This window comes from Sinorhizobium fredii NGR234 (assembly GCF_000018545.1).
Lineage (GTDB): Bacteria > Pseudomonadota > Alphaproteobacteria > Rhizobiales > Rhizobiaceae > Sinorhizobium > Sinorhizobium fredii_A.
The window spans coordinates 1,191,268-1,306,610 of sequence record NC_012586.1; the positions used below are offsets into that span (position 1 = coordinate 1,191,268).

94 protein-coding genes and 2 pseudogenes (2 of these 96 only partly in view) are annotated in these 115,343 nt (G+C 63.4%); 68 read left to right on the forward strand and 28 right to left on the reverse strand.

Features of this window, described 5'->3' with window-relative positions; genetic code table 11:
• The 4 genes from NGR_RS05815 to NGR_RS05830 form a co-directional block, all read left to right on the forward strand.
• A protein-coding gene (locus NGR_RS05815) for a glycosyltransferase family 4 protein (protein ID WP_015887320.1) crosses the window boundary here: on the forward strand, positions 1–966 show its 3' portion. The gene continues 213 nt to the left of window position 1, outside the view; the window shows 966 of its 1,179 coding nt (coding positions 214–1,179); the start codon falls outside the window, past its left edge; the stop codon is at positions 964–966.
• Between the two features lie 149 nt (positions 967–1,115).
• Positions 1,116–3,239 (forward strand): mechanosensitive ion channel family protein, encoded by a 2,124-nt coding sequence (locus NGR_RS05820; RefSeq protein ID WP_015887321.1) that lies wholly within the window; start codon positions 1,116–1,118, stop codon positions 3,237–3,239.
• Between the two features lie 73 nt (positions 3,240–3,312).
• Positions 3,313–4,410 (forward strand): glycosyltransferase family 4 protein, encoded by a 1,098-nt coding sequence (locus NGR_RS05825; RefSeq protein ID WP_015887322.1) that lies wholly within the window; start codon positions 3,313–3,315, stop codon positions 4,408–4,410.
• Positions 4,407–5,177 (forward strand): polysaccharide deacetylase family protein, encoded by a 771-nt coding sequence (locus NGR_RS05830; RefSeq protein ID WP_015887323.1) that lies wholly within the window; start codon positions 4,407–4,409, stop codon positions 5,175–5,177. Before NGR_RS05825 ends, NGR_RS05830 begins: the two co-directional genes overlap by 4 nt.
• On the opposite strand, the gene NGR_RS05835 is transcribed toward NGR_RS05830, so the two are convergent.
• Entirely contained in the window at positions 5,164–5,994 is an 831-nt protein-coding gene (locus tag NGR_RS05835) for an MBL fold metallo-hydrolase (protein WP_015887324.1), read from the reverse strand. The two genes, NGR_RS05830 and NGR_RS05835, sit on opposite strands and share 14 nt — an antisense overlap.
• A 349-nt stretch (positions 5,995–6,343) precedes the next feature.
• Between NGR_RS05835 and NGR_RS05840 the strand changes: the two genes are divergently transcribed.
• Positions 6,344–7,531 (forward strand): DUF3095 domain-containing protein, encoded by a 1,188-nt coding sequence (locus NGR_RS05840; protein WP_015887326.1) that lies wholly within the window; start codon positions 6,344–6,346, stop codon positions 7,529–7,531.
• Here NGR_RS05840 and NGR_RS05845 read toward each other — a convergent pair.
• Positions 7,521–8,858 (reverse strand): nucleotide sugar dehydrogenase, encoded by a 1,338-nt coding sequence (locus NGR_RS05845; protein ID WP_164923915.1) that lies wholly within the window; start codon positions 8,856–8,858, stop codon positions 7,521–7,523. The two genes, NGR_RS05840 and NGR_RS05845, sit on opposite strands and share 11 nt — an antisense overlap.
• A gap of 402 nt (positions 8,859–9,260) precedes the next feature.
• Between NGR_RS05845 and NGR_RS05850 the strand changes: the two genes are divergently transcribed.
• The 9 genes from NGR_RS05850 to NGR_RS05890 all read left to right on the forward strand — a co-directional run bounded on the left by NGR_RS05850 (position 9,261) and on the right by NGR_RS05890 (position 21,475).
• Entirely contained in the window at positions 9,261–10,607 is a 1,347-nt protein-coding gene (locus NGR_RS05850; protein ID WP_015887328.1) for an adenylate/guanylate cyclase domain-containing protein, read from the forward strand.
• A 7-nt stretch (positions 10,608–10,614) separates the two neighbouring features.
• Entirely contained in the window at positions 10,615–11,583 is a 969-nt protein-coding gene (locus NGR_RS05855) for a polysaccharide lyase (protein ID WP_015887329.1), read from the forward strand.
• A 204-nt stretch (positions 11,584–11,787) separates the two neighbouring features.
• Positions 11,788–13,680 carry an ABC transporter ATP-binding protein gene (locus tag NGR_RS05860; protein ID WP_015887330.1) on the forward strand — a complete coding sequence of 631 codons (1,893 nt, stop codon included), beginning with the start codon at positions 11,788–11,790 and terminating at the stop codon, positions 13,678–13,680.
• On the forward strand, positions 13,677–15,578 hold the full coding sequence (locus NGR_RS05865) for an ABC transporter substrate-binding protein (protein WP_015887331.1): 1,902 nt from the start codon (positions 13,677–13,679) through the stop codon (positions 15,576–15,578). Before NGR_RS05860 ends, NGR_RS05865 begins: the two co-directional genes overlap by 4 nt.
• A gap of 1 nt (position 15,579) precedes the next feature.
• Positions 15,580–16,578 carry an ABC transporter permease gene (locus NGR_RS05870; protein ID WP_015887332.1) on the forward strand — a complete coding sequence of 333 codons (999 nt, stop codon included), beginning with the start codon at positions 15,580–15,582 and terminating at the stop codon, positions 16,576–16,578.
• The gene (locus NGR_RS05875) at positions 16,575–17,750 is read left to right on the forward strand and encodes an ABC transporter permease (protein WP_015887333.1); all 1,176 of its coding nucleotides are present in this window, start codon (positions 16,575–16,577) and stop codon (positions 17,748–17,750) included. Before NGR_RS05870 ends, NGR_RS05875 begins: the two co-directional genes overlap by 4 nt.
• Positions 17,751–17,842: 92 nt before the next feature.
• Positions 17,843–19,057: a glycosyltransferase family protein gene (locus NGR_RS05880; protein WP_015887334.1), complete on the forward strand. Its 1,215-nt coding sequence runs from the start codon at positions 17,843–17,845 to the stop codon at positions 19,055–19,057.
• Between the two features lie 7 nt (positions 19,058–19,064).
• Positions 19,065–20,312, forward strand: a complete 1,248-nt coding sequence (locus NGR_RS05885) for a glycosyltransferase family 4 protein (RefSeq protein WP_015887335.1) — start codon at positions 19,065–19,067, stop codon at positions 20,310–20,312.
• Positions 20,294–21,475, forward strand: coding sequence for a glycosyltransferase family protein (locus tag NGR_RS05890; RefSeq protein WP_015887336.1), 1,182 nt, complete (start codon positions 20,294–20,296; stop codon positions 21,473–21,475). The genes NGR_RS05885 and NGR_RS05890 overlap by 19 nt, the downstream gene beginning before the upstream one ends.
• Here the strand turns inward: NGR_RS05890 and NGR_RS05895 are convergent.
• On the reverse strand, positions 21,453–22,127 hold the full coding sequence (locus NGR_RS05895; protein WP_015887337.1) for a hypothetical protein: 675 nt from the start codon (positions 22,125–22,127) through the stop codon (positions 21,453–21,455). The two genes, NGR_RS05890 and NGR_RS05895, sit on opposite strands and share 23 nt — an antisense overlap.
• A gap of 249 nt (positions 22,128–22,376) precedes the next feature.
• On the opposite strand from NGR_RS05895, the pseudogene NGR_RS05900 reads away from it, so the two are divergent.
• From NGR_RS05900 to NGR_RS05910, 3 genes and pseudogenes are all read left to right on the forward strand, one after another.
• Positions 22,377–25,088 (forward strand): annotated as a pseudogene (locus tag NGR_RS05900) (ABC transporter transmembrane domain-containing protein).
• A 92-nt stretch (positions 25,089–25,180) separates the two neighbouring features.
• Positions 25,181–25,645 carry a cyclic nucleotide-binding domain-containing protein gene (locus NGR_RS05905; RefSeq protein WP_015887338.1) on the forward strand — a complete coding sequence of 155 codons (465 nt, stop codon included), beginning with the start codon at positions 25,181–25,183 and terminating at the stop codon, positions 25,643–25,645.
• Between the two features lie 95 nt (positions 25,646–25,740).
• Positions 25,741–26,490: an FkbM family methyltransferase gene (locus NGR_RS05910; RefSeq protein WP_015887339.1), complete on the forward strand. Its 750-nt coding sequence runs from the start codon at positions 25,741–25,743 to the stop codon at positions 26,488–26,490.
• 28 nt (positions 26,491–26,518) lie between these two features.
• Here NGR_RS05910 and cueR read toward each other — a convergent pair whose 3' ends face one another.
• Together cueR and NGR_RS05920 are read right to left on the reverse strand one after the other, a co-directional pair.
• Entirely contained in the window at positions 26,519–27,019 is a 501-nt protein-coding gene (gene cueR, locus NGR_RS05915) for a Cu(I)-responsive transcriptional regulator (RefSeq protein ID WP_015887340.1), read from the reverse strand.
• Between the two features lie 89 nt (positions 27,020–27,108).
• Entirely contained in the window at positions 27,109–29,601 is a 2,493-nt protein-coding gene (locus tag NGR_RS05920) for a heavy metal translocating P-type ATPase (protein WP_015887341.1), read from the reverse strand.
• Positions 29,602–29,882: 281 nt separating this feature from the next.
• Between NGR_RS05920 and NGR_RS05925 the strand changes: the two genes are divergently transcribed.
• The 8 genes from NGR_RS05925 (at position 29,883) to NGR_RS05955 (ending at position 38,933) form a co-directional block, all read left to right on the forward strand.
• Positions 29,883–30,350 carry an SRPBCC family protein gene (locus tag NGR_RS05925; RefSeq protein WP_015887342.1) on the forward strand — a complete coding sequence of 156 codons (468 nt, stop codon included), beginning with the start codon at positions 29,883–29,885 and terminating at the stop codon, positions 30,348–30,350.
• Between the two features lie 409 nt (positions 30,351–30,759).
• Complete coding sequence (gene kdpF, locus NGR_RS05930; RefSeq protein WP_164923917.1) at positions 30,760–30,849, forward strand: K(+)-transporting ATPase subunit F; 90 nt, start codon at positions 30,760–30,762, stop codon at positions 30,847–30,849.
• A gap of 46 nt (positions 30,850–30,895) precedes the next feature.
• Entirely contained in the window at positions 30,896–32,599 is a 1,704-nt protein-coding gene (gene kdpA, locus NGR_RS05935; protein WP_015887343.1) for a potassium-transporting ATPase subunit KdpA, read from the forward strand.
• Positions 32,600–32,609: 10 nt separating this feature from the next.
• A complete protein-coding gene (locus tag NGR_RS32255; RefSeq protein WP_162832824.1) occupies positions 32,610–32,780 on the forward strand; it encodes a hypothetical protein in 171 nt (56 codons plus the stop codon).
• A 31-nt stretch (positions 32,781–32,811) separates the two neighbouring features.
• Positions 32,812–34,899 carry a potassium-transporting ATPase subunit KdpB gene (kdpB, locus tag NGR_RS05940; protein ID WP_015887344.1) on the forward strand — a complete coding sequence of 696 codons (2,088 nt, stop codon included), beginning with the start codon at positions 32,812–32,814 and terminating at the stop codon, positions 34,897–34,899.
• A 12-nt stretch (positions 34,900–34,911) separates the two neighbouring features.
• Positions 34,912–35,481, forward strand: a complete 570-nt coding sequence (gene kdpC, locus NGR_RS05945) for a potassium-transporting ATPase subunit KdpC (RefSeq protein ID WP_015887345.1) — start codon at positions 34,912–34,914, stop codon at positions 35,479–35,481.
• A gap of 54 nt (positions 35,482–35,535) precedes the next feature.
• Positions 35,536–38,241 carry a sensor histidine kinase gene (locus tag NGR_RS05950; RefSeq protein WP_015887346.1) on the forward strand — a complete coding sequence of 902 codons (2,706 nt, stop codon included), beginning with the start codon at positions 35,536–35,538 and terminating at the stop codon, positions 38,239–38,241.
• Positions 38,238–38,933 carry a response regulator transcription factor gene (locus NGR_RS05955; RefSeq protein ID WP_015887347.1) on the forward strand — a complete coding sequence of 232 codons (696 nt, stop codon included), beginning with the start codon at positions 38,238–38,240 and terminating at the stop codon, positions 38,931–38,933. The genes NGR_RS05950 and NGR_RS05955 overlap by 4 nt, the downstream gene beginning before the upstream one ends.
• A 34-nt stretch (positions 38,934–38,967) precedes the next feature.
• Here the strand turns inward: NGR_RS05955 and NGR_RS05960 are convergent, their stop codons facing one another.
• The gene (locus tag NGR_RS05960) at positions 38,968–39,414 is read right to left on the reverse strand and encodes a thiol-disulfide oxidoreductase DCC family protein (protein WP_015887348.1); all 447 of its coding nucleotides are present in this window, start codon (positions 39,412–39,414) and stop codon (positions 38,968–38,970) included.
• 138 nt (positions 39,415–39,552) lie between these two features.
• On the opposite strand from NGR_RS05960, the gene panD reads away from it, so the two are divergent.
• The gene (gene panD / locus NGR_RS05965) at positions 39,553–40,005 is read left to right on the forward strand and encodes an aspartate 1-decarboxylase (RefSeq protein ID WP_015887349.1); all 453 of its coding nucleotides are present in this window, start codon (positions 39,553–39,555) and stop codon (positions 40,003–40,005) included.
• Positions 40,006–40,099: 94 nt separating this feature from the next.
• Here panD and NGR_RS05970 read toward each other — a convergent pair whose 3' ends face one another.
• Complete coding sequence (locus NGR_RS05970; RefSeq protein WP_164923919.1) at positions 40,100–40,987, reverse strand: LysR family transcriptional regulator; 888 nt, start codon at positions 40,985–40,987, stop codon at positions 40,100–40,102.
• 77 nt (positions 40,988–41,064) lie between these two features.
• Positions 41,065–41,745, reverse strand: a complete 681-nt coding sequence (locus NGR_RS05975; protein WP_164924083.1) for a peroxiredoxin-like family protein — start codon at positions 41,743–41,745, stop codon at positions 41,065–41,067.
• A gap of 231 nt (positions 41,746–41,976) precedes the next feature.
• Here NGR_RS05975 and NGR_RS05980 point away from each other — a divergent pair, with 231 nt between their 5' ends.
• Positions 41,977–43,452, forward strand: coding sequence for an FAD-dependent oxidoreductase (locus tag NGR_RS05980; RefSeq protein WP_015887352.1), 1,476 nt, complete (start codon positions 41,977–41,979; stop codon positions 43,450–43,452).
• An 840-nt stretch (positions 43,453–44,292) separates the two neighbouring features.
• Positions 44,293–46,491, forward strand: coding sequence for a catalase/peroxidase HPI (katG, locus tag NGR_RS05985; RefSeq protein ID WP_164923920.1), 2,199 nt, complete (start codon positions 44,293–44,295; stop codon positions 46,489–46,491).
• Positions 46,492–46,568: 77 nt separating this feature from the next.
• Here katG and NGR_RS05990 read toward each other — a convergent pair whose 3' ends face one another.
• Positions 46,569–47,456, reverse strand: a complete 888-nt coding sequence (locus NGR_RS05990; protein ID WP_015887355.1) for a helix-turn-helix domain-containing protein — start codon at positions 47,454–47,456, stop codon at positions 46,569–46,571.
• Between the two features lie 161 nt (positions 47,457–47,617).
• On the opposite strand from NGR_RS05990, the gene pobA reads away from it, so the two are divergent.
• From pobA to NGR_RS06025, 7 genes are all read left to right on the forward strand, one after another.
• Entirely contained in the window at positions 47,618–48,790 is a 1,173-nt protein-coding gene (gene pobA / locus NGR_RS05995; protein ID WP_015887356.1) for a 4-hydroxybenzoate 3-monooxygenase, read from the forward strand.
• Positions 48,791–49,021: 231 nt separating this feature from the next.
• Positions 49,022–50,194 carry an ABC transporter substrate-binding protein gene (locus tag NGR_RS06000; protein WP_015887357.1) on the forward strand — a complete coding sequence of 391 codons (1,173 nt, stop codon included), beginning with the start codon at positions 49,022–49,024 and terminating at the stop codon, positions 50,192–50,194.
• A 56-nt stretch (positions 50,195–50,250) separates the two neighbouring features.
• The gene (locus NGR_RS06005) at positions 50,251–51,117 is read left to right on the forward strand and encodes a branched-chain amino acid ABC transporter permease (protein ID WP_015887358.1); all 867 of its coding nucleotides are present in this window, start codon (positions 50,251–50,253) and stop codon (positions 51,115–51,117) included.
• A 2-nt stretch (positions 51,118–51,119) separates the two neighbouring features.
• Entirely contained in the window at positions 51,120–52,121 is a 1,002-nt protein-coding gene (locus tag NGR_RS06010; RefSeq protein WP_432654005.1) for a branched-chain amino acid ABC transporter permease, read from the forward strand.
• Positions 52,118–52,882 carry an ABC transporter ATP-binding protein gene (locus tag NGR_RS06015; RefSeq protein ID WP_015887360.1) on the forward strand — a complete coding sequence of 255 codons (765 nt, stop codon included), beginning with the start codon at positions 52,118–52,120 and terminating at the stop codon, positions 52,880–52,882. The genes NGR_RS06010 and NGR_RS06015 overlap by 4 nt, the downstream gene beginning before the upstream one ends.
• A complete protein-coding gene (locus NGR_RS06020; protein WP_015887361.1) occupies positions 52,863–53,579 on the forward strand; it encodes an ABC transporter ATP-binding protein in 717 nt (238 codons plus the stop codon). The genes NGR_RS06015 and NGR_RS06020 overlap by 20 nt, the downstream gene beginning before the upstream one ends.
• Before the next feature lie 452 nt (positions 53,580–54,031).
• Positions 54,032–55,324: an NCS2 family permease gene (locus NGR_RS06025; RefSeq protein WP_015887362.1), complete on the forward strand. Its 1,293-nt coding sequence runs from the start codon at positions 54,032–54,034 to the stop codon at positions 55,322–55,324.
• A gap of 304 nt (positions 55,325–55,628) precedes the next feature.
• On the opposite strand, the gene puuE is transcribed toward NGR_RS06025, so the two are convergent.
• Complete coding sequence (puuE, locus tag NGR_RS06030) at positions 55,629–57,044, reverse strand: allantoinase PuuE (RefSeq protein ID WP_015887363.1); 1,416 nt, start codon at positions 57,042–57,044, stop codon at positions 55,629–55,631.
• Between the two features lie 166 nt (positions 57,045–57,210).
• Between puuE and uraH the strand changes: the two genes are divergently transcribed.
• Genes uraH through xdhC form a run of 4 tightly spaced genes read left to right on the forward strand, consistent with a single transcriptional unit; the run spans position 57,211 to position 62,290 of the window.
• Complete coding sequence (gene uraH / locus NGR_RS06035) at positions 57,211–57,573, forward strand: hydroxyisourate hydrolase (RefSeq protein ID WP_015887364.1); 363 nt, start codon at positions 57,211–57,213, stop codon at positions 57,571–57,573.
• A 6-nt stretch (positions 57,574–57,579) separates the two neighbouring features.
• The gene (gene xdhA / locus NGR_RS06040; RefSeq protein WP_015887365.1) at positions 57,580–59,061 is read left to right on the forward strand and encodes a xanthine dehydrogenase small subunit; all 1,482 of its coding nucleotides are present in this window, start codon (positions 57,580–57,582) and stop codon (positions 59,059–59,061) included.
• A 12-nt stretch (positions 59,062–59,073) separates the two neighbouring features.
• Positions 59,074–61,419, forward strand: coding sequence for a xanthine dehydrogenase molybdopterin binding subunit (gene xdhB, locus NGR_RS06045; RefSeq protein WP_015887366.1), 2,346 nt, complete (start codon positions 59,074–59,076; stop codon positions 61,417–61,419).
• A gap of 13 nt (positions 61,420–61,432) precedes the next feature.
• Positions 61,433–62,290 carry a xanthine dehydrogenase accessory protein XdhC gene (xdhC, locus tag NGR_RS06050; protein ID WP_015887367.1) on the forward strand — a complete coding sequence of 286 codons (858 nt, stop codon included), beginning with the start codon at positions 61,433–61,435 and terminating at the stop codon, positions 62,288–62,290.
• Positions 62,291–62,307: 17 nt separating this feature from the next.
• Here the strand turns inward: xdhC and NGR_RS06055 are convergent, their stop codons facing one another.
• Positions 62,308–63,255, reverse strand: coding sequence for a LysR family transcriptional regulator (locus tag NGR_RS06055; protein ID WP_015887368.1), 948 nt, complete (start codon positions 63,253–63,255; stop codon positions 62,308–62,310).
• A gap of 252 nt (positions 63,256–63,507) precedes the next feature.
• On the opposite strand from NGR_RS06055, the gene NGR_RS06060 reads away from it, so the two are divergent.
• Positions 63,508–64,746: a urate hydroxylase PuuD gene (locus tag NGR_RS06060; RefSeq protein ID WP_015887369.1), complete on the forward strand. Its 1,239-nt coding sequence runs from the start codon at positions 63,508–63,510 to the stop codon at positions 64,744–64,746.
• Complete coding sequence (gene guaD, locus NGR_RS06065; RefSeq protein ID WP_015887370.1) at positions 64,743–66,089, forward strand: guanine deaminase; 1,347 nt, start codon at positions 64,743–64,745, stop codon at positions 66,087–66,089. Before NGR_RS06060 ends, guaD begins: the two co-directional genes overlap by 4 nt.
• A gap of 88 nt (positions 66,090–66,177) precedes the next feature.
• Here guaD and NGR_RS06070 read toward each other — a convergent pair whose 3' ends face one another.
• Together NGR_RS06070 and NGR_RS06075 are read right to left on the reverse strand one after the other, a co-directional pair.
• Positions 66,178–66,687 carry an Hsp20/alpha crystallin family protein gene (locus NGR_RS06070; RefSeq protein WP_015887371.1) on the reverse strand — a complete coding sequence of 170 codons (510 nt, stop codon included), beginning with the start codon at positions 66,685–66,687 and terminating at the stop codon, positions 66,178–66,180.
• A gap of 125 nt (positions 66,688–66,812) precedes the next feature.
• Positions 66,813–67,292 carry an Hsp20 family protein gene (locus NGR_RS06075; RefSeq protein ID WP_015887372.1) on the reverse strand — a complete coding sequence of 160 codons (480 nt, stop codon included), beginning with the start codon at positions 67,290–67,292 and terminating at the stop codon, positions 66,813–66,815.
• A 269-nt stretch (positions 67,293–67,561) separates the two neighbouring features.
• Here NGR_RS06075 and NGR_RS06080 point away from each other — a divergent pair, with 269 nt between their 5' ends.
• On the forward strand, positions 67,562–67,867 hold the full coding sequence (locus NGR_RS06080; RefSeq protein ID WP_015887373.1) for a DUF982 domain-containing protein: 306 nt from the start codon (positions 67,562–67,564) through the stop codon (positions 67,865–67,867).
• Positions 67,868–67,935: 68 nt separating this feature from the next.
• Here NGR_RS06080 and pbpC read toward each other — a convergent pair whose 3' ends face one another.
• From pbpC to NGR_RS06115, 7 genes are all read right to left on the reverse strand, one after another.
• Entirely contained in the window at positions 67,936–70,080 is a 2,145-nt protein-coding gene (gene pbpC, locus NGR_RS06085) for a penicillin-binding protein 1C (RefSeq protein ID WP_240545063.1), read from the reverse strand.
• A gap of 275 nt (positions 70,081–70,355) precedes the next feature.
• The gene (locus tag NGR_RS06090; RefSeq protein ID WP_015887375.1) at positions 70,356–75,806 is read right to left on the reverse strand and encodes an alpha-2-macroglobulin family protein; all 5,451 of its coding nucleotides are present in this window, start codon (positions 75,804–75,806) and stop codon (positions 70,356–70,358) included.
• A 110-nt stretch (positions 75,807–75,916) separates the two neighbouring features.
• A complete protein-coding gene (locus NGR_RS06095) occupies positions 75,917–76,654 on the reverse strand; it encodes an aspartate/glutamate racemase family protein (protein WP_015887376.1) in 738 nt (245 codons plus the stop codon).
• A gap of 5 nt (positions 76,655–76,659) precedes the next feature.
• The gene (locus tag NGR_RS06100; RefSeq protein WP_015887377.1) at positions 76,660–77,481 is read right to left on the reverse strand and encodes an ABC transporter permease; all 822 of its coding nucleotides are present in this window, start codon (positions 77,479–77,481) and stop codon (positions 76,660–76,662) included.
• 1 nt (position 77,482) lies between these two features.
• On the reverse strand, positions 77,483–78,397 hold the full coding sequence (locus tag NGR_RS06105; protein WP_015887378.1) for an ABC transporter permease: 915 nt from the start codon (positions 78,395–78,397) through the stop codon (positions 77,483–77,485).
• Positions 78,398–78,568: 171 nt separating this feature from the next.
• Positions 78,569–79,867 carry an ABC transporter substrate-binding protein gene (locus NGR_RS06110; protein WP_015887379.1) on the reverse strand — a complete coding sequence of 433 codons (1,299 nt, stop codon included), beginning with the start codon at positions 79,865–79,867 and terminating at the stop codon, positions 78,569–78,571.
• A gap of 77 nt (positions 79,868–79,944) precedes the next feature.
• On the reverse strand, positions 79,945–81,033 hold the full coding sequence (locus NGR_RS06115; protein WP_015887380.1) for an ABC transporter ATP-binding protein: 1,089 nt from the start codon (positions 81,031–81,033) through the stop codon (positions 79,945–79,947).
• Between the two features lie 250 nt (positions 81,034–81,283).
• Between NGR_RS06115 and NGR_RS06120 the strand changes: the two genes are divergently transcribed.
• From NGR_RS06120 to NGR_RS33655, 13 genes and pseudogenes are all read left to right on the forward strand, one after another.
• A complete protein-coding gene (locus NGR_RS06120) occupies positions 81,284–81,994 on the forward strand; it encodes a GntR family transcriptional regulator (RefSeq protein ID WP_015887381.1) in 711 nt (236 codons plus the stop codon).
• Positions 81,995–82,222: 228 nt separating this feature from the next.
• A complete protein-coding gene (locus NGR_RS06125; protein ID WP_164923922.1) occupies positions 82,223–82,969 on the forward strand; it encodes a DeoR family transcriptional regulator in 747 nt (248 codons plus the stop codon).
• A gap of 149 nt (positions 82,970–83,118) precedes the next feature.
• Positions 83,119–84,129 carry a deoxyribose-phosphate aldolase gene (deoC, locus tag NGR_RS06130; RefSeq protein ID WP_015887383.1) on the forward strand — a complete coding sequence of 337 codons (1,011 nt, stop codon included), beginning with the start codon at positions 83,119–83,121 and terminating at the stop codon, positions 84,127–84,129.
• A gap of 4 nt (positions 84,130–84,133) precedes the next feature.
• Positions 84,134–86,518: an aldehyde dehydrogenase family protein gene (locus tag NGR_RS06135; RefSeq protein ID WP_164923923.1), complete on the forward strand. Its 2,385-nt coding sequence runs from the start codon at positions 84,134–84,136 to the stop codon at positions 86,516–86,518.
• 123 nt (positions 86,519–86,641) lie between these two features.
• Positions 86,642–87,097: an RbsD/FucU family protein gene (locus NGR_RS06140; RefSeq protein ID WP_015887385.1), complete on the forward strand. Its 456-nt coding sequence runs from the start codon at positions 86,642–86,644 to the stop codon at positions 87,095–87,097.
• Between the two features lie 38 nt (positions 87,098–87,135).
• Positions 87,136–88,068, forward strand: a complete 933-nt coding sequence (rbsK, locus tag NGR_RS06145) for a ribokinase (protein WP_015887386.1) — start codon at positions 87,136–87,138, stop codon at positions 88,066–88,068.
• On the forward strand, positions 88,065–88,940 hold the full coding sequence (locus tag NGR_RS06150; RefSeq protein WP_015887387.1) for a carbohydrate ABC transporter permease: 876 nt from the start codon (positions 88,065–88,067) through the stop codon (positions 88,938–88,940). Before rbsK ends, NGR_RS06150 begins: the two co-directional genes overlap by 4 nt.
• Positions 88,937–89,965, forward strand: coding sequence for a carbohydrate ABC transporter permease (locus NGR_RS06155; RefSeq protein WP_015887388.1), 1,029 nt, complete (start codon positions 88,937–88,939; stop codon positions 89,963–89,965). Before NGR_RS06150 ends, NGR_RS06155 begins: the two co-directional genes overlap by 4 nt.
• 49 nt (positions 89,966–90,014) lie before the next feature.
• Positions 90,015–91,469 (forward strand): extracellular solute-binding protein, encoded by a 1,455-nt coding sequence (locus NGR_RS06160; protein ID WP_015887389.1) that lies wholly within the window; start codon positions 90,015–90,017, stop codon positions 91,467–91,469.
• A 116-nt stretch (positions 91,470–91,585) separates the two neighbouring features.
• Entirely contained in the window at positions 91,586–92,677 is a 1,092-nt protein-coding gene (locus NGR_RS06165) for an ABC transporter ATP-binding protein (protein WP_164923924.1), read from the forward strand.
• Between the two features lie 110 nt (positions 92,678–92,787).
• Positions 92,788–93,216, forward strand: a complete 429-nt coding sequence (locus NGR_RS06170) for an OsmC family protein (protein WP_015887391.1) — start codon at positions 92,788–92,790, stop codon at positions 93,214–93,216.
• Between the two features lie 19 nt (positions 93,217–93,235).
• Positions 93,236–94,030 (forward strand): dimethylarginine dimethylaminohydrolase family protein, encoded by a 795-nt coding sequence (locus NGR_RS06175; RefSeq protein WP_015887392.1) that lies wholly within the window; start codon positions 93,236–93,238, stop codon positions 94,028–94,030.
• Between the two features lie 12 nt (positions 94,031–94,042).
• A pseudogene (locus tag NGR_RS33655) lies at positions 94,043–94,132 on the forward strand (sulfite exporter TauE/SafE family protein); the annotation flags it as partial.
• Between the two features lie 9 nt (positions 94,133–94,141).
• Here NGR_RS33655 and NGR_RS06185 read toward each other — a convergent pair.
• Together NGR_RS06185 and NGR_RS06190 are read right to left on the reverse strand one after the other, a co-directional pair.
• Entirely contained in the window at positions 94,142–95,518 is a 1,377-nt protein-coding gene (locus tag NGR_RS06185) for an FAD-containing oxidoreductase (protein ID WP_015887393.1), read from the reverse strand.
• Positions 95,515–95,976, reverse strand: coding sequence for a membrane protein (locus tag NGR_RS06190; protein WP_015887394.1), 462 nt, complete (start codon positions 95,974–95,976; stop codon positions 95,515–95,517). Before NGR_RS06190 ends, NGR_RS06185 begins: the two co-directional genes overlap by 4 nt.
• 336 nt (positions 95,977–96,312) lie before the next feature.
• On the opposite strand from NGR_RS06190, the gene osmF reads away from it, so the two are divergent.
• The 6 genes from osmF (at position 96,313) to NGR_RS06220 (ending at position 102,563) form a co-directional block, all read left to right on the forward strand.
• Entirely contained in the window at positions 96,313–97,230 is a 918-nt protein-coding gene (gene osmF, locus NGR_RS06195; RefSeq protein WP_015887395.1) for a glycine betaine ABC transporter substrate-binding protein OsmF, read from the forward strand.
• 68 nt (positions 97,231–97,298) lie between these two features.
• Positions 97,299–98,498 (forward strand): ABC transporter permease, encoded by a 1,200-nt coding sequence (locus tag NGR_RS06200; protein WP_164923925.1) that lies wholly within the window; start codon positions 97,299–97,301, stop codon positions 98,496–98,498.
• The gene (locus NGR_RS06205; protein ID WP_015887397.1) at positions 98,495–99,433 is read left to right on the forward strand and encodes an ABC transporter ATP-binding protein; all 939 of its coding nucleotides are present in this window, start codon (positions 98,495–98,497) and stop codon (positions 99,431–99,433) included. Before NGR_RS06200 ends, NGR_RS06205 begins: the two co-directional genes overlap by 4 nt.
• Positions 99,433–100,170: an ABC transporter permease gene (locus NGR_RS06210; protein ID WP_015887398.1), complete on the forward strand. Its 738-nt coding sequence runs from the start codon at positions 99,433–99,435 to the stop codon at positions 100,168–100,170. Before NGR_RS06205 ends, NGR_RS06210 begins: the two co-directional genes overlap by 1 nt.
• 249 nt (positions 100,171–100,419) lie before the next feature.
• A complete protein-coding gene (locus NGR_RS06215) occupies positions 100,420–101,616 on the forward strand; it encodes a Gfo/Idh/MocA family protein (protein WP_015887399.1) in 1,197 nt (398 codons plus the stop codon).
• Between the two features lie 14 nt (positions 101,617–101,630).
• Positions 101,631–102,563 (forward strand): sugar phosphate isomerase/epimerase family protein, encoded by a 933-nt coding sequence (locus NGR_RS06220; RefSeq protein WP_015887400.1) that lies wholly within the window; start codon positions 101,631–101,633, stop codon positions 102,561–102,563.
• Here the strand turns inward: NGR_RS06220 and NGR_RS06225 are convergent.
• The gene (locus NGR_RS06225; RefSeq protein WP_240545064.1) at positions 102,560–103,555 is read right to left on the reverse strand and encodes a LacI family DNA-binding transcriptional regulator; all 996 of its coding nucleotides are present in this window, start codon (positions 103,553–103,555) and stop codon (positions 102,560–102,562) included. The genes NGR_RS06220 and NGR_RS06225 overlap by 4 nt on opposite strands.
• Positions 103,556–103,908: 353 nt before the next feature.
• Here NGR_RS06225 and NGR_RS06230 point away from each other — a divergent pair, with 353 nt between their 5' ends.
• The 6 genes from NGR_RS06230 (at position 103,909) to NGR_RS06255 (ending at position 109,938) form a co-directional block, all read left to right on the forward strand.
• Complete coding sequence (locus NGR_RS06230) at positions 103,909–105,069, forward strand: Gfo/Idh/MocA family protein (RefSeq protein WP_015887403.1); 1,161 nt, start codon at positions 103,909–103,911, stop codon at positions 105,067–105,069.
• Positions 105,070–105,081: 12 nt separating this feature from the next.
• Positions 105,082–105,966, forward strand: a complete 885-nt coding sequence (locus NGR_RS06235; RefSeq protein ID WP_015887404.1) for a carbohydrate ABC transporter permease — start codon at positions 105,082–105,084, stop codon at positions 105,964–105,966.
• Positions 105,963–106,820, forward strand: a complete 858-nt coding sequence (locus NGR_RS06240; protein ID WP_015887405.1) for a carbohydrate ABC transporter permease — start codon at positions 105,963–105,965, stop codon at positions 106,818–106,820. The genes NGR_RS06235 and NGR_RS06240 overlap by 4 nt, the downstream gene beginning before the upstream one ends.
• Positions 106,821–106,855: 35 nt before the next feature.
• Positions 106,856–108,070 (forward strand): ABC transporter substrate-binding protein, encoded by a 1,215-nt coding sequence (locus tag NGR_RS06245; protein WP_015887406.1) that lies wholly within the window; start codon positions 106,856–106,858, stop codon positions 108,068–108,070.
• Between the two features lie 201 nt (positions 108,071–108,271).
• A complete protein-coding gene (locus NGR_RS06250) occupies positions 108,272–109,402 on the forward strand; it encodes an ABC transporter ATP-binding protein (protein ID WP_164923926.1) in 1,131 nt (376 codons plus the stop codon).
• Between the two features lie 2 nt (positions 109,403–109,404).
• Positions 109,405–109,938, forward strand: coding sequence for a GNAT family N-acetyltransferase (locus tag NGR_RS06255; RefSeq protein WP_015887408.1), 534 nt, complete (start codon positions 109,405–109,407; stop codon positions 109,936–109,938).
• On the opposite strand, the gene NGR_RS06260 is transcribed toward NGR_RS06255, so the two are convergent.
• From NGR_RS06260 to NGR_RS06270, 3 genes are all read right to left on the reverse strand, one after another.
• Positions 109,922–110,701 (reverse strand): SDR family oxidoreductase, encoded by a 780-nt coding sequence (locus tag NGR_RS06260; RefSeq protein ID WP_015887409.1) that lies wholly within the window; start codon positions 110,699–110,701, stop codon positions 109,922–109,924. The genes NGR_RS06255 and NGR_RS06260 overlap by 17 nt on opposite strands.
• A 64-nt stretch (positions 110,702–110,765) precedes the next feature.
• Positions 110,766–111,956, reverse strand: a complete 1,191-nt coding sequence (locus NGR_RS06265) for an aminotransferase class V-fold PLP-dependent enzyme (protein ID WP_015887410.1) — start codon at positions 111,954–111,956, stop codon at positions 110,766–110,768.
• Complete coding sequence (locus NGR_RS06270; RefSeq protein WP_015887411.1) at positions 111,953–112,426, reverse strand: RidA family protein; 474 nt, start codon at positions 112,424–112,426, stop codon at positions 111,953–111,955. The genes NGR_RS06265 and NGR_RS06270 overlap by 4 nt, the downstream gene beginning before the upstream one ends.
• A 119-nt stretch (positions 112,427–112,545) precedes the next feature.
• Here NGR_RS06270 and gcvA point away from each other — a divergent pair, with 119 nt between their 5' ends.
• Positions 112,546–113,454, forward strand: coding sequence for a transcriptional regulator GcvA (gene gcvA / locus NGR_RS06275; protein ID WP_015887412.1), 909 nt, complete (start codon positions 112,546–112,548; stop codon positions 113,452–113,454).
• A 35-nt stretch (positions 113,455–113,489) separates the two neighbouring features.
• Here the strand turns inward: gcvA and NGR_RS06280 are convergent, their stop codons facing one another.
• Together NGR_RS06280 and NGR_RS06285 are read right to left on the reverse strand one after the other, a co-directional pair.
• On the reverse strand, positions 113,490–115,055 hold the full coding sequence (locus tag NGR_RS06280) for a M81 family metallopeptidase (protein WP_015887413.1): 1,566 nt from the start codon (positions 115,053–115,055) through the stop codon (positions 113,490–113,492).
• Positions 115,056–115,075: 20 nt separating this feature from the next.
• Positions 115,076–115,343: the 3' portion of a hypothetical protein gene (locus tag NGR_RS06285; protein ID WP_015887414.1), read on the reverse strand. 224 nt of this gene lie beyond the right edge of the window; only the last 268 of its 492 coding nucleotides appear in the window; its start codon lies beyond the right edge, outside the window; it ends in the stop codon at positions 115,076–115,078.

The window sequence follows — 115,343 nt, forward strand, 5'->3', positions numbered from 1 at the left end:
GTTGTCCGCCTGGGTGTCCCACCCCGTAGAGCCTCGAAGCTCAGGTCGGCTTTCCTCGTGCTTCAGCGATTTAGACGCTTGCGGTCCGCCATTCGACGGTCTCAGCCGGATTTCGTCTTAAGCTTTCTGACGCGAACAAATGTCCTGACGCTCCTGGCGACGATCGGCTTTGCGGTTCCGGTGGTCATCTCCGAGCGCAATAACCCCGCTTCGCAACCCCTCGGGCTATTTTGGAAGTGGCTTCGGACAAGACTTTACCCTCGGGCATTCGGTCTGGTCACGATGACCCAAGGGGCGTTGGATCATTTTCCATCGAACATTCGCCGAAATGGCTGGGTTATCGCAAATCCGGTCGATTTGCCACGGAACTGGCAGAATAGACGCGGCAAGCACATTCTGGCAGCGGTCGGCCGATTGACCCACCAGAAGGGCTTCGACCTCTTGCTCAACGCCTTCTCCAGGATCGCCAACGCGCATCCCGAGTGGCACCTGGTAATTTGGGGAGAGGGCGACGAACGGCGCAGTCTCGAGGCATTGCGCGACGCGCTCGGATTGCAGAAATGCGTAGACATGCCCGGGATCACCGAACGACCCGGGCTTTGGGTTGAAACCGCAGATGCGTTTGTCCTGTCCTCGCGTTACGAGGGATGGGGGATTGTCCTGCTGGAAGCCATGGCTGCTGGCCTGCCTGTTGTTTCCTTTGAATGCGAATGGGGACCCCGGGTCATGATAACGCACGAGAGCGACGGGATACTGGTACCGAGGGAGGATGTCGGAGCCCTTGCGCAGGCACTCGACAGGATACTTGCCGATCCTGGGCTCAGGGAACAACTGGGGGCAAGGGCTGCAGCGAGCGCCCAAAGATACATGCCCGAGCAGATACTTGCGGAGTGGGATGGCCTGGTCTCATGCGTGTTGAAGCAGGCGCCGAAGATTCATTCGCAGATGCCTGATAACGCTGCTTAATCGGAGCGTTCCTCTGAAACGGTGCGCGCCGGCTATCTGGGCGTTGCGCGTCTCAACCGGCCAGGCCGTTTGTGGCCTGACGTATACCGCAAATATTTGATATAACTGACCTTGCGCGGCTTTCCAGCGCGATGACGGGGGGCCCTTGTATGAGTTCGACGTTTAGGTTTGCTGGGCAAGGCGCAGTCCTCGCTCTGATCGTCCTTGTTCTTCAATTTGTTTTCGGCTTCGTCGCTCCCCTGGCCGCACAGGAGGCTGCACCGACCGCGCCGCCGGCCAAAGTCCAGCAGTTGATCGAGTTGCTGGACGATCCGGACGTACGGCAATGGTTGGCCGCCAAGCAGACGACGCCGCCGCCGCAGGCTGCTACGCCGCCGAGCGGCGTCGCCTCGCAATGGGTCGCGCAGATCAGGGGACATCTTACCGGGTTGCGCGATGCCACTCCGCGGCTGGTTCCCGAATGGATGGCGGCACGAGAGCGGATTGCCTCGGAAATGCACGAGGGGAGCATGCCGATTCTGCGTGGTTTCGGCTTCGTGCTCATTGTCGGCTACGGCGCCGAGTTTCTTCTGCGCTATTTGCTGCGGCGGAGTGCGAACCGAAGCGCAGTCGAGCCGGGATATGGCCTTGCGGCCTTTGTCCGCATTGCGCCGCTCGTCGTCTTCGCGATCGCGGCGATTGCCGCTTTCGTCCTGGCCGACTGGCCGAGGCGGCTGGAGGCGGCGGTCGCGCCGCTCTTGATCGCCTGGATCGTCGCCCGTCTGCTGATTGCGGTCGCTGCTGCAATGACGGAACCGGCGGAAGAAAATGCGGATGGGGCCGAGACCGCTGTGGCAGGCCCGTCGCCCGCACCTGATGTAGCACGGTTCTGGCACAGGCGTTTCGTGCTGATCGTCTGCGCCGCCGCCGCCCTGTGGGCCGTCATGGATATGATGCAGGCGCTCTCGTTCCCGGCCGACGTTCGGGACCTGACCGGCGCCGCCCTTGGCCTCGTCGTGCTCGGCATCGGCATCGAAACGGTGCTCCGCCGGCCGGCTCCGGACATTGCTGTCGGGCGGCGGATCTTGCGCAACGCGCTGCTCATTGCCTTCCTTATCCTGCTGTGGGTCGTCTGGGTGGCCGGCATGAAGGTGCTGTTCTGGCTCGGCGTCTATGTTCTCGGCCTGCCGCCGCTGTTGCGCATCGTCAGCGCTGCGACGCGGACGATGCTCGATGCCGATGCGGCCGGCAACATCCGGGTGATGCGCAATGTGCTGATCGACCGCGGCGCGCGGTTTGCAATCATTGCGCTTGCCGCCGCGTGGCTCGCCATCGTCTTCCGCTTCAATGGCAGCTCGATGATGCAGGACGACGTCTTCAACCGCATCTTCCGCGGTGTCCTTGCCGGCGTCGTCATCCTGCTCGCGGCGGACCTCGTCTGGCAACTGGCGAAGGAGTTCATCAATTTTCGTGTGAAGCAGGCCGGCGTCGACGTCGCGGATCCGATTCAGCTCGCCCGCAACATGCGTCTGCGCACGCTGTTGCCGATTCTGCGCAACTTTCTTGCCGCCTTCATCGCCGTGGTCGCCGGCATGATGGTGCTCTCCGGCCTCGGCGTCGAGATAGGCCCGCTGATCGCCGGGGCCGGCGTCTTCGGCGTCGCCATCGGCTTCGGCTCGCAGACGCTCGTCAAGGACATCATCAGCGGCATCTTCTATATGATGGATGATGCCTTCCGGGTCGGCGAATACATACAGAGCGGCAGCTATATGGGAACGGTCGAATCCTTCAGCATTCGCTCAGTCAAGCTGCGCCACCACCGCGGCCCGGTATTCACCGTGCCGTTCGGCACGCTTGGCGCGGTCCAGAACATGAGCCGCGACTGGGTCATCGACAAGTTCAAGATCAACGTCTCCTACGACACCGATGTTGCCAAGGTGAAGAAGGTCGTAAAGGGTGTCGGGGCCAAACTGCTGGAGGATGAGGAACTCGGGCCGCTGCTCATCGAAACGGTCAAGATGAAGGGCGTCGAAACGTTCGGCGATTACGGCATCACCTTGAGCTTCGCCATGACCACCAAGCCGGGTCACCAAACCCAGATCAGGCGGCGGGCCCAGGCGATGATCAAAGAGGCATTTGACGCCAATGGAATCAGTTTTGCCTCGCCAACCGTTCAGGTCGGCGGCGGCGACGACACGCAAGCGAGCGCCGCTGCCGCCGCGGCGCGCGACGCCATCGCCAAGAAGAACGCCGCCCTGGCTGCGCCGCAAGGCGGGGAGGCGGCCGCAGAGTAGAAGCAGGGGAGCATGCCGCAGCGAGCGCCTTAATGTTGACATCGGAAGGGGAAGGCGGGATAGCTCGCGGCGCATGAGGATCGCCTTCTACGCGCCATTGAAGTCTCCGGATCATCCCGTCCCCTCTGGCGACAGGCAGATGGCGCGCATGCTGATCGAGGCGCTCAGGCTGTGCGGACACGAGCCGCAAATCGCCTCAACGCTGCGCGCCTTTTCGCGCGAAGCATCCGATGCCGCCTATTCGCACCTGCTCAGGGAAGCCGACGAGGAAATCGCCCGGCTTCGCCGGATGTGGGCCGAAGAAGGGCCGCCGGACGCTTGGTTCTGCTATCATCCTTATTACAAGGCCCCCGACCTTATCGGTCCGGCGCTCGCTGCCGAATTCTCGATTCCCTATGTAACGGCGGAAAGCTCCTATTCGTCGCGCCGCAATGAGGGGGCGCGGAAGCTTGCACAGGACGCGGTCGGCGACGGCGCGAGGCAGGCGGCGGTGAACATCTGTTTCACCGAGCGCGATCGGAAGGGGCTCGAAGCGGCGATCCCGGACGGGCGCTATGCCATGCTGGCACCTTTCATCGACGTGCGACGGTTTCAGGGAACGCCGAAGGCGAAATCTAGCGACGCTCGCCTCATCGCGGTCGCCATGATGCGCCCGGGCGACAAGATGGACAGCTATCAGATGCTCGCGGCTGCGCTGCGGCTGGTCGTCGACATTCCCTGGACACTGACCATCGTTGGCGACGGGCCATCGCGCGCCGAGGTGCAGGAAGCGTTTGCAGGGTTGCCGGCGAGACGGCTGGACTGGGTCGGCGAGCATGCGCCCGAAACGGTGGCGAACCTCCTCTTCGGCAGCGATCTCTATGTCTGGCCGGGATGCGGCGAGGCCTACGGCCTGTCCTATCTTGAGGCGCAGGCGGCCGGCTTGCCGGTTGTGGCGCAGGCGACCGCCGGCGTACCCGAAGTCGTCAGAAACGGGGAGACCGGGGCGTTGACGGCGGCAGGAGATGTCGACGCTTTCGCGGAAGCGATCCGGCGCTTGCTCGGTGACGCTGCATTACGCGCCGAACTCGGCAATCGGGCGCGCCGTTTCGTCCTCGAGGAACGCTCGCTGACTGCGGCCGCAGAGCGCCTGCAGGTGATTTTCAACGCGTTTGCGAGGAGGTCAGGATGAATACCGGAGCCATCTGGCAAGCGCTGATCGACAGGCTCGACCAAATGCAGGAAGCCGGCCAGAGCGCCGATTTCTGGTTGCGCGATGACGATGCGGTCGAACCGACGGCGGCGCTTCATCGACTGCTCGAACTGACCGACCGGTTTTCGGTGCCCCTGACCCTGGCGGTGATCCCAGCGCATACCGACGCGCGCCTTGAGCGCTGCCTCGCCGGCCGCCGCGACATCGGCGTCGCGGTCCATGGTTGGTCGCACGAAAACCATGCGCCGGCGGGAGAGAAGCGCCAGGAACTCGGCGGTCATCGTCCCAGCGGCACGGTTTCGGAAGAATTGCGCACCGGATACGCCCGCCTCAGGGCGCTCTTTCCAACCTCCTTTGTGCCGCTGCTCGTCCCGCCGTGGAACAGGATCGATGCGGAGGTCGTCGCAGGGCTTGGCGCCATCGGCTTCCGGGCGCTTTCGGTCTTCGGCCCGGAGGCAAGCGGCAAGGCCGCCGCTCTCATTCGGCCCGGCCTGCAGATCATCAACACGCATGTCGATGTCATCGATTGGCGCGGAAGCCGCGGCTGTCGCGATCACGCGCAGATCGTTCGAGACGTACTGGCCAGGCTGGAGCAGGTTGCCAAGGGTGGAGGCTCGGTCGGTATTCTCACGCATCACCTCGTCCACGACGAGAATGTGTGGGCGTTTCTGTCGAAGCTGTTCGAGATCACGGCCACCCACCCGGCCAGCCGCTGGCGCAAGGTGTCCGATCTCATAGGTCGATGACCTGATGGTCGCGGGCCGCAAAGGCGCCCGCGAAGAAAGCCTGTACTTCCTGCTCCATCGCGGCAAGTGCAGCATCGTTACGCGAGGGGTCGTGGTGGAACATGGCAAGGCGCGGAATGCCGGCGGCCATCGCCAGGCGCGAGCCGTGTATCCCGGTCGAGTGGCCGTAGCCGCGATAGGCCGCCATCTCCGACTCGAGGTAGGTGCAGTCGTAAACCATGAGATCGGCGCCGGCGATGAAATCGAGCAGTTCAGGATCGAGGATGCCCGGCTCGTGCTCGTGGTCATAGATGAGAGCGACGGCACGCCCGCCCCAGTCGACCCTGTAACCGACGCAACCGCCCGGGTGGACAAGGCTCATCGTGCGGACCGTAACGTCCTTGCGAGGCGAAAGCGTTTCACCCGGCCGGAAATCCACCGTGTCGAGGCTTGCCTGACAGATGCCCGGGCCGACCGGAAACCATGGTGGCCGCATGAACTCGTTGATCATCTCCGCCGTCGACATCTTGCCGTGCAGATGGCCGGACCAGAAACGCACCGCCGAACTGCAGCGGTAGATCGGCTTGAAATAGGGCAGCCCAATGATGTGATCGTAATGGGTGTGGGTGAAGAAGACGTCGAATTCGGAGACGCCCTCGGACATCAGCGACAAACCGGCCTCGCGCAATCCCGAGCCGGCGTCGAAGATCAGCACCTCCGCACCGCAACGGACTTCGATGCAGGGCGTGTTGCCTCCATAGCGCAGGAACTGCTCACCGGACACCGGTAAACTGCCCCTTACACCCCAAAACTTCACTCGAAAAGTGTCGTCCTGCATTCCGTTTCGGTTTCATCCTGCCCGCCGCGGACACTTTGCCCGGGCGCGCTGATTAGACAAGCACAAATCATGAGGGTCCTGCAATGCCATTGGATACGGAATGCTTGTCAGGCGATTTCGGATGCGGTCCTGAATTGAAAGTTTTATCGTCAGGCCCAAAGGTTGCATCGAGCGATTCAAGGTTGGGAAGTCCCGTTCCAGGCCTGAAAATCGGAGGGCGGCCGACTTTCCACCTTGGCTACAGCGTGCGTCTTTTCAGACGCGTGCTGTAGCACTTTGAATGGCTGCATTCTTTTGTCCTTGAATCGGCTAGGATCTAAGGAAGCATGCAGTAGGGGCGTAGGCATCCATGGCGCAGCCAGCCGAAATGCAATTTTACGAAAGCCTGCCGCTCTTCGAAGAGTTCGAAGGCGTGGCGGACGAGGCGAACTACCGGCCCCTTCCCGAGGGTTGGTCGCTGGCCGTTGCCGACATCGTCGATTCGACCGGGGCGATCGCCGAGGGACGATACAAGAGCGTCAACATGGCCGGCGCCAGCGTGATCTCCGCCCTCATGAATGCGCTGGAGGAAAGAGATCTGCCTTTCGTCTTCGGCGGCGACGGGGCGCTCGCCGCCATACCCGCGGCGCTTGCAGCAAGGGCGCGCGGGGCTCTCGCCGCCGCAAAGACCTGGGTGGCGGAAGAACTCGGCCTCGAACTCAGGGCCGCGCTCGTTCCGGTCGCCGACATTCGCGCCACGGGTCTCGACATGCGCGTCGCCCGCTTCAAGGCGAGCGAGGAGGTTTCCTACGCGATGTTCTCGGGCGGCGGCGCAAGCTGGGCGGAAGCCGAGATGAAGGCGGGGCGCTACCAGATCGACGCTGCGGCGCCGGGGACCAGGCCGGACCTGACCGGTCTCTCCTGCCGCTGGAACCCGATCGTCTCCCAGCACGGCGCCATCGTGTCGATCATCGCGATGCCCGGCGCGCGTGGCAACGGGCCGGAGTTTCAGGCCTTGATCGCCGACATCGTGGCGCTCGCCGAAGGCGAGGAGCGAGGCGGCCACCCCGTTCCGGAGAAAGGGCCCGAGCCTCGTCTTTCGATGCGCGGCATTGCCATGGAGTCCCGTGCCAGGGCATCAGGGGGCAAGCGCCTCCTCGCCTGGCCCTGGATAGCGGTGCAGAGCGTTTTTCTGTTCGTGTGCTTCAAGATCGGCCTGAATATCGGCAGCTTCGATGTCACGCAGTACAAGCACGATCTCTCCGAAAATTCCGACTTCCGCAAGTTCGACGACGGCCTGAAGATGACGATCGATGTCGGCGCCGGGCGGCTGAAGCAGATCGAGGCGCGACTGCAGCGCGGCGCGCAACAGGGCGTTTGCCGCTACGGGCTGCATCGGCAGGATTCCGCGCTGATGACCTGCATCGTGCCGTCTCCCATGAGCCGCGACCACATGCATTTCATCGACGGGGCCGCCGGCGGCTACGCCATGGCGGCAAAAAACCTCAAGGCGACGCTTGCTGAAGACGGGACCCCGGCACGCGCGGTCACGCCTTGAGGACGTGATCGGCTGCCAGGCCGCGACGCGCGAAGACATTGCGGGTATCGATGATCAGCGGCGCCCAGTCGCGAAGGGCGGCATAATCGATGGCGTCATGGTCCGTTGCGACGAGCACGGCATCGAAGCTGCGCACCGTCTTTTCGTCGAAGACGACCGACCGGAGACCCTTGAGTGCCATGTGCTCGCGGGTCGAGGGGATTTCCTCGACATGCGGATCGTAGAAGGCGGCCTTGCCGCCGCGCTCTTCGATGAGTTCGATCAGCCGAAGCGAGGGGCTTTCGCGAATATCCGGCACGTTCTTCTTGTAGGCGAGGCCGACGATCAGCACGTTCGAGCGGCTGAGCGCCTTGCCTTGCGTGCGGTCGAGCGCCTCGGCAAGCCGTGTCACCACGTGACGCGGCATGGCCGAGTTGATCTCGCCCGCCAGTTCGATGAAGCGAGTCGGCAGTTCGTATTCGCGTGACTTCCAGGTCAGGTAGAACGGGTCGATGGGGATGCAATGGCCGCCCAGCCCCGGGCCGGGATAGAACGGCATGTAGCCGAACGGCTTCGTCTTTGCGGCGTCGATGACTTCCCAGATATCGATGCCCATCGCCTCGTAGACGACCTTGAGTTCGTTGACGAGGGCGATATTGACCGCACGGAAGATGTTTTCCGTGAGCTTCACCGCTTCGGCAGTCGCGTTCGACGAGACCGGCACGACGGTCTCGACAACCGCGGCGTAGAACCGTTCCATCAGCGCTGCCGCGCGCGGTCCGTCGCCGGCCACGACTTTGGGGATGCTCGCCGTCTCGAAGTTCCGGTTGCCGGGGTCCTCCCGCTCCGGCGAGAAGCCCAGGAAGAAGTCCTCGCCCGATTTCAGGCCCGTCTCTTCCAGGATGGAGCGGACGATCCCGTCGGTCGTGCCGGGATAGGTGGTCGATTCGAGAACGACGAGCTGGCCCGGCCGCAGGCTGGCGGCGATCGAGCGGGACGTCTTTTCGACGAAGGAAAGATCGGGGTCGCGATGCTTGGTGAGCGGCGTCGGTACGCAGATGACGATCACGTCGCAACCGCCGAGTCCGGTAAAGTCGGTCGTCGAGTGAAAACGCCCGGCTGCAGCCTCCCGGGCGAGCGCGTCGTTCGAGACCGCCTCGATATAGGAACGGCCGCCGTCAAGCGCGACAATTTTCGCAGGATCGATGTCGAAACCGATGACCGGAAAACCTGAGCGCGCAACCGCGATGGCAAGAGGCAGGCCGACATAGCCCAGGCCGATCACACCGATGCTGGCGGTGCGCGCGGAGATCGATTCGAGCAGCCTGTCGTGATGGGGGGAGGTCAAGATCGTTTCCAATTTTGCTGGCGAACAAGCCGTCTTGCGACGGTTGGCCGCCACGGGTTGGTTCCGTTTTGTTGGCGACAAAGCGGCGCCAAGTCAAGCGCGGGCCTATAGCAGCGTCCGCCGATAACCCCGACAATTAGAGGGTGTAATCGGAGGGGCCATTCCGTGTAGCATTCACCTGCGATTAAAAATTGCGAGCGTCTCTGGAAATCGGGCTCGGCGGTGAATATCTGCAAGACATAACGTGGCGATCCGATCGCTGCGGGCGGCCGCCGTCAGATGCGGCCGGAGCCTTTCATTACTGACGGGTGCCACAGCCAAATGCTGCCGGGGCAGGCGAGTTCGTCGCCAGTTTCCACCGGGGCCGGCGGCATTCGCCATTGCGACAAATGAGGATGTGGAATGAGTGCGATCAACGACAGCGTTTCCGAAATCCTCCTGGACAAGGTCGCGGATTGGCTGATGCGGACGTCGCTGAGCGACGAATCGCTCGAGACGATCGTGCGCGGTTTCTGCGAGCGCCTGGCGGCGGCCGGCCTGCCGCTCATGCGCGTCCATCTGTCCTTTTCGATGCTTCATCCGCTTTACGACGCGCTCGGCTTCACCTGGTGGCGCGGCCGCGGCGTCGAGGTGAGCGGCCTTCGCCACGAGGAACTGGCGCTCAATCCCGATCGGTTCCTCAAGAGCCCCTATTATTATCTGCTCAGCAACAACCTCGACCATGTGCGGCGGCGCATCGATCCGGCTCAGCCTTCGGAGTTTCCGATCTTCGATGAACTCAAGGAGCAGGGGGCGACCGACTACATCGCCTTCATGCAGCCGCTCGGCGCCGTTTCCGAGCATGGCATGGTCGGCTCCTGGACGACCGACCGTCACGGCGGCTTCAGCGACGACATGATTGCCGCCCTGCTGAGGCTGCAGAACCATCTGGCGATTGCCGCCAAAGTCGCCGTGCTCGGCAAACTCGCCGACAACATGTTGACCACTTATCTCGGGGCCAACGCCGGGCGGCGGGTGCTGAGCGGCCAGGTCCGCCGCGGTGACGGCGAGACGGTTCGCGCCGTCCTGGTCATGGCCGACATGCGCGACTCGACCGTTCTTGCGGAGAAGGAGGGCCGGCAGGCCTATATCGAAACGCTGAACGGCTTCTTCGACGCGATCGCAACGCCTTTCAACCGCCATGGCGGGCAGATCCTGAGCTTCGTTGGCGATGGGTTCATCGCCGTCTATCCCTGCGGCCGGCACAAGGAACCCTCGGAGCTGGCGAGCCGCGAAGCCTTCGCCGCCGTCGGCACGGCGCGCGCCCGCGTTGCGGCTCTCAACGCCGAGCGGAAAAGGCAGGGTCGCGAACCGATCGGCTACGGTGTCGGCCTGCATGTCGGCAACGTCATGTTCGGCAATGTCGGACTGCGGGACCGGCTGACCTTTTCGGTTTTCGGTTCGGCCGTCAACGAGGTCCAGCGGCTGCAGAACCTGACGAAGAAATACGGCCACAACGTCGTCGCGAGCGAGGCCTTCGTCAATTATTGCGGCGGCGATTGGCTGACGCTCGGGCAGGAGACGCTGCGCGGCGTACGCCAGAAGTTCACCGTGCTCTATCCGAAGGATGCTGCCCTTGCCGCCATTGCACAGGAACGCGACGATCAGGCGGAGGATGGACTTTCCGAAGCGGAGCATGTCATGCTGCTTTATCGCAACAAGATCGGGCCGCCGGGGCCGCGCGGCCTGATCGACAAGATGCTCCAATGAGGGATCCATGTTTCGCGTAACTTTGCTGGCCGCCGCTCTTCTCGTACCGAGCATCGCAAATGCTCAAGCATTGCAGCAACAACCGCCTCTCGAGCAGAAACTGACCGACGGTTTCGAGGGCAAGGATTTTGCCCCTGAAGGCGGCCTCTATTACCGCGAGAATTTCGAGCAGAGCGCCGGCACCGTCGAGTTCCAGAGTGCGGTCAAACGTTCGGGCAATGGCGGGCTGAAACTCAGCGTCGTACCGCATTGCCCGACCCTGGACGACGGCTGCAGCGAGCGCGCGGAAATCTGGGAAAAGACGGCCCTTCGCGTCCCCTATGACCAGGGTGTCTGGTACGGTTTTGCGGTCAAGTTCGAAGATCCCATTCCAAGCGGCGACCATCGCTACCTGATCGCCCAATGGAAGCGCGAGATCGTTCCCGGTGCCGATGGCGACTTCAGCCCCTTCCTGGCGCTGCGCATGGATCTCGGCAAGCTCTTCGCCACGGTCGAGACCAATTATCAGCAGCCGGTTTCCACCGGGCCGGAGGGCACACCGGCCCATTGCGGTCCGGGCGAAGTGCCGGCCTGGGCGCGGCCCGATTTCAATCAGGTGCGCATCCTTGTAGCCGCAGATCCGAACTGGAAGGCCGAGGACGGCAACCTTTTCAATTCCTGCACGAAAGCGGTGACGGTCACCAATCACGGCAATCCGCTCCCGAAGCCCAATTCCGGCTGGATCGATTTCGCCATCTTCACCAAGCCCGGGCCTGACGGAACGGGGCACATAGAGCTGTTTGCCAATGGTAAGCCGATCATAACGGTCAAGGGGCATATCGGCCATGCCGACAAGGGGCTCGGAGAGAATCAGTATTTCAAGTTCGGCCCCTATCGCGCGGCCGACACGACCGACTGGACGCTCTACTACGACGACTTCCGCCGTTCGCCGCGCTGTGCCGATGTCCTGACGGACGGTGTTTGCCCGTTTCCCTGAGGTCCCGCGTCGATCCCGCACCCCGCCCCGCCTCCGCCCGGTGGTATGCTGGACAGCCTGCGGAAGCTAAGCTACTGTTTCGACAGTGGCGTACGCTACAGCGCCGCGGGGCTAAGGTCGCTGTGACACTTGAAATTGCTGCATAATACCGGCGCCGGACGGCAAGGTATCGTGCAGGAGGGGTAATGAGGGCGGTGTGTTGCAATGACTTCAGGAGCGGACCTGCTAAGGGTTGAGGGTCTGCGGATCACATTCTCCGTGCTTGGCGGCGAAGTGGAAGCCGTCCGGGGAGCGAATTTCAGGATTTTGCCGGGCAAGGTGACGGCGCTCGTCGGCGAGTCCGGCTCGGGCAAGTCGGCGATCAGCCAGGCGGTCATGGGTATCCTGCCAAGCGTCGCCAGGGTGAGTGGCCGGGTTGTCTTCAACGATACCGCGGCCGGGGCAAAGCCGGTCGATCTGCTGTCGCTTGAGACCGATGGAAGCGAGATCCAGGAGATCCGCGGGGCGCGCATCAGCAAGATCTTCCAGGAGCCGATGACCTCGCTGTCGCCGCTCCACACGATCGGCAACCAGATTTCCGAAGTGTTGAAGATCCACACGGACGCAGACAAGGCGGAGCGACGGGCGCGAACCGAGGAACTGTTGGGCGACGTCGGTTTCGCCAATCCGAAGCGGGCCTATGATATGTACCCCTTCGAACTTTCCGGCGGGATGCGGCAGCGGGCGATGATCGCCATGGCGCTGATCTGCCGCCCGGCACTGCTGATTGCCGACGAGCCGACGACGGCGCTCGACGTGACCGTGCAGGCGCAAATTCTGCAGTTGCTGCGCGAGCTCCAGTCCAAGCTCAACATGGCCATGCTGCTGATCACGCATGACCTCGGGGTCGTCGCCAACATGGCCGACGAAGTCGTCGTCATCTATCACGGCGATATCGTCGAGGCCGGACCGGTCGACGCGATCTTCCGCAACCCGCAGCATCCTTATCTCAAGGGGCTGATGGCGGCCGTGCCGCATTTCGACATGAAGCCGGGCGAAAGGCTGAAGGCGCTTCGCGAAGTGCCGGTCAAGGCCGGGACGCTTCTTGGACGGCAAGGAGCCACGAAAGCCACCGGGCCGGACGTGCTCGTCTCGGTCCGCAATTTGTGCAAGACGTTCTCGACGCGTTCGTCGGGCTGGTTCGGCAGCGGCAGCACGTCGCGTCACCGCGCCGTCGATGACGTCAGCTTCGAGATCCGCCGCGGCGAATGCCTGGGGCTGGTTGGCGAGAGCGGCTGCGGCAAGACGACCGTCAGCAAGATCCTGATGCGGGCGGTGACGCCGGACGAGGGTTCGGTCACCTTCGACGACGGGGAGGGCGCTGTCGACGTCCTGAAGCTCGATGGCGCCGAACTCAAGGCGCTGCGCGCCAAGATCCAGATGGTCTTCCAGGATCCGGTCTCGTCGCTTTCGCCGCGAATGACGGTCAAGAACATCTTGAGCGAGCCGCTCGAGATCCACGGGCGGGGCAATCCGAAATCGCGGGTCGAGACCGTCCGCTCCCTGTTGCAGGCGGTCGGCCTCGACCAGCGGTTCATCAATCGCTATCCGCACAGTTTCTCCGGCGGCCAGAGGCAGCGCATCGGCATCGCCCGGGCGCTTGCGCTCGTCCCGCAGCTGTTGATCTGCGACGAGCCGGTTTCGGCTCTCGACGTCTCCGTCCAGGCCCAGATCCTCAACCTTCTCAAGGATTTGCAGAAGGAACTGGGCCTGACGATGCTGTTCATCTCGCACAATCTCGCGGTGGTCGATTATATGGCCGACCGGATCGCGGTGATGTGTGCGGGGCGGATTGTCGAACTCGCACCGCGCGAGGTGCTGATGCGCAATCCGGTTCATCCTTACACGAAATCGCTGCTGGCAGCCGTGCCCTATCCCGATCTGGATCGGAAACTCGATTTCGACTCGCTCCAGGCGAGCGGCGGCTCGGACCAGCGTCAATGGGGAACGCAATTCTCGGACGGCGGCGAGGAGAACGCTCTCTTTCCGGCCGATCTTGGCGGCGGTCACTATGTGCTCGCCAGGAAATCGGCAGATGCAAGGGAGTTACGCTCGTGATTACCCGAAGAACAGCACTCGCCATCCTCGCGTCCACCGCTCTGCCGAAGGTCCTGCTCGCCGCCGCCGGCGGGGTCGACGCACTGGCGCCGCTTGTCGCAGAAGGCAAGCTTCCGCCGGTGAACGAACGCCTGCCGAAAACGCCGCGGGTGATCAACGTCGCGGCGATGGGCAGGCAACCCGGCCGGTATGGCGGGACGATCCGCAGCCTGATCGGCAGCGCCAAGGACATTCGTCTGATGACGATCTACGGCTATGCCCGGCTGGTCGGCTATGACGAGACGCTCAATCTCCACCCGGACGTGCTCGAACGCTATGAGACGGTCGAGGACCGGATTTTCACCTTCCATCTGCGCGAGGGGCACAAGTGGTCGGACGGCACGCCGCTGACGGCGGAGGACTTCCGCTACTGCTTCGAGGACGTGCTGCTCAACGAGGACCTCTCGCCAGCCGGCCTGCCGACGGCGATGGTCATGGACGGCCAGGCGGCGAAGTTCGAGATCGTCGACGAGCGCACGCTGCGCTACTCCTGGGCTGTGCCCAACCCCGACTTCCTGCAGAAACTGGCGGCGCCGCAGCCGCTGGTTCTCGCCATGCCGTCGGCCTATCTCAAGCAGTTCCACAAGAAATACCAGGAAGAGGACAAGCTGAAGGCGCTGATGAAGGAGGAGAGGGTGAAGAAATGGCACCAGCTCCACCAGCGCATGGCGCGCTCCTACAGGCCTGAGAACCCGGATCTGCCCACCCTCGACCCGTGGCGCAATACCACGCCGCTGCCGGCCGAACAGTTCATCTTCGAGCGCAATCCGTTCTTCCACCGTGTTGACGAAAACGGCCTGCAGCTACCCTACATCGACAAGTTCGTGCTGAGCGTCAGTTCGTCTGCACTCATTCCGGCCAAGGCCGGCACCGGCGAGAGCGACTTGCAGGCGGCCGGTATCGACTTCGTCGACTATACCTACCTGAAGGATGCCGAGAAGCGCTATCCCGTCAAGGTCAAGCTGTGGAAGAAGACCTCCGGCTCCCGCCTGGCGCTGCTTCCCAATTTGAATTGCGCCGACCCGGTGTGGCGGCCGCTGTTGAGAGACGTGCGGGTCCGCCGCGCCCTGTCGCTGGCGATCGACAGGCAGGAGATCAACAAGGCGGTCTTCTACGGGCTGACGAAGGAGAGCGCCGACACGGTCCTGCCGGACAGCCCGCTGTTCCGACCGGAGTTCGCGAACGCCTGGATCACCCATGATCCGGACCAGGCCAACGCCCTGCTCGACCAGGCCGGGCTTGCAAAGCGCGACAGCGACGGCATCCGCATCCTGCCGGATGGCCGCAGAGCCCAGATCGTCGTGGAGACGCCCGGCGAAAGCACGCTCGACACCGATGTGCTGCAGCTCATCACCGACTACTGGCAGAAGGTCGGCATCTCGCTCTTCATTCGGACCTCGCAGCGCGACACCTTCCGCAGCCGCGCCGTCGGCGGTGAGATCACCATGTCCATGTGGTTCGGCATCGACAACGGCGTGCCGACGGCGGACATGAATCCGGGCGAACTCGCGCCGACAGCCGACGACAAGCTGCAATGGCCGGTCTGGGGCCTGAATTATATTTCGCACGGCGAAATGGGCGAGGCGCCCGACCTGGAGCCGGTCGTCGAGCTGCTCGACCTGCTCAAGCGCTGGCGGCATTCCGCCGACGATGCCGAGCGGGCAGACATATGGCGGCAGATGCTGACCATCTATACGGACCAGGTCTTCTCGATCGGCCTCGTCAACGGCTCGCTGCAGCCGATCCTTGTCACGACAAAGCTGCGCAACATGCCGGAGGAGGCGCTTTGGGGCTTCGACCCCACCAGTTACTTCGGTGCCTACAAGCCGGATACGTTCTGGCTGGAACAGGATAGCTGAGATGCTGCGGTACATTCTCTGGCGCATCGCGGTGATGGTGCCGACCCTGCTGATCATCTCGGCGCTCGTCTTCACCATCATCGAACTGCCGCCCGGCGACTATTTCGAAAGCTACATCGCCGAGCTCAGGGCCCAGGGCGAAGGCGTCGACATGGAGCAGATCGATTCGCTCAGGCAGCAATACGGCTTCGATCAACCGCCGCTGCTGCGCTACATCTATTGGGTCGGCGGCATGCTGCAGGGCGACTTCGGCTATTCCTTCGAATATGAGCTGCCGGTGAGCGAAGTCGTCGGCGACCGGTTGTGGCTGACGATCCTGGTCTCGTTCTTCACGATCATCTTCACCTGGATCATCGCCTTCCCGATCGGCATCTATGCGGCGACCAACCAGTACAGCTGGGGCGACTACGGCCTTTCGCTCATCGGCCTCATCGGCATCGCCATCCCGAACTTCATGCTGGCGCTGATCCTCATGTATTTCGCCAATATCTGGTTCGGCACGTCGATCGGCCATCTGATGGACCAGAAATACCTGTCCGAACCAATGAGCTGGGCGAAGGCGAAGTCGATCCTCGAACATATCTGGATCCCGGTGATTATCGTCGGCGCCGCGGGCACGGCCGGGATGATCCGGCGGCTGAGAGCCAACCTGCTCGACGAATTGCAGAAGCAATATGTCGTGACCGCAAGGGCCAAGGGCCTCTCGCCGACGCGGACGCTCGTCAAATATCCGTTGCGCATGGCGCTCAACTTCTTCATCTCGGACATCGGCTCGATCCTGCCGGCGATCATTTCCGGGGCGGAAATCACCGCGATCGTGCTGTCGCTCGAGACCACCGGGCCGATGCTGATCAAGGCGCTGCAGAGCCAGGACATGTATCTCGCCGGATCGTTCCTGATGTTCCTGGCGTTCCTCACCGTTATCGGCGTCCTGATTTCCGATCTGGCGCTCGCCGTCCTCGATCCCAGAATTCGCCTGCAAGGCAGGAGCACCAAGTGACGTCACCGATTCCTGCCCCCGGCGAGCCGCTAGCGCATTACGTGTCGACGGCCCCGTTCGATCCCTACTCCGTCGAGGTGATGACGGAGGAGCAGGTGCGCGTCAATCAGGCGTCGCAGTTGCGGTTGATGTGGTGGAAATTCAAGCGCCACCGGGTCGCGTTGGTGTCCGGCATCTTCCTGGCGGCGCTCTACGGAATGATCCTGATCTGCGAGTTCCTCGCACCCTATAACCTGCACACCCGCAATATGGACTTCATCTACGCGCCGCCGCAGCGCGTGCATTTCTTCCATGAAGGCTCCTTCGTCGGCCCCTTCGTCTATGGGCGGACAATGCAGCTCGACATGGATACGCTGAAGCGGAACTACGCGGACAACCCCGCGGATGTTCAGCCGATCCGCTTCTTCTGTCGGGGCGACAGTTACCGCTTCTGGGGCCTGTTCGAGAGCAACGTGCATCTGGCCTGCCCGGCGGAGAACGGCCAGATGTTCCTGCTCGGCAGCGACAGGTTGGGACGCGACGTCCTGTCGCGCATCATCTATGGCGCGCGGATTTCCCTGACGATCGGGCTTCTCGGCATTACCGTCAGCTTCGTGCTGGGGATCGTCATCGGCGGCCTTGCCGGCTATCACGGCGGGGTGTTCGACCTCGTCGTGCAGCGCTTGATCGAAGTCCTCCAGTCGATACCGAGCATTCCGCTCTGGCTTTCGCTGGCGGCGATCATGCCGGCGACATGGAGCCCGATCCTCATCTATCTCGGCATAACCGTCATCCTCGGCCTCCTCGACTGGACTGGCCTGGCGCGTGCCGTCCGCTCAAAGCTGCTTGCGCTCCGGGAAGAGGACTACGTCCTCGCCGCCCAGTTGATGGGCGCGAAAAGCAGCCGCATCATCGGTCGGCATCTCGTGCCGGGCTTCATGTCGCATCTCATCGCCACGGCAACGATCTCCATTCCCGGCATGATTCTCGGCGAGACGGCGCTCAGCTTCCTCGGCCTCGGGCTGCGCCCGCCGATCACCAGCTGGGGTATTCTGCTGACGGAGGCAAAGAGTGTGAGCGTGATTGCCTTCTATCCTTGGCTGTTGTTTCCGACTATACCGGTCATTCTTGTGATATTGGCGTTCAACTTCCTGGGAGACGGGTTGCGCGACGCCGCAGATCCCTACAAATAGCCCCGGTATCGCTAACCTCGGTATCGCCGGCCGATCCAAGCAGGCGCTGCAGCGGACTTGGTATTTCCACCTATGAGAGAAAGGTTCTTCGCATGATACGGCGCTTCGAAGATGCCCGGATTCTCATGTACAGCCACGACACCTTCGGCCTCGGTCATCTGAGGCGCTGTCGGGCGATCGCGCATGCCCTCGTCGAGGATTATAGCGGCCTGCAGGTGCTGATCGTGTCCGGGGCTACCATCGCCGGCGCCTTCGACTATCGGGCCCGCGTCGATTTCGTGAAGATCCCGAGCGTCATCAAGCTCAGAAATGGCGAATACACGTCGCTTGACCGCCACATCGATCTGCACGAGACGCTGAAGATGCGCCAGTCGATCATTCGCTCGACCGCCGAGAGCTTCGAGCCGGACATCTTCATCGTTGACAAGGAGCCGATGGGGCTGCGCGGCGAGGTCGAGGACACGCTGACCTATCTAAAGACGCACGGGACGCGGTTGGTTCTCGGGCTTCGGGAAGTCATGGATGCGCCGCATCTGCTCGAGGAGGAATGGAAGCGCCGCGACACCATGCGCAAGATCGAGCAGTTCTACGATTCTATCTGGGTCTACGGCCCACCCGATTTCTATGACCCGCTGGTCGGGCTCGACGTGCCGGCGGCGGTGCGCGACCGCATGAATTTCGTGGGCTTCCTGCAAAGAAGCGTTCCGCATGACGGATTGCCCGATCACAGGCCGGAGGGCGAATATATTCTGGTGACGACCGGCGGCGGCGGCGATGGCGCCGAGCTCATCCATAACGTCATTCACGCCTACCAACAGGATCCGGGCCTTACGCACAATGCGCTCGTCGTCCTCGGCCCCTACATGCCCGCAAAGCAGCGCAACAAGCTGATCCGCAAGGGCGGCCGTATACCCTTCATCAAGATCATCGAGTTCGACAATCGCATGGAGGAACTGGTCGCGGGCGCCCGGGGCGTTGTATCGATGGGCGGTTACAACACCTATTGCGAGATCCTGTCCTTCGATAAGCCGGCGCTCATCGTGCCGCGGCTGCAGCCGCGTGAGGAGCAGTTGATCCGGGCGCGGCGTGCGTCCGAACTCGGCCTTGTCGATATGTTGCTGCCGCACGAGGCGGAAGACCCGCTGCGTTTCGCAGCGGCACTGAAGGCCCTGCCGCAGCGGGCGGCGCCCTCGTCCAACAGGAATGGCCTGAGGCTCGAAGGCCTCGTCCATATCTCCGGGATCGTCGGAGAATGGCTCGATCACCGATCGAAGGAACATCTGAGCATCGTCAAGCGGACAAGCTGAAATACCCGTGTCGCAAACTCGAAAGATCGCCGTTGTGCTGAAGGGCTACCCACGCCTTTCCGAGACCTTCATCGCCCAGGAACTATTGGGGCTGGAAAGGGCAGGGCACGATCTCGTGCTCGTCGCGCTTAGGCGCCCGACCGACGCGAAGCGTCATCCCGTCCATGACGAAATCCGGGCCAAGGTTTTCTATCTGCCGGAGTATCTGCATGACGAGCCCTGGCGGGTGTTTCGCTCGCTGATGAAATCGCTGCCCAAGGCCGGTTTCTGGCGGGCGCTGTTGCCCTTCATCCGGGATCTCCGCCGCGACCGGACGCGCAATCGCTTCCGCCGCTTCGGCCAGGCTCTTGTGCTTTTCGACGAGTGGCCGGCGGAGGCGCGCTGGCTGCATGCGCATTTCATCCATACTCCGGCCTCCGTGACGGCCTATGCCAGCATCATGGCCGGCGTCCCCTGGACCTGCTCGGCGCATGCCAAGGATATCTGGACCTCTTCGGATTGGGAGCTGTCGGAGAAGCTCGCGCGCGCCCGCTGGACGGTGACCTGCACGCGCAGCGGCTTCGAGCACTTGAAGAGCCTGACGGACGAGAAGTCCCGCGTGCATCTGAGCTATCACGGCCTCGACCTGCATCGTTTCCCGAGCTTCGACGGCCATCACTCCGATCGCGACGGCTCGGATGCCAGCGATCCGGTGCGCATCCTGAGCATCGGCCGCGCCGTTGCCAAGAAGGGCTACGACATTCTCCTCAAGGCGCTGTCGCTGCTGCCCGCCGATCTCCACTGGCGCTTCGAGCATATCGGCGCCGGCGATCTGACGAAGGAGCTCCGGACCCTCGCCGAGCATCTCGGCCTTGCCCCTCGCGTCACCTGGCGCGGCGCGCTCGACCAGAAGGACGTGCTTGCGCGCTACCGTGCAAGCGACATCTTTGCGCTCGCCTGCCGGGTCGCGGTCGACGGCGATCGCGACGGACTACCGAACGTGCTGGTCGAGGCATCGAGCCAACGGCTTGCCTGTGTTTCGACGCGGGTATCCGGAATTCCGGAATTGCTGAACGATGACGAGAACGGCCTTGTGGTGCCGCCTGAGGATCCTCGCGTTCTCGCCGCGGCGCTCGAGCGGCTGATCCGTGATCCGGCCCTGCGCAGAAGGCTTGGCGCTGCGGCCGAACGGCGCGTGCGGGCCGAGTTCGACCATCACTCGAGCGTCAGGCAGTTGAGCGGCCTTTTCGAAAGCGAATGGAGAAAATCTCCTTGAGCAAACGTCGCGTTTTTTTCTATGTGCAGCACCTGCTCGGAATCGGCCATCTGGCGCGGGCGAGCCGCATTGCAAAGGCGCTGCTGGCGCGCGGCTTCGACGTGACGATGGTGACCGGCGGCCTGCCCGTCCCGGGCTTCCCACAAGAGGGCGTGAGGACGGTCGTGCTGCCGCCGGTGACGGCGGGCGACAAGGGCTTCTCCGGCCTCGCCGACGCCGAGGGCAATCCGGTGACTGCGGCCTTTCAGGAGCATCGCAAGGGCCGGCTCCTCGAGGCGCTTCGCGTCTCGGAGCCGGAAGTCGTCATTATCGAAGCTTTTCCCTTCGGCCGCCGGCAGATGCGCTTCGAGCTGCTGCCCTTGCTTGACGCGATCGAATCAATGGAGCGCCGTCCGCTGGTGGCGACGTCGCTGCGCGACATCCTGCAGGAGCGGGTAAAGCCGGGGCGGGCCGAGGAAACGGTCGCGCTGGTGAAGAAGCACTTCGACCTCGTGCTCGTGCACGGCGACCCGGCCTTCGCGCGGCTCGAGGAGACCTTTCCGCTCGCAGGCGAGATTGCCGACCGGGTCGCCTATACCGGGCTTGTCGCCCCACCGCCGCCGGACGACCCCGCCGAGAGGTTCGACGTGCTCGTTTCCGCAGGTGGCGGGGCGGTCGGCAAGGAACTCATCGGCGCAGCGCTCGGGGCCGCCAGGACTCTGCCGCAGGACCTGCGCTGGTGTCTGGTGACCGGCCCGAATCTGCCACAGGCGGATTTCGACGAACTCGCCGCCGCGGCACCGGATGGCGTCGGCCTGTTCCGTTTCCGGCGGGATTTTGCGAGCCTCCTTGCCGGCGCGCGCCTTTCCGTCTCGCAGGCCGGTTACAACACCGTCTGCGACATACTGCGCGCCGGATGCAGTTCCCTGCTCATTCCCTTCACCGCCGGAGGCGAAACGGAGCAGAGCACGCGCGCAATGCGGTTGGAGAGGCTTGGCCTTGCCGCCGTTCTGCCCGAGGAGGGGATCACGCCTGAGGCTCTCGCCCGACAGGTGGAAACGCTGCTGGCTCGTTCGAAGCCGGATATCCCGCCGCTCGACCTCGACGGTGCCGATGGCACTGCGGTGATCCTCGAGGAGCATCTGAAGCGGATGGACGGCGTCAGACCGAGCCGATCAGCATGAAGCGGGTGTATTTCTTCATCGGCAGCGCGCCGGCGAAATCGACGCGGGCAAGGGCGGCCTTGGCTTGGAATTCGTCGAGTGAGGAAACGCAGTTTATGTGGCTCGGCTCGCTGAAATAGTCGTTCGACTGCAGCAGCACGCGCGTGCCGGAGGGGACAAGGCGGAGCCATGCTCCGAGGTCTGCGATGTGCTCGCAACTCGTATTGACCACGAGTTCGGCATTCAGGCTTAGATAGTCGATCGCATACATGTCCGCCGTGACGGCCCGAAACCGATCGCCGAAACCGGAATTCAGCGTGCGCGCCACAAGTTCGACCGCCGGGTCGATGTCGAAGCTGTCGATCGCTGCGATGTTGAAGCGCGGATCTTCGAGAAGCATAGCCGGCAGAACACCGTACCAGCCGCCGAGAACGACGATCCGGCCATAGACGGAGCCGGCACTCTTCAAGAGCGCGTCGCGGGCCCAGAGCTTGCACTGAACCTGCTTGTGGTTGAAGGCATTGGCGATATTCGCTTGCGGATGTTTCGCAATGACCCTGGCTATGCCGTCGACGAGTGCGCTTCCCGTATAGGCGGCCAGCCCCCGGGCGAGGTCGTAACCGCTTTCGTACCAATCGTTGGAACTGTGGGTGGAGTGGCTGGCATGCGTCATGCGGCTGTTGTAAGCTCAGGGCCCGGCAAGCGCAAGGCGCGCAAGGAAGCCGCGACTGGAAGGGAGTTTGCTTGGCCGGCCAAACGCTTGACATGGAGTATGCCTCTGCTCTCATGGCAGCCAGTCACGAGTTCGTGGAAACGGCGCACGCCATTGAAGATCTGGTGGAGAGGAACCATTTGCGGCCAGCGTCCGCTTCCTGAGCGGCCCTGCGATCCCGAATATTAGATTAGGTCTCATTACCCGCCCATGGAACCACGTCTTTCCCGCTACATCTGGACCCATACCCGAAAGTCGCAGCTCTGGATCCTCCTGATCGTAGCGCTGTCGATGATCCCCTATTTCATGTCCTTCGATCTGCCGAAGCAGATCGTCAACGGGCCGATCCAGGGGCAGGGGTTCGAGACGCCCGGGGCAACCCAGCTCTTCATGCCGATCTCCGTCAGCCTGCCATTTTTTGGCGAGGTCAACCTCTTTTCCGGAATCGAGCTCGGGCGGCAGGGGACGCTGCTCGCCCTCAGCCTCGTCTTCCTGCTGCTGGTGATCGTCAACGGGCTCTTCAAGTTCTACATCAACACTTACAAGGGCCGGCTGGGCGAGCGGCTTCTAAGGCGCATCCGTTTCGAGCTTGTCGATCGCGTTCTGCGCTTCCCGCCGCATCACCTGAAACGTGTGAAGCCGGCGGAAATCTCGACGATGATCAAGGATGAAGTCGAGCCCATGGGCGGCTTCACCGGCGATGCCTTCGTGCAACCGGCGCTTCTCGGCGGCCAGGCGCTGACGGCGCTGATCTTCATCCTGATCCAGAGCTTCTGGCTCGGCATCATCGCCTTTGTCATCGTCGCGGTCCAGGCGGTGATCATCCCCCGCATGCGCCGACGGCTGCTGGTGCTCGGGCGCGAACGGCAATTAACGGCGCGCGAACTCTCGGGCCGGGTCAGCGAAATCGTCGACGGTATCGGCACGATCCGCGGTCATGACACGTCCAATTACGAGAGAGCCGACATCGCGGCGCGTCTCGGCCGGATCTTCAAGATCCGTTACGACATCTACCAATGGAAGTTCCTGGTAAAATTCCTGAACAACTTCCTGGCCCAGGTAACACCCTTCCTGTTCTATTCGATCGGCGGCTACTTTGCCCTGCAGGGGCGCCTCGATATCGGCCAGCTTGTCGCGGTGATCGGCGCTTACAAGGACCTGCCGGGTCCGCTGAAGGAACTGATCGACTGGGACCAGGCGCGTCAGGACGTCCAGGTCAAATATACCCAGGTCGTGTAGCAGTTCAGCGTCGAGCCGTTGATCGACCCGAAGGTGCAAGAGGTCTGCGTTGCTCCGCCTGCGGCGCTCGCGGGCGCGCTTGCTGCCGTCAATCTGACGATTGCCGACGACGGCGGCGCCAAGGTGATCGAACATGTCTCCTTCCAGCTGCGCCCGGGCGAGACGGTCGCCATCACAGGCGGCACGGGAGGCGGCGGCGAGGCGCTGGCCGAGGCCTTCGGCCGCCTGGCCTGGCCTGCAAGCGGCCGGATCGTCGTTGGCGACGACGATATTCACGAGCTGCCGGAAGCGGTCATCGGCCGGCGGATCTCCTATGCCTCCTCGGAGGTCTACGCCTTCCAGGGCAGCCTCGGCGACAATCTGCTCTACGGCCTCAAGCATGCCCCGCTGACCGAGGTGGTTTACGAAGGCGACAAGGCGGCGCATCGCCGGTGGGAGCTGCTCGAAGCGAAGCTGGCCGGCAATCCCTCACTCGATCTCAACAGCGATTGGATCGACTACGGAGCTGCCGGAGCCACGGGCCCGGAAGATCTCTTCGGAAAGATCAGGGCCGTCCTCGACGTCGTGCTCCTGACCAATGACATTTCGGCGCTCGCCGTTCGCTTGACCATCAATTCCGTCGAACACGAGGCATTTGCGAACGAAATCGTCGAGATGCGCAGCGCGCTCCGTCGGCGTCTCGAGGCAGAGAAGCTCAGCGATCTCGTCGTCTTCTTCGAGCCGGGCTCCTACAATATCGAAGCAACGGTCGGCGAAAACCTGCTCTTCGGCACCGTCACCGACCGGACGAGGTGGGAAACGGCGTTGGAAGGCCACCCGTTCTTCAAGACCGTCTTGAAGAGCGCCGGCCTTCACGAGACCTTCTACGAAATGGGACTCGAGATCGCCGAGAACGTTGTCGAACTGTTCCGCGACCTGCCGCCGGATCACCCGTTCTTCCAGCAGCTTACCTTCATGACCAGCGAGGAGATCCCGGCCTACGAGGCGCTTCTCCAGAAGCTCAGGGGCCGGCCGCTCGACGAAGTCTCGGAGGACGATGCGATCCGGATCATCCGGCTATGCTTCGGCTATATCGAACCGCGGCATCGTTTCGGTCTTCTGACCGAGGATCTGATGCAGAAGATTGTCGAGGCGCGACGCGAATTCAGCGACGGCCTGCCCGCCGATCTCGTCGGCGTCATCGAGCATTATCAGCCGAACCGCTACATGGCCTCGGCCAGCATCCTCGACAACGTGCTCTTCGGCCGCATCGGCCACAAGCACACGGATGGCTCGGACAAAATCCGGGCGATCGTCCGCGATCTCTTCGAATCGCTCGGCCTCTACAACAAGGTGCTCGCCTTCGGCCTCGACTTCGACGTCGGCGCTGGCGGCAAGCGACTGACCGCCGGCCAGCGGCAGAAGCTCAATCTGGCGCGGGCGCTCATCCGGCTCTCCGATTTCTATATTATCAACCAGCCGCTGCTGGCACTCGATCAGCGCACCCAGGATCAGATCACCCGCAACGTCTTTACCTTCCTGCATGCCGAGAAGCGTGATCCGGCGATCGTATGGGTCCTTTCCAATCCGGCTCTTTCGGAACTCTTTGACCGTGTTGTGCATTTCGAAAATGGCCGGTTGGTGCACGAGGATGCAATGGAAGCGCCGTCGAAAGACAGCGACTACAAGGAATTGGCATCTTGATGTAGTATTGACATCGGAAGGCAGGCGGAATTTCCCGGTCGGTCGGGAAAGGACGTCTTGCGTCCGCGACACATTCGGAGAAGCGAACTGATATGCTCCTGAAAGACGAAGTGGAAATGCTGCGCCGGATTACGCTTTTTTCCGGCCTGCCGCCTGCGAAACTCAAACTACTCGCTTTCACCTCCGACCGGGTGATGTACAGCGCCGGCGAAAACCTGTTCCACCAAGGAGATATCGGCGACGCCGCCTACGTTATCCTTTCCGGCAGGGCCGATGTGCTGGTCTCGACGCCGACCGGGCAGTTGAAGGTCGCCGAGGTCGAGCAGAACTCGATCGTCGGCGAGATCGCCATTCTCTGCAATACGCCGCGCACCGCCACCATCCAGACGACCACGCCACTCGAGGCCCTGCGCATTCGCAAGGACGATTTCCTGAAGCTCCTGGCCGATTTCCCCGAAATGGCGGTGGAGATCATGCGTGTCCTGGCCGACCGTCTCAGCCAAACGACCTCCGAGCTCACCGAAGCCCGCAGCCGCGCGCAACGGGTCGAGGCATAGGTTTCCTGAACGCACTCAACGGTCCGCCGCACTTCGAGCGGTCGCATGAATTTATTCCGGTTCCGATTTCCGGAATCATGCAGTAGAGAGGCGCGATGCGCGCCATAACCTATTTCGACAAGACCGTTTACTTCCCCGACAAGCCGGAAAAGAAACGCTTTTTCGCCCGCCTGCAGGCCGGCCAGTGGGAGCCCGGTACCTTCCAGAACATCGCGCGCCTCGTCGACGCGAAGACGACCTTCATCGACATCGGCGGCTGGATAGGGGTTACGCCCTATTGGGCGGCTCAGAGCGCCAACAACGTCATCGTCGTCGAGCCGGATCCGGTGTGCTTCGACATCCTGACCCAGATGAAGGCCGACAATATCGGTGAGGTGGAGCTCGTCAACGCCGCGCTGTCGCAGGACGAACGCCTGGTGCTCAACTCGGTCGGTGGCGGTTTCGGCAGTTCCGAGACCTCGGCCCTCATCGCCGACGATACCGGCATGGCGATTACCGCCGAGACCGTCACCATCCCGAAGCTTCAGGCGATGGCGAAGACCGACCGGCTCTGCTTCAAGGTTGACATCGAAGGCTATGAATACAAGGCGCTCGACCAGTTCCGGGCAATTGACCGGAAGAGAACGGCGGGCGTCCTCCTGGCGGTGCATCCGCAGATCCTGGCTGCGTCGTTTTCCGGCCCCGCCGCCTTGCGAGCGCTGCGGACAGTGGCGGCGACGGTACGCTTGATCCGAAGCTTTCGCGGATTTCGCCTGGAGAACCGGTCGGCGATCTGGACCGCAATGCGCAAGTCGATCGCCCGGCGCGAACTCAGGGGCTTCGACCTGCTGTTCCTTGCCAAGTGAGCGACCTACAGCCGGCGCTGTCTCGCAATCATGAGGCGGTGCCGGTCTTGGAATGCGGAGGCGCACGCCGCGCCCCGCGTACCGGCTCGACGCCGCCGCGGCCGAACAGGGCGGGTTCGTGCGGTTTCTCCGGTCCGCTTCCGGCATCGGCGAGATCATCGATGATCGGGCAATCCGGCCGCGCATCACCGTGGCAATGGGCGGCGAGATGCTTGAGGGTCCGGCTCATCGCCTTCAACTCCTCCGCCTTGCGTTCGAGCAGCGCGACTTGATCGAGCGCGATCTTCTTGACCTCGCTGCTGGCCCGTGAACGATCGCGCCAAAGTGCCAGGAGGTCCGCCATCTGCTCGACGGTGAAGCCAAGGTCGCGGGCCCGCCGGATGAAACGCAACGTATGGACGTCGTTGTCGCCGTAATTGCGATAGCCGGACTGGCTCCTGTCGGCCAGCGCAATGAGACCGATCTTCTCGTAGTAACGGATCATTTTCGCCGAGACACCCGAGGCGCGTGCGAGTTCGCCGATATTCATGTCATCCTCGTTCAACCGGTGGCAGACAGGCGAAATATAGGATTTACCTTGAGCGAGCGCCAACGGCACGCCGGCTCACAACTGCCGGTTCACGCCTGCCGCTCGAGGCCTCGAAATCGTTTGAGGCGCAGCGCATTGCCGACCACGAAGACGCTGGAAAGCGCCATCGCACCGGCGGCAAAGACTGGCGAGAGCAGCATGCCGTAGCCGGGGTAGAGCGCCCCGGCAGCGACCGGAATGAGCACCACGTTATAGGCAAAGGCCCAGAACAGGTTCTCCCTGATGTTGCGGATCGTTGCCCGCGAAAGCGCAATCGCATTCGGCACGCCGACGAGATCGCCGGACATCAGCACCACGTCGGCACTCTCGATCGCGATGTCGGTTCCGGTGCCGATGGCAATGCCGACATCGGCCGCGGCAAGCGCCGGTGCGTCGTTGATCCCGTCTCCGACGAAGGCGACATGGCGGCCATCCGCTTGCAGGCGCCGCACGGCCGCGACCTTGCCCTCCGGCAGAACCTCGGCGAGCACCTCGTCGACGCCGAGCTGGCGGGCGATGGCTTCGGCGGTCCGGCGGTTGTCGCCGGTGACGATGGCGACCTTCAGGCCGAGATCGTGCAGGGCCCGGATGGCTTGGGGCGCCGTCTCCTTCAGTGGATCGGCGACCGCGATTATGGCGGCGAGCCTGTCGTCGATCGCGGCGTAGAGCGGGCTTTTGCCCTCGTCACCGAGCCGGGTCGCCTCCGAGGCAAATTCCGATACGTCGAGCCCGAGGCGCGCCATGAGCCGGTCGGCGCCGACATGGACGGTCTTGCCGGCGACCTCGGCCCTGGTGCCGAAACCCGGAATCGCCTCGAACGTGTCGGGATCGCTTATAGCGAGGCCCATGGTCTTGGCGGCCGAAACGATGGCTTCGGCGATCGGGTGCTCGGAGCGCGTCTCGGCGGCGGCAACCAGGGCCAGGACGGAATTGCGGTCGAAGCCCGGGGCGGTGGTGAGGTCGGTGAGCTCGGGCCGGCCCTTGGTCAGCGTGCCGGTCTTGTCGACGGCAACGATTTCCGCACTCCGCAAGGTCTGCAAAGCTTCGCCCTTGCGGAACAGCACGCCCATTTCGGCGGCGCGGCCAGTGCCGACCATGATCGAGGTTGGCGTGGCGAGGCCCATGGCACAGGGGCAGGCGATGATCAGTACCGCAACGCCGTTGACGAGTGCGAAGGTCAGGGCCGGGTCCGGTCCGAAAACGAGCCAGGTGAGAAAAGTCACCACGGCGACGGCCATGACAGCCGGCACGAACCAGGCTGTGACGTGATCGACGAGCGCCTGGATCGGCAGTTTGGCGCCTTGCGCCTGCTCGACCATTCTTATGATCTGGGCAAGGACCGTAGCAGCTCCGACCTTGGTGGCGCGGAAGGTAAAGGCGCCGGTCTTGTTGATCGTGCCGCTGACGACCTCCGATCCTTTCGTCTTTTCGACAGGCACGGGCTCGCCGCTCAGCATCGATTCGTCGACATAGGAGTTGCCCTCGGCGACCGTGCCGTCGACGGCGACCTTTTCGCCGGGCCGCACCAGCACCATGTCGCCGACGCGCACTTCGGCAATCGGGATCTCCAGCGTCTCGCCCCCACGCCGGACGCGTGCCGTCTTCGGCTGCAGGCCCATCAGGTGCTTGATCGCCTCCGATGTGCGGCCCTTGGCGCGCGCTTCGAGCAGCCGTCCGAGCAGGATCAGCGTGACGATCACGGCGGCCGCTTCATAATAGACATTGGCCGTTGCCGCCGGCAGAAACCCGGACGCAAAGGTCGCGACGACGGAATAGCCCCAGGCGGCGGCCGTACCGATCGCCACCAGCGAGTTCATGTCGGGTGCGGCGCGCAGCAGCGCCGGCACGCCCTTCGTGAAAAAGCGGAGACCGGGACCGAAGAGAACGATCGTCGCGAGAGCGAACTGCAGGTACCGGCTCTCCGCCATGCCGATACGGGTCATGACGAAATCATGGATGGCCGGCACGAAGTGCGACCCCATTTCGAGGACGAAGACAGGAAGCGTCAGGAGAGCGGCGATCAGCAAATCCCGCCGCAGGAGCCGGAGTTCTCGGTCGCGCCTCTCCGCCTCGCGATCGATATCCCGCTCCTCGCCGAGCTCACGTGCCTCGTAGCCGGCGCTGCGAACCGCTTCGACCAGCATGTCTGCGGACGCGAGCCCCTTGACCAGCCGGATCGAGGCCTTTTCGCTGGCAAGATTGACATTCGCCTCGACAACGCCGGGAACGGCCTTCAGCGCCTTCTCGACCCGGCCGACGCAGGACGCGCAGTTCATCGCCTCGATGCCGAGTTCGATCGTGTCTTCAACCGCCGCATAGCCGACATTCGCGATTGCGTCGACGATTTCGGCCGGTTTCGCCGACGTATCGAAGCGGACGTCGGCGCGCTCCGCGGCCAGATTGACGGAGGCTGAAACCACGCCCGGCACGGCGCGAATCGCCTTCTCGACGCGCGCCACGCAGGAGGCGCAGTTCATGCCCTCCACGGAAAGCCTCACGCTATGCGTATCTTCTGCATGTCTGGCGGCACTTGACGATGCCATGGTCAATTTCCTTGCGATGTAATTTCCTTGACCATGGGGCTTCCAACGGTGGGAAGGTCAAGGCAAACTTCATGCTTCTTCGGAAAAGTTGGTGTAGTAGGTAGGAGGGGTGGGGGCTCACCGGCGAAAGTCCCGGCCCGCCGACTCGCGCCACCCGGACACATCTTCCCGCCGCGCCAACCCGTGGGCACCGAGAACCCCCTTATTTCAGTCGCCTGTCGGATGGCCTATGATTGCAGGCTGTACCGTCAGTCTCCTTGCATCGGCGAAGGCGGATTGCGATGTCGTCGACCGAGTTTCATCTTGTCACGAACTGGACCGTCGACGCCTCGGTCGAGGCTGTCTGGCGGGTGCTGAACCAACCCGAGACCTGGCCGGACTGGTGGCCCTCCGTGAAAGAGGTCACGCTTCTGCGCCCAGGCGACGAGGCCGGCATCGGCGCGGTTCATCGGATGAAATGGTCGACCGCGTTGCCCTATGACTTGGTTTTCGACATGGAAACGACCAGGGTCGAGCCACCGTCCCTCATCGAAGGCAGAGCTTCGGGTGAACTCGAGGGCGTCGGTCGATGGACCCTGCGACCCGACGGTTCGAATTGCGATATCCGCTACGACTGGATCGTCACGGTCACAAAGCCCTGGATGGTCAAACTTGCCTTCATCCTGAAGCCGGTCTTCAGCTGGAACCATACGGTCGTCATGGAACGCGGCCGGCAAGGACTTGTGCGTCGCCTGGCGCGCGTTGGCTGAAGACACGTTTGCTGGATGCACCTGGCCTCGCTTGTCGCGCACCCATCCGCACAATGATTGGCGGCGCGGCCGCCCGGCCGCGGATTCGCGAAAGCGGCCCTGCGGCCAGCCGTATTCCTATAGAAATCCTATTTCTTTCCCGTTGTGCCTCTCTCGAACCTTTATGCGGTTCTGAGCCATATTCCCGTCACGCCGCCGCGCCGAACTCGATCGTCGCGGCGGGGATGGGGCACATCGATCGCGATCACCTGCCGGGCGGCCGGCGCTGCCTCCAGGCGACGCAGTCAGTAGAAACAGCACAGGAACTACCGACATGGACATTGTCGTTCTCGCCATAGGCATCGTGTTCTTCGCCTTGTCGTTTGCCTACGTCCGGGCGTGCAGCAACCTCTAACAGCGGAGCGAAAAGATGCTTGTTGAATACACTCTCGGCGGCGCGGTGACCGTCTTCCTTCTGGCCTACCTGACCTACGCCCTCATTCGCCCGGAGCGGTTCTGATCGCCTAAAGCGCGTCGCATTCAATCATGCTCGGAAATCCATACCCATGACTATCAACGGATGGATACAGATCCTCGTCTTCTGCGGGATCGTCACCTTGCTGGTGAAGCCGCTCGGCGGCTACATGACGCGCGTCTTCAACGGCGAGCGCACGCTTCTTTCATGGATCTTCGCACCCGTCGAGCGCGGCCTCTATGCCGTCGCCGGCACCAGCGAGCGCGAGGAGCAGCATTGGACGACCTACGCGGCCGCCCTTTTGTTCTTCAACCTGGCGGGATTCCTGCTGCTCTATTTTCTCCAGCGCTTTCAAGGCGCGTTGCCGTTCAATCCGGCCGGCATGGCTGCCGTCCCGCCGGAACTTGCCTTCAACACCGCCGTCAGCTTCATGACCAATACGAACTGGCAGAACTATGGCGGCGAGAGCACGATGTCCTACCTCGTGCAGATGGCCGGCCTTACCGTGCAGAACTTCGTTTCGGCGGCAACCGGCATCGCCATCGCCATAGCCCTGATCCGCGGATTTTCCAGGGCATCGGTGAAGTCGATCGGCAACTTCTGGGTCGATATGACCAGGGCAACGCTCTACGTGCTGCTGCCGCTCTCAGTCGTGCTGACCCTCATCTATGTCTATCTCGGCATGCCCCAGACGCTCGGCGCCTATGTCGAAGCCACGACGCTCGAGGGCGCGCAGCAGACGATCGCCGTCGGCCCGGTCGCCTCGCAGATCGCCATCAAGATGCTGGGCACCAATGGCGGCGGCTTCTTCAACGCCAATGCCGCCCATCCTTTCGAGAATCCGGACGCGATCTCCAATCTCATCCAGATGGTCTCGATCTTCGCGATCGGAGCGGCGCTCACCAATGTCTTCGGCCGCATGGTCGGCAACCAGCGTCAGGGCTGGGCGATCTTCGCGACCATGGGCGTCCTGTTCCTCGCCGGCGTCGTCGTCTGCTACTGGGCGGAGGCTGCCGGCAATCCGCTCGTCCACGCGCTCGGCCTCGAGGGCGGCAACATGGAAGGCAAGGAAGTTCGTTTCGGTATTTCCCTGTCGGCGCTCTTCGCGGTCATCACCACGGCGGCCTCCTGCGGCGCCGTCAACGCGATGCATGACAGCTTCACGGCGCTCGGCGGCCTCATCCCGCTGATCAACATGGAGCTCGGCGAGATCATCGTCGGCGGCGTCGGCGCGGGCTTCTACGGCATCCTGCTGTTCGTCGTCCTGGCGATCTTCGTGGCGGGCCTGATGGTCGGTCGCACGCCGGAATATCTCGGCAAGAAGATCGAGGCGAAGGAGGTCAAGATGGCGGTTCTTGCCATCCTGTGCCTGCCACTTGCGATGCTGGTTTTCACCGCGATCGCCGTCGTGCTGCCCGACGCGGTGGCGTCGATCGCCAATCCCGGGCCGCGTGGCTTCTCGGAAATCCTCTACGCCTACACGTCGGCGGCGGCGAACAACGGCTCTGCCTTCGGCGGCCTGACGGGCAATACGGTCTGGTACAACCTCACGCTCGGCATCGCCATGCTGATGGGCCGTTTCCTGGTCATCATTCCGGCCCTGGCGATCGCCGGCTCGCTCGTCGCCAAGAAAACGGTGCCCGCTTCCGCAGGGACGTTCCCGACCGACGGAGCGCTTTTCGTCGGCCTGCTCAGCGGCGTGATCCTGATCGTCGGCGGCTTGACGTTCTTCCCGGCGCTTGCGGTCGGGCCGATCGTCGAGCATCTCGCCATGCTCCTCGGCCAAACCTTCTGACGGTGGCGCCATGGCTCAGCTCGTCCGTCATTCACGCAAAGAGTTCCATCCCCGCGCCGGACATGCGGCGCGGGGAGAGGCGCCGCCACGGGTCTCGACCATCCTCTGCCTGATCCTGGGCGGGATGACGCTGCTCGTCCTCGTCGGCAAGGCGTTCACGTACTTGTTCGCAGCGATCTGATCGCCGGCGTTCACAACATTTGGAGTCTCCTATGAGCCAGTCCAAAACCACGAGCATCCTCGACGCTCGCATTCTCATACCCGCCATCGGCGATGCCTTCCGGAAACTCGATCCGAAGGCGCTTGCCCGGAACCCGGTGATGTTCGTCGTCGCCGTCGTCTCCGCCTTGACCACCGTCCTGCTCGTCCGTGATCTGCTCACGGGCGGGGAGAACATCGGCTTCTCCTTCCAGATCGTCATCTGGCTCTGGTTCACCGTGCTCTTCGCCAATTTCGCCGAGGCGGTGGCCGAGGGCCGCGGCAAGGCGCAGGCGGAATCGCTGCGCCGGACGCGCACGGAAACCCAGGCGAAGCTCTTGAAGGGCGACGATATCAAGAGCTTCAAGATCGTCCCCGGCACGAGCCTGAAGGTCGGCGATGTCGTGCTGGTCGAAGCGGGTGACATCATCCCCTCGGACGGCGAAGTCATAGAGGGCGTCGCCTCCGTCAACGAGGCGGCCATCACCGGCGAATCCGCACCGGTCATCCGCGAATCCGGCGGCGACCGGTCCGCCGTCACCGGCGGCACGCAGGTGCTGTCCGACTGGATCCGCGTCAGGATCACCGCAGCGTCCGGCTCGACCTTCATCGACCGCATGATCGCGCTCGTTGAGGGCGCCGAGCGGCAGAAGACGCCCAACGAGATCGCTCTCAACATCCTGCTGGCCGGCATGACGCTGATCTTCGTCCTGGCGACGGCGACGATCCCGAGTTTCGCCACCTATGCCGGCGGCTACATCCCGGTGCTCATTCTCGTGGCGCTCTTCGTCACGCTGATCCCGACGACGATCGGCGCGCTTCTGTCGGCGATCGGCATTGCCGGCATGGATCGGCTGGTGCGCTTCAACGTGCTCGCGATGTCCGGCCGCGCCGTCGAGGCCGCCGGCGACGTCGATACGCTGCTGCTCGACAAGACCGGCACGATCACGCTCGGCAATCGCCAGGCGACCGAGTTCAAGCCGGTGCGCGGCGTCAGCGACCAGGAACTGGCGGATGCCGCCCAGCTTGCCTCGCTCGCCGACGAGACGCCGGAGGGCCGCTCCATCGTCGTGCTCGCCAAGGAGAAATACGGTATCCGCGCCCGCGACATGGGAAGCCTGCATGCCCACTTTGTGCCCTTCACGGCGCAGAGCCGGATGAGCGGCGTCGATCTCGACGGCTCCACTATCCGCAAGGGCGCGGTCGATGCCGTCCTCCAGTCTGTCGATTGCACCACTGTCGCGAATGTCACCGGCACGGCGAGCCTGACCGTCCGCGAGCCGCAGGCGGCACGCGAAATTCAGGCCATCGCCAACGAGATCGCCAAGGCTGGCGGCACGCCGCTTGCCGTGGTCAAGGACGGCCGGCTGCTCGGCGTCGTCCACCTGAAGGACATCGTCAAGGGCGGCATCAAGGAGCGCTTCGCCGAACTGCGGCGCATGGGCATCCGCACCGTGATGATCACCGGCGACAATCCGATGACGGCCGCGGCGATCGCGGCCGAAGCGGGCGTCGATGACTTCCTCGCCCAGGCGACGCCGGAGAACAAGCTCAGCCTCATCCGCGAGGAGCAGGCGAAAGGCAAGCTCGTGGCGATGTGCGGCGATGGAACGAACGACGCGCCGGCGCTTGCCCAAGCCGATGTCGGCGTGGCGATGAACACCGGTACGGTGGCGGCGCGCGAGGCCGGCAACATGGTCGACCTCGATTCCGACCCGACCAAGCTCATCGAGATCGTCGAGATCGGCAAGCAGCTGCTGATGACGCGCGGCGCCCTGACGACCTTTTCGATCGCCAACGACGTCGCCAAGTACTTTGCCATCATCCCGGCGATGTTCCTGGCGTTCTATCCGCAGCTCGGCGCTCTCAACGTCATGGGGCTGAAGACGCCCGAGAGTGCAATTCTCTCGGCAATCATCTTCAACGCCCTCATCATCGTCGCGCTGATCCCGCTTTCTCTGAAAGGCGTGAAATACCGGCCGATCGGCGCCGGCGCGCTCCTGTCGCGCAACCTGCTGGTCTACGGCCTCGGCGGCATCATCGTTCCCTTCATCGGCATCAAAGTGATCGACGTCGTCATCACGACGCTCGGCCTCGCGTAAGGAAGCGCTCCCATGTGGAAGCAAGTAAAACCCGCGATCGTCATGATCATCGCACTCACGATATTGACCGGACTGGTCTATCCGCTCGGAATGACCGGCATCGCCCAGGCCCTCTTCCCGCATCAGGCGAACGGAAGCCTGATCGAGAAAGACGGTAAGGTGGTCGGCTCCGAACTGATCGGTCAGGCCTTCACCAGCGACCGGTATTTCCACGGCCGGCCCTCCGCTGCCGGCGACGGCTATAACGCCGCCGGCTCCAGCGGCTCCAACCTTGGTCCGACGAACCGGAAACTGATCGACCGCATCAAGGCCGACGCCGGGGCGTTGAAGGCAACGAACCCCGCTTACCCGGTGCCGATGGACCTCGTCACGACGTCGGGCAGCGGCCTCGATCCGCATATCTCGCCCGAAGCCGCCTATTTCCAGGTGCCCCGCGTCGCCAAGGCGCGCGGTCTCGACGAGGCGGCGGTCAAGGCGCTGGTCGATGGCTATGTCAAAGACCGGGAACTGGGCTTCCTGGGCGAGCCTACGGTCAATGTTCTGGCATTGAACCTTGCGCTTGACGGGCCCGCTGCTCAATAAGGAAATGGGCGGGGCGCGACGCACCCGGCCGCTGACTGCGAGGAATGCCAATCAATGCCCGGCGACAGACCAGACGTCGACACAAGGCCTTCGCCCGACGCGCTCCTCGAGAATGCCGAACGCGAGGCGCGCGGGCGTCTGAAGATCTTCCTGGGCGCCGCCCCGGGCGTTGGCAAGACCTACGAGATGCTGGTCTCCGGCCGGGCGCGAAAGTCCGAGGGTGTCGACGTCGTCATCGGCATCGTCGAGACCCATGGCCGCCAGGAGACCCAGGCGCTCGTCGACGGCCTCGAGGCTATTGCCCGCCGCAACGTCGAGTATAGGGGCCACGTCCTCGATGAGATGGACCTCGACGCCATTCTCGCGCGACGCCCGCAACTGGTCCTCGTCGACGAGCTGGCGCACACCAATGTCGAGGGCAGCCGCCACTCGAAGCGCTACCTGGACGTGGAGGAAATCCTTGCCAAGGGGATCGACGTCTATTCGACGCTGAATGTCCAGCATATCGAAAGCCTCAACGACATCGTCGCGCAAATCACCCGGATCCGGGTGCGTGAGACGGTGCCGGATTCGATCATCGACCGTGCCGACGATGTCGAGATCATCGATCTCACCCCCGACGATCTCATCAAGCGCCTGCACGAGGGCAAGGTCTATCTGCCGACGACGGCGAAGCGGGCGATAGCCAATTATTTTTCGCCCGGCAATCTGACGGCGCTGCGCGAACTCGCACTGCGCCGCACCGCCGAGCGCGTCGACGACCAGCTTGTCAGCCACATGCAGGCGCACGCGATCCCGGGTCCCTGGGCGGCGGGCGACCGCGTGCTTGTCTGCATCGATCATGGCTCGCGCGGCGCGGCGCTCGTCCGCTACGCAAAGCGCCAAGCGGACCGGCTGCGGGCGCCCTGGAGCGCGATCCACGTCGAGACGACCGGGTCGATCAACCTGCCCGACGCCGACAAGGACCGGCTGGCCTCGCATCTGCGGCTCGCCGAGCAATTGGGTGGCGAGGCCATCACCATTCCAGGGCAAAGCGTGGCCCGCGACATTCTTCGGCACGCCGCCGCCCACAATTTCACCCATGTGGTGACGGGCAAGCCGAACAAGCCGCGCTGGCGGGAACTGATCGAAGGATCGGTATCGCATGACCTGATCCGGCACGCCGGCGAGATCAGCGTGCACGTGGTGTCCGGCGCGGCGCGCGCCGCCTCAGCCGCACGGGGTGTGAAGACCGCGCCGCCGCCGAAACAGGTCAAGCTTCAGGCCTATCTTCTCAGCACCCTCTATGTTTCCATAGCGCTCGCATTCAGTGCGCTCCTCGACCAGGTTCTGGACGTCCGCAATCTGGCGCTCGTGTTGCTGATTGGCGTTCTTACCTCCGCCGTGACCGCGGGTCTCGGACCGGCCCTCTATGCGTGCTTTGTCAGTGCGCTGGCCTTCAACTTCTTCTTTCTGGAGCCGCGATACACCTTTACGATCCGGGACCCGGAGAGTGTCCTGGCGCTGGTGTTCTTCCTGGTGGTCGCCGTCACGGCGAGCAACCTGACGGCCCGCGTTCAACGGCAGGCGGCCGCGGCGCGGCAGCGCGCCAGGACCACCGAAGATCTCTATCTCTTCGCGAAGAAGCTCGCGAGTACCGGAACACTCGATGACGTTCTGTGGGCGACCGCGCACCAGATCGCATCGATGCTCAAGGTTCGAGTGGTGATCCTTCTGCCCGAAAGCGGCTCGATTGCGGTCAAGGCAGGCTATCCGCCCGATGATACGCTCGTCGACGCGGATATCGCCGCGGCGCGCTGGGCATGGGAAAACGATCGGCCAGCGGGGCGCGGCGCCGATACACTGCCGGGAGCCAAGCGTCTTTATCTGCCGTTGAGGACCGGCCGCGCCGCCATCGGCGTCGTCGGTCTCGACAATGACAGGCAGGGGCCACTCCTGACGCCGGAACAGCAGCGGCTGTTCGATGCCCTGGCGGACCAGGCCGCGCTGGCGATCGAGCGGGTGCAATTGGTCGCCGACGTGGACCGGGCGCGGCTGGCCGCGGAGGCCGACAGGCTTCGTTCCGCTCTCCTCACGTCGATCTCCCACGACCTCAAGACGCCGCTCGCCGCCATCATGGGGTCGGCCGGTACGTTGCGCGACTATTCCGGCGCAATGCCCGAGGAAGACCGCACCGACCTGCTCTCGACGGTCGTCGACGAGTCGGAGCGGCTCAACCGCTTCATCGCCAATCTGCTCGACATGACGAGGATCGAGTCCGGCGCGACCGAGCCGAACGCCTCCTTGCATGACGTTGGAGATGTGGTCGGCACTGCGCTCCGCCGCGCCGCCAAGATGCTGGCACGGCACAAGACGGCGATCGATGCGCCCGGCGATCTGCCGATGCTGAAACTCGACCCCGTCCTCTTCGAGCAGGTGCTCTTCAACCTGCTCGACAATGCTGCAAAGTATGCTCCGCCGGGCTCGACAGTCAGAATTCGAGCCTGGGTCGACGACAATTCCGTAGCTCTTCAGGTCATGGACGAGGGCCCCGGCATCCCGAGCGGTGATCTCGAACGCGTGTTCGACAGCTTTTATCGCGTCCGCAAGGGCGACCATGTCCGCGCCGGTACCGGTCTCGGGCTTTCGATTTGCAGGGGTTTCATCGAGGCGATGGGCGGAACTATTGCGGCGGGAAACAGAACGGATCGGTCGGGGGCGGTCTTTACCATCACGATGCCGATCCCGGTCGGAGCGCCGAATGTGGAAGATCTGACATGACAGTCTCAAACGTAAGAATTCTGGTCGTGGACGACGAACCGGCGATCCGGAAGCTGCTCCGGGTCGGCCTGACGAGCGAGGGCTATGCGGTGCTCGAAGCGATCAATGCCCGGGATGCGATCAGCCAGGTTGCCGAAAAGCGGCCGGATCTCATTCTCCTCGACCTTGGCCTGCCGGACATGGCCGGCCACGATCTCCTGGCGAAATGGCGCAGCGACGCGCTGGAACTGCCGATCATCATCCTTTCCAGCCGGACCGACGAAACCGGTATCGTCAAGGCGCTCGAACTTGGAGCCGACGACTATGTCACCAAGCCGTTCGGCATGAAGGAGCTTGCCGCGCGCATGCGCGTCGCGCTTCGCCACAGGCTGCAGCAGCAGGGGGAACGGCCCATCTTCAAGACCGGCGACCTTTCCGTCGACCTGGTCAAGCGGATCGTCAAGGTGGCGGACAAGGAAGTCAAGCTGTCGCCCAAGGAATACGACATCCTGCGCATCCTCGTGCAGTATGCGGGCAGGGTCATCACGCACCAGCACCTCTTGAACAAGATCTGGGACGGATCGACGGACGTCCAGTATCTGCGGGTCTATGTCCGCCAGCTTCGCCAGAAAATCGAGCGCACCCCCGAACAGCCCCAATACATCACCACGGAAACCGGCGTCGGTTATCGCCTGCGCGAAGCGGAACAGTAGCGAGCCGGGGCGCCAGGTCCCTGGGGCGCGGAGGCTATAGAATGAAGCGGTGCCTCGTTTCTGCGTTCGGAACGAAACACGCAGTGGTCTTCCCGGCAAGCCGGTACCGGTTGCGGGCGACGAGGCCATAGAGCGTGTCCGCCCATTTTGTCGGGACGACAAGGAACAGGCGGCAGATCGACCAGGGAAAGCCCAGGCCGGCAACGACCCGTATTGTGGCCGCCGAGCGAAAATAGGCCCGGCCGCCTTCGAGGAACAGGTTCATCTCGTAGTCCCGATCGTCGAGTCCGTAGTGCCGATAGAGTGCTCTGCCGACCTCCGACTGTGCCGCCAGGAATCGGTACTTGGCCTCTCTCTCGTGCTTCAGCGCGAATTGGACCCAGCCGGAGCAGAAGACGCACTCGGCGTCGAAGACAAAGATGGGGTGCTCGTCCGGAAAGGGCGGGACTGCCGGGTCGTTCTTGTAACTATACCGGTTCATTGCGCGACATTACCTGCTTTCGATCTTCCAGCTCTGTATCATGGCAGGGGCTTCTTGCCACGCTCGGAACGTCCAGGACTTCCTTTCGCTTCGCCGGCCGATGCTCTATGAGAACGTCACGCAAAGGCGGGGAGCAATATGAGAAAATTGGTCGCTGGCAAACTTCACGGCATTCGCGTGACCGAAGCCAATCTCAACTATCATGGTTCCATCACCCTGGATCCGGATCACTGCGAGGCGGCAGGCATCCTGCCGATGGAGTTCGTCGAGATCTGGAACAAGAATTCCGGGTCGCGCCTCTCCACCTATGTCATTCTCGGCGAGCGCGGCTCCAGGTGCTGCATCCTCAACGGCGCTGCGGCCCGAACCTGCCAGCCAGGCGATCAGGTCATCATTTGCAACTCGGTTTATCTAGACGAGAGGCGCATCACCGATTTGAAGCCGACGGTGCTGACCTTCGACGACGACAACCACATCCGCAACCGCCTGACCTACTCGGTCGAACTCGACGAGCGGGCCAAATACACGTTCAGCATTCTCGATGAAGAGGATCGGCGGCAGCCGATCCCGCTTCCGGTTGCCGGCACCTAAAGCTGTTTCGTACATGTCGTCATCCCAAAACCGCTGCACACTTTTGGGCGACATGCCATAGGCCGCAATACCGGCGCCGGCTGGAGCAGGGGCGTCAAGACGAGACCTCCGCGGCAAGCCAGCTGCGGAATGCTTCGAGCGGCGGATACTTGGCCCGGGACCGCGGCCAGACCAGCCAGTAGGCGCCGGAACCCGGGATCGCCCGCTTCAGGAGCGGCACAAGGCGTTTTTCCTCGATCTCGATGTCTGCGAGATAATCCGGAAGCAGGGCCACGCCGAGCCCCGAAATGGCGGCCTGAGTCATCGTTGCGAACTGGTCGAGCAGCATTCCGGTCACGCTCGGCGCCTCGGCGTCCTGTGCGGCAAACCAGGTTGCCCATGCATTCGACCGCGTCTCCAGTTGCAACAGCGGCAGGCCCGCCATGTCATTCACGCTGCGCACCGGGTGTTCGGCAAGCAGCGCCGGCGAGATGCAGGCCGTCAAACGCTCCTCGAAGAGCATCATGTGTCCTGCGTCGCGCCAATCATCCGTTCCGAAATGAATGGCCGCATCGAAACCCTCGGCGGCGAAATTGAACCGCTTGAGACGTGTCGCGAGGTTGATCGTCACGCCGGGATTCTTGGTCAGAAACCTGCCGAGCCGCGGCGCCAGCCAGCGGGTGCCGAAGGCGGGCAGGATTGCCAGCGACAGGGCGCCGCCGCCCGGATTGGCCGAAAACTCCATGCTGCCGCGCTGAATGAGATCGAGGGCCCGGGTCACGTCGCGCCCATAGGCCTGGGCCGCCTCGGTCGGGATCAGCCGCTGCCTGTGGCGCTCGAACAGTGGCCGTCCCAGCTGCTCCTCGAGGCTCTGGACGAGGCGGCTGACGGTGCTTTGCGTCAGATTGACTTCTCGCGCCGCCGCCGAGATCGAGCCGGTGCGCAAGACGGCCTCGAAGGCCGAGAGGAGGCTGATGGAGGGAAGGAATCGGCGCGGACGCATCTCACCTGTGTATTGCATGCAAGGAGATAGCGCAAACGACAGCGCCGCGCGTCCAATTGGACGCGCGGCGCTGTCGTTCAATGTGCGACATTCGAAGCGGCCGTCATCAATTCTTCGGGGTTGAGCGCCTGACAGACATTCCGGCCGTCCTCCTCGACCTCCGTGAAGCTCCAGCGCACCACGCCTTCGCGATCGAGCAGGAAGTGGCCGACAAGCTGCATATGGTCGGCCAATCTCACCTGCTTATCGGCTGCCGTGATTTCATACGGATCCTTCTCGTTGAGCAGGTCGCCGGCTACGACGGGATTCATCGGCTCGGACAATTCGCCCGGCAGATCGACACGCATTGCCATGATCGCATCCATTCCGACCTTGGACGGCCAGTCGGTCTCGGTCTCGGTGAACTCGACGATGGGCAAGCCGAAAGCGCGGTGCGAAGCGCGCGACGGATCGGATGCAGCAAGAAGATCGGCGATCGGATGATAACGGAAGTAGAGACGCGCCCGTTCGACCGGGGTGTTCACCACCGCCAGCGTTTGAACGCCTTTCTCTCGCAGTGCCGGGTTGAGCTGTGCCATCGCCGCGACATGGCGGCGGCAGAACGGGCAATGCAGGCCGCGAAACAGACCGACCAGCAACGGGCTGCGGCCGCGAAATTCATTAAGAGCAATCTTACCCTCGCGTGAGATCGCATCGAATACGACGTTCGGGGCCTGATCGCCCGGTTGCAACGGATTGTTGGCTTGATGCGCAGACATTGGAGAACCTCCTCGCCTCACGGAACGGCCGAGAAAAGGCAGCAGGGCGGGTGTTTCGAGGTCGCTGAAGAGGCCGACCTCTCGCCTTGCCGCACAGCCAGGATCCGAACCCAGAATGGCCCTACATTGGCCCACGAGCAAGCGGTAAACGCCAAGCATGTCACGGGGACCCGGCGGAACATTCCCGAACGGGCGTGGTTATCGAAACCACGCAAACGAGGACATGCCGCAATGGTCAATCTGCCGGGAAATCGCGGAAGTTGCTGGGTGGCCGGCGCCGGCCGGACGGGCTATTCGCCGCTCGACGGCTCGATCCATGCCGAAACGGTCGTCGTTGGAGGCGGGATCGTCGGGCTCACCACGGCGCTGCGCCTTGGCGAGGCCGGACGCTCCGTGATCCTCCTCGAAGCGCTGGAGATCGGCGGGCAGGTGACGGGTCGATCGACGGCGAAAATCACGACGCAGCACGCCTTGATCTATCGCCATCTCATCGACGCCCTCGATTTAGCGAAGGCGCGGCGCTATGCCGAGGCAAATTCGGCCGGAGCCGCCCTGATCAAGGACTGGATCCGGGAATATGCCATCGCCTGCGATCTGGACCGCAAGCCTGCCTATACCTATGCCACAAGTGCTGAGGGGCGCGAAGCGATCGTCGCCGAGGCAGAGGCGGTGCGGCAGATCGGGCTTGAAGCACAGGTGCTCGATGGCGCACCGCTACCGTTCGAGACCACAGGCGCGCTTTGTTTTGCCGACCAGGCGCAATTCAATCCGGCAAAATATCTCGTCGGGCTGGCCCATGCCGTGGCGGACCGCGGCGGCCGCATGTTCGAACGAAGCCGCGCGATACTGATAGGCGAGGCGAGCCGCTGGCGCGTGGTCACCGCTGGCGGGACGGTTCATGCCGAACACGTCGTCGTTGCCACCAACATGACGGTCAAGAGTCCGGTCGGCATGGCAAACCGCACGCAGCCGCGATGCCATACCGCGATGGCCTTCCGCATCGACGATCCGCTTGCCGTCGACGGGATGTTCATCGGCATCGACGATCCGACGCATTCGATACGGACGGGTTCGGATGGAACCGGCCCGCTGCTTGTCGTACTCGGTCCGAAATTCGATACCGGCCAGGATGGAAACGTCGCCGCACGCTTCGTCGAGTTGGAGGAATGGGCGCGCCGGAACCTGGCCGTCGGGGAGGTCGCCTGGCACTGGTGCAACGAGGACTACGACACTGCGGACCGGGTGCCCTATGTCGGCGAACCCGATCCCGAGAAGGCTCCGGGCTTTCATATCGCCACCGGATTCAACGCCTGGGGGATCAGCAACGGGACCGCCGCCGGCATGATGATCGCGGACACGATCCTCGATCGTGCCAGTCCTTGGCGAAGCCTCTATGACCCGACCCGGCCGTATCCGAAGGACTTCCACAAGAATGGCGACAGCCAATCGGTCGTCAGCGGCACGAGGGACATCCGGCCGGGTGAGGGTGGCGTCATCGTGAGAGGCGAGGAGAAGATCGCCGTCTGCCGGGATGAGGATGGGGCGCTGCATGCCGTTTCCGCGTCCTGCACCCATAAGGGCTGCACGGTCACCTGGAACAATGCCGATCGCACCTGGGATTGTCCCTGTCATGGTTCGATCTTCGCGTTGGACGGGTCGGTGATCCATGGTCCGGCCCGCAAGCCGCTTGCTTCCGTCGAATTGTAGCGCAGCTTGCAAGCACGCGGTCCGAGGGTCGGTGGCGTCGGTGCCGTGAGGTCGTCTTCCGTGCCGTCTTGGTGAACGGTCAGGCTCGCGCTGACCCTTTTGCACGACGATCGAGAAAGAGGCGTAGGCTGGCTTCGTGCCGAGCAGGTCCGATGCGCTCACGGATCCTTGGTTCCTCCGGCCTCGGTCGCCACTCGGATTCTTCTCCCAGTGCATCTCTGGCCTGCGGCCCATCCAGCCGTATAAGCAGCTCGATAATCATCTCCCTGTCGCTGATACCGCTGTCGGAAGACAGGTATTCCCTCAGGTCCCTTTGACAGTCCTCGATGAGCTTTCGCATTTTCTCGGCGTTCATTGGAGACCCCCAACAGGCTGCTGGAAGAGACGTCCCGGAGCGGTGCCGAAGGGCATAGGAACACCGCTCCAGGATCATCGCACTGCCGCGGCGGCGGGGAAGCCGTTGTTTCGGCAGGTGCTTACCGTGCAGTATGTCCTGCGGACGAACACCCGGCAACGGGCATAGGACCTTTGGCCCGCCCACCCGGACCAAGGTCCTACTGGAGGTTTCCTTCAATCGGGAGCCTATTTAAGGATAAAAACAAGCACCAATTCAAAGGGCTACAGCGACCTGTTCGCGCCTTACAACACAAGCGGTGATGGTTCCAGCCGATAGGTTTAGCTTATCGCCGAAATTCGAAAATCCAACTTAAACTAATGGAACAGCTTGGCTATGGTGCTTGAAGATGCAGCCGCGGGCCACGGCCAGCGCTGACGTCCCTATCCGACTGAGGCTCAAAAGCCTGCCGATAGGCAATTCAGGAAAGCACAATGGAGAGAGTTATGGATTCAAAGGTCGATGGTGCGGGCAAGTGTCCGGTGGTGCACACCCACACGGCCCATGGCGGTAGGTCGAACCGGGACTGGTGGCCGAACCAGTTGAACGTCAGGATTCTCCATCAGAATTCGTCCCTGTCCGACCCGATGGGCCAGGCGTTCAACTATGCCGAGGAGTTCAAGAAGCTCGACCTGGTGGCCTTGAAAAAGGATCTCCACGCGCTGATGACCGATTCGCAGGATTGGTGGCCGGCCGACTTCGGTCACTACGGTCCGCTGTTCATCCGCATGGCCTGGCATAGCGCCGGCACCTACCGTACCGGCGACGGTCGCGGTGGTGCGGGCGCCGGCCAGCAGCGCTTCGCGCCGCTCAACAGTTGGCCGGACAACGTCAACCTCGACAAGGCGCGCCGGCTGCTCTGGCCGATCAAGCAGAAATACGGCAACCGGATTTCCTGGGCCGATCTGATGATCCTCACCGGCAACGTTGCGCTGGAATCGATGGGCTTCAAGACCTTCGGCTTTGCCGGCGGCCGCCCTGACGTCTGGGAGCCCGAGGAAGACGTCTATTGGGGCGCCGAGGAGACCTGGCTTGCCGACAAGCGCTACACGGGAGAGCGTGAACTCGATAAGCCCCTCGCTGCCGTGCAGATGGGCCTGATCTACGTGAATCCGGAAGGGCCGAACGGCAATCCGGATCCGCTCGCCGCTGCCAAGGATATCCGCGAGACCTTCGCGCGCATGGCGATGAACGACGAGGAAACCGTTGCCCTCATCGCCGGCGGCCACACCTTCGGCAAGACGCACGGCGCCGGCGACGCGTCGCATGTCGGTATCGAGCCCGAAGGCGCGGACATCGCGGAACAGGGCTTCGGCTGGACCAGCAGCTTCGGAACCGGCAGAGGCAGCGACACCATCGGCAGTGGCCTCGAAGTCACGTGGACGACGACGCCGACGAAGTGGAGCAACAACTTCTTCTGGAACCTGTTCGGTTACGAATGGGAACTGACGAAGAGCCCGGCGGGCGCGCATCAGTGGACGCCGAAGCATGGCGCAGGCGCGGCCACCGTTCCGGACGCGCACGACCCGTCGAAGCGCCACGCCCCGGCGATGCTGACCACCGACCTCGCGCTGCGCTTCGACCCGGCCTACGAAAAGATCGCCCGGCGGTTCTTCGAAAATCCGGATCAGTTCGCCGATGCCTTCGCCCGCGCCTGGTTCAAGCTCACCCACCGCGACATGGGCCCACGCGTGCGCTATCTCGGCCCGGAGGTGCCGGCAGAGGAACTGATCTGGCAGGATCCGGTCCCGGCCGTCGACCACCCGCTGATCGACGCGCAAGACATCGCCGATCTCAAGGACAAGATCCTCGCATCGGGTCTGCCGATCTCCCATCTGGTCTCGACTGCCTGGGCATCGGCATCGACTTTCCGCGGCTCCGACAAGCGCGGTGGGGCGAATGGGGCGCGCATCCGCCTGGCGCCGCAGAAGGATTGGGAAGTCAACCAGCCGGAGCAGCTTGCCACCGTGCTCGAAACGCTCGAAGGCATCCAGAAGGCCTTCAACGGCGGCGAGCCCGGCGACAAGAAGGTATCGCTGGCAGACCTGATCGTCCTCGGCGGCGCGGCGGCGATCGAGAAGGCAGCGAGGAATGCCGGCCACGACATCGAGGTCCCGTTTGCGCCCGGCCGTACCGACGCGACGCAGGAGCAGACCGATGTGGACTCCTTCGGCGTTCTGGAACCGATCTCCGACGGCTTCCGCAACTATCAAAAGGGCGACTATCTGATTTCGCCCGAGGAACTGCTGATCGACCGGGCGCAGCTTCTGACGCTGACCGCACCGGAGATGACGGTCCTGATCGGTGGCATGCGCGTGCTGAACGCCAATTTCGGACAAGTCCAGCATGGCGTCTTCACGACACGGCCCGAGACGCTCACCAACGACTTCTTCGTCAACCTGCTCGACATGGGCACGGCGTGGAAGGTCTCACAGGAATCGAAATACGTCTTCGAGGGACGCGACCGCGATACGGAAGAAATGAAGTGGACCGCCACCCGTGTCGATCTCGTGTTCGGTTCGAACTCGCAGTTGCGAGCGCTTGCCGAAGTATACGGCCAGAGCGACTCGCAGGAAAAGTTCGTGCGCGACTTCGTGGCGGCCTGGACCAAGGTTATGAACGCCGACCGCTTCGACCTCGTCTGATTGGAGCTCAAAAATGAAAGGGCGCGGCCGTGTTGCGGCCGCGCCCTTCTTAATTAGGCGAGATCGCCCATTCGCTTTCACACACCGAGCTTTTGCCGCTCCGCGATCCGCCACGCCCGCGGCGTCGTGCCAACGTGACGGACGAAGAAGCGCGAGAAATAGGCCGCATCCGAAAAGCCGAGGCGGAAGCTGATCTCCTGTACGCTCGCCCGTGTGAAGACGAGTTCGCGCCGCGCCGCCTCGAGCAGCCGTCCGGCAATGACCTCGTGCACGCTCTGCCCGGACATCGCGCGGACCACGCGGTTGAGATGGGTCGGCGACAGGCCGAGCTCGCGGGCGTAGAAGGCCGCCGGGCGGTGCGCCAGACAATGCTGCCGGAGCAGCGTATCGAAGCGTTCCATGCGCCGCTCGTTCTCGCTTTCCCCGGCCGACTCGTTGGCGAGCGGTATTTCTGCGAGCCGCGCCGTCAGCCCCAGCACCGTCGTGAGATAGGCATCGAGCAGGCCGGTGCGGTGGCTGCGTCGCGCTTCCCATTCCTCGGCCAGGCGCTGCAACGTCTCGGCAATGTAGCGGCCGTCGTCGCTCCGACCGAGCGGCGTCAGGCGAGGGGTCGCCAGCCAGGTCCCGAGCCGGTTACGGCTACCCGGCGCGATTGGCAGATGCGATGCGAGCATCGTGAAAACGAAACCGTCGATGTCGGGGGAAAAGCGGAAGCCGTGGCTGACGGCGGGCGGAACGGTGATCACCGCCGGCGGTGAAATCGACCGAACCGTCTCGCCGAACAGAGCATCACCCGAGCCCTTGGCGATGTACAGGATCTGAAAGAAGCTCTCGTGGCGATGAAGGCCGATTTCCCAATGATGCAGACGGCTGCGCGAGGGGATCGTCTCGCAATGCAGCCAGAAATCCGGCCTTTCGCCGGATTCCTCGCCGTAAAGTTCGTAGGTCGGGACGGGTCGCTTCATCGGGTTCACGCAGCGTCGATGTTCGATAAGTCCAATTAGTTGGCGGAAATGTCCATTGAGGCAAGTGCCTGCGACGCGCAAACTTCCTGACAAAAGTCAGTTTTGGAGCGGACGGGGAAGGCGGCTTCGCCGCCGAGGCGGTGCTTCAGGTGAGGAGGTCCATGCGAACGCAGGTCGTCATAATCGGTTCCGGCCCGTCCGGGCTCCTGCTCGGACAATTGCTCACCCTGGCAGGGATCGACAATTTGATCCTCGACCGCGCCAGCAAGGAACACATCCTCGGCCGGGTGCGCGCCGGTGTTTTGGAGGAAGGCACGGTCCGGTTGATGGACGAGGCGCACTCCGGGGCTCGCATGCATGGCGAAGGGCTGCCGCATGAGGGGTTCTCGCTCGCCTTCGACGGCCGCGACCACCGCATCGACCTCTCCGGGCTGACGGGCGGCAAGCGGGTGCTGATCTACGGCCAGACGGAGCTTACCCGGGACCTCATGGATCATCGTCAAGCCGCCGGCGCGTTATCGATCTACGAGGCGGCGAACGCCACACCATGCGATTTCGACAGCCACGCGCCTTACGTCACCTATGAGAAAGATGGTGTAACGCACCGGATAGATTGCGATTTCATCGCGGGATGCGACGGTTTTCATGGGGTCAGCCGCAGGTCAGTGCCGGACCGGGCGATCCGCGCCTTCGAGAAGATCTATCCCTTCGGCTGGCTCGGCATCCTTGCCGACGTGCCGCCGGTCGATCACGAATTGGTCTACGCCAACCACCCGCGCGGCTTTGCGCTCTGTTCGATGCGGTCGCTGAGCCGCAGCCGTTACTACATCCAGTGCTCGCTCGACGAGAAGCTCGACGGTTGGGACGACCAGCGTTTCTGGGACGAATTGCGGCGTCGCCTGCCGGTCCACCACGCCGACCGCGTGGTGACCGGGCCATCCTTCGAGAAATCGATCGCACCGCTACGCTCTTTCGTCGCCGAGCCGATGCGCTTCAATCGACTGTTCCTGGTGGGCGACGCCGCCCATATCGTGCCGCCGACCGGAGCCAAGGGGCTGAACCTTGCCGCGAGCGACGTGCACTACCTGTTCGAAGGTCTGCTCGAGCACTACCAGGATCGCTCCAACGCCAGCATCGACGCCTATTCGGCCAGGGCGCTGGCGCGTGTCTGGAAGGCGGTGCGCTTTTCCTGGTGGATGACGACGATGATGCACCGCTTTCCCGACACCAGCGACTTTGACCAGAAGATCCAGGAGGCCGAACTCGACTATCTCACCCATTCGCGAGCCGCCGCGACGGCGCTCGCCGAGAACTATGTCGGGCTGCCGTTTTGACGTATCCGTTCGTGCCGAAGCCGGCGGAAGCGATCGGGGCCGTCAACGTGGAGGGCTACCCATTGCCGGGCGTTCCTTGAAGGGCCGATTCATAACTAGAAAGTTATGTGGAGCGGGTTATCTTTCATTTTTCAACATCGTTCCACATGTCAAACTGACGGCGATCAAGAAATACAATTGATCATTGGACGGCGCCGGACGGGAGCGAGCCGGACGTCGTGGGGAGGAAACATGAAACGGACTATTCTCGCCGCGCTGGCGGCACTCACAATTGCCGGGACAGCCCACGCCGACACGATCAAGATCGGCGTCATCGGGCCGTTTTCCGGTCCGTTCGCGCTGCAGGGCAAGAATTTCAAGGCCGGCATCGACGCCTATATGGCGCTGAACGGCAGCAAGGTCGGCGACGACGACCTCGAAATCATCTACCGGGACGTGCCGCAGCCCGATCCGGCGCAGTCCAAGGGGCTGGCGCAGGAGCTTGTCGTCAAGGAGGGCGTGCAATATCTCGCCGGCTTCTATTTCACCCCCGACGCAATGGCCGTGACGCCGCTTCTCGAGCAGGCGAACGTGCCGCTGGTCATTATGAATGCCGCAACCTCGGCGATCGTCACCAAGAGCCCGCTGGTCGTGCGCACCTCGTTCACGCTCTGGCAGACATCGACGCCGATCGCCCAGGTGGCGAAGGATGCCGGCGTCTCGAAGGTCATTTCGGTCGTCAGCGACTACGGACCGGGCGTCGATGCCGAGAACGCCTTCAAGAAGGGGTTCGAGGCGGCGGGAGGCCAGATCGTCGAGGCGATCCGCATGCCGCTTGCCACCAATGATTTCTCGCCGATCATGCAGCGCGTCAAGGATTCGGGCGCCGAAGGGCTCTTCGCCTTCCTGCCGTCCGGTCCGACGACGCTGGGTTTCGTCAAGGCCTTTAACGAAAACGGGCTCAAGGATGCCGGCATCAAGTTCTTCGCGCCGGGCGACCTGACGCAGGAATCCGACCTGCCGGCACTTGGCGAAGCCGCGCTCGGCATCCAGACGACCTTCCACTATGCGGTCTCGCACGATTCGCCGGAGAACAAGGCCTTTGTCGAGGCGGCTGGGAAGGCGATCGGCAACCCGGCCGAGCTTTCCTTCCCCTCGGTCGGTGCCTATGACGGCATGCATGTCATCTACAAGATGATCGAGGCGACGGGCGGCGAGCAGGACGCTGGGAAGGCGGTCGATGCGGTCAAGGGACTTTCCTGGACGAGCCCGCGCGGCCCCGTGTCGATCGATCCGGAATCCCGCCATATCACCCAGAACATCTACCTGCGCGAAGTCGCCAAGGCCGAGGACGGCTCCTATTACAACAAGGAGATCGCGACCTTCGAGAAGCAGGGCGATCCCGGTCTTGCGGCGCTGAAGTAACCGGTTGGTGGAATTGGATGCGGGGCCGCCGGCCCCGCTCTGAAACAGGGTGGGTCATGCAAACGGTCTTCAGCATAGCGGTCGACGCACTCGCTTACGGCATGGTGCTGTTCGTGATTTCGATCGGTCTTTCCGTCACCATGGGCCTCATGCGGGTGGTCAACTTGGCCCATGGCGCTTTCGCCATGATCGGCGGCTACATCGCCTCCTACGCGGCGCGCGACCTGGGTCTCGGCTACGGATTTGCGGTGCTGCTTGCCGTGTTCGGAACGATCGTCATCGCCGTTCCGATCGAGCGCCTGCTTTACCGACGCATCTACGGCGCGCCTGAACTCACCCAGGTGCTGATGACGATCGGCATCACCTTCTGCATCATCGGCATCGCCAACTACGTCTTCGGCCCGACGCTGAAGACAGTCCCTCTGCCGCCGGCGCTGCAGGGATCGGTCGATCTCGGCTTCCGGTCGATCGCCACGCATCGGATCTTCGCTATTGGCTGCGGTCTCGGCGTGGCGGTTGCCCTCTGGTACCTGATCGAGAAGACGGCCTTCGGCGTGAAGCTCAGGGCCGCCGTCGACAACGCGGCGATGGCGGCGGCTCTCGGCGTCCGCACCGAGATCGTCTATGCGGTGAGCTTCGCGGTCGCGGTCGGTCTGGCAGCCTTGGGGGGCGTCGTCGGCGCCGAACTGCTGCCGGTCGAGCCCTATTACGCGCTGCGCTACATGGTGACGTTCCTGGTCGTCGTGTCTGTCGGCGGGGCCGGATCGATACCGGGGGCGCTTGTCGCCTGCCTGCTGCTTGGCGGCATCGACACGGCCGGCCGCTACCTCGTGCCGGAGTTCGGCGAATTCTTCTTCTACCTTGCGGTCATCGCCATCGTCTGCGTCTTTCCGCGCGGCCTTGCCGGAAGGGCGGGACAATGACCATGGCAACGATGAGCGATGCGCTGGCGGGCGCCCAGGGCAAGGGGCGCAGGCGCGGCCGCGACCTCGCCGGTCTGGCGGTGATCCTCGGGCTGGCCGTGGTCGGCTACCTGTTGTTTCCCAACAACCTCGCGCTGCTCACCCGCATGACGGCGATCGCGCTTCTGGTTCTCTCCCTCGACCTCGTCACTGGCTATTGCGGCGTGGCGACGCTCGGCCATGCTGCGCTCTTCGGCACGGGCGCCTATGCGTCCGGCATTGCCGCGGTGCATTTTGGCATTACCGATCCGCTGCTGATGCTTGCCTGCGGAATTCTCGGCGGTGCGGTTGCGGGGCTCGTCTGCGGTGTCGTCATCCTGCGAGCGCACGGTCTTCCGCAACTTGTCCTGTCGATCGCGCTCATCCATCTGTTTCACGAATTCGCCAACAAGGCCTCCTCTTGGACAGGCGGCAGCGACGGCCTCGCCGGCATCGCGCCCGATCCGCTGCTCGGCTATTTCGAATTCGATCTTTGGGGCCGCACCGCCTATGTGCTCGGCATCATTCTCCTTGCTCTCGTCTTCGCGCTGCTGCGGCTCGTCGTCCGCTCGCCCTTTGGGATGCTTTGCCGCGGCGTCAAGGAGGACCCGATCCGCATCCGCGCCATGGGCGCCTCGCCGAAGCTGGCCTTGATGAAGATGTATGTGATTTCCGGCGCGGTTGCCGGCGCGGGCGGCGCGCTCAATGCCATCTCCACCCAGGTCGTCGGCCTCGACAGCCTCTCCTTCACGCTGTCGGCCGAAAGCCTGGTCATGCTGGTCCTCGGCGGCACCGGCTCGCTTTTCGGCGCGCTCACCGGCACGATCGTCTTCATGTTCTTCGAGGATGTCGTCTCCGCCGCCAATCCGTTCCACTGGCTGACGATGGTCGGGGCGCTTCTGATCGCCGTCGTGCTCTTCGCGCCGAAGGGTCTCTACGGCACGGTTGCCGATCTTGCGGCCGGACGGCGGAGGGCGGGCCGATGAGCACGATCTTCGAAGTCCGCAGCCTGAAACGCTCCTTCGGCGGCCTCGCCGTCACCAACAACGTCAGCCTCGCCATGGCGCCGGGCGACCGCGTCGCGCTGATCGGCCCGAACGGCGCCGGCAAGACCACCTTCGTCAACCTCGTCACCGGCAACCTGACGCCGGACTCCGGCGACGTCCTGATCGGTGGCGAGAGCGTGACCCGCATCGACGCGACCGGGCGGGTGCGGCGCGGCCTGGTGCGTTCGTTCCAGGTGACGCGCCTTTTCCAGGAGATGACGCCGGCCGAGCACGTGGCGCTTGCGGTGTTGCAGCGTGACGGCCGGGCGGGCCGCATGTTCGGCCATTTCCTTGCCATGCCCGAAGTCATGGCGGAGGTTGCCGAACTGCTCGGTAAGCTTGGTCTCAGCGAGTTGATGCACCGGCGCGTCAGCGAGATCGCCTATGGCCAGCAGCGGCTGCTGGAAATCGCGGTGGCGCTGGCGCTGAAGCCGAGGGTGCTGCTCCTCGATGAGCCGGCCGCCGGCGTGCCGCAAAGCGATACCGGCCGCATCGAGCAGGCGCTCGCCGACCTTCCGGCCGATCTTGCCGTGCTGATGATCGAGCACGACATGGATCTCGTCTTCCGTTTTGCCAAGCGCGTCATCGTGCTCGCTGCCGGCACGATCATCTTCGACGGCTCGCCGTCGGACGTCACCAAGGATCCGCGCGTGCGCGAGGCCTATCTCGGGAGCTATGCCAATGCCGGCCACGCCGCTTGAAGTCGAAAACCTGTCGGCCGGCTATGGACCGACGCGAGTGCTTGAAGGGGTTTCCTTTTCGGTGCCGGCCGGTGCGCGGCTCGCCGTGCTCGGCCGCAACGGCATGGGCAAGACGACCCTGCTTGCCACGCTCGCCGGCCAGACACGCCGCTATGACGGGCGCATCGTGTTGGGCGAGACGGATGTCACGGCGCTGCCGAGCGCGTCACGCGCTTGGCATGGCCTGGGTTTCGTGCCGCAGGCACGCTGTGTCTTTCCGACGCTGACGGTCGAGGAGAACCTCTTCGTGGGTCTTAAGGGCCGTCCGAAGAGCGCACTCCAGGAGGCCTATGGGATGTTTCCGCGCCTTTACGAGCGACGCAGGAACCTCGGGTCCCAGCTCTCCGGCGGCGAGCAGCAGATGCTGTCGACCGCCCGTTCGATCCTCGGTCGGCCCTCCGTGCTGCTCCTCGACGAGCCGCTCGAAGGGCTGGCGCCCGTCATCTGCGAGGAACTGATGAAGGCCTTCGCCGAACTCGCCAAGACCGGCGACATGACGATCCTGCTGGTCGAACAGCGCATCCAGAGCGCGCTGGATTTCGCCGATCAGGTCATCGTCCTGGAGCGAGGCCGGATTGCCTGGAGCGGCACCCCGGATTCGCTCTCGAAGGATCACGCGGCCGTTGAAAGGCTGCTGGGGGTCGGTGGCTTGCATTAGCGAACCGACCCGCTTTCGCCTGCATTGATCATATGAATTCCGCGGCCTGAGCCGCAGCAGAGCCGTTTGACCGCATTGTCGGCTGCGGGGCAATTTTCCCAGGAAAATCCGACGGAATGCCTTCAAAAATTTGAAAGTCTTTCGCATGCGCCGTCGAAATGGCCGGCTAGCGATCATGCGCGCGACGTCGCACAATTGTCGGGCTGCACGGGGCTCCCGTTCGGCGAGGCCGCACGGCCAGGATCGCAGACGCTTGGACGCCGCGATCGAAATATGAGCGACCGGATGTTGGAGGAGCAGCGTTCCGGTCTCAGGCGTTCGGCCATGTCGCGATGACGGCTGCCAGAGCGGGATCAGGAAAATGCGAGCGGGTGTCCGCTCCAATCTAGGAGGATCGATCACGTTCCGGATCTTGGGCTCACCCAGGGTCTGAGTGATCTCAGGGAGGAATAATGTTCGAACGGCTTTTCAAACTGAAAGAGCATGACACGACGATCCGCACGGAGGTGGTCGCCGGTCTCACGACATTCCTGACGATGTCGTACATAATCTTCGTCAACCCCGACATCCTGTCGACCACCGGCATGGATCGCGACGCGATCTTCGTTGCGACCTGTCTGGCGGCAGCCCTCGGCTCGGCCGTCATGGCGCTCGTCGCCAACTGGCCGATCGGCATGGCACCAGGCATGGGCCTCAACGCCTTCTTCGCCTTCACGGTCGTCGCCGCCCTCGGCTTCACCTGGCAACAGGCGCTCGGCGCCGTGTTCATCTCCGGCCTGATCTTCCTGCTCTTGACCGTTACCGGGGTCAGAAGCTGGCTGATCGCCGGCATCCCGCATTCGCTGCGCAGCGCCATTGCGGCCGGTATCGGCCTGTTCCTCGGCATCATCGCGCTGAAGAACGCCGGCATCGTCGTCGACAACCCGGCCACGCTGGTCGGCCTTGGCGACCTCAAGCAGACCGGGCCGCTGCTCGCCATCCTCGGCTTCTTCGTCATCGCCGTGCTCGACTCGCTGAAGGTCCGCGGCTCGATCCTGATCGGCATTCTGGTCGTCACCATCCTGTCGATGCTGCTCGGCGTTTCCGAGTTCAAGGGCGTGGTTGCCGCACCGCCGAGCATTGCACCGACCTTCCTGCAGCTCGACATCATGGGCGCGCTGCACGGCGGTCTCGTCCATGTCATCCTCGTCTTCGTGCTCGTCGAGGTCTTCGACGCCACAGGCACGCTGATCGGCGTCGCCAAGCGGGCGAGACTGGTCGAAGAGGGCAAGCCGAACCGCCTCGGGCGCGCGTTGCTCGCCGACAGCTCGGCGATCATCGCCGGCTCGCTGATCGGCACCAGCAGCACCACGGCCTATGTCGAAAGCGCCTCCGGCGTGCAGGCCGGCGGGCGTACGGGTCTCACCGCACTCACCATCTCGGTGCTGTTCCTCGCCGCCCTCTTCATCTCGCCGCTCGCTGCCGCCGTTCCATCCTACGCGACGGCGCCGGCACTGCTCTACGTGGCGGGGCTGATGATGCGCGAGCTCACCGAAATCGAGTGGGACGACCTGACCGAAGCGGCACCGGCAGCGCTGACGGCGATCGCCATGCCCTTCACCTACTCGATCGCCAACGGCCTCGCCTTCGGCTTCGTGAGCTACGTGGTCCTCAAGGTCTGCACCGGCAAGTGGAGCGTCATCCATCCCGCAACGCAGATCGTCGCCGCCCTGTTCGTCGTGCGCTTCGCCTTCTTCGGGGGGTGATGCGTGGGTGTGGCATTTAGCAAATCCCCGCCCCAAACCCCTCCCCACAAGGGGGAGGGGCTTAACCCATCGAACCGTTTAGGCTTTTGTCTGACCGTTTCCACAAGCGCGGACGCCGAAATATGGGGTAGGCGATCGCTGCGGGCACCTAGCCCCTGCCACCTCTGGGGAGGGGTTGGGGAGGGGGCTTTGAGGCAAGCGGCGCACACCTGAAGCTGCTCGATCCAACCGTTATCCGCATATAAAAATGGCCGGCCCGCAACACTGGGGCCGGCCATCAGCGTTCGAGATTGTCCTTTTCCCGTCAGCCCGGCAGCACGTCCCGCAGCCGCAGCAGCGCGATCCGCTCCACCTGCCGGCAGGCGGTTTCGAACTCGGTGTCGCGGTCGTTGTCGATCCGGCTCTGGAAGGCGGCGAGGATGTCGTCCTTGCTGCGGCCCCTGACCGCGATGATGAAGGGAAAGCCGAACTTCTCGACATAGGCTGCATTGAGCTCGGTAAATCGCTCGCGCTCGCGATCCGTCAGGGCGTCGAGGCCGGCCGAGGCCTGCTCGTTGGTCGAGCTTTCGGTCAGGCGCTTGGCCTGCGCGAGCTTGCCGGCAAGGTCCGGGTGGGCGAGAAGGACGGCGAGCCGTTCCGCCTCGCTCGCCTCGCGAAACACAGCGGTCAATGCCGCGCACAGGCCGGTCGCCGTGTCATTGGCGGCAGAAAGCTCGCCCGCGAAGGCGCGTCTGGCGATCCAGTCGGAATGTTCGAAGATCCCGCCAAATCGGGCGACGAAGGCCTCTTCCGACAGCCGCGACGGACGATCTTCGTTCGGCTGGAACGGATAGGCTTCCGCCCAATAGCGGGCAATGTCGACACGGCGGGCCAGCCAGACCTTGCTGTGGCTCTTCACGTAGTCGATGAAGCGTGCCAGCGCCGCCGCCCGGCCGGGCCGGCCCGCAAGGCGGCAGTGAAGGCCGATGCTCAACATCTTCGGCGATCCCGCTTTCCCCTCGGCATAGAGCACGTCGAAGCTGTCCTTCAGATAGCTGAAGAACTGGTCGCCGCTGTTGAAGCCCTGAGCCGTCGCGAACCGCATGTCGTTGGCATCGAGCGTATAGGGAATGACGAGCTGATGCCGACCGTCGTGCTCGTGCCAATAGGGCAGGTCGTCGGCATAGGAGTCGGACACATAGTCGAAGCCGCCGGCCTCGGTGACGAGGTCGAGGGTGTTTTGCGAACAGCGGCCGGTATACCAGCCGCGCGGCCGTTCGCCGGTGACGATGGTGTGAAGCCGGATCGCCTCAGCGATCTCTGCGCGTTCCCGCGCGGCGCTGAAATCCTTGTGCTCGATCCACTTCAGGCCATGGGAGGCGATTTCCCAGCCGGCATCCTGCATGGCTGCGACCTGCGCCGGCGATCGCTTCAGGGCCGTCGCGACGCCGTAGACGGTCACCGGCACCTGCCTGTCGGCAAGCAGGCGGTGCAGCCGCCAGAAGCCGGCGCGCGCGCCATATTCGTAGATCGACTCCATATTCCAGTGACGCTTGCCGGGCCAGGCCTGCGCGCCGACGATTTCCGACAGGAACGCTTCCGATGCCGCGTCACCATGCAGCACGCAGTTTTCGCCACCTTCTTCGTAATTGATGACAAATTGTACGGCTATCCGCGCTTCATTTGGCCAAATGACCTGGGAATTAGGGCCGTAACCTTGGAGATCACGGGGATATCTCATGCAACTTTCCTCCTGATACTATCTGCAGACGCCAATTCGTACCGGCAATGAACCAGGCCTATTCCCCTCGAAAAATTTGAAAGTCTCGAAGCCCGGGCCCGCTACCCAAACGCGCTGCCGCTTCGGATACTTCATGCGTCGAAAGTGAGCTGGAGGAGCGACACGCATGCAGATTGATGGCGGAAACGCCGGTCGCCTGACGACCCATGTGCTGGATACGGCGAGCGGCAAGCCTGCGGCGAAGCTGCGCATCGAGCTTTACCGCCTCGATGGCGAGTGGAAAGAGCGCCTCGCTTCTGCCCGGACCAACGACGACGGCCGTTGCGATGAGCCGCTGCTTAGCGGGGCATCGATGCAGAGCGGCGTTTACGAACTGCGCTTCCACGCCGGCGAGTATCTGGGCGCCGATCGCACCAATCCGTTCCTGGATGTCATCCCGATCCGCTTCGGGATCGCCGATCATGACGCGCATTACCACGTGCCGCTTTTGCTTTCGCCCTACGGCTATTCCACCTATCGCGGGAGCTGAGCGGCCATGACGATCGAAATCCGCAATACGATCCGTTTCCGCCTGAATGACCGCGAGGTCGAGCTTGCAGATGTCTCGCCGGTCCAGACCCTGCTCGATTTCCTGCGCATGGACCGCAACCTGCGCGGCACCAAGGAAGGTTGCGCCGAAGGCGACTGCGGCGCCTGCACGGTGCTCGTCGGCCGCCTCTATGACGGCAGGCTGAAATACGAATCGGTCAATGCCTGCATCCGTTTCGTCGCATCGCTCGACGGCTGTCATGTCGTGACGGTGGAGGCGCTCGCCCAGCCGGATGGTCCGCTTCACCCGGTGCAGCAGGCCATGGTCGATACGCACGCCTCGCAATGCGGCTTCTGCACGCCCGGCTTCGTCATGTCGCTCTACGGCCTCTGGATGGAAAATCCCAAGCCAAGTGTTCAGGAAATCGAGAAGGCGCTGCAGGGCAATCTCTGTCGCTGCACCGGCTACGCCGCCATCATCCGCGCGGCGCAAGCGATTTCGTCGATCGGAGAGCTCGGCAAGGACCCGCTGGTGGCCGAGCGCGAAAAAATCGCGCGCCGGCTTGCGGCCCTCAGGGACGGCCGCCGCGTCGAGCTCGGCAGTGAGGACGAACGTATCGTGCTGCCGGGTTCGCTGGACGACTTTGCTGCTGTCCTCGAAGCCAGTCCGAAGGCTACGATCGTTGCCGGGTCGACCGATGTCGGGCTGTGGGTGACGAAGTTCATGCGCGACATCGCGCCGGTCGTTCACCTTTCCCATCTTGAAGAACTGCGCCGGATTTCCGTCGACGCCGACGGGTTCACGCTGGCGGCCGGAGTGAGCTACACCGACGCCTATGCCGTGCTTGTCCGCCACTTCCCGCAACTACGCGAGCTTTGGGACCGGATCGGCGGCGAGCAGGTGCGCAACATGGGCACGGTTGGCGGCAATATCGCCAACGGCTCGCCGATCGGCGATACGCCGCCGGCGCTGATCGCGCTTGGTGCGTCGGTGACGTTGCGCAAGGGCGGCAAACGAAGGACGCTGCCGCTCGAATCCTTCTTTATCGACTATGGCAGGCAGGACCGCCAGCCCGGCGAGTTCGTCGAGTCCGTCCGGATTCCCTTCCTGGCCGAGGCCGATCGGTTCGCCGTCTACAAGGTTTCAAAGCGGCTCGACGAGGATATTTCCTCCGTCTGCGGCGCGTTCCGTGTAACGCTCGACGGCGAAGGAAGGGTTGCGGATGCGGCGCTCGCCTTCGGCGGCATGGCCGGCACGCCAAAGCGCGCGTCGACTGTCGAGGCGGCGCTCAAGGGTGCGGTCTGGAGCGAAACGGCGGTCAACACTGCCTTGGCTGGCTTCGAACAGGATTTCACGCCTCTGACCGATTGGCGCGCCTCGGCGGATTATCGCATGCTCGTCGCCAAGAACCTCCTGCGGCGCTTCTATCTGGAAACGCAGGAAACCCGGAACGTCCGTATCGACCGCGCTGTCGCGGTGGCTGTCTAGGAGGGTGGACCGATGAACGTGATGCAGCCCATCGACCGCATCCGCGGTGGCGTCCACGAAAAGGAACGCCACGAATCCGGCCACAAGCATGTGTCGGGCACGGCCGAATATATCGACGACATTGCCGAGCCGGCCGGCACCTTGCACGGCTATCTGGGTCTGTCCCAGCGCGCCCACGCCGAAATCCTGTCGATCGATTTCGAGGCAGTGAAGAACAGCCCGAACGTCGTCGGCGTCCTGACGGCCGAGGACATTCCGGGCGAGAACGATATCAGCCCGGCCCACAAGCACGATGATCCGGTGTTTGCGACTGGCAAGGTCGAGTTCCATGGCCAGCCGATCTTCGCGGTGATCGCCACCTCGCGCGACGCCGCCCGCCGCGCTTGCGCAAAGGTGAAGATCGAATATCGCGACCTGCCGCATGTGACCGACGTCGCCGAGGCCGCGGCCGCCAACTATCCGCTGGTGATCGATCCGCTGAAGCTCGAGCGCGGCGATATCGATGCCGGCTTCGCCAAGGCCAAGAATGTCGTCGAGGGCGAGATGCGGATCGGTGGTCAGGATCACTTCTATCTCGAAGGCCACATCTCCTTCGCGATCCCCGGCGAGGACGACGAGGTGACCGTCATTGCCTCGACCCAGCATCCGAGCGAGACGCAGCACATGGTCGCCCAGGTGCTCGGCCTGCCCTCGAACGCGATCACCGTAAACGTCCGCCGCATGGGCGGCGCCTTCGGCGGCAAGGAGACGCAGGCAAATCTCTTCGCGGCGGTCGCGGCCCTCGCCGCGAGGAAATACCGTCGTCCCGTCAAGGTTCGCCCGGACCGCGACGACGACATGACGGCGACCGGCAAGCGCCACGACTTCCATGTCGACTACAAGCTCGGCTTCGACGACGACGGCCGCATCGAGGCCGTGGACGCCGTCTTTGCGGCGCGCTGCGGCTTTTCGGCCGACCTTTCGGGGCCGGTGACCGACCGCGCGCTCTTTCACGCCGACAATTGCTATTTCTACCCGAACGTCCGGCTGCGCTCGCATCCGCTCAAGACCAATACCGTATCGAACACCGCCTTCCGCGGCTTCGGCGGACCGCAGGGCATGGTCGGCGGCGAGCGGATGATCGAGGATATCGCCTACACGCTCGGCAAGGATCCGCTCGAAATCCGCAAGCTGAATTTCTACGGCGGCGAGGGGCGCAACCTGACGCCCTATCACCAGACGGTGGAAGACAACATCATCGGCCGGATCATCGAGGAACTCGAAACTTCGGCGGATTATGCCGCGCGACGCGAGGCGGTTCTCGCCTTCAATCGCGAGAACCATGTCATCAAGCGCGGCATCGCGCTGACGCCGGTAAAGTTCGGCATCTCATTCACCAAGACCGAATATAACCAGGCCGGCGCTCTCGTCCATGTCTATACGGATGGCTCGATCCAGCTCAACCACGGCGGCACCGAGATGGGGCAGGGGCTCTACACCAAGGTTGCCCAGGTCGTGGCGGACGAGTTCCAGGTCGATCTCGACCGCATCAAGGTGACGGCCACCTCGACCGGCAAGGTGCCGAACACCTCGGCGACGGCCGCGTCCTCGGGGTCGGATCTGAACGGCATGGCAGCCACCAATGCCGCGCAGCAGATCAAGGCGCGGCTCATACGCTTCGCGGCCGAACGCTACGGTGTCGACGGGGCCGATGTCGCCTTCGAGCCGAACACGGTGCGGATTGGCGGCGAGCGCATCGCCTTTGCCGATTTCATCAAGGCGGCCTATGCGGCCCGCATCCAGCTCTCGGCGGCCGGTTTCTACAAGACGCCGAAGATCCACTGGAACCGTTCTGAGGGGAGGGGACGTCCTTTCTACTACTACGCCTACGGCGCCTCCTGCTCGGAGGTCACCGTCGATACGTTGACCGGGGAATACCAGGTCGAGCGCACCGACATCCTCCATGACGTCGGCAAGTCGCTGAACCCGGCGCTCGACGTCGGCCAGGTGGAAGGTGCCTTCGTGCAGGGCATGGGCTGGCTGACGATGGAGGAACTGTGGTGGGACGCGAAAGGGCGGCTGCGCACCCATGCGCCCTCCACCTACAAGATCCCGCTCGCTTCCGATCGCCCGCGCGTTTTCAATGTGCGGCTGGCGGAGTGGTCGATCAATCGCGAGGAGACGATCCGCCGGTCGAAGGCGGTCGGGGAACCGCCCTTCATGCTGGGCATTTCCGTTCTCGAGGCGATATCCATGGCAGCGGCAAGCGTTGCGGAGTATCGTATTCCGCCGCGCATCGATGCGCCGGCAACACCGGAGCGCGTACTGATGGCGATCGAACGGCTGCGCGGCGAGCCGCGAAGAAGTGCCGCAAAGTGAACGAGTGACAGGCATGGCGAGCAGAGAGGACATCAGGCATTTCCTGAGCGGCAACGCGGCCTGCATTCTCGTCGAGGTGTCTGGAGCGGCCGGCTCGACGCCGCGCGATACCGATGCCTGGATGCTAGTTGCGGTAGATCGCATTTTTGCCACGATCGGCGGCGGTCAACTGGAATATATGGCGATCGACCATGCCCGGCAGTTGCTCAAGGGCACAGTCAGCGATAACCGGTTGGCGATTCCGCTCGGCCCGGAGATCGGCCAGTGCTGCGGCGGGCGGGTCGCGCTGGCGTTCAAGGCTGTCGATCCTGAAACCCGAGCCGCACTGATCGAGCGCAGCGACACCGAAATCGCGCGCCGGCCGCATGTCTACATCTTCGGGGCCGGCCATGTCGGCGATGCGCTCGCCATGGCGCTGTCGCTGGTGCCAGTCAGGACGGTGCTTGTCGACACCCGCGAAGAGGAGCTTTCGGCCGTCGACGTGCCTGATATCGAGACCTGCCTGACGGCGATGCCCGAGGCCGTCGTCCGCGACGCCCCGCCCGGCAGCGCCTTCGTCATCCTCACTCACGACCATGCGCTGGACTTCCTGATTGCGGCGGAAGCACTGGCCCGCCAGGACGCCTGCTATGTCGGCATGATCGGTTCGAAGACGAAGCGCGCCACCTTCAGGAGCTGGCTGACGCGCGACATAGAACGCCCCGACCTCTTCGACCGGCTCGTTTGCCCGATCGGCGGCACGGCGGTGAAAGACAAGCGGCCTGCTGTGATTGCGGCGCTCGCTGCGGCTGAAATCATGACGGCGGCGCTGAGCCGCGACCAGACCGATGGTAGGACGCCGCAAAAAATGCAGAAGCCAGTGAAGGCGTAACAGGCCTCCCCCACGCCTCACGCACTCGACCGTTCCCGCGTCGCTGCGGGCTCTGTAAGCATCCTGCCGATCAGCCGCTGGCAGCGCTCGGCCATGAAGTCGATGATCAGGCGCACCTTCGGATCCTGGAAACGCTTGTGCGGATAGATCGCCGCAAGCTGCGCGCCGAGCGGCGGCGTTTCGCGAAGGATGGGCACAAGCGTGCCCTCGTCGATATATTGCTTCACCTCGAAGAGCGGCTTGTTGATGATGCCGCGGCCGTCAAGTGCCCATTGGGTCAGCACGTCGCCATCGTCTGAATCGTAAGGTCCGCCGACCTCGAACTTGCGCGCGCCCTCCGGCGTCTGCAGCGTCCAGTAATATTCCTTCGAGCCGGGATAGCGCAGCAGCAGGCAATCGTGGTGGTCGGTGATGAGCTCGTCCGGGGTTCCTGGAACGCCGCGCTTGTCGAAATAGGCTGGAGCGCCGCAGAGCACCCGGTCGCAGTTCATGATGCCGCGCATCCGCAGGTTCGAATCCTCGAGGATCCCGAGCCGGAAGGCGACATCGATGCCTTCGCTCAGGATATCGACATTGCGGTCGGAAAGGCGCAGCCGCACCTCGATATCCGGATAGCGGTCATGGAATTCCGGTACGCCGGATGCGATCAATCTGCGACCTATGCCGAGCGGAGCGGTAATCCGCACAGCCCCTTTGGGGTTGCGCGACAGATCGGCGATGGCGCTTTCCGCCTCGTTGACCGCTTCGAGGATCTTGACGGCACCGTCGTAGAAGACGCGGCCATGTTCCGTCGGCGTCAATTTCCGGGTGGTGCGGTTGAACAGGCGCACGCCCATATGCCGCTCCAACTCCTTGATTCTATTGCTGGCGACGGCCGGGGTGACGCGCTGGTCGCGGCCAGCGGCCGATAGCGTTCCAAGTTCCACCACGCGCACGAAGACGCGCACATTATCGAGATAGGACATGCTCCCGCCTCCACTCCTCAAGGCCCAGATTACCGCGACGGCGGCTCGCCCATTTTATAGTTTTTTTTGAAAGAGTTGCTGAACTCGCGGCATTTCTCACCCCCTCAAGCAATGACACATAATGCGGCCCAATGCATGTCTCCCGAAAGCGCGCAGCGGTGTTGGGACAACGGCATGCATGAAGACAAAGATCTAAAGCGCGTCACGTCGTTCGTTTGAACGCGACGCGTTTTAGAGAAATGGGAGGCCTCTATGTACGAATATGCCATTGCCTGGGACTGGCTGACATTTGCGGTGCGGTGGCTGCATGTCATCACCGGCATCGCCTGGATCGGCTCATCCTTTTATTTCGTCGCGCTCGACCTGGGCTTGCGGCAGCGCTCCGGCATGCCGGTCGGGGCTTATGGCGAAGAGTGGCAGGTCCATGGCGGCGGTTTCTATCATATCCAGAAATATCTGGTCGCGCCGGAGAACATGCCGGAGCACCTGATCTGGTTCAAATGGGAGTCCTACGTCACCTGGCTCTCCGGCTTCGGCATGCTGGCGCTCGTCTATTATGCCGGCGCCGACCTCTATCTAATCGATCCGAGCGTGCTCGACGTCTCGAAGCCGACGGCCATCGCCATCTCGTTGGCATCGCTCGGCTTCGGCTGGCTTGCCTATGACACGATCTGTCGCTCGCCGCTCGGCAACGACAACACGCGGCTGATGGTGCTGCTCTACTTCATTCTGGTCGCCGTCGCTTGGGGCTATACCCAGCTCTTCACCGGCCGCGCCGCCTATCTGCATCTCGGCGCCTTCACGGCGACGATCATGTCGGCGAATGTGTTCTTCATCATCATCCCGAACCAGAAGAAGGTCGTCGCCGACCTGATCGCCGGTCGCACGCCGGATCCGGCGCTCGGCAAGCAGGCGAAGCAGCGCTCGACGCACAACAACTACCTGACGCTGCCCGTGCTGTTCCTGATGCTGTCCAACCACTATCCGCTCGCCTTCGGCACGCAATACAACTGGATCATCGCTTCGCTGGTGTTCCTGATGGGCGTCACCATCCGCCACTGGTTCAACACGCAGCACGCCCGCAAGGGCGCGCCGACCTGGACCTGGCTGGTCACGGTGCTCCTCTTCATCGTCATCATGTGGCTTTCGACGGTGCCCAAGGTTCTTACCGAGGGCGGTGAGGCGAGGGCGGCCACTGCCGAGCAGGCCGTGGTCGCAGCGGCGGATTTCTCGAAGGTCCGCGATACGGTGCTCGGCCGCTGCTCCATGTGCCATGCGCGCGAGCCCGGCTGGGAGGGCATCGTCGTGCCGCCGAAGGGCGTCGTCCTCGAAAGCGACGGCGACATTGTCGAGCATGCCCGCGAAATCTATCTGCAGGCAGGGCGTTCGCACGCCATGCCGCCCGCCAATGTCACCGGCATCACCGAAGAGGAACGGCAGGTATTGGCCTCCTGGTACGAGACGGCCGTGAAGGAAGGAACGATTCAATGACTGATGTGCTGATCCGCGGCCGTGTACTGACCTTCGTCAGGGAGCCCGAGGGTATCGACGATACCCGCGCCTATCGATACTACGAGGACGGCGCCGTTCTCGTCGCGAATGGCAAGGTTGCCGATGTCGGCTCCTACGCTGACGTGGCAAGGCAGGCCGGCAGCAGCGTCAGGATCGCCGATCATCGCCCCAACCTCGTCCTGCCGGGCCTCATCGATACGCACCTGCATTTCCCGCAGACCCAGGCGATCGCCTCCTATGGCGCGCAGCTGCTGGAGTGGCTGAACACCTACATCTTTGTCGAGGAGCAGAAGTTCAAGGAGCCGCAACACGCCGCTCTTATCGCCGGCCGGTTCATGGACGAGCTGCTCTCCAACGGCACGACGACGGCCGTCGCCTATTGTTCGGTACATCCGGAAAGCGTCGACGCCTTCTTCACGGCGGCCGAAGAGCGCAACATGCTGATGATCGGCGGCAAGGTGATGATGGATCGCAACGCCCCCGAGGCGCTGCGTGACACGCCCGGCCAAGGCTTTGACGAAACGAAGCACCTGATCGGCAAGTGGCACGGCCGTGGCCGGGCGCATTATGCGATCAGCCCGCGCTTTGCCATCACTTCGACGCCCGAGCAGATGGAGATGAGCCGGGCGCTCGTCGCCGAACATCCGGACTGCTACGTGCAGACGCATCTGTCCGAGAACAAGGACGAGATCGCCTTCGCCACGTCGCTCTACCCGGAAGCGAAGGACTATACCGACATCTACGCGCGCTACGGCCTTCTTGGCCGCAAGACGTTGCTCGGCCATTGCATCCATATGAGCGACCGGGAAATTTCGGTGCTCGCCGAAACGAGTGCTGTCGGTGTGTTCTGCCCGACCTCCAACCTGTTCCTCGGCAGTGGCCTCTTCGATCGTGACCGTTTCGACAAGCTCGGCGCCCGCCACGCGGTCGCGACCGATGTCGGCGCCGGAACGAGCTTCTCGATGCTCGAAACCATGGATGAGGCCTACAAGGTGCTGCACCTCCAGGGCCAGCGGCTCTCGCCATTCAATTCCTTCTACATGATGACGCTCGGCAATGCCCGCGCGCTGGACCTCGAGCACCGGATCGGTTCGCTGTATGCCGGCGCGGATGCCGACATCGCCATCCTCGACAGCCGCGCCAAGCCGGCGATGGAGCTCAGGATGCGCGTGGCATCGTCGCTTGCGGAAGAACTCTTCGTCCTGCAGACGATGGGCGACGACCGCTGCGTTGCCGAAGTCTATGTGGCGGGGCAGCCGATGAAGCAGCGGCGGGAGGGGCCAGCAAAGCACTTGGCCCCAAAGAACGCTGAACTGGCATAGACCGGCAGTTCCGGTCTCCGTTTCGAAAGCGAGGAAACGGCGATAGCCGTTTGAATTGGTGCCTATTGCCGATTCTGAATGACCGGAGCTACTGGCTGTTGATCGCGATGCGCTTCGCCCTGGTTTGGCCGTCTTCCGTCTTCGGAAGGGTTACGGTCAGCACGCCGTTGCGGAACGTCGCGTTCACCTTGCTTTCATCGATGTCATATCCAAGCGGAATGCGCCGCTCGAAGCGACCATAGAAGCGTTCCGAGAACTGGTTCTCCTGGTCTTCGCTCTCGGAGCGCTTTTCACCGCGGAGCGTCAGCACGCCATCGGAGATGAAAAGCTCGACGTCCTTTTCCTCAAGACCCGGCAGTTCCGCGGTCAGCTTGATTTCCTTCTCCCGATCGGAGACTTCGACGCTCGGCCAGCCGGCTCCGAACCCGGAATATCCAGAGGCCATGGGCAGTCGGCTGTCGAATCCACGGAAGACATCATCGAAGAGGCGGTTCATCTCCCGATGAAGCGCGAGGAAGGGGTTGCGATCACCTTCACGATAGGTTGCCCGAAGTTGTTCCTGGCCGCGGCCCCAGGGAATGAGATCACGTACGTTCATCTTTCAGCTCCTTTCCTTGGCGGAACGGGATACCCAATGCCGGTATCCAGCGTCCCGCACGCTGTCTCTGTGCGGCCGAAGTGCCGGCATCGCCGGCGCTCCGGCGGGTCTTGCTTCACCGTGCGCTAGGCGGCGTGCTTGTCGCCTTCGATCTGCTTGCCGGCGTCGCCGGCGGGAAGCGCGTCAGCCTGTTGGATATCGATGCGCCGCGGCTTCATCTGCTCGGGAAGTTCGCGGACGAGATCGATCGTCAGCAGACCATTGGCGAGGTTTGCGCCGGTGACCATCACATAATCGGCAAGCTGGAAGCGGCGCTCGAAGTTTCGTGCGGCGATACCGCGATAGAGATATTCCGCATTGCCCTCATCGGCCTTCTCACCGCTGACGACAAGCAGCTGCTGCTCGTGCGTGATGGTGAGTTCGTCCGGGCTGAAGCCCGCAACCGACATCGCTATACGATATTGGCTCTCGCCAAGGCGCATGATGTCGTAAGGCGGCCAGTTGTCAGCCGGCGCCATGCGATTTGCCGAGTCGAGCAGCTCGAACAGGTGGTCAAAACCCACGCTGGAGCGTGACAGGGGGGAGAAATCGAAGGTTGTTCTCATAGCCATATCCTCCTTGAGCAACATGGACGATGAGGAGCGCCGAAGAGGACGGAGCTCCTCGACTGTAGGACCCCTGAAAGGCGGCCCGCACAGTCGATTTAGTCACTGAAACAGAGGATTCAAGAGGCATTTCACATCCATTTGACCGTTTCTCGCGGCCCTCAGACGGAGTGCGAAACTCGGCCTTTTCGGGGTTCTTGAATCTGCCTTCTCCACGCCAAATATCTCTTTGCGCGTAATCCGTTGATGGCATCGGAAAGGAGGAAAAAATGCTTCTCAATGAGATTCCCTGGACAGTCCCGCTCACGGTACGGCTTTCAAACGGCCTGGAACGCACCTTTACCTCCGTCTATGAGGCGGTCGATTTTCTCGAGAACGAGTGGCCGCTGCGCAAAGGAGAGCGCTACGAGCGCGCATTGCGCACCTGCCGCCGGGCACTCAACAGGATGACACCGGCGGCGGTGGCTCGGGAGGCCTTCATTGCGGCCTGCCTGGAGGCGGGCATGCCGCTGGTGATGGTGACGCCGCGCCGGGAGCCTCGAGGCGCCGAAGCGAAGACTGCAATCTCAGCCTGATGTAGGAGCGATTGGTCGGAAGCGCTGCGGCCTTCCGACCAATGGACTTCAGCCTGCCTACATCGGCTTCATTCCACGAAGACGCGTACGCTCGAGGCGCGTCCCAGCGCGTCGATGACAGTCAGTGTCGAATAGCCGCCGCCGTCGGGCAGCCATTGGCTGACGCGGCGGCGCGTCACGTCCGGCAGCGGTTGGCCGTTCGCCAGCCACCGGAACGGCGCCCGCCCGCCCTGCAGTTTCAGCGTCAAGGGCGTCAACGTCTGGCCGGCGGCGGCGCCGAGATCGACGCGCGCTCCCTCCGGCGGGAAGACGATCTGCGGGGCGGCTTCACGGATCGACGTGGTGGGCAGGCCGCTCGCCGTCATCGAGAAACGCCGCTGGCCGATCGGCAGATCGGCCTGGGCGAGGCGGACGGCGCTGGCCGGGGCATCCGGCAGCGGAGTGATGGCAATGCCGGCCTTGGCAAAACCTTCAAAAAGGATCGGCGCGGCCGCACCATAGCCGGTCAGTCCGGGCACGGCGCCATTGTCCGGCCGCCCGACCCAGACGCCGAGTACGTAGCGGCCGTCGAAACCGACCGACCAGGCATCGCGATAGCCATAGCTGGTGCCCGTCTTGTAGGCGATGCCGCGCTGGCGGCTTCCGGTCGGCGGCAGCACGCCGGAAAGGATATCGGCGACCTGCCAGGTGGCGACCGTCGAAAGCAGCGGCTCTCCGTCGATCAGCCCCGGTTTGCCCTCGATGCCGTCGCCGAGCCGCACCGGCCAGCCGCGATTGGCCAGGCCCGCATAGAGCTGGACGAGGTCGCGAAGCGTGATGCCGACGCCGCCGAGACCGATGGCCAGTCCCGGCGCCTCGTTCGGCGGCAGCTTCGGCCGCACCTCGGCGCGGCGGAAGCGCACCATCAGCCGCGTCGGCCCGACCGCATCGAGCAGCCGGATGGCCGGAACATTGAGGGAAAGCTGCAGGGCCTGGCGGATGCTGACATCACCCTGGTAGCTCATGTCGAAATTGCGCGGCCGGTAGCCGAAGAAATCGGCCGGTCGGTCCTCGATGATCGTCTCCTGGCTGACGAGGCCTTCCTCGAAGGCAAGCCCGTAGATGAAGGGTTTCAGCGTCGATCCCGGCGAGCGGGTGATCCGAGTCATGTCGATCCACCCGGAGCGGCTGGCGTCGAAATAATCCGCCGATCCGACTTCGCCGACGATCTCGCCGGTCCTGGCGTCGGCCATGAGCATCGCGACCGAGACTTTCGGCCCCAACCGCTGGGCACCTTCACGCGCGACGGCTTCGAGACCGCGCTGGATGTCGCGGCGCAGCGTCGTCTGGTGCCGGAGCGCCGTCGGGTCCTTGCGCAGCGCGGTTTCTGCCAGATGAGCCGCATGGGCCGGGAGTTGCAGGCGGCGGGTTGGGATGGCGGTCATCGCCGCCCGTTCCGCCTCGCCTTCGCCGATGACCTTGGTGACTGCCGCGCGCGCGAGGACCCGTTCTCGCGCGGCGTCGGCGGCGGCAAGGTTGCGGTCCGGCCGGCGCTTCTCCGGCAATTGCGGCAGGGCAACGAGCAGCGCCGCTTCGCCGATCGAGAGGCGCCGCGGCTCCTTGCCGAACCAGGCGAGGCTCGCGGCACGCACGCCTTCGAGGTTGCCGCCATAGGGGGCGTGGGTCAGATAGAGCTCGAGGATCTCTTCCTTGCTGAGGCGCCGTTCGATCTGGACGGCGCGGGCGAGTTGCAGCAGCTTCGCCGTCAGCGAACGCCGCTCGCGCGGCTCGATCAGTCGCGCCACCTGCATGGAAAGCGTCGAGGCGCCCGATACGATGCGGCCATTGGTGACGAATTGCAGCGCCGCACGGCCGAGCGCCAGCGGATCGACGCCGTGGTGCTGGCGGAACCGCTGGTCCTCATAGGCGACCAGCATGTCGAGGAAACGCGGATCGACATCACCGACCGTCGTCTTCAGCCGCCACAGGCCGTCCGGGGTGGCAAAGGCGCGCAGCAGGTTTCCATCCTTGTCGAGAACTTCGCGCGAGAAGACCTGGGCGCGCTCGAGCGGTGGCGGGAAAGTCCGGTCAGCCCATTCGAGACCGGCGATGGCTGCGAGGATTGCTGTGGCGAAGCCGATTGGCAGCGCGATAAGGGCAGCGACACGACGGTGGCGGGGACGTCGGGAACAAACGGGTTTGCCGGCAGCACCCCCCTCTGCCCTGCCGGGCATCTCCCCCACAAGCGGGGAGAGCGGCGAGCGGCTATGCGTCAGTCCTCGAACTCCGACGGAATTCGGGGATCCATCGATAGTTGTTGGGGATGTCTCAAGTTCGACGGCTGTCGTGGAACGAGCGCTTGCATCCCCGATCTCCCCGCTTGTGGGGGAGATGTCTGGCAGGGCAGAGGGGGGTAGGGCCTGCACGCCTTTCCAGCGCATACCCAGCCATTCCAGCACCTGCCGTGGCAAACCAACGAAAAGCGTTCGCAGGATCGACATCGCGCGTTTTACTGGGCCGCCAGCACCTCCATGCGGCCGGTCGCGGTGCGGGCCGAGAACTGCGGCCGGTACATGTCCTCGACGTTTGCGGCCGGATGATCGTAGGTGCCGGGCGTCACGGCGCGGACGACATAGGCAAGGGTGATCTCCCTATTGTCGCCGGTCGAACGGTCGAAGGCCGCGACGAAGCGGTCGCTGCGGAACTCGGTGTGCGCCGCCTGAACCTCGCCGATCCATTCGAAATTCGAGAGCTGGGCGCTGTCGACAAGGCTCGGATTGTCGATCTCGAAGCCGGCCGGCAGGAGGTCGGTGATCAGCACCCGCGACGGCCAGTCGTTGCTCTCGGTCGCCTTGAGCACGACGACATAGCGCTCGTTCTGGCGTGCCTGGCTGACATTCGCCTCGGCACCATCGAGCGTGTAATAGGTGCGCTCGATGGCGAAGCCGTCGCCGCCGGCCGAGAGCGGCTGGGCGGGTGCCGCAACGGTCGTCACCACGGCGGAAACCGCGTCAGTGCCGTTGTTGCGGATGACGACCGGGTGCTCGATCAGCGCGTCGCCGGCAATCCGGGCGGCATAGCTGCCGGTGCGGGCGGCGCCGTTGACCGCCAGCCTCATATCCTCGTCGCCGCCCTGGACGGCGCGCGCGGCGAGCAGCATCCAGGCCTGTTCCTGGGTGCTGGTGTAACGGGCCTGCTCCCATTCCCGTGCGACGATCTTCGAGAGTTCCGGGATGATCGGCGGCACGGGGCGGCTTTCGGCCGCGAGCGCCAGAACTGCCGCATCGTCGCGTAGCGACGACCCGTAGTCGGAGCGGGCGAGGCTGACATTGACGAGCCCGGTCGACATGTTGACGGCGGCTGCGAAGATGTCCTGCGACCGCTCGCCATCGCCGTAGAGCGCAAGGGCCGCGGCAATATGCGCCTTGGCAAGCGGTGTCGGGAAATCCCCGAGCAACGTGTCGGCATAATAGCGAAGGTCGCTGATCGCCGCCTTGCGATTGCGGGCGAGCACATAGAGGGCATAGGCGATCTCGTTGCCGCGGTCCTTGACATTCGTCTCGTAGCTCAGCGCGTTCTGCAGATTTTCGAGCGCCTGGACCATCGCCTGTTCCGGCACGTCGAACTTCTGCTCGCGCGCCCGGGTCAGGAAGTCGGTGACATAGGCGTCGAGCCACAGATCGCCGGAGCCGGGGCTCCACAGGCCGAAGCTGCCGGAGGAGGACTGGTAGGAAAGGACGCGGTAGATCGCCTCCTGCACGCGCTTGGCCACCTCACCGTCCTCGGCAAGCCCCGACTGCTTGGAGAGCTCGCTGAGATAGAGCAGCGGCAAGGCGCGGCTCGTCGTCTGTTCGGCGCAGCCATAGGGGTAGCGGTCGAGCGACATCATGAGCGCCGGAATGTCGAAGGCGGCCGATCGGGTCACATTTAGGCTGACCGAGGCGCCCTGCAGCAGGCTGTCGGTGAGCAATTGATCGTCGACGGTCAGGCTGCTGCCGGCGGCAATATTGACGACCTGGCGCTGCGTGATCGGCAGTGCAGCCGGCCGAACCGGGATGTTCACCGCCTGCTCCAGCGACAGGCCCTCGGCGTTCGAGAGTGTGACCGTGACGAGGCCGTTGCCCGGATATTGGCCGGTCAGCGGCAGCGTCACGGCGGATTTGCCGCCGGCTTCGAGTTCCACGGTTTGCGAGGGGCCGGTCTGCTCGACGGTGGCCGGACCATTTGTGGTGACCTGCAACTGATAGTCGCCGGCCGGTCCGTCTGTGTTGGCGATGTCGAGCCTCATTTCGGCCTGGTCTCCGGGCGCCAGGAATTTCGGCAGGCTGGCGGTGACGACGATCGGGTCGCGGATGACGACGTCCTTCACCGCATGGCCGGTGCCGGCCTTCGTCCAGGCGAGCGCCATGACTCGCGCCGTGCCGTTGAACTGCGGGATGTCGAAGCGGACATTCGCCATGCCTTCGGCGTCGAGCTTCACCGGCCCGGAGAAGAAGGCGACCAGTTGTTCGGTCGGCGGGCTGCCCTCAAGCGGCATCTGCCCGCCGTCGCCGCCGGTGCGCAGCCGCCCGGTGGCACCGAGCGAACCGTCGATCAAGCGGCCGTAGAGGTCGCGGATTTCGAGACCGAGCCGCCTCTGGCCGAAATACCAGCCGTCTGGATCCGGCGCCTCATAGCGCGTCAGGTTGAGGATGCCGACATCGACGGCGGCGACCGTGACGTAGGCGTCCTCGTTGGCGCCCGCGCCGCGCACCTGAAGGCTGATGTCGAGGGGCTGGCGCGGCTGCGTCTTCTCGGGTGCGTCGAGACTGATCGCAAGCTTTCGGTCGGCGGGGTCGACGGTCAGCCACTTGATGCCGATCGCCCGCATCGGCATGCGGCTTTCCTGGGCTTCACCGGGGCGGTAAAGCGTCGCCGTCACATAGGCGCCGGCGCCCCAGTCGGCGGTGACCGGCAGTTCCACTTCGCCGCCGGTCTCGGCGATCGTCGCGGTCTTTGTCGCGACCAGGTTCTCCGTGCCGACGGTCACCAGCAATTCGCCGGCAAAGCGCGGCGAAACCTTGAGCTTCGCCGTCTCGCCGACCGCATAATTTTCCTTGTCCAGCGCGATCTCGAGCCCATCCGGCGTTTCCGTCGAGGTGGCTTCGACATACCAGCCGGCATCGAACTCGACGCTCGAGGTCGGGCCGTCGGCCGCCGCCGTCTCGACCTCGAGGCGATAGCGACCCCAGCCGACCGGCACGGCGATCTGGCCGCCGTTCTCGGTGACGTCGACCGTACCATTCGCCACCTGTTTCGTGGAAATGACCGGCTCGTATTTCCAGGCGCTGCCGTCGCGATACCATTGATAATTGCGCTCGACGCTGATCAGCTTCCAGAAAAGACCGGGCATCGAGACTTTTGCGCCATCCGCATCGACGCCGATAACGTGGAATTTGCCGACCGAATTTTCGGCGAGCTCGCCGGAGAATTCCGGCTTGATGCCGATCATCGGACCTTCCGGCTTGACCGGCAGCGTCAAGGCACGTTCGACGGCCCGGCCGCCGGCCTCGCGCATGCGCACCGTAACCGTGGCGTTCAGCAATTGCGTCGTTGCCGGCACCTCGCCGAGATCGACGGCAAACACCGATTTCCCGTCCGCATCGAGCGGCTCGAGGCCTTCGAGCGGCAAGCGGCTGTCTTCGCTTGCCTCCTCATCGGCGAGGCCGAAGACATAGCCCTTGAAGGCTTCGCTCTCGCGCGTCGGTTTGACCGCCACGTCGCCTTCGAGCGTCAGGCCGGCGGCCGGCGCGCCATAGAGGAAGCGGCCGTCGACCGCGACGTCAATGGGCGTGCCGATCTCCACCTGCTTCGCTTCGCTCGTCAGGGCGAATTCGGTGCGGTCCGGCACGAAGTCATCGACGAGGAACTGCTTCTCGCCAATTGCCGAGCCTTTCGGGTCGGTGAAGATCTGCATCGTCCAGGTGCCGCGCATGGCGTTTTCGAGAACGGGCAGATCGAGCGTATGGCCCCCGAGCTTGCCGCCATTGCTGACCATGCGGCGGTCCTCGACGCCGTCCGGGCGCAGGAACACGAAGGTGAGCGGCAGGTTCTCGATCGCCTGGCCATTGACGTCGCGGGCAAGCGCTGCGGCATGCACCGTCTCGCCGGCGCGGTAGATGCCGCGCTCGGTCCAGGCATAGATATCGATTGCGCCCGGTGCGGCGCGGCCGGTAACGCCGCGGTCGGAAAGATCGAAGCCGGCGCGTGTCATGTCGAGGAAGACGTAGTCGTCCTCGCCTTGCCGCGCCGTGATGACGGCCGGGGTCATGCTCGCCGTGCCGCGGATCAGGCCGGCCGCGAAGACGGCGCGCCCTTCCGCGTCGGTCGTCGCGGTGCCGAGCACTTCGTTGTTCTTGGCGACCAGTTGCAGTTCGACGTCGGCGAGCGGCTTGGCGCTGGCGAGCGAGCGCGCAAAGACACTCAGTCCATCGGTTCCGGCATAGGTCGAGATGCCGATATCGGAGACGACGAACCATTGCGTGGCGCGCGCGTCCCATTCCTGGCTGAGCGCGGTCGCCGATGCGGCGGTCAGTACATAAACGCCGGGCTTGCGCTTCGGCAGCGCCTCGTCGACAGGGAAGCTCGTGACCACTTCCTTGTTGAGCTCGGTCTTGATGTCGATGCTGCCCTGCCAGACGAGCTCGCCGCTTTCGGCCTCGATGCGCTCGGCGCTGTAGCCGTCGAGCTGGGTGAGGAACTGCGAGCTCGTCAGCAAAGTCGAGATGCTGCGGTCGCCGATGCGATAGAGCTTGAGGTTGGCGCTTTCCGTGTTGACCGAGACGATCGGGATGCCGCGGCGTGCCGTCGACGGCAGCACGAAGCTGTCGCCGGTGAAGCGCACCATCGGCGCGCGGTCCTTGACATAGATGTCGAGGCTGACCGGGGTTTCGATGACTTCGTCGACGGAGGAGGGCAGCCCCTGCCTGAGGACCAGCTTGTAGCGCTGGCCGTGCGCCAGCCCCTCGACGCAGATCTCGCTACCCTTGGCTTCGACCGCTTTCGGCGCGACGCCGTCGAGCGTTACGAAGGAGGCGTAATCGGGACCGTTCTTCAGTAACTGTTCGGAGAACTGCACGCAGGCGCGCGGGCTTGCGCCATCCGCATCGATCGTATGGCCGGTGACGCGGAAACCCTGGCGTGCCTTGAGGTCGAGATAGGCTGTCTCGACGGTCTTGGCCTGCACGAGTTCGAGGCTGCCCTTGTAGGCCTGCAGCGCGGATCGGTAGTTCTGCAGGTTGTCGAGCGCCTGCGCGAGGACGGCGAGCGCATCGGCGCGGCTTTGGGTCGTTCTCGTCAACTGATAGCCGTTGAGCGCGGCAAGCGCCGCCTCGCTGGCGAGATCCGTACCGCCGCTGTACCGGTTGGCGGCTCTCGCCGTCTCCAGCCACAGCTCACCGTCCTCGGGGATGATCGCCAGCGCACCACGGAACGCCTTGAGTGCGGCGACGAAGTTGCCAGCCGTCAACTCGCGATGTCCCGTTTCGATCAAGCCGTTGACGCCGAAACCCTGTTGGTCGTCGGCCAAGGCGAGGCCGGCCTTGACGTCGCGTGCCTGCTGCAGGAGGTCGTCCGAGACGAAGGAGAGGCGAGGCGGGGCGCCGAGATCCGGTTCGCCCGCGGCAGTCTCGACGACCTTCCCGGCAATCGCTCCCTTGAACGTGTTCAACTGGTTGAAGTCGGACTTGAGGAAACACCACTTCACCTTTGGATTGTAGGTGAAGGCCTTGCAGGCGCGGTCGGCGATGCAGGCGGTCTGGCACTCGTCGAGCGAGACGTCCTGTTCGGTGCGCAGGTCGAAGCCGAAATAATCGGCGTCATTGGTGATCTCGACCTTGCGGTCGGCTTCGGCCGCCGCGGCCGGGGCGCCGAGGGAAAGAAGCGTCAAGAAAAGGGTGGTAAGGCCGAGAAACGCGCGCATCGACAAAGTCCTCCCAACGCTGCCCGCTTCGAGTGAGCCACACTCTTTCAACCTTCGCAGAGCGTTGTCAACAAAGAGCTTTGCAACCAGAGGAATTCGTCGGCAACGGTTCAGGTACGCATCGGTGCGAAGGTACCCATCGCGCCGGTATAGGCCTTGGACAGGGGGGAGGCATAGGAGCCGCGCTTGCTGGTCGAAAGCCGCTGTGCCACCAGTGCCTCGGCCTGCTTGACCGCCGCCGAGACGCCGTCGATGACCGGTACGCCATATTGCCGCTGCAGCGATCGGGCGAGATCGGCCATGCCGGCGCAGCCGAGCACGATCGCCTCGGCGCCGTCCTCTTGCAGAGCCCGTTCGATCTGGCGCTCGAGCTTGCCGAGCGCACCCGAAGCCTTGTCCTCGAGTTCGAGAACCGGGATATCGGCGGCGCGGACCTTTGCCCGATCTCCCATGCCGTAATGGCGTACAAGGTTCTCGATCAGGACGCGGGAGCGCTCGAGCGTCGTAACCACGGTGAAACGCTGCGCGAGAAACGCTGCCGTCATCACCGCGGATTCGCAAAGTCCGAGCACCGGTATGTCGGCGAGTGTTCGGGCGGCCTCCAGCCCCGTGTCGTCGAAGCAGGCAATGATCGCCGCATCCGCGCCGGCTGCTTCTCCTTCGCGGATTTCCATGAGCAGGCCAGGCACGGCGATCGCGCCGTCATAGTGCCCCTCGATCGAGGCAGGTCCGCCCTTCGACGTGGCAGCGATGATTTCGGTGCCTGGCGCTGCCACGGCCCGCGCCGCGGCGGCTGCCTTCTCGGTCATCGAGGCGGTGGTGTTCGGATTGGCGATCAGGATGCGCATGGATGTCAGCTTATCTTTGCCTGGCGGCGCCGGAGCAGGAGGATGATGGCGAGCGCCGCGAGGATGATGGTGAAGGAGAAGAGCGTCGTGACCGTGCCAAGTGCATAGAGCACCGGCGTCGTCACGTTGGTCGTCATGCCGTAGATTTCGAGCGGCAGGGTGTTGTAGGTGCCGGAGGTCATCAGCGTGCGGGCGAACTCGTCATAGGAGAGGGTGAAGCCGAAGAGGCCGACGCCGATCAGGCTCGGCGCGATCATCGGCAGCACGACATGGCGGAAGGTCTGCCAGGCGGTGGCGCCAAGATCGCGAGCGGCCTCCTCATAGGCGGGCGAGAAGCGGTTGAAGACGGCGAACATGATCAATACGCCGAAGGGCAGCGTCCAGGTGAGATGTGCGCCGAAACCGGAGGAATACCAGGCGGGCTTCAGTCCGAACTGCTGGAAGACGACGCCGATGCCGAGCGAGATGATGATCGACGGCACGACGAGGCTCGCGACGGTCACGTAGAAGAGGGCCGTCGCGCCGCGGAAACGATGTCGGAAGGCTAGGCCCGCCAGAAGCGCGACGACGACGTTCACCACCATCACCATCAGTCCCAGCGTGAAGGAGCGGCGGAACGAGGCGCCGAAATCGCCGACCGCCTGCTTCTCGAAGAGATTGTAGAACCAGTGCAGCGAAACGCCGTTCAGCGGGAAGGTGAGGCCGCCATCCGGCCCCTGGAAGGAGAGGATCAGCACGGCCGAGAGAGGGCCATAGAGGAACAGCACGAACAGCGCGAAGAAGGCTGCCAGAACATAGAATCCCTTGCTGCGTCTTTCGTTGTTCATCTCAGAGCTCCTTGCGGATATCGACGACCCGGAGGATCGCCGCGACCATCAGCAGCACCACGATGAGCAGCACGACCGCGTTGGCGGCGGCGGCCGGATATTGCAGCAGCGACATCTGGTTCTTCATCATCAGTGCGACCGATGCGCTCTGCCCGCCGGACATCACCTGCACGGTCGAGAAATCCGCCATGACGAGCGTCACGACGAAGATCGAGCCGATCGCCATGCCGGGCTTTGCGAGCGGCAGGACGACATTCCAGAGAACCTGCCAGCTGCTCGCGCCGCAATCGCGCGCCGCCTCGATCAGCGATCGGTCGATGCGCATCAGCGTGTTGAAGATCGGCGTCACCATGAACAGCGTGTTGAGATGCACCATGGCGAGCACGACGGCGAAATCGGAATAAAGCAGCCACTCGATCGGCTGCGGAATGATGCCGAGTTCGATCAGGGTGGAGTTGACGAGACCGTTGCGGCCGAGAACCGGGATCCAGGAGATCATCCGGATGATGTTCGAGGTAAGGAACGGCACGGTGCAGACGAGGAAAAGCACCATCTGCATCGTCGTCGTGCGGATGTGGAAGGCGAGGAAATAGGCGACCCAGAAGCCGATGAAGAGCGTCAGCGCCCAGGTGATGGCGGTCAACTTCAGCGTGTTGAGATAGGTCTTCCAGGTGACCCAGGAGCCGAGTGTATCGGTATAGTTCATCGTCAGGAAATCGGGATAGAGGCCCGCGAAATCGTAGTCCCAGAAGCTGACGACGATGATGGTGAGGATCGGCAGCACGAAGAAGAAGCCGAGGATCAGGAGGAGAGGGGCGGCCTGTATGTAGGATATCGCGACAAGCGCGGACCAAAGGCCGCGGCTTCGCGTTCGCCGGCTCGTCTCGTTTGCTTCTGTGGAAGCGATCGTTGCCATCTTCCATCCTTTCGGACATCTCGGAAATCTCTATTGGAGAGGAGCCGAAAGACCCCTCCCCAACCCTCCCCACAAGGGGGAGGGAGCTCTTGATCCGCGCCCTCTCCGGACTCCCTCCCCCTTGTGGGGAGGGTTGGGGAGGGGAAGGCGGTGGTGCACCAGCGGTGCGGCTTAAGCCGCGATGAACTCGTTCCAGCGGCGGACCATGTAGCGGTCCTCGTCCATCACCGAGTTCCAGCAGGCGACCTTGCCCATGCGTTCCTCGAAGGAGCCGCCGTCGCGCACGGCACCGGCCTTTTCCATGACCTTGCCTTCCGGCGAGAGGATGTCGCCCTTGGCGGGCTTGCCTTCGACCCAGAAGCCCCATTCGTCCTCGGACATGTGGGCCTTGGCAGTCTCCATGGCAGCCGAGTAGTAGCCCTGGCGGTTGAGGTATGCGCCGACCCAGCCGGAGAGATACCAGTTGATGTACTCATAGGCCGCGTCGAGCTGGGCGCCCTGGAGGTGGGCGGCGAGGCCGAGGCCGCCGCCCCAGGCGCGATAACCCTCTTTCAGAGGCTGGTACTTGCAGGCGATGCCCTTCGAGCGCACCGCGGCGACGGCCGGCGACCACATGGACTGGATGACGACCTCGCCGGAGGCCATGAGGTTGACGCTCTCGTCGAACGACTTCCAGAAGGCGCGGAACTGGCCGTCCTGCTTCGCCTTGATGAGGAAATCGATCGTTGCGTCGATCTCGTCCGTCGTCATGTTGCCCTTGTCGGCATATTTGATATTGCCCAGGGCCTCCATGATCATGGCGGCGTCCATGATGCCGATCGACGGGATGTTGAGGATCGCCGTCTTGCCCTTGAAGGCCGGGTCCATGATGTCGGCCCAGGTGGTGATCTCGCGGCCGACGAGATCCGGACGGATGCCGAGCGTGTCGGCATTGTAGATGGTCGGGATGAGCGTCATCCACTGCGTCGGCGCTTTGGCGAAGCTCTTGGAGTCCTGCGCCTCGACGAAGCCGACGGTGTGCGGCGCGGTGCCCTGGGCAACGACGCTCTCCGGCTTCAGCTTGCCGTCGATGAAGAGCGGCACGATCTTGTCGTAGAATTTGATCTTCGAGACATCCATCGGCTGCATGACGCCCGACGGGAAGACCTTCTTGGCGATCCAGTATTCGATGTCGGCGATGTCGTAGGAGTCCGGCTGGGTCACGGCGCGCTGGGCCGCGGCGTCGGAATCGGTCGCGGTCATCTCCAGCGTGATGCCGAGGTCTTCCTTGCACTTTTCGGCGATCGCGTTGATGTTCGAGACGCCGGTGCCGAACTGGCGGAGCGTAATCGGGTTCTGCGCCCAGATGGTCGGGAAGCCGGTAATGGCGCCGGAGCCGGCAATGGCACCGGCGGCGGCCGCCCCGGTCTTCAGGAGCGTGCGCCGCGATATGCCTTTTGCGGGCGTGGCAGTCTTTGTTTCACTGGTCATGCTGTCGTTCCCCTTCTTGATGGTGCTTAGGACGGTTTTTTGCAGGATCGGGCAGTGCTTGCTTCTTCTGATCCGGTTCAGGCTGAAAGGCGGCCAAGGGGGATCACGTCCTCCATGGCCCAGCTCAAGGACAGCGCGTCGCCGGTCGACACGGGTTTCGTGAAGTAATCGGCATCGGAGACGACCACGGTGAAGTCGTCGCTGCCGGCTCCGATAACCGTGATCTTCACCGAAGCGCCGCGGTATTCGACGTTCGCGACGACCCCCTGGAAGCCGAGCGACTTTTCCGAGGCGGGCTCGAGCCGGACACGATCGGTGCGGATGCCGATATCGATCGATTTTCCAATCTCCTGTGCGATGTCGCGTACCGAAAAGATCTGACCGTCCGGCACCGTCAGCGTGACGATGCCGTCGTCGATCGATGTGACGCGGCCGGAAAGCACGTTGTGGTCGCCCATGAAGCGGGCGACGAAGGCGGTCGCCGGCTTTTCGAAGACGGTGCGCGGCGCTGCGGCCTGCTCGATCCGGCCGTCGTTCATGATGACGATCACATCGGCGAGCGCCATTGCCTCTTCCTGGCTGTGCGTCACATGCACGAAGGTGATGCCGAGCGTCTTCTGCAGCTTCTTGAGTTCGGCGCGCATCCGGATCTTCAGGAATGGATCGAGCGCCGACAGCGGCTCATCGAGCAGCAGCGCTTCCGGATCGGTGATGAGCGCCCGGGCGAGCGCGACGCGCTGCTGCTGGCCGCCGGAAAGCTGCGCCGGACGGCGTGTCGCATAGGCCTCCATCTGCATGAGCTTGAGCATTTCCAGAGCCTTGGCCCGGCGTTCCTCCTTCTGCACACCTTTCATCTTCAGGCTGAAGGCGACGTTGTCGACGAGGTCTAGATGCGGAAACAGCGCGTAGGACTGGAACATCATCGCCGTGCCGCGTCTGGCGGGCGGAAAGTCGGTGATCACGACATTACCGAGACGGATATCGCCGGAGGACAAACTCTCGTGTCCGGCGATCATCCGGAGCGTAGAGGTCTTGCCGCAGCCCGAGGGGCCGAGAAAGCAGCAATAGCTGCCGGCCGGAATCTTCAGGCTGATGGCATGGACGGCAGTGGTCGTGCCATAGACCTTGGAAACGGAAGCGATATCGATTTCTGCTGCTTTGGACATGCCCGCTTTCTCCTTGCCCCGGAGACGAAGCATCAAGCGTGCCAGTTCGCTAAAGGGCTGATTTTGCGGCAAAGTTCATGAAAGTCGCGAGACCACCGGCCGGCAAAATCAGGTTGGATGCATATTTTATAGGCGTTTGCGCTCAAATATTGCCTATTATTGTATACAATATTGCTCTTTGATTGGGGGCAAAAAGCGGTTAACGTCCGACGAACCCGTAGTATCGGTCTCGTTCGGATTCGTAAGCCTCATGACGCCAGCCAATCTTGCCTCGGCGGAAAGCGCCATAGAAATCGACGCCCGGCAGATCCGCGAAGCAGTTCGCGATGCGATCGTCGAGCGGCGCCTCGCGCCCGGGACGAAGCTTTCCGAAACCGACGTCGGCAGCCTTTTCAATGTCAGCCGGACCCTCGTTCGCGCCGCTCTTCAGGCTCTCTCCTATGAAGGGCTCGTCAGTTTCGAGAAGAATCGCGGCGCCTTTGTTGCCTCGCCCTCGGTGGCCGAGGCACAGCAGATCTTCGCGACGCGCCGCCTGCTGGAGCCGGTCATACTTCGCGAGGCGGCGCCTCATGTCGGCAAAACGCAGGTCAAAGAACTCAGAGCGTTGCTCGCGGAGGAGGAGCGGCTGACGAACCAGCGCGGCGCGCCGGCCCGCCGCGCCGAAATCAAGGCGTCCGGCGATTTTCATCTGGCGGTCGCCGCCATGAGCGGCAATGCCATTCTCAAACGCTTCATGGATGAACTCGTCGCCCGCTCCTCGCTCGTGATCGCGCTTTACGGGCAATCGGTCATATCGAGCTGCGGGCACAGCGAGCATCAGCAGATTGTCGATGCGCTCGAGAACAAGGACGTCGAGACCGCCTGCGCGTTGATGCTCCGGCATATCGATCACATCGAGGCCGACCTCGATCTCCGACCGGCAAGGAAAGGCAGCGACCTAAAAGACGCCTTCCATCTGTAAAGCCATGGGGTCGCTGTGAAGGCATGAGGCAGTGGGTGCCAACGCCTCCGGTATTGGCGGAGGGGTTCTGGCCGGTTTTGCTTGGAGCAAGCGCCGGTGTGGCGGGCGGAAGCACGGCCGCGCCGTCGGGCTCCTCTTGCAGATAGAACAAGGTTTGTGATATTTCTAACAAATATTGTTGCGCAGCAGCCGCCTGGCCCGCGCCACGTCGTGCTATCCGGAAGAGCAATGGCCAACCGTAAGGCTACCCGCATCATCGCATTGGCCGAGGCGCTTTCGGTACGGCGCGTGCTGCATCTCAAGGATGCCGCCGCCCTTCTCGGCGTGTCGGAGATGACCGTCCGCCGCGACATTGCCGACAATCCCGGCCTTTTCGGATATCTCGGCGGTCATATCGTTCCGGCCGCCGATATCGAGGCTGATGCGCCCTATGATCTCGCCCGCGAGGCCGACAGTCACGCGACGGCGAAGCGCGAGGCCTGCGTGCATGCCGCCCGGCATATCCGTCCCGACGAGACGATCTTCATCGATTGCGGCACGACGCTCGAATATCTCGTAGATCTGATACCGGAAAGTTATTCAATCACGGCAGTATGTTACTCGCTGAACGTGGCCGACCGCCTGACCCGCAGGCCTAATGTCCGGATCGTTATGCTTGGCGGCGTCTACCACCCGTCATCGGCTTCGTTCTCGGGCAATTCCGGTCTCGAGACGCTCGATCATCTCGGCATCAACGTCGCCTTCCTGTCGGCTGCCGGCGTCGATCCCGACCGTGGGGCGACGTGCGTTCATTTTCATGAAGTGCCGGTCAAGCAGAAGGTGATTTCACTGGCGCGCGAGAATTACCTCGTGGTGGACAACAGCAAGATCGGCAGGCTGAAGGCTGCTTTCTTTGCGCCGCTCGCCGCTTTCCGGGCGGTGATCACCGAAGACGGAGAGGCGACGCTTCCGGCCCTTGAGGCGTCGAGGGGATAAATATGATAATCTCGCCGCTTCGTCCGGTGCCGTCGCTTGACAGCCGGCAGGCTTGATGGAATGATAACAAAAATAGATAAAAAAATAACAAGTCGCGGGGTTGTCTGCTAACGACCCGGTCCGGCAGGGAGAAATCGAGGAGTAGTCGCTTGGAAGACCTTGCTGTGAAGGCGGGGGCGGTTTCCGCCAAGCCCGCTGGCACCGGTCACAACTGGCCGCGCAACGACGGTGTCGATCTCGACCTTTCCTGGGTGCTGGACCAGCGCGTCAATCTTTCCGCTGCCGAGCGGCGTGTCGCAACGCTGCCGGGCCGCCGCACCGTGAAGAAGGATGCGCAGGCCGCCTGGCTCTTGAAGGCGGTCACCTGCATCGACCTGACCACACTCAACGGCGACGATACGACGGAGCGCGTCAAGCGGCTCTGCGCCAAGGCGCGCCGGCCGGTGCGCCAGGATCTTCTCGACGCTCTCGGGATGGGCGATCGCGACATCACGACGGGGGCGATCTGCGTCTATCACCGTTTCGTCTCGACGGCGGTCGAGGCGCTCGATGGCTCCGGCATCCCGGTCGCCGCGGTCTCCACCGGCTTTCCGGCCGGCCTCGTGCCGCACGGCCTCAAGCTCAAGGAAATCGAGGCCTCGGTCGCCGACGGCGCCAGGGAAATCGACATCGTCATCACCCGCGAGCATGTGCTGACCGGTAACTGGCAGGCGCTCTATGACGAGATGCGCGACTTCCGCGACGCCTGCGGCGATGCGCATGTCAAGGCGATCCTCGCGACCGGCGACCTCAAGACCTTGCGCAATGTCGCCCGCGCCTCGCTCGTCTGCATGATGGCGGGGGCCGACTTCATCAAGACCTCGACCGGCAAGGAAGGGGTGAACGCGACGCTGCTCGTCACCCTTGTGATGCTGAGGATGATCCGCGCCTATCAGGAGCGCACCGGCATCAAGGTCGGCTACAAGCCTGCCGGCGGCATCTCGGCGGCGAAGGACGTGCTGAACTACCAGTTCCTGATGAAGGAAGAGCTCGGCCGGGAATGGCTCGAGCCGGATCTCTTCCGCGTCGGGGCATCGAGCCTGCTGGCCGATATCGAGCGCCAGCTCGAACATCATGTCAGCGGCGCCTATTCGGCCCTCAACAGACACCCGATTGGATAATCCGATGAGCGTCGCCAGGTTTTTCGACGAAATGTCCTATGGCCCCGCACCCGAAGGCGATACAGAGGCCCGCGCCTGGCTCGCCCGCCACAAGGGTGAATTCGGTCACTTCATCAATGGCGGCTTCGTCGCCTCCGCCTCGGGGAAGACGTTCGACAGCTTCGAGCCGGCGACCGGCGCGCTGCTGGCAAAGATCGCGCGGGGCGGCCGCGAGGACGTCAACGCCGCCGTGTCAGCGGCACGCAAGGCGCAAGGCGCCTGGGCGAAGCTCTCCGGCCATGCCCGGGCCCGGCATCTCTATGCGCTGGCGCGGATGATCCAGCGCCACGCCCGGCTGATCGCCGTGGTCGAGGCGCTCGACAACGGCAAGCCGATCCGCGAGACGCGCGACATCGACATTCCGCTCGCCGCCCGCCATTTCTACCATCATGCCGGCTGGGCGCAGCTCCAGGACACGGAATTTGCCGATCAGGTGCCGGTCGGCGTCGTCGGCCAGGTCATCCCCTGGAACTTTCCCTTCCTGATGCTCGCCTGGAAAGTGGCGCCGGCCCTGGCACTCGGCAACACCGTCATTCTGAAACCGGCGGAGTTCACACCGCTGACGGCGCTGCTCTTCGCCGAGCTCGCCTCGGCGGCCGGATTGCCGCCGGGCGTACTGAACGTGGTGACCGGCGAGGGCGAGACGGGAGCGCTGATCGTCGAGCACGACGACATCGACAAGATCGCCTTCACCGGCTCGACCGAGGTCGGCCGCCTGATCCGCGAGAAGACCGCCGGCTCCGGCAAATCGCTGACGCTGGAGCTCGGCGGCAAATCGCCCTTCATCGTCTTCGATGACGCCGATATCGACGCGGCGGTCGAAGGCGTGGTCGATGCGATCTGGTTCAACCAGGGCCAGGTCTGCTGCGCCGGTTCGCGCGTCCTCGTCCAGGAGGGTGTGGCGCCGCGGTTTCACGAACGCCTGAAGCGGCGGATGGGGACGCTCAGGGTCGGCCATCCGCTCGACAAGGCGATCGACATGGCGGCGATCGTCGCGCCGGTGCAATTGCAGCGGATCGAGAGCCTCGTCAGCCAGGGGGTGACCGAAGGGGCGGCGCTTTACCAGCCACCGATCGAACTGCCGAATGGCGGTAGCTTCTATCCGCCGACGCTGCTGACCGCCGTCCAGCCGACCTCCGTCGTCGCCACGGAGGAAATTTTCGGACCGGTCGCCGTTTCGATGACCTTCCGCACGCCGGAAGAGGCAATCCAGCTCGCCAACCACTCCCGTTACGGCCTTGCCGCCAGCGTCTGGAGCGAGACGATCGGGCTCGCCCTGCATGTCGCCGCCAAGCTTGCCGCCGGCGTCGTCTGGGTCAATGCCACCAATCTTTTCGATGCCTCGAGCGGCTTCGGCGGAAAACGCGAATCCGGCTTCGGCCGCGAAGGCGGCAAGGAAGGCTGTTACGAATATCTGAAACCGAAGGCCTGGGTGGGGCGCAAGCTCCGGACGGGACCAAGTGCGCCGTCTCTCAAAGCGGTTCCGAGCGATTTCGCCATGCCGTCGCTCGACCGCACCGCCAAGCTCTTCATCGGTGGCAAACAGGCACGGCCGGACGGAAACTACTCGCGACAAATCCTGTCGCCGAAGGGCAAGGTCATCGGCGAAGTCGGCGAGGGCAACCGCAAGGATATCCGCAACGCCGTCGTCGCGGCGCAGGCGGCATCGGCCTGGTCCTCGGCGACGACGCACAATCGCGCACAGATCCTCTATTACATCGCCGAGAACCTCAGCGGTCGGGCGGCGGAATTTGCCGATCGCACCGCCGCAATGACCGGTGTTTCTGCGGCCAACGCGAAGGCGGAGGTCGAGGCCTCGATCGCCCGCCTCTTCAGCTATGGCGCCTGGGCGGACAAATACGAAGGCGTCGTGCACCTGCCGCCCTTGCGCGGCGTGGCGCTCGCCATGCCGGAGCCGCAGGGTGTCGTCGGGGTGATCTGCCCGCCCGAAGCACCGCTGCTCGGTTTCGTCAGCCTCGTCGCGCCGCTGATCGCCGTCGGCAACCGGGTCGTCGTCGTTCCGAGCGAACAGCATCCGCTTGCCGCCACGGATTTCTATTCGGTGCTCGAAACCTCCGACGTCCCGGCCGGTGTCGTCAACATCGTCACCGGCTCGGCGACGGAACTGGCAAAGACGCTTGCTGCCCACAACGACGTCGACGCGCTCTGGGCCTTCGGCACGGCGGAACTCTCGGCCCTCGTCGAGAAGCTGTCGGTCGGCAATCTGAAGCGCACCTTCGTCGATTACGGCAAGGCGATCGACTGGTTGGACCGTTCGGCGGCCGAAGGGCAAGCGTTCCTGCGGCGCGCCGTCGACGTCAAGAACATCTGGATCCCCTACGGCGAGTAGAGGATCGGCACAGGTCGCGGGCGGGAGGAGCCGGCCCAGTGGCGTGGAGCACGTAGTTTTGCATTTACGAGAGGCCGGCGGGCTCACCGCGGCCGTCGACCTGGTGTCTGGAGGAGGACTGACATGCTCAAGAATATCGACCCGGCGCTCAATGCGGATGTGCTGCACGCGCTCCGGTCCATGGGGCACGGCGACACGCTGGTGATCTCCGACACCAACTTCCCATCCGACGCGATCGCCCGGCAGACGCGGCTCGGCAAACTGCTGCACATCGACAACGTCTCGGCGGCACGCGCCATAAAGGCCGTGCTTTCGGTGCTGCCGCTCGACACGCCGCTCCAGCCTTCGGCCGGGCGCATGGAAATCATGGGCGCGCCGGACGAAATCCCGGCTGTTCAGCGCGAAGTCCAGGCCGAGATCGACCACGCCGAGGGCAAGCCGGCGCCGATGTACGGCATCGAGCGCTTCGCCTTCTACGAGGAGGCCAAGAAGGCCTATTGCGTCATCACCACCGGGGAGACGCGGTTCTACGGCTGCTTCCTTTTCACCAAGGGGGTCATTCCACCGGAAACTGCCTGAACACCCTACCAGCGGCTTTTTGAGGGAGGAGGCTTGGCATGAAGACGGGTGTTTCGATCCTCGGGATATTCGTGGCCGACACGGCCTATCTGGCGTCCCGTATGCCGCGGCTCGGCGAGACGATCACCGGCAGCGGTTTCTCCGTCGGCCCGGGCGGCAAGGGCTCGAACCAGGCTGTAGCGGCGGCGCGAGCCGGCAGCCGGGTGTCGTTCATCTCACGACTCGGGCGCGATACGTTCGGCGAGATGGCGCTGAAGACCTATGCCGAAGCGGGCGTGACGCCGAAGATCGTGCAGATGGATGATCTGCCGACCGGGGCCGCCTTCATCTATGTCAACGACGAGAACGGTGAGAACGCCATCATCGTCTATCCGGGCGCCGCCGGCTCGATCGACATCGGAGATGTGGAGGCGGCGCGTGAAACGATCGAGACTTCGCGCGTCTTCGTGACCCAGCTCGAGCAGCCGGCCGCCGCCGCCGAAAGGGCGCTTAAGATCGCCCATGCGGCCGGCGTCACGACGGTGTTCAATCCGGCCCCGGCCGAGCCTTTTCCGGAAAGCATCTATCCGCTCTGCGACTATATCGTCCCGAACGAAACGGAGGCGGCCGCGCTTGTCGGCTTTGCGCTGCCGACGCCCGAGGACGTCCGCCGCGCCGGCGACGTGCTCCTCAGGAAAGGTGCGAAGACGGCGCTGATCACGCTTGGCGAGCGCGGTGTGCTCTACCACACGGACAATCAGTCGGTGCTGGTGCCCGCAGTCGCCAGCGGCCCGGTGGTTGACACGACCGGCGCCGGCGACGCTTTCGTCGGTGGTTTTTCTGCCGCTCTGGCACGCGGGCTGGAACCGGTCGAGGCGGTGCGGTTCGGTTGCGCGACGGCCGGCATCGCGGTCACGCGCCGTGGAACGGCGCCGGCCATGCCGAAGCTCGCGGAGATCGAGGCGCTGCTGGCGCGCGGAGCGGTGGCATGACGCGCAACGACCCGATCAAGCATTTCTTCATCTGGCCGGCCTTGATCATCGTTCTGTTGATTTCGATCTTTCCGCTCGTCTATTCGCTGACGACCAGCTTCATGAGCATGCGGCTCGTGCCGCCGATGCCGGCGCGCTTCGTCGGCTTCGGCAACTACGCCGATCTGCTTTCCAACCCGCGCTTCTGGCACGTTGCCGGCACGACGACGCTGATCGCCTTCGTTTCCGTCGGACTGCAATATGTGATCGGCCTGTCGGTCGCCCTGGCGCTGAATTCCCGCGTGCCGGGCGAGGGGATTTTCCGCGTCGGCTTCCTGCTGCCGATGCTCGTTGCGCCGGTCGCCGTCGCGCTCGTGGCGCGCCAGATCCTCAACCCGACCATGGGGCCGTTGAACGAGTTCATGACGCTCTTCGGCTTTCCCAACCTGCCGTTTCTGACCCGGACGAGTTGGGCGCTCGGCTCGATCATCGTGGTCGAGGTCTGGCAATGGACGCCGTTTGTCATCCTGATGCTGCTCGCGGGGCTGCAAACCCTGCCTGACGACGTCTACGAGGCTGCGGCGCTCGAGAACGCTACGCCGTGGCAGCAATTCCGCGACATCACCTTTCCGATGCTGCTGCCGATCTCGACGGCGGTCGTTTTCATCCGGCTCATCGAGAGCTACAAGATCATGGACACGGTCTTTGTCATGACCGGCGGCGGACCGGGAGTATCGACGGAGACATTGACGCTGTTCGCCTATCAGGAGGGCTTCAAGAAGTTCAACCTCGGCTACACGTCGGCGCTGTCCTTCCTCTTCCTGATCTTTATCACGGTGATCGGCCTCGTCTACCTGGCTGTGCTCAAGCCCTATCTGGAGAAGCACAAATGAGCGTGCGCACTCTTCGGGGAAATCGGCGCTGGCTGGCGCTCGGCGGCTGCCTTCTCTGGCTCGCCTTCACCTTGTTTCCGCTCTATTGGGTGGCGATCACGTCGTTCAAGACGCCGCTTGCCGTCGTCGGCGGCCCGACCTATCTGCCGTTCATCGATTTCGAGCCGACGCTGACAGCCTGGAACGAGCTGCTCTCCGGCGAGCGCGGCGCCTTCTACAACACCTTCATCGCCTCGCTGATCGTCAGCCTTTCCGCTGCGGTGCTTGCAACCTTCGTCGGCGCCATGGCTGCTTACGCGCTCGTCCGCTTCACCTTTCGCTTTCGGCTGCTCTCCGCCCTCGTCTTTGTCGTCGTCGCTTTCGGCGGTTTCCTGCTGGGGCGCAACGTGCTCGGCTTCGGCCAGGGGATTTCGCTGATCTATTCCTTCATCGCCGCGCTCGCGCTCGCGGTGATCTCCAGCCGCTTCCGTCTGCCGGGGCCGGAACTCGGCAACAACGACATCGTCTTCTGGTTCGTCAGCCAGCGCATGTTTCCGCCGATCGTCGCCGCCTTCGCGCTCTATCTCATGTACACGGAGGTCGGAAAGCTCGGCTTCAAGCTCGTCGACAGTTATGTCGGCCTGACCTTCGCCTATATCGCCTTCTCGCTGCCGATCGTCGTCTGGCTGATGCGCGACTTCTTCGAGGCCCTGCCGATCGAGGTGGAGGAGGCGGCGATGGTCGACAACGTTCCGACCTGGCGCATTTTCTTCGGCATCGTGCTGCCGATGTCCAAGCCGGGCCTGATCGCGACCTTCATGATCACGCTCGCCTTCGTCTGGAACGAGTTCCTCTTCGCGCTCTTCCTGACGAGTTCGAAATGGCAGACCCTGCCGATCCTGGTTGCCGGACAAAACAGCCAGCGCGGCGACGAATGGTGGTCGATCTCTGCCGCGGCCCTCGTGGCGATCATCCCGATGATGGTCATGGCCGGAATTCTGAGCAGGTTGATGCGGTCTGGCCTGCTCCTCGGAGCCATCAAATGACTGCGTGCATTTTCCAGATTTTGCAAGGTTCACTCAGAGGGAGGAAAAAATGAGGAAACTTCTGCTCGCATCGACTGCCGCCGGCCTGCTGGCCGCTGCGGCCAATGGAACCGCCTTTGCCTGTGACCCGGACTTTACGGGCGTCGAACTGACCGCCACCACCCAGACCGGCCCCTACATCGCTTCGGCCCTCCAGATCGCCGCCAAGGGCTGGGAGGAGAAAACCTGCGGCAAGGTGAAAGTCGTCGAGTTTCCCTGGTCCGAGCTTTATCCGAAAATCGTGACTTCGTTGACCGCCGGTGAGGATGCCTTCGACGTCATCGCCTTCGCGCCGGCCTGGGCACCGGATTTCACCGACTTCCTCGCCGAAATGCCGGCGGAGATGCGGCAGGGTTCCGCCTGGGAGGACATCGCGCCTGTCTATCGTGAACAGTTGATGGTCTGGAACGGCAAGGTCCTGTCGCAGACCATGGACGGCGATGCCCATACCTATACCTACCGCATCGACCTGTTCGAAAACCCCGACAACCAGAAGGCTTTCAAGGAGAAATACGGCTACGACCTGGCACCGGCCAAGACCTGGAAAGAGTATCTGGACATCGCCGAGTTCTTCAACCAGCCGGCCAACAACCTCTGGGGAACGGCGGAAGCCTTCCGCCGTGGCGGCCAACAGTTCTGGTTCCTGTTCAGCCACGTGGCCGGCTATACCAGCCATCCGGACAATCCGGGCGGCATGTTCTTCGATCCGGACACGATGGACGCGCAGGTCAACAACCCGGGCTGGGTGCGCGGCCTGGAGGAATATATCCGCGCCTCGAAGCTTGCACCGCCAAATGCGCTCAACTTCTCCTTCGGCGAGGTGAACGCCGCCTTTGCCGGTGGACAGGTCGCGGAATCGATCGGCTGGGGCGACACCGGCGTCATTGCCGCCGACCCGAAGCAGTCGAAGGTTGCCGGCAAGGTGGGCTCCGCGCCGCTACCCGGCGCTGATGAGATCTACAATTACAAGACCAAGAAGTGGGACAAGTTCGATCAGGTCGTGCAGACTTCCTTCATGGCCTTCGGCGGCTGGCAGGCGGCGGTGCCGAGCTCGTCGACGAAGCAGGAAGCCGCCTGGAACTATATCCAATACCTGACCAGCCCCGAGGTCTCGGCGCAGGCGGCGATTACCGGCGGCACGGGCGTCAATCCGTACCGCCTTTCGCACACCACCAATCTCGAACTCTGGTCGAAGATCTTTTCCGATCGCGAGGCGAAGGAATATCTCGGCGCGCAGAAGGAAGCGGTCACCGCCAAGAACATCGCCCTCGACATGCGCCTGCCCGGTTACTTCTCCTATACGGAGGTGCTCGAGATCGAGCTTTCCAAGGCGCTTGCCGGCGAGGTGACGCCGCAGCAGGCGCTCGATACGGTCGCCGAGCAATGGAACAAGCTGACCGATGAGTTCGGCCGCGACAAGCAGCTTGCCGCCTATCGCTCGTCGATGGGCCAGCCGCAGAAGTAATCATCGAGGCCCGCTCCGGTCATCCGGAGCGGGCCTCGCATGGCGCCGGGCAGCCGGTGCTTCCTTTTCGCAGTGCATTCCCCGTCTTGGCCATGGGGATCGAGAAAGGCATTCGAATGTCGCAGGTCCGCCTGGAGCAAGTTACCAAATCTTTCGGCAGCGTTACGGTCATTCCGCCGCTCGATCTTTCGATCGCCGACCGCGAGTTCGTCGTTCTCGTCGGCCCCTCCGGCTGCGGCAAGACGACGACGCTCAGAATGATCGCCGGTTTGGAAAGCGCGACTTCGGGCACGATCCGGATCGGCGAACGGGATGTCACCGACCTGCGGCCGGGGCTGCGAAACTGCTCGATGGTGTTCCAGAACTATGCTCTCTATCCGCATATGACGGTCGCCGAAAACATCGGCTATGGCATGAAGGTTCGCGGCACGCCGAAGGGCGACATCGAGAAATCCGTGGCGGAAGCCGCCCGCATCCTGAACCTCGGCGCCTATCTCAACCGCAAGCCGAGCGCGCTCTCCGGCGGTCAAAGGCAGCGCGTCGCGATCGGCCGCGCGATCGTCCGCCAGCCGGACGTTTTCCTTTTCGACGAGCCGCTGTCGAACCTCGACGCCAAGCTCAGGATCGAAATGCGCACCGAGATCAAGCTTCTGCATCGGCGCCTGCAGACCACGGCCGTCTATGTGACGCACGACCAGGTCGAGGCGATGACCATGGCGGACCGCGTCGTGGTGATGAACCAGGGGCGGATCGAACAGGCCGCCGATCCGATCACCCTTTATGAAGCGCCTGCCAATCTCTTCGTGGCCGCCTTCATCGGCGCACCGAGCATGAATTTCATCGAAGGCGTCCTCGAAAGGGGCGATGCAGGCCTGACGTTCCGGGCGCCCGGCGACGTCGCCTTTCCGCTTGCGGATGAGATGGCGCGCAAGCTTGCTCCTCATGTCGGCGAGGCGGTCGTGCTCGGCATCCGGCCGGAGCACACGATTGCGACCGATGCAGGTCTCCCGAAGATCAAGCTGCAGGTGCGCGATATCGAGCCGCTCGGTCCCCACACACTCGTTCTCGGAAAAGTCGGGTCGGCCGCCTTCACCGCCCAGGTGCATGCCGCTGCACGCATTTCGCCGGATGATGTCATCGAAGTGCCGATCGACGTCGGAAAGGTGCATTTCTTCCTGAAAACTACGGGAGAAGCCGTCGGGCGTTGATTGCGGCCACACGTCAGCCGTGTCGGCGCACAAAGCGACTCTGACCACCATGGCCGAATCCCGAAATTGCTGGAATATTGGCTTCGCTGCAGGGGGATGAGGAAGCGTCGATGGCCGAACTCAGAGTGAAGACGAGGCAGACGGGCGCGACCGCGGTCGTCGGGCGGACCGGCTTCCCACAGGTGACCTCGGTCACCGGCGGCACGCTCGACATCGTGACCGGCCCGTCGCAGGCCGGCTTCGGCCCGCTCGATCTTCTTTACGCCTCGCTGGCAAGCTGTCTGGTGCTCAGTGCGCGCATTGCCGCGAGCCGGTTCGGTGTGCTCGATCGGGTCGTCGAAGTCTCGGCGAAAGTCACCGGCGAAAAGGCACAGGACGAGCCGTCGCGCGTGGCGCGCTTCAATATCGAATTCGCTATCAGAGGCGATATCGACGACGCAGTGCGGCATGCGATCGCCGAAGCAGCGGAAGAGGAAATCTGCACGGTCAGCAATACCCTCCGCGGCCATCCGGCATTCGTAAGCAAAGTCTCAGGTTAACTTAGGGAACAGGCTCTCGATGACATCGCGTCCGGTCTATCATTTCAATTCCATCATCGTCCGCACCCCTTCGCGCTCCGTCGTCGACGGCTTGCGCGCCGAGGATCGCGGCAGCCCGACCTATGAGGGCGTCAAGGCAGAGCATGACGCCTATCTGGAGGCAATGCGCGACGCCGGCGTCAAGGCCGAGGTCCTGCCGCCGCTCGATGCCTTCCCGGACTCGATCTTCGTCGAAGATCCGGCGCTCGTCTTCACTGAGGGCGCGATCGTCCTGCGTCCGGGTGCGGCGACGCGTGTCCGGGAAACCGAGGAAATCGCGCCGACGCTGCGCAAGATGTTCGAAACGGTCCTCGATCTGCCGGCCGGCTACGCCGACGGCGGCGACGTGCTGACGGCCCCGGAAAGCGTGATGATCGGGCTCTCGGCCCGCACAGACATTGAAGGAGCCGAGGCGCTGCAGTCTTGCTTGGACAGGCTCGGCCGCAAGAGCGAGATTGTCGCGACGCCGGAGGGCGTTCTCCACTTCAAAACCGACTGCTCGCTGCTTGACGACGAAACGGTGCTCGCCACCAATCGCCTGGCGCGATCCGGCGTCTTCAAGAAGTTCAGGCAGATGATCATTCCGGAAGGCGAGGAGCCGGCCGCCAATGCGTTGCGCGTCAATGACGTGGTGATGGTCGGCGCCGATTTCCCGCGCACGATCGAGATGCTCGACAAGGCCGGCTACACGGTCGTGCCGCTGAAGACGACGGAGATCGGCAAGATCGACGCCGGGCTCTCCTGCATGTCGCTGCGGTGGTGGAGCCGCGAATAAGGGGGAGGACGCATGAAGGAGAGGACACTCCTGCAGCTTGTCGGCTGCCTGATCACGCTGTTGGCCGGCTACCAAACGCTCCAGCTTAGCGGGCTCCTCTGAAACCTTGCGCTACGTCGCAGGGAAAAGATCGCCAAACACGGTCGGGATCAGTTCCGACACCGTCGGATGAATATGCATGGCGCGGCTGATCGTCGTATAGGGTCTTTTCGCATACATCACGTCGAGGATGCTCTGGATCGCCTCGTCGCCGCCCGTTCCGAGGATCGAGGCGCCGAGAATTTCCTTCGTGTCTGCATCGACGATCACCTTCATGAAGCCCTGCGTCTCGCCCTTCTCGACGGCGCGGCCGACGCGCGTCATCGGCCGGGTGCCGATCAGCAGCCTGCGGCCGCTGTTGCGCGCCTCGGTCTCGGTCATACCGGCCCGTCCGAGCGGCGGATCGATGTAGAGCGCATAGGTCTGGATGCGGTCGCTGACCCGGCGCGGGTCGTTGTCGATGAGGTTCGCGGCGACGATCTCGAAGTCGTTGTAAGACGTGTGGGTGAAGGCGCCGCGGCCGTTGCAGTCGCCCATCGCGAAGATGTGCGGCACGTTGGTGCGTAGCATATCGTCGACCTTGACATAGCCGCGCGTGTCAGTCTTCACACCCGCCTTGTCGAGGTCGAGGTCGTCCGTGTTGGGTCGGCGGCCGGTGGCAAGCAGGACGTCGGAGCCAATCACCTCCGGGGCGCCCGAGGTGCAGTCGACGCCGGCGGCGATACCGTCGGCGTGGCCGGCGAAGCGAATGCATTCGGCATTGAGGCGGATCTGGATTCCCTCGGTTTCGAGAATCGTGCGGACCGCATCCGAAACGTCCGGGTCTTCGCGCGCAATCAGGCGCGGGCCCTTTTCGATGACGGTGACCTCGGAGCCGAAACGCCGGAACACCTGGGCGAATTCGAGCCCAATATAGCTGCCGCCGACGATGACCAGATGCCGGGGCAGGTGGCCGAGTTCCATGATCGAGCTGTTGGTGAGATAGGGAACGGCGTCGATCCCCGCAAAATCCGGGACCGCGGCGCGCCCACCGACGTTGAGGAAGATTTGTTCGCCCGAAATCCGCTCGTCATCGACGCTGATTTCGGTCGGGCTCTCGAAGCGCGCATGGCCTTCCAGTACCGTGCAGTTCTTCATGCCCTTCAGCCAGGCCTCGATGCCCGTGCGTGAATCCAGCGTCACCTTTTCCTTGCGCGCCATCACCCGAGCGAAGTCGACGGACACCGGACCGGTCGTCATGCCGTATTCCGCCCCGCGGCGCGCCGTGTGGATGGCATAGGCGCTCGCCACCATCGCCTTGGTGGGCATGCAGCCGGTGTTGACGCAGGTGCCGCCGAAGAACTTGCGCTCGACGAGCGCGACGGACTTGCCGGTTTCCGTCAGTCGCCCGGCGAGCGATGGCCCCGCCTGGCCGGCGCCGATGATGATCGCATCGAAATGCCTGGTCATGATGTCACCACCCAGAGCGCCAGCAGAATGGCGACGAGATCTTCGAGAAGCGCGATCGGCAAGTCCTTGCCGCCGATCGCCGTGACGAGACGCTTTCGCGCTTCATAGCCGCCAAGCGTGCCGAGGATCGCACCGATAACTCCGGCAACGGCACCGCCGACCAAGGAGCCGCCGGCGGTACCAAGTACGGCGCCGCAAAAGCCGCCGCTGACGATGCGGGCGCCAAATTGCTGCGGCACCTTGCGGCTCGGCGTGCTCGGCAGTTGGTCCGTGACATATTCGACGAGCGCCAGGAGACAGCAAATATAAGGCGTGAATCGATAGCCCATGAAGGCAGCCCAGCTGTTCGCGACTGGCAACCAGCCGGCCGCGGCGGCAATGCTGACGGCCGCCGGCGCGGTCATCACACGCAAACCGGCCACTACGCCGATAAGAAGCGCTAGAACAAAAACGAACATCATGCTCCTCGACTGTTTCTCAAGGACTGCGCGCGCTGCTGCAGGCCGGGCCGCTTCGGATCATGCTGGCATTCTAGAATGGCGTTGTGTCGATCGACTGTCGCAGGGTCGGAGAACTGCCGCCCTACTGTAGGGAAGACCCGGCGAGAGAGTGACCGACTTCGGCGTCGATTGCAACCGGGTAGTATGTAGCGCGGCCCAGGGCATCCCAAAGTTCAACCATGAGTTCGCAGGCGCTGTTGCCCTGTTCTTTGCGGAAGCCTGACATATATGGATGCTCTAACCGGACGCAGCGGAGAGCAGTGGCGGCTGCGCGATCAATTGAGGGAGACAATCATGCGCCTGACCCTGATGAAGACATGTATCGGCACCGCCCTGGCCCTTGCGCTTGCCTGCGGCGCGGCCAAGGCCGACGTCGTCGTTTCCTCCAAGATCGACACGGAGGGCGGCGTCCTCGGCAACATCATCCTTGCCGTGCTGAACGCCAACGACATCAAGACCACGGACCGTGTCCAGCTTGGCGCAACTCCCGTCGTTCGCAAGGCGATCACTGCCGGCGAAATCGACATTTATCCGGAATATACCGGCAACGCCGCTTTCTTCTTCGAGAAGGCCGATGATCCTGCCTGGAAGGATGCTGCCAAAGGCTATGAACTGGCGAAGAAGCTCGACTACGACGCCAACAAGATCGTCTGGCTGACACCGTCGCCGGCCAACAACACCTGGGCGATCGCGCTGCGCAAGGAAGTGGTTGAGAAGAACAGCCTCAAGACGCTTTCAGATTTCGGGAAATATGTCAGCGACGGCGGCGAGGTGATCCTGGCGGCATCCTCCGAATTCGTGAACTCCGCTGCGGCCCTGCCGGCATTCCAGACCGCCTATGCCTTCACGCTGAAGCCGGAGCAATTGATCACGCTGTCGGGTGGCGATACGGCCGCGACCATCGCTGCGGCCGCCAACCAGACGAACGGCGCCAATGCGGCGATGGTCTACGGCACCGACGGTGGCATTGCACCCTCCGGGCTCGTGGTCCTCGAGGACGACAAGAGCGTCCAGCCGGTCTATCAGCCGACGGCGATCATCCGGGAGGCGGTGCTGAAGGAGAATCCGAATATCGAGACGCTGTTGAAGCCCGTCTTCGAAAAGCTCGATCTCGTCACGCTGCAGGAACTGAACGGCCGCGTGCAGGTGGGCGGAGAGCCGGCGAAAACCGTCGCCGAGGATTTTCTGAAGAAGAACGGCTTCCTGAAATAGGCTGACAAGAGCGTCGTCCGATGCCAGTCGGACGACGCTTGAGAAAAGTGCGTCGAGCGGATCATTTCATGGCGATCGGTGTCATCCGGGAAACAGAGCGTAGGAATCTTCCTTTCGACAAGCTTGGCGTGATCATTGCGGTCCTCGCGGTTTACGGTGCGTTCCTGGCGCCCTTCGCGACATTCCGGGCAAACCGCATCGTCCAGGGCGAGGGCAGGGCGATCCTCGAGGCGCTGCCGCCGTCGCTCGGCTACGGGCTCCTCGCACTTTTGACGTTCGGCATCGTCGTTGCGGCTTTGAAGACATCCGTCCTCGTCCGCATGGCCGCGGCCTTTGCCGCCCTCGTCGCGCTGTGCTTTCTGATCGGCAGTGCCGCTGGCAACCTCGCGCCTCCGGACAATGCCTATGCCCGCGTCTCGCCGGCGTCCGGCTTCTGGATCCTCGTCTTTGCCTTCGCGCTTCTGGTTGCCGATGCTTTGACGCGGCTGAAGCCGGGACCGGGCCTCCGGCTCCTTTTCCTCGCAGGCGCCCTCGCGCTCGTCGGCGGCATGCTCACCACGGGGCGATGGGACGGGCTTTCGATCCTCAAGGAATATGCAAGCCGGACCGACACGTTCTGGGCCGAGGCCGGCCGCCATCTGACGCTGGCGCTCGGATCGCTCGCTGCGGCGACCGCCGTCGGGCTGCCGCTTGGTATCCTCTGCCACCGCGTTGACCGGTTACGGGCAGCCGTGTTGAATGTCCTGAACGCCATCCAGACGGTTCCGTCGATCGCCCTCTTCGGCATTCTGATCGGGCCGCTCGGCTGGGTTGCGGCACATGTTCCGGGGGCCGAGGCGATCGGCGTTCGCGGCATCGGCGTCGCTCCCGCCTTCGTTGCGCTTTTTCTCTATTCGCTGCTACCGGTGGTCGCCAATACGGTCGTCGGGCTCGCCGGCGTGCCGCGCGCCGCCAACGACGCCGCACGCGGCCTCGGCATGACCGAGTGGCAGCGGCTCGTGGCCGTCGAATTCCCTCTGGCCTTTCCGGTCATCCTTGCCGGCATCCGCATCGTGCTCGTCCAGAATATCGGGCTTGCCACCATCGCCGCCCTCATCGGCGGCGGCGGTTTCGGCGTCTTCGTCTTCCAGGGGATTGGCCAGACGGCGATGGACCTCGTGCTGCTCGGCGCGGTTCCGACCGTCGTCCTGGCCTTCACGGCGGCGATCGCGCTCGACGCCTTGATCGAAGTGACGGGTCCACAACACAGCCGGGGCAAGGCCGCATGATCGAATTCGACCGCGTCACCAAACGATATGACGGAACGGAGGTGGTCAGTGACGTCTCGCTGACCGTCATGCCGCATACGATCACGGTCGTCGTCGGAACATCGGGCTCTGGCAAGACCACGCTGATCAGGATGGTCAACCGCCTGGTCGAGCCGAGCTCGGGGACGATCCGGATCGACGGCGAGGACAATCGCTCGGTGCCGGAATTCGAACTGCGTCGTCGCATTGGTTATGCGATCCAGGGCCATGGACTGTTCCCGCATCGCACCGTCGCCGAGAACATCGCCACCGTGCCGACGCTGCTCGGCTGGGAGAGAGGGCGGATCAAGGCGAAGGTCGAAGAGTTGCTGACGCTCTTTCAGCTCGATCCGGACTTCTTTGGGCCGCGCTACCCGCATGAACTCTCCGGCGGCCAACAGCAGCGGGTCGGCGTCGCGCGGGCGCTTGCGGCGGAGCCGAACCTGCTCCTGATGGACGAACCGTTCGGAGCCCTCGACCCGATCATCCGGGCCAAGGCGCAAGACGACCTGCTTGCGATCCAGAAGCATTTCGGCACGACGATCATCCTCGTGACACACGACATGGAGGAGGCTTTCCATCTCGCCGACCGGATCGCCGTCATGGACAAGGGGGAGGTCGTACAGCATGGAACGCCGGCCGAGATGCTGGTGCGCCCGGAAACCCCCTTCGTCGAGGAACTGATCGGCGCCACTGAGCGGCCGTTCCGCCTGTTGGCCATCGAGACGGCCGGCGATGCGGTCGAGCCGGGCGCGGCCGAAGGCGCGCCGATACCGGAGGCACTCAGCCAGCGCGAGGCCCTTTCCGAACTCCTGTGGTCCGGGCGGTCCGCCTTGCCGGTCGCGGCGGCGAATGGCGCCATCATCGGCAAGGTCAGCCTCGATGGGCTGGTGAAACGTGCCGCGAGGCCGCGCTGATGACGTCGCTGCCCGCGCTTCTGCGGTTGCCGGTGTTCCTGGTGTTGCTGGCCTTCCTGCTGCAGCCCGGTTGGTTCGAGCCGCTCTTGAAGCCGCTGGTGCAGGAGAGCGCCCCGGCGGTCTACAATCGGGGCAGCCTTTTCTGGCTGACACTCCTTCATCTTCGGACCGTGCTCATTGCGACACTTGCCGCAACGGTCGTTGCCGTGTCGCTGGCGATCCTCGTGACGCGCCAGGCGGGCGCAGAATTCCTGCCGCTGTCGCGCAGCCTCGTCAATATCGGCCAGACTTTCCCGCCGGTGGCAGTTTTGGCGCTCGCAGTCCCGATCTTCGGCTTCGGCGAGAAGCCGACGCTGATCGCCCTTTTTCTCTATGGCCTGCTGCCGATCTTCGAGAATGCCCTGACGGGGCTGACGACCCTGCCTCCGGCGGTGATCGAGGCGGCGCGCGGCGCCGGCATGACAGAGCGGCAAAGGCTATTGCAGATCGAGCTTCCCCTGGCCTTGCCGGTGATCCTGACCGGCATCCGGCTTTCCGTGGTGATCAGCCTCGCGACGGCAACGATCGGCTCGACCGTTGCCGCCAAGACGCTCGGCGAGGTCATCATCGCCGGACTGCAGTCGAACAATCTCGCCTTCGTGCTGCAGGGCGGGCTTATCGTGGCAGCGCTCGCGGTGCTGATCCATGATGCGCTTCAGGCATTGGAGCGGAGCCTCGCGGGACGCGCCCACGTCTAGCTCAAGAGAGCGACTCAATTGGGCCATGCCTTACGATGTGTCGATTTCAGAAGACCACATCAGTGGCAGTCTTCGACGCAGCAAGATTTATGGGAGCGATCTCATCATGCAACACAAATCTTTAAGTCGGATTTTTCCCACATTGGTGCGAAAGAGGCGTGCAGGGAATCGGAGATGGACGCACATCTGAGTTGACTCCATGGGAGCGCTCTCTTATCGAGTGAGACTTTAAACGGGAGGGTCGCTCAAATGTCTGGAAACGCTGTCGCCATTGTTGGTGCTGGCATGATCGGCGCTGCGCACGCTTTCGGTTATCGTGCGAATCTCGGGCGCTTCGCACGTCGCATTCCGGGAATCCGGCTGAAAACGGTTTGCGACAGCAGCGAGGTTCTCGCGGCGGCGCTGTCTCAAACCTGGGGGTTCGAGGAGACTGCGACCGACTGGAAATCTGTCCTGGCGGACCCGGAAATCGGCATGGTCAGCGTCTGCCTGCCCAACTTCCTGCATGTCGAAGTGACCCGCGCCGCATTGGCGGCCGGAAAGCACGTCATATGCGAAAAGCCGCTGGCGCTGACCGCCAGGGATGCGCTGATCGTCTATCGGGATTCAGCGGTGTCCAATTCGGTCTCGGCAACGGTATTCAATTACCGTCGCATCCCGGCCGTCGCGGCCATCCGGAAACTCATCGAGGCGGGCGAAATCGGCGATCCGGTCAATGCCCTTGTCCAATACCAGAGCGAATATGCCGCCGATCCGAACTTGCCCCATAGCTGGCGTTACGAACGCGGACGGGCAGGGCCCGGTGCGCTCCTCGATATCGGCACCCATGCGGTGGACATCGCTCGTTTTCTCTGCGGCGAGGTCAACGAAATTGCCGGCGCAATTGCGTCGATTTCGATCAAGGAGCGCTTCCTGCCTGCCGGTACCAGCATCGGCCACAATAGGGTTGAACTGAGCGACAAGCGGCTGCCCGTCGACAATGATGACGTCATGTCGGCGCTTTTGCGTTTCGAAAGCGGATGTCAGGGATTGTTCCTCGCCAGCCGCGTCGCGGTCGGCATGGGAAACACGCTGTCGTTCTCGGTCACGGGGACGAAAGGCACCGTTCGTTACACTTCGCAAATGCCCGCTCACTACGAGCTTGCCCGATTTGACGGCTCGGGACAGTCTCCCTTTGCGGTAATTGCAAACAGCCCTTCGCTGCCCTTTGCGGACCTCTTGCCGGTACCCCATGACGGTGTCGCGGTCGGCTATGCCGAAGTGTTCAGCTTCATGATCCATGATTTTCTCGAAGCCATCGCGAATGGCGAGCCTATGGCCAACGGCTCCATTCTCGATGGCTTGCGCGCGGCGGAGATCCTCGATGCGATCCAGGCGGCGGCCGACCGCAATCAGCCGGTCAAGGTAGAACGCGCGCAGCCGCACGCAGCCTCGCTCGTCGCCTAGGAAGTACAAAATCGATGAAGATCGGATTGAACACGGATGGGTTGGGCGCGCTTTCGCTCGAGAAGTGCCTGGACAGCGTTGCGAAGCTCGGCCTCTCCTGCGTCGAATTTGGCCTTGGCGGATGGTCAAGCGCACCGCATGTCGACATCGCCGAAATGCTCGCAAGCGCGAAATCGCGCGACCGGCTGATGGGCATGCTTCGAGAGCGCAACCTCGAAATTTCAGCGTTGAACTGCTCGGGTAACCAGCTCCATCCGGGCGACATCGGTCCCAACGATACCAAGCTCGCCTGTGACACCATCGAGCTTGCAAGTCTTCTCGGGGTTAGCCGTATCGTGATGATGTCGGGCTTGCCCGCCGGCGGGCCCGATGATCGACACCCCAACTGGATCACCTCGTCCTGGCCGCTCGAGGCTATGCATATGCTGGAATGGCAATGGTCTGAGCGCGTCATTCCCTTCTGGAGAGACTATGCGAAGGCAGCCGAGCGCAAGGGCGTCCGGCTGTGCGTGGAACAGCACGGACGGCAGGCTGTCTACAACGTCGAGAGCTTCTTCCGGTTGCGCGAGGCGGTCGGGAAGACGGTCGGTGTCAACTTCGATCCGAGCCATCTGATCTGGATGGGCGGGGACCCCATATCGGCGATCAACGCCCTCGGCGATTGCATCTACCACGTGCATGGCAAGGATACACGCATCGAACTGCAGTCTCGCGTGGACGGATTGCTCGATCCGAAGCACGTCACTCCCGTCTCGGGGCGATCCTGGAACTTCGTATCGCTCGGCCATGGCACGTCTGTTCACGGCTGGCTCGACATTGTGCGTGCGCTGAAGGCCGTCGGCTATGATGACGTGATCAGCATCGAGAACGAGGACTATTCGATGGCAGCGCGTGATGCGATCGCCACTTCGGCCGCGACGCTTCGGTTCTGCCTGGCACACGCCTAGAGCTCGGTTCCCGACGATCGCCGAACGATCAGCTCCGGCGCAACTACCATGTTCCTGATGGGAGCGGCCGGATCATCAAGCCGCTTCATCACTGTGTCGATTGCCGCGCTGACCATATCGGGCACCTTCTGTCGAACGGTGGTCAAGGAAATCGGCTCCGACGCGGCAAGGGGAATATCGTCAAAGCCTATCACGGCGACATCATCCGGGACGCGGTAGCCGAGCCACGCAAGCCGGCTGATTACGCCGAGCGCGATAAGGTCGTTTGCAGCGAAGATGGCCGTCGGCCTTTTTTTGCGCGCCATCAACGTATCCGCCGCCGCACTGCCGGCATCGACGTTATAACGACCGGCCGCGACGATGGGCTGAAGCCCGCCCTCGCGCATCGTCTCACGATACGCTGCCTCGCGCCGTCTTGCGCCGGCGCCGTGTCCGCCGCTTACATGCGCGATTTCCCTGTGGCCCAATTTCAAGAGATACTCGGTCGCAAGACGCGCACCGAGCGTGTCATCGGAACTGACGCTTTCGACACCCTCCGCCTTCAGGTCTCGGCCGACGTAAACCGTCGGCAACAATTTCGAGGCGCTGACGATGTCGTCGGTTTCCTCGGGCGTTCCAATGAGCACCAACCCGGCGATCCGCTGATCGACGAAGGCCCGCACGGAGCTGACATTGCCGTCGACGGCCAGCATGGCGAAATACCCCGTCTGCCGAAGCGCCTGGTCGCATTCTCGGGCCAGGAGGGCTTCAAACGGATTGAGAATGTCGCCGACGACGATACCGATCGCCCGGCTCTGCCGGCTGGCCAGGGTCTGAGCCGCCAGATTTGGGGTGTAGTTGAGCTTCAGGGCGGTCGCGAGAATGTGTGCCTTTGTATCCTCTCGCACCCCGGGATCGTTCCTCAGTGCACGAGATGCCTGAGACCGCGAGACGCCGGCCGCCTTTGCGACGTCCTCGAGCGTGACGCCAGAATGAGTTCGGATTTCGTTCATGTAGCCTTTTGAAGACGTCCATCCGCCACTGTCAACGGCTAGGCTCGGGACCAATTGAATTCGGCCCATTCGGCGTTGGCGCGCACCTCTATCCTTTGTTGCCGTTCCTTAGTCGCACCGGTCACTCTTGGACCATCACCCGAAGACTTCGAATTGGGTCGCCTGCGTCTCGGCGACTACTCGCAAAGGCCGCCGTTCACCGGAGGACGCCGCCGCCGCTGCTATCGCCATTGCACTCCCGACTTCATGAAAATGAATTTCACATTTTCCCGGAATGTTCGGATTTTTGTTGACGTGTTGAAAATTCTATCCCAGTCTACGAAAATAAATTACGAAACGGGAACGGCGTCAGCATGAAAGTCGGGATAATCGGACTCGGATTCCGTCTCGGATATCTGGGCTACGTCTTCAGGGCGATCGACGAAAGCTTCGAGATCGCGGGTTATGTCGACCCGGCTCCCGCCGGCCTTTCCACGCTTTCGGATAACGGCATTTCGGCGGGGAAGGCCTATGCGACGCCTGAGGAACTGATTGCCGGCGAGACACTCGATCTCCTGATGATCGGCTCGCCCAACCACATGCATCTCGACCATATCCGCATCGGTCTCGAGGCGGGTCTCAAGGTCTTCTGCGAAAAGCCGATCGTCAGCACGATCGAACAGAGCGTCGAACTTGCCGCGCTTCTGGCGAAGCACGGCCACGACCGGCTGATGGTCGGCCTCGTGCTGCGCTATGCGCCGATGTATCGCGATCTGCGTGCCGCCCAGGCGGCGGGAACGCTCGGCGAGATCGTTTCGATCGAAGCCGCCGAACATATCGAACCCTATCATGGCGCCTTCTTCATGCGCGACTGGCGCCGCTATGGGCGTTATGCCGGCAGCTTCATGCTCGAGAAATGCTGCCACGACCTCGACCTCTACAACGGTGTCGTCGGCGCCCGGCCGGAGCGCGTCGCGAGTTTCGGCGGCCGCAAGAGTTTTACCCCCGTCAACGATCCGGCCCGTGACGGCGTCAACGACCTGCAGCTGTTCCACCGCAAGCCGAGCGGATGGCTGGGGTCCGACAAGGTCTTCGACAGCGACGGCGACATCATCGATTATCAGGTGGCGATCATCGAATACGCCAATGGCGTGGCGATGAACTTCCACACCAACCTCAACGTTCCGGACCAGTTCCGCCGCTTCTGCGTGATGGGATCGCGCGGCATGGCGGAGGGAGACTTCATCCGCGGCTATCTCGACGTGCACGAGGTGCTTTCCGGCAAGAAGGTGGTCGAGAAGCGCTACGCCAAGGAGACGGCGCTCTCGCAGCACTATGGTGCGGACGAGCAGATGGCGGCGGAGATCATCGCCCACGTCAAACACGGCGGCCCGCTGCCGGTATCGCCGCTCGACGCGCTCGAAGCCGGCATTCTTGCACTCTCCATGGACGAGGCGCGGATGAAGCGAACAGTCGTCGACCTGCGACCATTGTGGGACCGCTTCGACGAAGCCCTGCACGCCCGTGCGGCCTGAAGGGGGAGGGGCATGAGTGTTCGCCGCAGCACCGTCATCTTCGCCTGGATACTGCTTCTTCCGGCCGTGCTCTACGTAACGGTGATCGTCGCCTATCCGCTGGTCGATACGTTCATCCTGTCGTTCACGGACGCCTCGCTGAAGAAGACGACCAAATGGGTCGGCACCGCCAACTACGACAAGATCTTCAACGCGACCTTTGCGGAAGTGATCCTCCGCACCTTCGTCTGGACCGCCTTTTCCGTGGCGATCAAGATGATCATCGGCACCTTCGGTGCGGTGATGCTGAACGCCGCCGTGCCGGGCCGGTCGCTGTTCCGCGTGCTGACCATGCCGCCCTGGATCGTGCCGATGGCGATCGGCATCTTCATGTGGGGCTGGATGTATAACGGCCAGTTCGGAATGATCTCCGGCATGCTGCAGAACTGGGGTCTGGCCGACGGACCGGTCGCTTTCCTCGCGCATGGTTCGACCGCATTCTGGGCGACGATCATCACCGACGTCTGGATCGGCGTGCCCTTGGTGACGCTCTACATGCTCGCCTCGATGCAGGCGATCCCGCAGGACCTCTACGAGGCGGCCTGGACGGACGGGGCAGGGCGGTTCTACCGATTTCGCCGCATCACCCTGCCGCTGCTCGTCCCGTCGATGATCACCATGTCGATGCTGTCGCTGATCGCCACCTTCAACTCCTTCGACATCATCTGGATCCTGACCCAGGGCGGCCCGAACGGCGACACGACGACGATGATCATCGACACGTACCGCACCGCGATCGGTTCGAAGAAATACGGCGAAGGGGCGGCGCGCGCCGTGCTGATCTGCATCTTCCTGTCGATCTTCTGCATCGCCTATTTCCGCGTCACGCACCGCCTTGCCTCGGGAGAGAGCCGATGAGCCAGCCAGCCATGATCAACCGCTATCGCTGGTACGAACTCGTCGGCATCTATGCGGGCATCTTCGTCTTCCTGAGCTTCATCCTCTCGCCCTTCGTCGAAGGCTTCCTCGTGTCGCTGAAGCCGCTCGGTCTCCTCTTCTCCTCGCCCTATCGCTTCTGGCCGGAGGACGGATCCTTCGAAGCCTATCGGACCATGTGGGTGAGCGTGCCGGGCTTTGCCCGCTACATCTTCAATTCCTTCTTCATCTCGACGATCGTCACGGCGGTCGTGCTGGTACTGGTCGTCCCGTCGGCCTACGCCTTTGCCCGCTTCAAGTTTCGCGGCAGCGGCGCCCTTCTCGCCGCCTTCCTGGCGGTCAACATGTTTTCCGGCGCCGTGCTGCTGATCCCGCTGTTTCGGCTGATGCGCAGCCTCGGCGTGCTCAACACCTATTTCGCGATGATCGTGCCGGGGGTCGCCTTCCTCATTCCCTCGGGTATCTGGCTGCTGCGCACCTACATGATGCGCATCCCGCGGGAGCTTGACGAAGCTGCCTTCGTCGACGGGGCAAGCCACTTCTACACGCTGCGCCGGGTGATCCTGCCGATCGCCATGCCGGGCATCACCGTCGTCGCGATCACCACCTTCATCGGGTCCTATGCCCAGCAATTCATCTTCGCGCTGACCTTCAACTCGAAGACCGAATACATGCCCCTGCCGATCGGCCTCTACGCCTATTTCGGCCGGCAGGAAGTGATCTGGAACGAGCTGATGGCGGCTAGTTTCGTCGGCATCGCGCCGGCCGTCATCCTCATCTTCCTGATGCAACGCTATCTCGTCGCGGGCCTGACCGCCGGCGCCGTGAAACAGTAACCGCAACAACGAGCTCACAAGCGAGGGGAATAACCATGACAAAGCATGCCTCATTGATTGCCGGAACTTTCGCGCTTCTCGCCACGACGGCACTGCCGGCGCTCGCCGACACGGAAATCACCTTCCTCGCCTGCGGCGACAAGATGCAGCCGGCGCATGCCGATTTCATCAAGAAATGGGAAGAGGCGAATGCCGGCTACAAGATCGTCTCGGAAGTGGTCGGCTGGGGCCAGTGCCAGGACAAGGTGACGACGCTCGCCGCGTCGGGAACGCCGGTGGCGCTCGCCTATGTCGGCTCGCGCACGCTCAAGGAATTTGCCGACAATGAACTGATCGTGCCGATCCCCTTCACCGATGAGGAGAAGAAATCCTACTACCCCTTCATCATGGACACGGTGACGACCAGCGGCAAGCAATGGGGCGTCCCGGTCGCCTTCTCCACCAAGTCGCTCTACTGGAACAAGGCGCTCTTCAAAGAGGCTGGTCTCGACCCGGAAAAGCCGCCGCAGACCTGGGCGGAAGAGCTCGAATACGCCAAGATCATCAAGAAGAAGACCGGAACGGCGGGCTTTGGGGTTGTCGCCAAGACCTTCGACAACACCATGCACCAGTTCCTGCATTGGGTTTACACGAACAATGGTTCGGTGATCGACGCCAGCGGCAACATCACCTTCGACAGCAAGGAGAACCTCGAGGCGCTGACGGCGCTGAAGGATATCGTTCCCTATGCCGAAGAGGGGCCGACCTCCTATGAGCAGAACGAAGTGCGGGCGATCTTTCTCGACGGCAAGCTCGGCATGATCCACGCGTCGGTCGGCGCGGTGAATCGCCTCAAGGAAACGAAGATCGATTGGGGCGTCGCACCGCTGCCACTCGGGCCGAGCGCCAAGGGGCCGGGCACGTTGTTGATCACCGACAGCCTTGCCGTCTTCAGCGGCACCGGCGTCGAGGAAAAGGCGATCGAATTCGCCAAATTCCTGACCAATGCCGAGAACCAGCCGATCTACGAGGCCCAGGAAGGCCTGACGCCGCTGCGTCCGGGCAAGGCGGTGGACGATATGGTTGCCGCCAACCCCTATTGGAAGCCGTTCATCGACGGCATCTCCTTCGGTGGGCCGGAGCCGCTCTTCACCGACTATAAGGGCCTCCAGAACACGATGATCGAGATGGTCCAGTCGGTCGTCACCGGCAAGGCCGAGCCGGCCGATGCCTTGAAAAAGGCAGCCGCCGACCTCGAGCAATACAAGTAAGCGAGAAGCGACCGCGACGCTTCCGCATCGCGGTCCCTTCTTTTAGATCACGATGATTCTAGGTCGGATCGACCTAGAATCATGAACGTGATCGATTCTAACGGTAGAGCGGGATGCGGGCGGAAAACCGCACACACTTTCCCTCATCCCGCTCTAGTATTTGCGGAAATCCGCTTCTTGCCGGTGGCCGGAGAAAGATACTTGGGACAGCTTAATCTCAACAAGGTTCAGAAATTCTACGGCACATACGAGGTGCTGAAGAGCATAGAACTCGAGGTCAAGAACGGCGAATTCGTCGTGTTCGTCGGTCCCTCCGGCTGCGGCAAGTCCACGCTGCTTCGTATGATTGCCGGCCTCGACGAGACGACGGCCGGCGACATCGTCATCGACGGCAAGCGGGTCAACGACCTGCCGCCCGTCAAGCGCGGCATTGCCATGGTCTTCCAGTCCTATGCGCTCTACCCGCATATGACCGTGTTCGAGAACATCGCCTTTCCGCTCAGAGTCGAAAAGATGCCGGAGGAGAAACTCAAGGCGAAGGTCGAGCATGCGGCGCGCATCCTGCACCTCGACCAGCGGCTGCAGCAGAAACCGGGCATGCTTTCCGGCGGCCAGCGCCAGCGCGTCGCGATCGGCCGGGCGATCGTGCGCGAGCCGAAGATCTTCCTCTTCGACGAGCCACTTTCCAACCTCGACGCGGCGCTGCGCGCCGACATGCGCATCGAACTGGCCAAGCTGCACCGGCAATTGAAGGCAACGATGATCTACGTCACGCACGACCAGGTCGAGGCGATGACGATGGCGGACCGGATCGTCGTGCTGAATGCCGGTGAGATCGCCCAGACCGGCGCGCCGCTGGAGCTCTATCACAAGCCGGCCAACATCTTCGTGGCCGGCTTTATCGGCAATCCGAAGATGAACTTCCTGCCGGTCACCTGCACGGGCGTGAGCGAGGCAGGCGTCGAAATCGACTACAGGGGGCAGACGGCGCTCGTTCCGGTTACGCCGCGCAGCGGCATGGCCGGTCGTACGTTGACGCTCGGCGTGCGCCCGGAACACATCCAGACCGGCTCGGGCGACCTGACGCTCACCGTCAATCCTTCCGTCATCGAGCGCCTCGGCGCGCACACGGTCGCCTACGCCTCGCTGGGCGGCGAGGGCGAGAACTATTGCGCCATGCTGCCCGGAACCGCGGCCATCCGGCCGGAACAACAGGTCAAGACCGGCATCCGCGCCGCCGATTGCCACCTGTTCGACGAAAACGGCATCGCCTTCGAGCGTCGGGTCGAGATGACCGACATCGATCTTGCCCTGTTCGATCCGGCCGCCTGAGCGTGACCACGTCGATACGACTGCTCGGTCCGGACGATGTCGAAAGCTTTCGGCGCATTAGGCTCGAGGCACTGCGCACGGAACCCGAATCCTTCGCCAGCAGTGCCGAAGATTGGGAGAAGCTGCCGGAGGACGAATGGCGCCGGCGGCTGATCGACAATCCCGCTTTCGTTGCTTTCCACGCGGGCGAGCCGGTGGGCATCATGGGCCTGTTGCGCCAGCGTGCAAGCAAGATGGTGCATCGCGCCACGATCGTCATGGTCTATGTGAACAGGGATTTCCGCGGCAGCGGTGTCGCGCGGCTGCTTCTCGCCGCGGTGACCGATTTTGCGCGGAGCGAAGGCATCCGGCAGCTGGAACTCTCTGTCAGCGCCGAGAATCCGGCCGCGATTGCGTTCTATCGCCGAGAACGGTTCGAGGCGGCCGGCCGCATTCCCGGCGGCTGCATCCGCAATGGCCGAGAAGTCGACGACCTGATCATGGTTCGACGCATCGTCGATAGAACCAAAGAATTGGGGCTCAGAGCGTCGAATTGAGCGCCCCGCCGTCGAGCAGCAGATTCTGCCCGACGATGTAGCCGGCATACTGGCTGCAGAGGAATGCGGCGGCGGCGCCAAACTCATCGGGCCTGCCGACCCGTCCCGTCGGGTTCTCCGCATATTCCTCGGCGCGCGCCTGTTCGAGCGAAATCCCCCGTGCTTTGGCGGACTTTTCCAGCAGCTTTTCGAGGCGTTCCGTCTGATGCGATCCGGGCAGCAGGTTGTTGATGATGACGCCGTGGCGTGCCACCTGGCGGGCCGTCCCGGCAACGAATCCGGTAAGTCCGGTGCGGGCGCCGTTGGAGAGGCAGAGTTCCGGGATCGGCGATTTGACCGAGGCCGAGGTGATGTTGACGATCCGGCCCCATTTCCGCTCGATCATGCCGGGAATGACAGCCTTCATCAGCAGGATCGGCGCCAGCATATTGGATCGGATCGCCTCCAGCCAATTGTCCTCCGTCACGCTCGACCAGTCGCCGGGCGGCGGGCCGCCGGCATTGGTGATCAGGATATCGGGCCGCGGCTCGGCCTGCAGGAGTGCGTTGCGGCCCTCCTCCGTCGTCACGTCGGCGGCGACGATCTCCACCTTGGCGCCATAGTCCCTGCTGATGGCGCGCGCCGTCTCGCGAAGCTGTTTCGGCTCGCGGGCATTGAGCGTCAGAATGACGCCCGCCTCGGCGAGCTTCTCGGCGACGCCTCGTCCCAGCCCCTTCGAACCTGCGCAAACAAGCGCCCGTTTGCCTTTGATTCCCAAATCCATCTTATGCTCCGACATTTCTGTTTGACTTATCCGTTTGGCAGCGCGGCCAGGAAAGATGGCGGCCTCATGCTCGCCGCGCGATATCCGCGATCGCTTCCGAAAGGCGGTCGATTTCCGGTAACGTGTTGAGATAGCTTACCGAAGCTCTGGCAATCTGGTCGAGCCCTCGCGCGATCATGTCGAGCGGCGTATAGGGAACGCCATTCGCGCCGATTGCGATTTGCCTTTCGGCCAGGGCGGCGCGCACCTGCGTTGCCGGAATGCCCTCGACGGTGAATGAGACGATACCGGAGAGCTCGATTCCGAGATCCCGCACCGTCACATTCGGGAAGTTGCGCAGATTGTCGCGCAGGCCGTTCGCGAGAATTTTGATCCTGTCGCGGATCGCCGCGATGCCGAGCGTCCTTGCCTGGCGCGCGGCAGCGCCCAGTCCGAAAATCAGTGCGGGCGAAATCTCGCCGGCCTCGAAGCGGCGTGCATCGTTGCGAATCTTGACGACCCCATCGACCATCGGCCCGGAGAGCACATCCAGATAGCGCGGTGTCAACCGCGGGAGGAATTCCTGCCGGACATAAAGGATCGCCGTGCCACGCGGTCCTCGGAGAAATTTCCGGCCCGCAGCCTTCAACACGTCGCATCCAAGCGCAGCGACGTCGATCGGGATCTGCCCGAGGGCCTGGCCCGCGTCGATGAAATAGGGGACGCCGGCCGCCCGGATCACGCGTCCCACCGCTGCCGCATCGTTGATCAGGCCGCCATTCGCGGGCAGCCATGTGAGCGACACGAGACGGACGCGCTCATCGATCATCGATGCCAGGGCCTCGGCGTCGATGCTGCCGTCTTCGTGAACCGGAATGGTTTCGATGCGCGCGCCGGCCCGCGCCGCGGCGTCTTGCATGGTGGCGAGATTGCCGCCCCATTCCTGGCGGCCGACGAGGATGCGGTCGCCTGCAACAAGCGGCGGCAAGGCCGAGAAGGCGGCGCCCCAGGCGGTCGACCCGCTGCCAAGGAACGCAATTTCGCTCGGCTTGGCGCCGATCAGTGCCGCCGTGTCGGCGCGCACGTCCTCCAGAAGAGACGTGGCACTATTCGCCGCCTCCATCGGGCCGTCGTTGGCTTCCTTTCTCAGATAGTCCCACATCGCCGTCAGCGTCGATTGCGACGGCAGCGAGGCGCCGGAGTGATTGAAATGCATGCCGGCCGCACAGCCGGGCGTATCGGCTCGCAGCCTTTCGAGGTCGAATACATCGCTCATGCGGCTGGCTCCAGCTCGACCAGTGCGTCGACCTCGACGGTGGCACCGGCCGGCAGCGCGGCCACACCCACGGCGGCGCGCGCGTGCCGCCCCGCCTCGCCGAACACGTTGACGAAAAGATCCGAAGCCCCGTTGGCGACCAGCGATTGCTCCGCGAAGTCGGGCGACGAGGCGATGAAGACGCCGAGCCGAACGACCCGCCGGACGGCCGCCAAAGAACCGTCGGTCGCAGCGGCAATTTGTGACAGGACATTGATCGCAGCGCATTCGGCGGCGATGCGGCCCTCTTCGATAGTAACCCCGGCACCTACCGACCCGGTGAAGATGTCGTCGCGCCGGGCGCTGATCTGGCCCGAGACGGCAAGAAGGTTGCCGGTTCGAACCGTGGAAACGTAGTTCGCCGCTGGCCTTGAAGGGACTGGCAGAGCATGTCCGAGAGCGGAAAGTCTGGCTGCGATGGTTTCTAACATGGCGGTCTCCCCTTGGAATGCCGGCGAGAATGCAACGGCCCTCCGATTGCTTCCAATTCAAACTGCATTATGGTGCAATCGATCAGGCTAATGTCTCTATCCTAAGAACCAGGGAACTCATGCGCGCCTCCACCACCATGCCCCCGCTGCAAGCCTTGCGGGCGTTCGAGGCGGTGGGCCGCCTGCTGAGCTTCCGCCGTGCCGGGGAGGAGCTGCTCATTACCCAGAGCGCGGTGAGCCACCACATCAAGCAGCTCGAGGAAACGCTGGGCGTCCGGCTTTTCGTGCGCAAGGCCAAGAGTATCGAGTTGACGCCGGCGGGGTCGGCCTACCTGGACAAGACCGTCGAGGCTTTCGGGATCATCGCCGATGCGACGTCCGAGATGCGCCGACAGGTGGCCCGGCAAAGGGTGCGCGTCAGCGTCTTGCCCTCCTTCGCCGCGAACTGGCTGGTTTCGCGCCTTGCCGGCTTCATGCTGAAGCATCCGGAGATAGAGGTCGAGCTCGATCCGACACTGCGCCTCGCAGACTTCGCAGCGGACGGTGTCGATCTAGCGATCCGCTTCGGCAGCGGCCAATCGGAGGGGATCAGGGCGGAGTGGTTGATGAATGAGGAGTTGAGCCCGGTCGTGAGCCTGACACTTTATGGTGACGGCTCGCGCTTCGGCGAGCCGGGGGATCTGCTTCTTCAGACCCTGCTCGAGTCCTGGAATCCGGTGGGGTGGGAATTGTGGCTCGGCGAGGTCGGGATCGATATCCGCCGGGCGCGCGTGTTGCAACTCACCGACTACAACATCGTGCTCCAGGCGGCCTTGAACGGACAGGGCGTGGCGATCGGACGCATGCACATGGTTCGCGATCATCTCGCCGCCGGAAGGCTGATCCAGCCTTTCCCGCAGACCGTCCGGTCCGAAAAGATCGCCTACTGGCTCGTCATGCCGCAAGACCGCCGTCTCAGCGCCGGCGCCGAGACCTTCGCCTCATGGCTGAAGGAAGAGGCGGCATCGCCGCATTTGCGCGTCTGCTGAAAGCCATCGATTGGTGAGCCACCTATCGACCGCCATCATTTCGGCAGGCCGTCGTCCCGATAGAGGAAATCCTGGCTGCGGGCTGCACCGGGGCCGGACGTGTCCTTGCCGGCTGCGGTATCGCGTATCGCTTCGAGGAGTTCGCGCCGGTGAGGATCACTGGCGATCGGCCAGATGTCGCGTCGCGCGCGCCGATAGGGCGTTTTCGCCGGATCGTTGGGGTAGGGCGTTCCGGCCGAACAATAGAGGATCTGCGAGGCGATCTTCGAGAACGACGCGTAGAAATGGTTGGTGGACTTGATCACCAGGATCTTCTTGGCGGTCGGGTCGATACCCATGACCGAGAAAAGGCTGGGATCGAAGGCTTGCGCCCGTGTCGAATTGAGAATGATGTCGATGCCGCGATGCTGGATATGCGCGGCATCGCCGAAGGGCGCGAAGCTCTCGCCGAAGCGCATTTCGGCATTGCGCACCAGCCCGACGACCCGGATGACGCCATCGATAGGATTGCCGGTGCCGGGCGCAGACTTCGCGCCGAAGCGCAGGGGAATTTCCGCGCCTTCGCCGGCTGCCATGCAGATCTGCACGGCCATGGGATCCCAGATCGTGCCGATCGCCGCATCGGTGACGCCCTTCGCCAGCAGTTCCCCGAGTACCACCGTCGCGTCGCCGGCCGTGCCGCCGCCGGGATTGTCCCACATGTCTGCAATCACCACCGGGCCGGCGGGCGCGGCGATCGCGGCGGCGACCGCTTGTCGTTCGTCGACCTCCGGCATGCGGAAGGTGCCGCGCTTGGCAAAGAGTTCGAGGCCGAGTTCGCGCGCGATCGCCTGGCCCTTCTCCGGGCGGCCGTCGGTCACCACCACCATCTTGGTGCCCATTTCCGGGACGTCGCCGGCCATGAAGCCATGCACGACCGACAGCGACAGGACGTCCGGATCCTCCCGCTCGATCCGCATCAGCTTGTCGACGAAGCTGCGCATCGGCTCGCGCGATGTCGGGAAGACGTCGATCATCCGGCAGTCGAACACCGACATGACCGGGCGGACGCGCCCTTCGAGCGTATCGACGGCGATGCGCCAGAGGTCTTCGGCCCGATCAACGAAATCCGTATGCGGAAATTCCTTGAAGAAGACGAAGAAATCGGCCGCAGCGACACGCTTTTCAGTGAGATGGCTATGTGGGTCGAGCTCGACGCAGACGAGCACCTTCGGTCCGACGATGTCGCGCACGCGGGTCAGGAGATCGCCTTCGGTGTCCTCGTAGCCGTCGGCGACCATCGCTCCATGCAGCCCGAGCACCACGGCGTCGACGGGGAGGGCCGCGCGCAATTGTCCGAGGATCTCGTCACGCAGCGCCTCATAGGTCTGCCGATTGACGAGACCGGCCGGGTCCGCCCAGGCAGCGGTTCCCTCGATCAGCTGCCAGCCCTTCTCCGCCGCGACGCGTCGACCCACGGTGATCGGCGCGGTGCAGAGCGTCGGCGTGTCCGGGTGTTTTCCGGGAGGCGCATAGAGCGACGCTTCGAAGGCGCGCCTGTCAATGCAGATCGGGGAGAAAGTGTTCGTTTCGGTCGCCAGGGCTGCCGTGAATATCCGCAATGCCGTTGCCTTCCTTGCCCTCAGTTCGAACCCATCGGGTTCGGCAGATAGCCGGTGAAGCCGCAGATCTTCCACCGGTCTTCATGCAGGCGGCAATAATAGACCGTCTGCCACTTCAAGACATCGAAGCTTCCATCGGCCTTCTTGATGCCGCCATCGAACTTCTTGCGGGCCAGCGCCCGGTCGCCATTGATCTCGATGTCCTCGAGTGTCGTGGTGGTGAAAATGGCGGTGCGTGCGTCCTCCGCGAAGGCCTGCTCGGCAAAATCGCGCGCCTGGCGCAGCCAC

Bases quoted from the DNA above. Each gene is read 5' to 3' on its own strand.
- NGR_RS05820 (WP_015887321.1), top strand. From the start codon at position 1,116: ATGAGTTCGACGTTTAGGTTTGCTGGGCAAGGCGCAGTCCTCGCTCTG.
- NGR_RS05870 (WP_015887332.1), top strand. From the start codon at position 15,580: ATGCTGCGGTACATTCTCTGGCGCATCGCGGTGATGGTGCCGACCCTG.
- NGR_RS06185 (WP_015887393.1), bottom strand. From the start codon at position 95,518: ATGACCAGGCATTTCGATGCGATCATCATCGGCGCCGGCCAGGCGGGG.
- NGR_RS05895 (WP_015887337.1), bottom strand. From the start codon at position 22,127: ATGACGCATGCCAGCCACTCCACCCACAGTTCCAACGATTGGTACGAA.
- kdpF (WP_164923917.1), top strand. From the start codon at position 30,760: ATGCTTGTTGAATACACTCTCGGCGGCGCGGTGACCGTCTTCCTTCTG.
- kdpA (WP_015887343.1), top strand. From the start codon at position 30,896: ATGACTATCAACGGATGGATACAGATCCTCGTCTTCTGCGGGATCGTC.
- NGR_RS06010 (WP_432654005.1), top strand. From the start codon at position 51,120: ATGGCAACGATGAGCGATGCGCTGGCGGGCGCCCAGGGCAAGGGGCGC.
- NGR_RS05840 (WP_015887326.1), top strand. From the start codon at position 6,344: ATGGCGCAGCCAGCCGAAATGCAATTTTACGAAAGCCTGCCGCTCTTC.
- NGR_RS06115 (WP_015887380.1), bottom strand. From the start codon at position 81,033: ATGTCCAAAGCAGCAGAAATCGATATCGCTTCCGTTTCCAAGGTCTAT.
- kdpC (WP_015887345.1), top strand. From the start codon at position 34,912: ATGTGGAAGCAAGTAAAACCCGCGATCGTCATGATCATCGCACTCACG.
- NGR_RS06075 (WP_015887372.1), bottom strand. From the start codon at position 67,292: ATGAGAACAACCTTCGATTTCTCCCCCCTGTCACGCTCCAGCGTGGGT.
- uraH (WP_015887364.1), top strand. From the start codon at position 57,211: ATGCAGATTGATGGCGGAAACGCCGGTCGCCTGACGACCCATGTGCTG.
- NGR_RS05825 (WP_015887322.1), top strand. From the start codon at position 3,313: ATGAGGATCGCCTTCTACGCGCCATTGAAGTCTCCGGATCATCCCGTC.
- NGR_RS06080 (WP_015887373.1), top strand. From the start codon at position 67,562: ATGCTTCTCAATGAGATTCCCTGGACAGTCCCGCTCACGGTACGGCTT.
- NGR_RS05860 (WP_015887330.1), top strand. From the start codon at position 11,788: ATGACTTCAGGAGCGGACCTGCTAAGGGTTGAGGGTCTGCGGATCACA.
- NGR_RS06005 (WP_015887358.1), top strand. From the start codon at position 50,251: ATGCAAACGGTCTTCAGCATAGCGGTCGACGCACTCGCTTACGGCATG.
- NGR_RS06105 (WP_015887378.1), bottom strand. From the start codon at position 78,397: ATGGCAACGATCGCTTCCACAGAAGCAAACGAGACGAGCCGGCGAACG.
- NGR_RS05910 (WP_015887339.1), top strand. From the start codon at position 25,741: ATGCGCGCCATAACCTATTTCGACAAGACCGTTTACTTCCCCGACAAG.
- NGR_RS06245 (WP_015887406.1), top strand. From the start codon at position 106,856: ATGACAAAGCATGCCTCATTGATTGCCGGAACTTTCGCGCTTCTCGCC.
- NGR_RS05955 (WP_015887347.1), top strand. From the start codon at position 38,238: ATGACAGTCTCAAACGTAAGAATTCTGGTCGTGGACGACGAACCGGCG.
- NGR_RS06200 (WP_164923925.1), top strand. From the start codon at position 97,299: ATGGCGATCGGTGTCATCCGGGAAACAGAGCGTAGGAATCTTCCTTTC.
- NGR_RS06210 (WP_015887398.1), top strand. From the start codon at position 99,433: ATGACGTCGCTGCCCGCGCTTCTGCGGTTGCCGGTGTTCCTGGTGTTG.
- NGR_RS06260 (WP_015887409.1), bottom strand. From the start codon at position 110,701: ATGGATTTGGGAATCAAAGGCAAACGGGCGCTTGTTTGCGCAGGTTCG.
- NGR_RS05970 (WP_164923919.1), bottom strand. From the start codon at position 40,987: ATGCGTCCGCGCCGATTCCTTCCCTCCATCAGCCTCCTCTCGGCCTTC.
- puuE (WP_015887363.1), bottom strand. From the start codon at position 57,044: ATGAGATATCCCCGTGATCTCCAAGGTTACGGCCCTAATTCCCAGGTC.
- NGR_RS06025 (WP_015887362.1), top strand. From the start codon at position 54,032: ATGTTCGAACGGCTTTTCAAACTGAAAGAGCATGACACGACGATCCGC.
- NGR_RS06120 (WP_015887381.1), top strand. From the start codon at position 81,284: ATGACGCCAGCCAATCTTGCCTCGGCGGAAAGCGCCATAGAAATCGAC.
- xdhC (WP_015887367.1), top strand. From the start codon at position 61,433: ATGGCGAGCAGAGAGGACATCAGGCATTTCCTGAGCGGCAACGCGGCC.
- NGR_RS06000 (WP_015887357.1), top strand. From the start codon at position 49,022: ATGAAACGGACTATTCTCGCCGCGCTGGCGGCACTCACAATTGCCGGG.
- NGR_RS05990 (WP_015887355.1), bottom strand. From the start codon at position 47,456: ATGAAGCGACCCGTCCCGACCTACGAACTTTACGGCGAGGAATCCGGC.
- osmF (WP_015887395.1), top strand. From the start codon at position 96,313: ATGCGCCTGACCCTGATGAAGACATGTATCGGCACCGCCCTGGCCCTT.
- pbpC (WP_240545063.1), bottom strand. From the start codon at position 70,080: ATGCCCGGCAGGGCAGAGGGGGGTGCTGCCGGCAAACCCGTTTGTTCC.
- NGR_RS06100 (WP_015887377.1), bottom strand. From the start codon at position 77,481: ATGAACAACGAAAGACGCAGCAAGGGATTCTATGTTCTGGCAGCCTTC.
- cueR (WP_015887340.1), bottom strand. From the start codon at position 27,019: ATGAATATCGGCGAACTCGCACGCGCCTCGGGTGTCTCGGCGAAAATG.
- NGR_RS05880 (WP_015887334.1), top strand. From the start codon at position 17,843: ATGATACGGCGCTTCGAAGATGCCCGGATTCTCATGTACAGCCACGAC.
- NGR_RS05850 (WP_015887328.1), top strand. From the start codon at position 9,261: ATGAGTGCGATCAACGACAGCGTTTCCGAAATCCTCCTGGACAAGGTC.
- NGR_RS05830 (WP_015887323.1), top strand. From the start codon at position 4,407: ATGAATACCGGAGCCATCTGGCAAGCGCTGATCGACAGGCTCGACCAA.
- rbsK (WP_015887386.1), top strand. From the start codon at position 87,136: ATGAAGACGGGTGTTTCGATCCTCGGGATATTCGTGGCCGACACGGCC.
- NGR_RS06215 (WP_015887399.1), top strand. From the start codon at position 100,420: ATGTCTGGAAACGCTGTCGCCATTGTTGGTGCTGGCATGATCGGCGCT.
- xdhB (WP_015887366.1), top strand. From the start codon at position 59,074: ATGAACGTGATGCAGCCCATCGACCGCATCCGCGGTGGCGTCCACGAA.
- NGR_RS06070 (WP_015887371.1), bottom strand. From the start codon at position 66,687: ATGAACGTACGTGATCTCATTCCCTGGGGCCGCGGCCAGGAACAACTT.
- NGR_RS05980 (WP_015887352.1), top strand. From the start codon at position 41,977: ATGGTCAATCTGCCGGGAAATCGCGGAAGTTGCTGGGTGGCCGGCGCC.
- NGR_RS06165 (WP_164923924.1), top strand. From the start codon at position 91,586: ATGTCGCAGGTCCGCCTGGAGCAAGTTACCAAATCTTTCGGCAGCGTT.
- gcvA (WP_015887412.1), top strand. From the start codon at position 112,546: ATGCGCGCCTCCACCACCATGCCCCCGCTGCAAGCCTTGCGGGCGTTC.
- NGR_RS05835 (WP_015887324.1), bottom strand. From the start codon at position 5,994: ATGCAGGACGACACTTTTCGAGTGAAGTTTTGGGGTGTAAGGGGCAGT.
- NGR_RS05975 (WP_164924083.1), bottom strand. From the start codon at position 41,745: ATGTCTGCGCATCAAGCCAACAATCCGTTGCAACCGGGCGATCAGGCC.
- NGR_RS05960 (WP_015887348.1), bottom strand. From the start codon at position 39,414: ATGAACCGGTATAGTTACAAGAACGACCCGGCAGTCCCGCCCTTTCCG.
- NGR_RS05950 (WP_015887346.1), top strand. From the start codon at position 35,536: ATGCCCGGCGACAGACCAGACGTCGACACAAGGCCTTCGCCCGACGCG.
- NGR_RS06015 (WP_015887360.1), top strand. From the start codon at position 52,118: ATGAGCACGATCTTCGAAGTCCGCAGCCTGAAACGCTCCTTCGGCGGC.
- NGR_RS06125 (WP_164923922.1), top strand. From the start codon at position 82,223: ATGGCCAACCGTAAGGCTACCCGCATCATCGCATTGGCCGAGGCGCTT.
- NGR_RS32255 (WP_162832824.1), top strand. From the start codon at position 32,610: ATGGCTCAGCTCGTCCGTCATTCACGCAAAGAGTTCCATCCCCGCGCC.
- NGR_RS05890 (WP_015887336.1), top strand. From the start codon at position 20,294: ATGGAGAAAATCTCCTTGAGCAAACGTCGCGTTTTTTTCTATGTGCAG.
- NGR_RS06140 (WP_015887385.1), top strand. From the start codon at position 86,642: ATGCTCAAGAATATCGACCCGGCGCTCAATGCGGATGTGCTGCACGCG.
- NGR_RS05925 (WP_015887342.1), top strand. From the start codon at position 29,883: ATGTCGTCGACCGAGTTTCATCTTGTCACGAACTGGACCGTCGACGCC.
- NGR_RS05920 (WP_015887341.1), bottom strand. From the start codon at position 29,601: ATGGCATCGTCAAGTGCCGCCAGACATGCAGAAGATACGCATAGCGTG.
- NGR_RS06220 (WP_015887400.1), top strand. From the start codon at position 101,631: ATGAAGATCGGATTGAACACGGATGGGTTGGGCGCGCTTTCGCTCGAG.
- kdpB (WP_015887344.1), top strand. From the start codon at position 32,812: ATGAGCCAGTCCAAAACCACGAGCATCCTCGACGCTCGCATTCTCATA.
- katG (WP_164923920.1), top strand. From the start codon at position 44,293: ATGGATTCAAAGGTCGATGGTGCGGGCAAGTGTCCGGTGGTGCACACC.
- NGR_RS06235 (WP_015887404.1), top strand. From the start codon at position 105,082: ATGAGTGTTCGCCGCAGCACCGTCATCTTCGCCTGGATACTGCTTCTT.
- NGR_RS06090 (WP_015887375.1), bottom strand. From the start codon at position 75,806: ATGCGCGCGTTTCTCGGCCTTACCACCCTTTTCTTGACGCTTCTTTCC.
- NGR_RS06095 (WP_015887376.1), bottom strand. From the start codon at position 76,654: ATGCGCATCCTGATCGCCAATCCGAACACCACCGCCTCGATGACCGAG.
- NGR_RS06190 (WP_015887394.1), bottom strand. From the start codon at position 95,976: ATGTTCGTTTTTGTTCTAGCGCTTCTTATCGGCGTAGTGGCCGGTTTG.
- NGR_RS06230 (WP_015887403.1), top strand. From the start codon at position 103,909: ATGAAAGTCGGGATAATCGGACTCGGATTCCGTCTCGGATATCTGGGC.
- NGR_RS06110 (WP_015887379.1), bottom strand. From the start codon at position 79,867: ATGACCAGTGAAACAAAGACTGCCACGCCCGCAAAAGGCATATCGCGG.
- NGR_RS06205 (WP_015887397.1), top strand. From the start codon at position 98,495: ATGATCGAATTCGACCGCGTCACCAAACGATATGACGGAACGGAGGTG.
- xdhA (WP_015887365.1), top strand. From the start codon at position 57,580: ATGACGATCGAAATCCGCAATACGATCCGTTTCCGCCTGAATGACCGC.
- NGR_RS06270 (WP_015887411.1), bottom strand. From the start codon at position 112,426: ATGTTAGAAACCATCGCAGCCAGACTTTCCGCTCTCGGACATGCTCTG.
- panD (WP_015887349.1), top strand. From the start codon at position 39,553: ATGAGAAAATTGGTCGCTGGCAAACTTCACGGCATTCGCGTGACCGAA.
- NGR_RS06135 (WP_164923923.1), top strand. From the start codon at position 84,134: ATGAGCGTCGCCAGGTTTTTCGACGAAATGTCCTATGGCCCCGCACCC.
- NGR_RS06160 (WP_015887389.1), top strand. From the start codon at position 90,015: ATGAGGAAACTTCTGCTCGCATCGACTGCCGCCGGCCTGCTGGCCGCT.
- NGR_RS06240 (WP_015887405.1), top strand. From the start codon at position 105,963: ATGAGCCAGCCAGCCATGATCAACCGCTATCGCTGGTACGAACTCGTC.
- pobA (WP_015887356.1), top strand. From the start codon at position 47,618: ATGCGAACGCAGGTCGTCATAATCGGTTCCGGCCCGTCCGGGCTCCTG.
- NGR_RS06265 (WP_015887410.1), bottom strand. From the start codon at position 111,956: ATGAGCGATGTATTCGACCTCGAAAGGCTGCGAGCCGATACGCCCGGC.
- NGR_RS06150 (WP_015887387.1), top strand. From the start codon at position 88,065: ATGACGCGCAACGACCCGATCAAGCATTTCTTCATCTGGCCGGCCTTG.
- NGR_RS06170 (WP_015887391.1), top strand. From the start codon at position 92,788: ATGGCCGAACTCAGAGTGAAGACGAGGCAGACGGGCGCGACCGCGGTC.
- NGR_RS06060 (WP_015887369.1), top strand. From the start codon at position 63,508: ATGTACGAATATGCCATTGCCTGGGACTGGCTGACATTTGCGGTGCGG.
- NGR_RS05855 (WP_015887329.1), top strand. From the start codon at position 10,615: ATGTTTCGCGTAACTTTGCTGGCCGCCGCTCTTCTCGTACCGAGCATC.
- NGR_RS06175 (WP_015887392.1), top strand. From the start codon at position 93,236: ATGACATCGCGTCCGGTCTATCATTTCAATTCCATCATCGTCCGCACC.
- NGR_RS06225 (WP_240545064.1), bottom strand. From the start codon at position 103,555: ATGAACGAAATCCGAACTCATTCTGGCGTCACGCTCGAGGACGTCGCA.
- NGR_RS06155 (WP_015887388.1), top strand. From the start codon at position 88,937: ATGAGCGTGCGCACTCTTCGGGGAAATCGGCGCTGGCTGGCGCTCGGC.
- NGR_RS05905 (WP_015887338.1), top strand. From the start codon at position 25,181: ATGCTCCTGAAAGACGAAGTGGAAATGCTGCGCCGGATTACGCTTTTT.
- NGR_RS06055 (WP_015887368.1), bottom strand. From the start codon at position 63,255: ATGTCCTATCTCGATAATGTGCGCGTCTTCGTGCGCGTGGTGGAACTT.
- guaD (WP_015887370.1), top strand. From the start codon at position 64,743: ATGACTGATGTGCTGATCCGCGGCCGTGTACTGACCTTCGTCAGGGAG.
- NGR_RS06020 (WP_015887361.1), top strand. From the start codon at position 52,863: ATGCCGGCCACGCCGCTTGAAGTCGAAAACCTGTCGGCCGGCTATGGA.